The sequence below is a fragment of the Pseudomonas hormoni genome (genome assembly GCF_018502625.1).
In the GTDB taxonomy this organism is placed as follows: Bacteria; Pseudomonadota; Gammaproteobacteria; order Pseudomonadales; family Pseudomonadaceae; genus Aquipseudomonas; species Aquipseudomonas hormoni.
In genome coordinates this window covers 5001-120343 of record NZ_CP075566.1, presented here as the reverse complement: position 1 = coordinate 120343, position 115343 = coordinate 5001, and the positions used below count along the sequence as shown (strand labels likewise).

The following is a 115343-nucleotide window of genomic DNA, read 5'->3' as shown; positions in this document are numbered from 1 at the left end:
ATTCGCGATTTGTCCTCTGTCATGCCGTTGAACTACGTTTCAATCCCGACTGAGGTGGTCGCAAAAATCGGCAACCCCGCCTATCAGGGCGCGATGATTCCGGCCAATACCTATGATGGGCAACCTGAAGCGGTACCTACGGTTGCGATCACTAATATTCTGGTAACGCGAGCCGATGTATCCGATGAAGTGGCTTACGAAATGACTAAGCTGTTGTTCGAAAACCTGACTCGCTTGGGCAACTCTCATTCGGCGGCCAAGGACATCAAGCTGGAAAATGCAGCTAAAAACCTGCCGATAGCACTGCACTCGGGCGCGGAACGCTACTACAGGGAAAAGGGCGCTTTGTAATGACACAAGGCGTGGCGGCAGGACCGCTACGCCTTCTTTCGCTCTTTTCAATGTGGTCATGAGGCAGGCAGCTAATGAGTGAAGATCATCAGGGCATCTCTGCAAATCCGCGAGACTGGCCAAAAACCCTGTTTTACGTGGCGTTGCTGTTCTCGATCTTTCAGATTGTCACCGCAGCGTTTGCACCCATCTCAAGTCAGGTTTTACGCGCCGTACACGTCGGTTTTTTGCTTTGGGTAGTTTTTCTGAGCTACCCCGCTTTCGGTAAGGATCGTCCCTGGCAACCGCTGGCTTGGGTACTCAGTCTGGCTGGGATTGCCACGGCCTTGTATCAGTGGGTGTTCGAGGCTGACCTGATTCAGCGCTCCGGCGATCTGACGACAGCAGACACCGTGATTGGTCTTGTGCTGATCGCACTGGTGTTCGAAGCCGCCCGGCGGGTAATGGGAATTGCGCTTCCAATCATCTGCGGCCTGTTCTTGGCTTATGGCTTGTTAGGCGAATATCTGCCCGGCGACTTGGCACACCGGGGATATGGATTTGACCAGATCATCAACCAACTCTCATTTGGTACAGAAGGGTTGTACGGAACACCAACCTACGTGTCGGCCACCTACATTTTCCTGTTCATCCTCTTCGGTGCCTTTCTGGAACAGGCTGGCATGATCAAGTTGTTCACAGATTTCGCCATGGGGTTGTTCGGTCACAAGCTGGGCGGTCCGGCCAAAGTCGCAGTCGCCTCGTCGGCACTGATGGGGACCATAACCGGTTCCGGGATTGCCAACGTCGTGACGACAGGGCAATTCACTATCCCGTTGATGAAGCGTTTCGGTTACCGGGCGGCGTTTGCCGGCGGGGTCGAAGCGACCTCCAGCATGGGCAGCCAGTTGATGCCGCCCGTGATGGGGGCCGTCGCCTTTATCATGGCTGAAACTATCAACGTGCCGTTCGTGGAGATTGCCAAGGCAGCGTTGATTCCCGCGATTCTTTACTTCGGCTCCGTGTTCTGGATGGTACATCTGGAAGCCAAGCGCTCGAACCTCAAAGGCCTGCCCAAGGACCAATGCCCCAGTGCACTGGGCGCGGTAAAGAAGAGCTGGTACCTGCTGACTCCTCTCTTGGTTCTGGTTTACCTGCTGTTTTCCGGTCGCACGCCCCTGTTCTCCGGCATGGTGGGGCTGGCACTGACGGCCATCGTCATTCTCGGCTCGGCGATCATTCTCAGAGTACGTAATTTTGGCCTGCGCTGTGCGTTCTGGATCGCCCTCGGAGTTCTGTGCACAGGATTCTTCCAGCTGGGAATCGGAGTGATCTTTTTAGTCATCGCGGTGCTGGTATTGGTGTGCGGATTCATAAAAGGTGGCCGGGAAACGCTGACGATTTGCCTGCATGCGCTGGTCGAAGGTGCGCGACATGCGGTACCGGTGGGGATTGCTTGTGCGCTGGTTGGCATCATCATCGGCGTAGTGTCACTGACAGGCGTCGCCTCAACCTTTGCGGGTTACATTTTGGCCATTGGCCGGGACAACCTGCTGCTTTCACTGGTGCTGACGATGATCACCTGCCTGGTATTGGGCATGGGTATTCCGACCATTCCCAACTACATCATCACCAGTTCAATCGCAGCACCTGCACTGTTGGAACTGGGTGTGCCCCTGATCGTGTCACACATGTTCGTGTTCTATTTCGGCATCCTAGCCGACCTAACGCCACCGGTGGCCCTCGCCTGTTTTGCCGCAGCACCGATTGCGAAGGAGACCGGATTCAAGATCAGTTTATGGGCGGTCCGTATTGCGCTCGCTGGGTTCATCATTCCGTTCATGGCCGTCTACAACCCGGCGCTAATGTTGCAAGGTGGCAATTTATGGATGACTGCCTACATGTTGATCAAGACAACGTTGGCGGTCGGTCTCTGGGGAATGGCATCAACGGGATACCTGCAACAAAAAATGGCGCTATGGGAACGCTTGTTGAGTGTTGGCGCGGGAGCATTGTTAATCGTGGCGTTGCCGCTGACCGATGAAATTGGCTTTGCACTTGGGCTGCTGGTGATCCTTCAACACGTGTGGCGGTCAAAGCAGGTCGGGACGGCTAACGCATGATTGGATTGTGTCTGGGTCTCGCTGGCGTCGTCTGGGCGCAGTTGCCCATTTCGCAGTTCACGCTGGCGTGGGACCACACTATCGAGAAGATCCGTTGGGAGGAGGACTACCGCGTCACCAAGCAAGGCCTTGTGTTGAAGGAAGCCAGAATCCGGGGCAATGGTGCGGGAATGGAAGTTCCTGAGGACGCCCGACTGGAAAATGGCAGTTGGCACTACCAACGTCAGCTGCCACCGCTGCAACCTCTGCGCTTGGGGCGTACTCCGGAGGCTGGAGACTACCAATTGTGCATTAATGGGGCGTGCAACTTCATGAGCCGGTGGGTTGGAATACCGACCAACAGCCAGCCTTTCATACAGATGTGGAGTTGCGAGACGGGCTAATGCCTGGATATCCGAATTCGGATTTGGAAAGACAGGTAAACGACTTGGCAGACTGAAAAACGCCTATCGACATTTATGAGCGCATTTTGCCAGCGACCAAAGGTTAGGATGGATCACGAGAAAGGTCATCGCGCCCCATCAGATTTAAACTTTGGCATACGGTCTCTGCTTCTTCGCACACTAGGTACTTTTCACTGACGAAGATACCCGTAACCGTGTTGACGATCCGGTAATAAAAATCCGTGTTGAAATTGTTCGCCGCGTCTCGATAAACAGGCCCATCGTCCGTAAGCAATGGACGTTTTTGCACGACAAATATTTCGTCCATTCCCCTCCCAAGTTTTTGCTCACCGATAGACAAAGCCACCCTCTCCAATTCGCGCAAACGATTCGAGCGTCTGTGGCGTAGCAAGATACCTCAAGCGGGAGAAATAGGTCGACTAGGTGCGGGGCCCCGTTGCGACTCCTTTAGTGAATCAGGTGAATGGGACGTATATCGCACGAAGCGCAGACTCAGCGCGCCCACTCCCCCCTGGAACTGCGCACCTGTGGTAGACGCCATGATCTGGAAATCTATTGAAATGAAGGTCAGTCGACGGCCTGGAAGTCTCCGTAACCTCTAGGAAGCTCCATCCAAGTGTCAAGAGCTGCGAGCTGCCTGGCGACAGCAGCATCCCACTCGGAACCTACGGCCATGTTTTTACTCATCATGGCGTGGATGACAGCTGTCGCCTGTTGGTACTCATGATGTATTTCCAACGCTTTTGCTAAAAACTCTTTTTGCCGAGTCATAGGGGGCTCCAAAGGCTGAAACCGAGCATTGATCCGCATCCTTATACAATTGACATCAGCATGAATTCGTTGGTTGCAAGAGGCTGGTTGATAGCCCCAGATCTACATCAGGTACACCTGAATGCTTCATGCAGTGACCCAACTTGCGTAGGTACACATCAAACCAAAGGCTAACAAAAAGAACGCCAAATAAGGGGTCATGTTTTCCCTCCTCTCGGTGCGGAGCGCATCAGTTTTCGAATATATCGGTGCTTTGGCATGCATCAAGGTTAAGGTGGGTTAAGAAAATTTAATCTTCGGCCGCTGCGCTGGTCACTAAGGTGGACCTGCCAAGGCGGCATTGAGTCGCAAGCGCTAAGAGCAGGCTGAAGCGGAGGAAGGTATGAATTGCGCATTGGTCATAGAGGACGACAAGGTGACGGCGGAAGTCATCATCACTGAACTCCAACGCCATGGTTTCAGTGCGAAATGGGCCGCAACTGGACGCGACGGATTAGCACTGGCGATTGCGGGAGGTTATGACGCCATTACCCTGGATCGAATGCTTCCCGATTTTGATGGCCTAACCATTGTCAGTACGTTGCGTAGTCTTGGGATTCAAACACCTGTCCTGATGATCAGTGCACTTTCAGACGTCGATGAGCGCGTTCAGGGTCTGCGTGCGGGCGGCGATGATTATCTGACCAAACCCTTTTCTGCTATCGAGATGGTTGCGCGTCTTGACGCATTGCTTAGGCGCACCAGTGTAGACGCAGGCCATCCGCAACTTTGTTGCGGAAACCTGCGATTGGATCTGGTCGAACACAAACTGACTCGAAATGATGAACACATTCTGCTGCTACCGACCGAGTTCAAGCTGCTCAATTACCTGATGCGCAGTGCCGGACAGTTGGTCACTCGGACCATGCTGTTTGAAGAGGTCTGGGGTTATCACTTCGATCCTGGGACGAACATCATCGATGTTCACATTGGTCGGCTGCGCAAAAAGCTTGAAGGCGACGAAGGCACCCCCGTCATTCATACAATACGCGGTGCCGGCTATGTCCTTGCTACCAAAAACTGAGGAGTGGCGCTCATCCGGTAGTCGATTGATCGGGTTCTACGCCATGTTTTTTGTGGTTTGGGGGGCACTCTTCACCGGCGTGTTGTACTGGGAAATCTCCCACTACCTGGGCACCGTTGCAGAGCGGACATTATTGCAGCGTGCCCACTACTATCAAAAAATCGATGACAAAAAACTGGTGAAAGAACTGGCTGCCAGTGAAGCCTACTCAACGCCCGGGATCGATGCTTACGGATTGTTCACTTCCGACGGACAACACGTTGCAGGAGACCTGCTCAAACTGCGCTCCAGTTTGCCTGATGATGGCAAGGTTCATTATCTTGAGCGCGGACTGAGCATTGCGTTACCTGACAAAGAAACCAGAAGCAGTTATGCCCTGTTAGCACGCCGTCCCGACGGGCATATTCTTATTCTGGCGCGTGACGGCGGCTCGATTTTAGCCGTTGGCGGGATTATTGAGCAGGCATTGATGTGGGGATTTTCGTTAACACTCATCCCCGGATTGATTGGTTGGCACTTGTTGCGGCGTCTGCCCTTACGCCGTGTCAAACGCCTACAGCTTTGTACCGAGAGCATCGTTTCAGGCAACTTGTCGGAGCGTTTACCCTTATCCGCCCGTCGCGATGAATTGGATATGCTGGCAAATGCCGTGAACACGATGCTCGATCATATCGAGCAACTGATGCATGAGGTCAAAACCGTTTGTGATGGTGTCGCTCACGATTTGCGTACGCCACTAACACGGCTGCGTGCAAGGCTTTATCAGCTCCAGCAACTGCCTATGGACAACGATCACGAGCAAATTTTGAACCAAGCCCTTGAGGAAAGCGAATCGATCATGGTGCGTTTTCAAGGATTGCTTCGGGTTGCTGAACTCGACGACATTCGTCGCCGCTCGGCATTTGCACCTTTCAAAATTATGGCGCTGTTACAGCAAGCGCATGAATTTTATGAGCCTTTGGCACTCGACCGCTCTCAGACGCTCTCTCTGGAAATTACCAATATCCTGCCTCAACTGTATGGCGACTCTTCGTTGATGTTTGAAGCCTTGGTCAACCTGCTCGATAACGCCATCAAATTCACCCCGGAGGGAGGGCACATCAAATTGCGGGGAAGTATCAAGGATTCAACGGTCATCGTTGAAGTTGCTGACGATGGCACTGGCATACCCGAGACAGACCGTACACACGTCATTCGCAGGCTCTACCGAGGGGACGCTAGCAGAATGCAACCCGGCCATGGCCTCGGATTATCCCTGGTCGCGGCCATCGTGAAATTGCACGGCTATACGTTGGATATTCAGCCTGCCGCTATGCATAGCGGTACCCGTGTCTTGATTATCTGCCCGACGGTTTCCGGTTGATTTGCGGATCTATCGATACCTGCACATTAAATTTAACTTAATCCAGCTTAATTTTGAGGCTCGACGCCCTGAGGGCTAGCTTTACACCACTTTTTGGTGATCTAGGGCCTCTTCCTTGTGAAATACCTGTTGTCCCCGCTTTTGCTAACCGTGTTCTGTCTAACGATGCCTGTAGTCTTCGCTAACCATGCGCTGGCTGAAACTAACGCGCCAAGAGCGATGATCCCCGCCGCGCCAAAACTCGGGGCTAAAGCCTGGATTCTGATCGACGCGGCTACGGGAAGCGTCATTACCAGTCACAACAGCGATAAGCGACTACCTCCTGCAAGCCTGACAAAAATGATGACGGCGTTTGTCGCCACACGTGAGATCAAGGCCGGGCGCATGAAAGATGATGACAGCGTCTCTATTAGCGAAAACGCCTGGCGCACGGGTGGCTCACGAATGTTTCTCGACCCGGGCAGTTCGGTTTCTGTTCACGACTTGCTGAGCGGTGTGATCATTGACTCTGGTAACGACGCAAGCGTTGCACTCGCCGAACATGTGGCTGGAAGTGAGGGCGCCTTCGTCGGGATGATGAATTCGACTGCATCTGTATTCGGCATGAGTAACACGCACTTTGTGAATTCCACCGGGCTGCCTGACCCAGAGCATTATTCATCTGCCCGCGATATGGCTTTGTTGGCGCGGGCAATCATCAGCCAAGGGGCTGACTCTTACGCGCTTTACTCCAAAAAACACTTTTCTTGGAACGGCATTCGGCAAGCCAACCGCAATCTACTTTTATGGCGCGACTCAAGCTTTGACGGATTGAAGACTGGCCATACTGAGGCCGCTGGTTATTGCATGGTGGCTTCGTCGCACCGAGCTGGGCGACGCTTGATCAGTGTGATATTTGGCGCCAGCAGCGCGCATAAACGCACGGCAGAGACGGAAAAGCTCATGGGCTATGGTTTTCGCTTCTACGACACCCAAACCTACAAAAAAGCAGGGGAAATACTCACTTGGTCTGCACTCTGGAAGGGCAAAGAACGATTGATCGCCTTGGGATTGTTGGACGATATGACCCTCACATTACCCAAGAATGAAAATCGTGAAGTAGAGACACGTCTGGAGATTGACGGACCACTTGAAGCGCCTATCTCTGCTGGCACCGTCGTTGGAAGACTGGATCTGTACGATGCTGAGCAAAAACTGGGCAGCCTACCACTGGTAGCACTTGAAGACGGTGAACTGGGTGTTTGGTGGAAACGTTGGTGGGACACAATGCATCTGTTTTTTTACCAAACGATCCGCGGTTGGTTCGATGAGCCGGAGATTGCATGACCGTGGCAAAGGCGTCCTCACACTGGGAAGAAAATGCCCAGACGACTCACAGGGCCGGAGTAGCTGATGAACTCGGATGACTTGCGAAGAGAATTAGCGCTGTCGAAGTTCTTCAATGGCGACTCATCACTCAACGACGCCGTCCAAGGACTGAGTCCGGACGATAAAAAATTCTGCATCGAGTCGGCCTTTGAACAAGAGGCCATGCGGCTGGGGGTCGAGGTATGGGAGCTGACGCTTACATTGATTTCAGAGTCGCCCGAAGAACTGAAAAATTTGACCCTGGAGTTTCATCGAGAGGTGGCAGAAATGGTAGAAATGGAGTGGGAGGAGTATTGCAAACTGAATGGGATTAATGGGTAGTCTTCTTAAGTCATTGGAGTACGAATATGAGTTATGAAGATTTTTCAGCAGGTAACGAAATTCCCGATGATTTTTTTACGGTCATTGATATCCCTGCAAACCATTCTCCAGTTAATTACGAGGTGGATAAACTAAGTGGGCAGATTTTCGTCGAACGCTTCCTCAGTACAGCAACGCTGTATCCAGCGTACTACGGATTTATTCCAAATACGCTATGTGATGATGGCGATCCTCTGGACGTACTGGTGATTTGCCCTTACCCAGTATCGCTTGGCGTAGTTGTTCGCAGTCGACCAGTTGGTGTTATGTACACAACGGACGAAACCGGCCCGGGAGCCAATATAATAGCGGTACCGCACGAGAAGCTTAGCGCCTTTTACAGCAACGTGAAGGAATGGGAAGACCTTCCCGTACTACTGCTCGCCCAGATCCAGCATTATTTCGAAAACTCCAGAGTGTTGGAGCCGGGCAAGTGGGTGAAGATGGGCCGCTGGGGGAGCGCAGATGAGGCGAGGGAACAGATTCGCAAGTCGGTAGCCACCTATGTCAAAAGCTAGATTTTGGAACTCCTGAGTCAAAGTGACATATCCATACCTATGACGTGGAACATAAGCGGGCTTAGGCCGATGGCACATTTGCAGTCTCCGCCACCGTTTACTTCATTTTTATCATCCCTGATGGCGTAGACACATGTTTCCGTCAACTTGTGGTTCTATTTGCGCATTATCGCCAGCGACAGATTTTGCTGAGTTCCGCCCTTGCTGACCGATAGCTATGGGTCGTTCTCTGCCGGTCAATGCCCACGAATCGTGCTGCTCAAATCCGGTGCAAATGCGTGGGAAGGTCCGTGCAATTACCCAAATAACTTCACCGCCTAATCACGTTCCGAAAGGGGACGCCACTTTTTGTCCTAAAAGATTCATAGAGGAAATAATTTAATCAAAAAATGGGCAACCCGACGGTGCACCGCAGGAACCACCGCGCGCCTGAGCATTGAAATGCGCTATGTGAGAAGCACTAAGTTAAAACCATCCGCTGTCAGTAGGCGTTCAACCGGCTGGCAGCTGAGGCATTTTTTACCCAAAAAAATGCCGGGGACCTCTCTTGAAAAAAATCATATTTCTCAATGAGATAGGCCCGGCATATTTTTAACGACTTTCGAGTGACAAATGCGTTACGAGTGCGCTGCTCTACCGACTGAGCTACACGGGCGGTGGGCTAAACCTAGCATCGGGCTTGAGAGGCGGCAACTTCAAGCCCGGTTTTGCAGACAAAAAAATGCCCCGCAGCTTTCACTGCGGGGCATTTTTTATAACGTTGAAGCAGTCAGGCGCAGGGTGATTAAACGCCCGAAGCCTTGGCTGCTGCGACGTCTTTGATGGACAGCTTGATACGGCCGCGGTTGTCCACGTCCAGTACCAGCACTTCCACTTCCTGACCTTCTTTCAGGATGTCGGTCACTTTCTCAACGCGAGCGTCGCTCAGCATCGAGATGTGAACCAGACCGTCCTTGCCCGGCAGGATGTTGACGAATGCGCCGAAGTCGACGATGCGCTCAACCTTGCCGACGTAGATCTTGCCGATTTCAGCTTCAGCGGTGATGCCCAGAACGCGCTGACGTGCTGCTTCAGCCGCTTCCTTGGTTTCGCCGAAGATCTTGATCGAGCCGTCGTCTTCGATGTCGATCGAAGCCTTGGTCTCTTCACAGATCGCACGAATGGTCGCGCCGCCTTTACCGATGACATCACGGATTTTGTCGGTGTCGATTTTCATCGCGATCATGGTCGGAGCGTTTTCCGACAGTTCGGTACGCGACTGACCAATGATCTGGTTCATCTGACCGAGGATGTTCAGGCGCGCTTCCAGGGCTTGGCCCAGAGCGATCTCCATGATTTCTTCGGTGATGCCTTTGATCTTGATGTCCATCTGCAGCGCGGTAACACCTTTGGCGGTACCGGCTACTTTGAAGTCCATGTCGCCGAGGTGGTCTTCGTCACCCAGGATGTCGGTCAGGATGGCGAACTTCTCGCCTTCTTTAACCAGACCCATGGCGATACCGGCAACCGGTGCCTTCATCGGAACGCCGGCATCCATCAGGGCCAGGGAAGCGCCGCAGACCGAAGCCATGGAGCTCGAACCGTTGGACTCGGTGATTTCCGACACTACACGGATGGTGTACGGGAACACGTCGGCGGCAGGCAGCATGGCTGCAATCGAACGACGGGCCAGACGGCCGTGACCGATTTCGCGACGACCAGCGCCACCCATGCGACCACACTCACCTACCGAGAACGGAGGGAAGTTGTAGTGCAGCATGAACGGGTCTTTTTTCTCGCCTTCCAGGGTGTCCAGCAGTTGTGCGTCACGGGCGGTGCCCAGTGTTGCAACAACCAGAGCCTGGGTTTCGCCACGGGTGAACAGTGCCGAACCGTGGGTTTTAGGCAGAACACCGACTTCGATGTTCAAAGGACGTACGGTCTTGGTGTCGCGGCCGTCGATACGTGGCTTGCCGTTTACGATGTTTTCGCGAACAGTGCGGTATTCGATTTCGCCGAATGCTGCTTTGACTTCGCTGGAAGAAGGCTGGCCTTCTTCACCGGACAGCTTGGCAACAACCTGGTCTTTCAGCTCACCCAGGCGAGCGTAACGGTCGGCCTTGATGGTGATGGTGTAAGCCTGGGAAATCGCGTCGCCGAACTCGGCACGGATAGCGCCCAGCAGAGCAGTGGCTTCTGGCTGTGGAGCCCAGGTCCAGGTCGGCTTGGCAGCTTCGGCAGCCAGTTCTTTAACGGCGTTGATCACAACCTGGAACTCGTCGTGAGCAAACAGTACCGCGCCCAGCATCTGGTCTTCGGTCAGCTCTTTGGCTTCCGATTCAACCATCAGAACGGCTTCCGAAGTACCGGCAACGACCATGTCCAGGCTCGAAGCTTTCTGTTGTTCGTAAGTCGGGTTCAGCAGGTAGCCGGTGCTTTCGTGGAACGCAACGCGGGCAGCGCCGATCGGGCCATCGAAAGGAATGCCGGAGATGGCCAGCGCAGCCGAGGTACCGATCATCGCAGCGATGTCCGGATCGGTCTTCTTGCTGGTGGAAACGACGGTGCAGACAACCTGCACTTCGTTCATGAAGCCTTCCGGGAACAGCGGACGGATCGGACGGTCGATCAGTCGGGAAGTCAGGGTTTCTTTCTCGGAAGGACGGCCTTCGCGCTTGAAGAAACCGCCAGGAATCTTACCGGCAGCGTAAGTCTTTTCCTGGTAGTGAACGGACAGAGGGAAGAAGCCCTTGCCTGGATCGGCTTGCTTGGCACCGACTACGGTCACCAATACGCTGACGTCGTCGTCAACGGTGACCAATACTGCGCCGGAGGCCTGACGGGCGATGCGGCCAGTCTCGAGGGTAACGGTCGACTGACCGAACTGGAATTTTTTGATTACCGGGTTCACGGTGTCCTACCTTCTTTTGTGGCTCTTGGGGAACTTGTCTTCTTGCGAAATTCTTGGGCAATGTCGGGAATCGGCCCAACGCCTGTCCAGGGTAAAACGTGTATCCAGATAAAACTTGAGGCTGGGAGCCTGCCATACGCCAGCGGGAAACCCACTGACGTACGACAGACAACCAACCTCTAGCGCAATCGCTTATTAGCGACGCAGACCCAGGCGACCGATCAGAGCCTGATAACGACCCAGATCCTTGCCTTTCAGGTAGTCCAGCAGCTTACGACGCTGGTTTACCATGCGGATCAGACCACGACGGGAGTGGTGATCTTTACCGTTGGCCTTGAAGTGACCTTGCAGCTTGTTGATGTTGTGGGTCAGCAGTGCAACTTGCACTTCTGGCGAACCAGTGTCACCAACAGCTTGCTGGTAGTCAGCTACGATTTGAGCTTTTTCTTGAACGTCGAGAGCCATGAGGCAATCCTTTTATCAGGAAACTGTTTCAGAAAAACAGCTTCAACAGGCCAGGGACAAATCCCTGTATCTAAAAATGAGTAGTGACCGTGCCTGTTAACAGCCACCCTCGTCCGGTCATTCTGACCGAATCAGTCGACGCGGCGCGATGCGCCCGTCTTCGCTCACTTCACCGATACCGATGAAGCGACCGTTGTGATCCTGTACCCGTACCATGCCGAACTTCGGTGCATCCGGGGCTCGTACCGGCTGGCCGTTGAGCCAGTAGAACGAGCTGTGCTCCGAGAACTGCAGCAGTGGCCAATCCAGCAAGCCGCTGTCCGATGGCATCAGGAAGCGGTCGACCGCTTCGTTGCCGCCTTCGGCATGTACCGCTTCCAGCTCTTCAAGCGTGACCGTCTGCGCCAGGGTGAAAGGCCCGGCCTGGGTACGTCGCAATTCAGCAACGTAAGCGCCACAACCGAGTTGCTCACCAATATCCTCCACCAGGGTGCGGATATAGGTGCCTTTGCTGCAATCCACCGCCAGCCGCGCAGTATCACCTTCAAAGGCCAGCAATTCCAAGCGCGCAATAGTAACAGAACGCGGTTCGCGCTCCACTACTTCGCCTGCACGTGCCAGCTTGTACAGCGGCTGGCCATCACGCTTGAGCGCCGAGTACATCGGCGGTATCTGACTGATTTGCCCACGAAATTTCGGCAGTGCCGCTTCGACATCGGATCGACCAACGGTCACCGGGCGTTCCTGCAAAACTTCACCTTCGGCATCCGCCGTGGTGGTGGTTTTGCCCAGTTGCGCCAGGGTTTCGTAACCCTTGTCGGAATCGAGCAGGTATTGCGAGAACTTGGTGGCCTCACCGAAGCACAACGGCAATACGCCGGTGGCCAGCGGATCGAGACTGCCGGTGTGACCGGCCTTCTCGGCGTTGAGCAACCAGCGGACCTTCTGCAACGCCGCGTTGGAGGTGAACCCCAGCGGTTTGTCGAGCAGGATGATGCCGCTGACGTTACGACGGATACGTTTGACCTGAGCCACCGATTACTCCTTGGTGTCTTCGGCTTCTGCCGCAACCGGGTGCTGATTGTCTTCAGCCACCGCACGCTCGATCAGTGCCGACAGGTGCGCGCCACGCACGACGCTTTCGTCGTAGTGGAAGTGCAGCTGCGGAACGCTGCGCAACTTCATTTCGCGGGCTAGCTGCATGCGCAGGAAACCAGCGGCGGAGTTGAGCACCTTGATGCTTTGCGCGATGTCTTCGGCGCTGTCCTGGCCCATTACGGTGATGAAAATCTTGGCGTGACCGACGTCACGGCTGACTTCAACAGCGGTAATGGTGACCAGGCCAACGCGCGGGTCTTTGACTTCACGACGGATCAGCTGTGCCAGCTCACGCTGCATCTGATCGCCGATACGTTGGGTACGGCTGTATTCTTTTGCCATGTCTTGTTACCTGTTACTGCCCCACGGTGAAACCCGAAGGGTCTGAAAGCGGCAAACGCCCGGCCTGACAAAAGCCAGACCGGGCGTTGCGTTTAGAGTCCTGACGCGGTGCCGCGCATCTGCATGCGGCGGCTTGGCGTGGCCCTTGAAGTGCGCGAGTTAGAGGCTGCGAGCAACCTGAACCTTCTCGAAGACTTCGATCTTGTCACCGACTTTGACGTCGTTGTAGCTCTTCACGCCGATACCGCATTCCATGCCGGCACGTACTTCGGAAGCGTCATCCTTGAAGCGGCGCAGGGATTCCAGCTCGCCTTCGAAGATAACGATGTCTTCACGCAGTACACGGATTGGACGGTTACGGTGAACAACACCTTCGATAACCATGCAACCGGCGATCGCGCCAAACTTCGGCGAACGGAACACGTCACGGACTTCAGCGGTACCCAGGATGTTCTCGCGAACATCGCTGCCCAGCATACCGGTGAGGGCTTTCTTGACGTCTTCGATGATGTCGTAGATCACGTTGTAGTAACGCATATCCAGACCTTCCTGCTCGACGATCTTGCGAGCGCCGGCATCGGCACGCACGTTGAAGCCGAACAGTACAGCGTTGGAGGCCAGTGCCAGGTTGGCGTCGGACTCGGTGATACCACCGACACCGCCACCGACAACACGCACTTGCACTTCGTCGTTACCCAGGCCGTTCAAGGCACCGTTCAACGCTTCCAGCGAACCACGGACGTCGGATTTGAGGACGATGTTGAGCGTCTTCTTCTCTGCCTGGCCCATGTTTTCGAAGATGTTTTCCAGCTTGCCGGCGTGAGCGCGGGCCAGCTTGACTTCGCGGAACTTGCCTTGACGGAACAGAGCCACTTCACGGGCTTTCTTCTCGTCCGACAGAACGCTCATCTCATCGCCAGCGTCCGGGGTACCGTCCAGGCCGAGGATCTCGACAGGGATGGAAGGACCGGCTTCTTTGATCGGCTTGCCGTTCTCGTCGAGCATGGCACGGACACGGCCATAGTTCGAACCGACCAGGACCATGTCGCCTTGGCGCAGGGTACCGTCTTGAACCAGAACGGTAGCAACCGGGCCACGACCTTTGTCGAGACGCGATTCAACCACGACGCCACGGCCTGGAGCCGATGGAGTCGCTTTCAGTTCGAGAACTTCAGCTTGCAGCAGAACAGCTTCGAGCAACTCGTCCACGCCAGTACCGACTTTCGCCGAAACCGATACGAACGGGGTGTCGCCGCCCCACTCTTCCGAGGTCACGCCGTGAACCGACAGTTCGCTACGGATGCGGTCGAGATCGGCGCCCGGCTTGTCGATCTTGTTCACTGCAACAACCAGTGGAACACCGGCAGCCTTGGCGTGCTGAACGGCTTCAATGGTCTGCGGCATCACGCCGTCGTCCGCTGCAACCACCAGGATTACGATGTCGGTCGCCTTGGCACCACGGGCACGCATTGCGGTAAACGCGGCGTGACCAGGGGTGTCGAGGAAAGTGACCATGCCGCGATCAGTTTCAACGTGGTATGCACCGATGTGCTGGGTGATACCACCGGCTTCGCCAGCAGCTACCTTGGCACGACGGATGTAGTCGAGCAGCGAGGTTTTACCGTGGTCAACGTGGCCCATTACGGTCACAACCGGTGCACGGGAGAACGTCTCACCTTCAAACTTCAGGGACTCGGCCAGGGAATCTTCCAGGGCGGTGTCGCTGACCAGGGTCACTTTGTGGCCCAGTTCTTCGGCTACCAGCTGAGCAGTTTCCTGATCAAGCACCTGGTTGATGGTCGCTGGAGTACCCAGTTTGAACATAAACTTGATGATTTCAGCAGCCTTGACCGACATCTGATTGGCAAGATCGCCAACAGTGATGGTCTCGCCAATCTGCACATCACGCACGACAGGGCCGGTTGGGCTCTGGAAACCGTGGGCGTTGCGTTTCTTCAGCTTGGCCTTGCCGCGACCACCACGACGGAAGCCATCGCTTTCTTCGTCGGTAGTACGTGGCGCAACGCGTGGAGCAGGCGCTTTCTCTTTGACCGAGGCACGATGCGGAGCGTTTTTACGCTCGCCGTCGCCACCACCGCTGCGACGATTGTTATCGTCGGCACGTGGTTTGTCCGGACGGCGCTGTTCGTTCTGCTTGTTGCGAACGTCAGCAGACGGAGCTGGTGCAGCTGCAACAACCGGTGCGCTTTCACGCACTGGCTCAGCAACGGCAACCGGTGCTGCGACAGCGTCGTTGGAAGCGGTTTGCGCAGCAGCAGGCTGGCGACGCGCTTCTTCTTCGGAGCGACGCTTGGCTTCTTCTTCAGCCTTCTGACGAGCAGCATTTTCTACTGCGCGACGTTCTTCCAGTTCGCGTTTGCGCTCGGCTTCGATTTCTTCCGGGCTGCGCTGTACGAAAACTTTCTTTTTACGGACTTCAACACTGATGCTTTTGCTGCCAGCAACACGCAAGGTGCTGGTGGTTTTACGCTGCAGTGTAATCTTGCGTGGTTCTTCCACTTTCGCCTTGTGGCTGCTTTTCAAGTGAGTCAGCAAAGATTGCTTCTCACTGTCAGTCACATGTTCTTCGGCGGCGGTGTGCGGCAGACCTGCCTCACGCATCTGCTGCAACAGGCGCTCTACCGGTGTTTTGACCTCATCGGCCAGTTGTTTCACCGTGACTTGCGTCATGCACTTCTCTCCTCAGGCCGCGCCTAATTACTCGAACCAGTGGGCTCGGGCGGCCATGATCAACTTGCCGGCACGATCATCGTCAATGCCGTCGATGTCGAGCAGGTCGTCAATAGACTGCTCGGCCAGGTCTTCGCGGGTAATTACGCCGCGCACCGCCAGTTCCATCGCCAAATCCTTGTCCATACCCTCAAGCGAGAGCAGGTCTTCGGCCGGATGGGCGTCTGCCAGCTTTTCCTCAGTAGCGATGGCTTTGGTCAACAAACGATCCTTGGCACGAGCGCGAAGCTCGTTGACGGTTTCTTCGTCAAAGCCGTCGATGTTGAGCATTTCTTCCAACGGTACGTAGGCAATCTCTTCCAGGCTGGTGAAGCCTTCATCTACCAGCACCTGTGCCAGGTCTTCGTCGACTTCCAGCTCGTCGATGAAGTTGCGCAGGATGTCGCCGGTTTCTGCTTGCTGCTTAGCCTGGATGTCCGATTCGGTCATCACGTTCAGGGTCCAGCCAGTCAATTGGCTAGCCAGACGCACGTTCTGACCACCGCGACCGATGGCCTGAGCCAGATTGTCTGCGCCAACGGCGATGTCCATTGCATGGGCATCTTCGTCAACGATAATTGCCGCCACTTCAGCCGGCGACATTGCATTGATTACGAACTGAGCCGGGTTGTCGTCCCACAGGACGATGTCCACACGCTCACCGCCCAACTCACCCGACACTGCCTGGACGCGCGAACCGCGCATACCGATGCAAGCGCCTTGCGGGTCGATGCGTTTGTCCTTGGAGCGGACCGCGATCTTGGCGCGCGAACCCGGGTCACGGGAGGCAGCCATTACTTCGATCAGGCCTTCAGCGATTTCCGGCACTTCGATGCGGAACAACTCGATCAGCATTTCCGGCGCAGTACGCGACAGGATCAGCTGCGGGCCGCGGTTCTCGGTGCGGATTTCCTTGAGCAACGCACGCAGGCGCACGCCAACCCGGAAGGTTTCGCGAGAGATGATGTCTTCACGAGCCAGCAACGCTTCGGCGTTGTTGCCCAGGTCGACGATCACGTTGTCGCGGGTCACTTTCTTCACGGTGCCGGAGATGATTTCCCCCAGGCGCTCGCGATAGGCGTCAACGACTTGAGCACGTTCGGCTTCGCGAACTTTCTGCACAATGACTTGCTTGGCAGTCTGTGCAGCGATACGGCCGAACTCGATGGATTCGATTTTTTCTTCGACTACATCGCCAACCTTGGCGCCAGGATGCGTTTCGGCAACCTTGCTCGGCCAGGTTTCGATGGCCGGATCGTCCAGGTCTGCTTCTTCGACAACCGTCCAGCGACGGAATGTCTCGTATGCACCGGTGTGGCGATTGATTTCCACACGCAGATCGACTTCGTCCTCAAACCGCTTTTTGGTAGCGGTGGCCAGAGCCAGCTCCAGCGCTTCAAAAATTACGTTTGCCGGTACGCCCTTTTCATTGGATACCGACTCAACAACCAGCAGTACTTCTTTGCTCATCGTACGCCTCGCCTTTCGCAAGCCATTGGATCCGCGGGATCCGCGTCTCAGTCAAAACTGGGAATAATGTTGGCCTTGTCGATCATATCGATCGGCAACAGGAATTCATGGTCTTCTACCTGCACCACGACGTCCTGCTCTTCTACACCGCGCAGAAGGCCCTGAAAGTTGCGTCGTCCTTCAAAAGGCGAGCGCAGCTTGATCTTCACTTGTTCACCGGCAAATTTTGCAAACTGCTCAATAGTGAACAGTGGGCGTTCCATGCCAGGCGAGGAAACTTCAAGGGTGTATTCAACGGCGATTGGATCTTCAACATCCAGGACACCGCTGATCTGACGGCTGACGATGGCGCAATCGTCCACCAGCACGCCGCCTTCTTTATCAATATAAACGCGCAACATTGAGTGGCGACCTTGAGCCGAAAACTCAATACCCCAGCATTCATAGCCTAGGGCCACGACCACCGGGGCCAACAAGGCCTGCAACTCTTCTAGCTTGCTCGACACCTGAACCCCCTCGTGCATGTATGTGCATGCTTTGCAAAAATAAAAAAATGGGCGAAACGCCCATCCTTGAAACGCCGTCGAACAGCGGCGTAGAAAGTGTCCAGCTAACAAAAAGCCCCTTAAAAGGGGCTCCTTAAACTGGTTGCGGGGGCCGGATTTGAACCGACGACCTTCGGGTTATGAGCCCGACGAGCTACCAGACTGCTCCACCCCGCGACAAAGCTGGGGCGGAAGTATACGACCGATCCTTGACAGGGTCAATGTAACCTTCCACCTACAAGAAAGCCCGCAACAGCGGGCTCTCCTGATAATTGGTACCGAGAAGGGGACTCGAACCCCTACACCCTATGGGCACAACCACCTCAAGGTTGCGTGTCTACCAATTCCACCACCTCGGCAATACTACGTTTGAAACCCTTCTTACTTTTGCTCTTGAGCTGGAGGCACGTCAGTCGCTGGAGTAGCCGACTTTTGCTCTTGAAGCACCGGGACATCATCAGAAGCCGGTTGTTGCTTTGGAACTTCCAACACTGCCGGGTTTGGCAAACCTACTTGAGTCAGCTGGTGAGCCTTCTCTTTAGCAAAGTAACCTAACCCCAAGCTGGTTATGAAGAAACCGGCGGCAAGTATAGCAGTAAACTTACTAAGAAAGGTAGAGGAACCTTGGCTTCCGAACACAGTATTTGAAGCACCTGCTCCGAAAGACGCGCCAGCATCCGCACCTTTACCCTGCTGCAGCAATACCAGAGCAACTACGCCCAATGCACCCAGCAGATGAAAAACGACTACGACTGTTTCCAGCATTTTTTCAGTTTCCCGCGGCGCGAATAATCGCACCGAACTCATCTGCATTCAGGGAAGCCCCACCAATGAGCCCCCCATCGATATCCGGCATGCCGAACAGTTCGACCGCATTGGCCGCCTTCACGCTGCCGCCGTATAGAAGCCGCACACCTTGTGCGACCTCAGAATTCTCTGCCGCCAACTGAGCGCGAATGGCTGCGTGCACATCCTGCGCCTGTTGCGGCGAAGCAGTCAGCCCGGTGCCAATGGCCCAGACCGGCTCGTAAGCGATTACTGCCTTTGCAAAAACACCGACACCCAGTTTCTCGATGACGCTACCGAGCTGACGCCCGACAACCTCAAGAGTTTTACCGGCTTCGCGCTGCTCCAGGGTTTCCCCTATGCATAACACCGGAATCAAGCCACATTCCTGTGCCGCTGCGAACTTGCGAATCAGTGCCTCATCATTCTCGCCGATGATCTGGCGGCGTTCGGAATGCCCGACAAGCACCAGGGAACAACCTTCATCAGCCAACTGACTCGGTGCAACTTCACCGGTCAATGCACCTTGCTTGGATTCCACCGCAGCGTTCTGCGCGCCGACCTTGATCGACTTGCCTTCCAGACCATCAATCACTTGATTGACATGCAAGAAAGACGGGAATACCGCTACATCAACACCGCTCGGCAAGGCCAAATTACGCAAGCCTTTGATCAGCTCAGCGACGCTGGCGCGGGTACCGTGCATCTTCCAGTTACCAGCTACCATAGGGCGACGCATGCTGTACCTCGTCGGTCAAAGTGGGCGCAGATGTTACCCAACACAACCATGGCTGGCAAGCCGAATTCAGGCAGAAACTTCAGTAACCAGTTTTGCCAGCTCTTCGGCGTAGCCGCGAACCTGTGTTTCGTCTTCGCCTTCGACCATGACACGCACCAACGGCTCCGTGCCGGACTTGCGCAACAGCACACGTCCACGGCCCGCCATGGCTTTGGTCACGCGCTCGCTGGCTTCTTTGACCGACGGATGATCCAGCGGGCTCGCACCACCACCGAAACGCACGTTGATCAACACCTGAGGACACTTGCGCAACGACTGACGGGCTTGAGCCAGTCCCTCGGAGCGCGTCTGCAACGCCATCAGCACCTGCAACGCTGCAATGATCGCATCACCGGTGGTGGTGTGATTGAAGCAAACGATATGACCCGAGTTCTCACCACCCACCAGCCAGTTGCGCTCCAGCAGATCCGCAATCACATAACGGTCACCGACGTTCGCACGCACAAATGGAATCGACAGATCCGCGAGGGCCAGTTCCAGCCCCAGGTTACTCATCAATGTCCCGACCACGCCACCTTTCAACAGGTCACGCTCATGCAGGTCGCGGGCAATGATAAACAAAAGCTCATCACCATCCACAACGGCGCCTGTGTGATCGACCATCAGAACCCGATCGCCATCGCCATCGAAAGCAATGCCCAGATCGGCGTGCTCGGCCAGCACGGCAGCCTGCAGCGGGCCCATATGGGTCGAACCGCAGTTGTCATTGATATTCAGGCCGTTCGGTTGCGCGGAAAGCACGACGACGTCGGCGCCCAGTTCGCGGAACACGCTCGGCGCCACCTTGTAGGTCGCACCGTGAGCGCAATCGATCACGATCTTCAGGCCCGAAAAGCTGGTGCCGGTCGGCACACTGCTCTTGCAGAATTCGATATAACGGCCCGAAGCGTCGTTGATTCGCGACACTTTGCCGATCTTGCTCGACTCAACAACGGTCATCGGGGTGTCGAGCAACTCTTCGATCATGTGCTCGACTTCATCCGGCAGCTTGGTGCCCTTTCCGGAGAAAAACTTGATGCCATTGTCATCGTGAGGATTGTGCGAAGCACTGATCACGATCCCGGCTTCGGCATGGAACGTACGCGTCAGATAAGCGATGGCCGGGGTCGGCATCGGGCCCAGGAGCATCACGTCGGCACCTGCCGAAGTCAGCCCGGCCTCGAGCGCCGATTCGAACATGTACCCGGAGATCCGGGTGTCCTTGCCCACCAGCACTTTACAGGCGCCCATTTTACGGAACGCCATGCCCGCCGCCCAACCGAGCTTGAGCATGAATTCAGGAGTAATCGGGTACACGCCGACCCGACCACGAATGCCGTCGGTGCCAAAGTATTTCTTAGTCATAAGTGCTCCATCATTCTTATTCGGCTGATTCCACTGCGGCGATCATCCGCACCACATCGACGGTTTCGGCCACATCATGGACGCGCAATATACGCGCCCCCTTGAATGAAGCCAGCGCCGCGAGTGCCAAACCACCATGCAGTCGCTCTCCGACCGGGCGATTCAAGGCCTGACCTATCATGCTCTTGCGCGAAACCCCAACCAACAGGGGGCGCCCGAAGATATGCAGGGCTTCCATATGTTTGAACAAACTTAGATTGTGCTGCAAGTTTTTGGCGAAGCCGAAACCCGGATCCAGGATGATCCGCTCAGCCGGGATTCCAACCAAAGCACACTGCGCCATGCGCTCGGCGAGAAACTCGCCCACCTCTTTGGTCACGTCCTGATAATGCGGGTTGTCCTGCATGTCGCCCGGCTCGCCGAGCATATGCATCAGACAGACCGGCAAACCAGTGTCCGCCGCCGCGTCCAGGGCGCCTTCACGGCGCAACGCGCGGACGTCATTGATCAAACCTGCCCCCAGCCGCGCGGTTTCGCGCATGACGGCTGGCGTGGAGGTATCGACCGAAATAATCACATCCAGCTCGCGATTGATGCGCTCAACGATCGGCGCTACGCGCTCCAGCTCTTCGAGGGGGGAAACCGCCCTGGCACCGGGCCGGGTCGACTCACCGCCGACATCAATCAGCGTCGCGCCAGCCAACACCATGGCCTCAGCGTGGCGCAAGGCCGCGTCGAGCTGGCTGTATTGGCCGCCATCGGAAAAGGAATCGGGGGTGACATTGAGAATGCCCATGACATGCGTCTGGGCCAAATCAAGAACCCGGTTGCCGCAAGGCAACCGGGTCGAGGACTGAACAGAAGTCATTTCAAACCTTAAACGTCAGCAGCCGGACCGCCGATCGGTGTTTCCGGACGCGGATCCTGCACTGCCGGAGGTGTTCCGGAAGTACCGGTGCCACCCGACCAGTCGCGAGGCTCACGAGGCGCACGGCCTGCCATGATGTCGTCAATCTGCTCAGCATCGATCGTTTCGTATTTCATCAGGGCATCAGCCATGGCGTCGAGCTTGTCGCGGTTATCCGTGAGGATCTGCTTGGCCGTACCGTAGCACTGGTCAATGATGCTTCGAACTTCGGAGTCGATCAACTTGGCTGTCTCACCAGAGAAACTTGCACTCTGACCACCGCCGCCACGACCGAGGAATACCTCGCCCTCGTCTTCGGCGTACATCAACGGACCGAGTTTTTCTGACAGGCCCCACTTAGTCACCATGTTTCGCGCAATCTGGCTGGCACGCATGATGTCGTTGGAGGCGCCGGTGGTCACACCATCGAAGCCCAGGGTCATTTCTTCAGCGATACGGCCGCCGTACAGCGAGCAGATTTGGCTGATCAACGCACGCTTGGACAGGCTGTAGCGATCTTCTTCCGGCAGGAACATGGTCACACCCAGCGCACGACCACGCGGGATGATGGAGACCTTATAAACCGGGTCATGCTCAGGCACGACGCGACCGACAATGGCATGGCCAGCTTCGTGATAAGCGGTGTTCTGCTTCTCTTTTTCGGACATGACCATGGATTTGCGCTCGGCGCCCATCATGATCTTGTCCTTGGCCAGTTCGAATTCTTTCATTTCGACGACACGCTTGCCGGTACGGGCAGCGAACAACGACGCTTCGTTCACCAGGTTGGCCAGGTCGGCACCCGAGAAACCAGGTGTACCACGAGCAATCACGGCCGGAGCAACATCGTCGCCCATTGGCACTTTGCGCATGTGGACCTTGAGAATCTGCTCACGACCGCGGATATCCGGCAGACCGACCACGACCTGACGGTCGAAACGGCCCGGGCGCAGCAACGCCGGGTCCAGTACGTCCGGACGGTTGGTTGCGGCGATGACGATGATGCCGTCATTCATTTCGAAGCCGTCCATCTCTACCAGCAACTGGTTGAGCGTCTGCTCGCGCTCATCGTGACCACCGCCCATGCCGGCGCCACGGTGGCGACCGACGGCGTCGATTTCATCGATGAAGATGATGCATGGCGCGTGCTTCTTGGCCTGCTCGAACATGTCACGAACACGGCTCGCACCGACGCCGACGAACATTTCAACGAAATCGGAACCGGAAATGGTAAAGAACGGCACTTTGGCTTCGCCGGCAATCGCCTTGGCCAGCAAGGTTTTACCGGTACCCGGAGGACCGACCATCAGCACGCCGCGGGGAATGCGACCGCCCAGGCGCTGGAACTTGCCCGGATCACGAAGGAATTCGACCAGTTCACCGACTTCTTCCTTGGCTTCGTCGCAACCGGCAACATCAGCCAGAGTAGTTTTCACCTGATCTTCGGAGAGCAGGCGTGCCTTGCTCTTGCCGAAGCTCATCGGCCCGCCCTTGCCTCCGGCGCCGCCCTGCATCTGCCGCATGAAGAACATGAACACGGCAATGATCACCAGGATCGGGAAGCTCGCGACCAGGAGCTGAGTCCAGATGCTTTGCTGTTCTGGCTGCTTGCCTTCAACGACCACGTGGTTATCCACGAGATCACCGATCAGACCGTTATCCTGGATAGCGGGACGGATGGTCTTGAAGCTGTCGCCATCGTTGCGCTTACCGGTAATCACATAGCCATCAACGGCTACGCGCTCGACCTTGCCATCCTTGACCTGCTGGATGAAGTCGGAATAGTTGAGGGTCTGCGGCTCGTTAGGGCTGGAGAAGTTGTTCATCACTGTCACCAGGACAGCCGCGATGATCAACCACAGGATCAGATTCTTTGCCATATCGTTCAATTAACTACCCTCTGAAGCAAGCTCCGCTAATGGCGCGCGCTTCGCATGATATTCACCGGCCTAACTTACTACATTACCTACGGCTCTGGCAGGCGCCGTCTGTAACCCTTTGTGAAACACTTTCTACACAGTATTCGCTAATGCTCGCGGGGCGAAATACGAAAATCCTATCGGCCCGCAAAAAAACCTCGATTTACTCACTACGGCCGCGGTAGCCCCAAGCCAGCATGTATTGCTCGCGGGAACTGCCACGGGAAGAGTCCGGCTTGATCATCTGGACCTTGTCGAATTTCTGACGAGCGTCCTTCACGTAAGCATCAAACCCTTCGCCCTGAAACACCTTGATCACGAAATTACCACCCGGCTTGAGTATCCGAGCCGCCAGATCAAGAGCCAGCTCACATAGAAACATGGCTTTTGGCATGTCCACCTCAGGCGTACCACTCATATTGGGGGCCATATCGGAAATCACAAGGTCCACCTGCGAATTACCCACGGCTTCGAGGATCTGAGCGAGCACTTCGTCTTGGGTGAAGTCACCCTGGATGAAAGTCACGTCCGGAATGCTGTCCATTTCCAGGATGTCCGAGGCGATCAGACGCCCCTGACCACCGATCAGCCGACTAGTGACCTGCGACCAGCCGCCGGGCGCCGCACCCAGGTCGACAACGCTCATACCCGGACGGATCAGCTTGTATTTCTCCTGGACCTCCAGAAGCTTGTAACTCGCACGCGAGCGGTAACCATCCTTCTGCGCCTGCTTCACATAGGGATCATTGACATGTCTTTTCAGCCAACCAAGGCTTGTCTTGGAACGCGCCATTGGGCACCTCGATGATAAGGGTCGTGATTAATTGGGCGGATCCACGAACCCTCGGGTAAAATGGCCGCCATTTTACAGAATCCAGACTAAAGGGTCAGATTATGCCGCTCACTCAAGAGCAGAAGAAACAGTACAAATCCATTGGCCACCATCTGAAACCAGTTTTGATTGTGGCTGACAACGGTTTGACTGAAGGTGTGTTAGCCGAACTTGAACGCGCTTTGGCGGATCACGAGCTGATCAAAATCAAGCTCAACATCCTCGATCGCGAATCGCGCCTGGCGTCCATTGCAGAACTCTGCAAGGTCGGCAAAGCGGATCTGGTTCAGGTCATCGGCAAGATGGCACTGATTTACCGCAAGAACTTCAGCGTCAACAAGCAGCTGTCGAACGTCCATCGCTTCAAATGATGGCAAGGGTCAAGGGTGTGCTTCGCGCACCCTGCCACTCCATCCAGGCACTGGCTGCAGTACCAGCACCAGCCCGGAAAAACCCAGAACCAGATAACTGAACACCTGCCAACGCACCGCATCCGGCCAGCCGACACGCACCGCGACATACATCGCGCACGCATACAGCGCCATCATCAGCAGTTGCCCACGAATATCGCGCCATAGACTGGCAAGGCCCTCGGCCTGAACCAGCACCAAAGCCTGAAAAATCACGCACGCTGCGGCGAATCCCACCATCAGCGAGTTCAGCATGCCTGCAATTTCGTCGATCAGCAGCGGCGCCAGGCCAATTTGGCCCAGCACCGGCAGCAGACCGATATGTAACAGCCACAGGCCGCCGACCCACAACATCTGAGTTGCCAAAGCATCGCGCCCGCACGAAGCGGGCGTCTGCGTTTAGATGTGACGAACTTCGACAATCTCGTACTCGATAACGCCACCAGGCGTTTTCACGGCGACGACATCACCCTCTTCCTTGGCAATCAAGGCGCGGGCCAATGGCGAACCTACCGAAATCTTGCCGAGTTTGAAGTCAGCCTCATCCTCACCCACGATGTGGTAAGTGACGCGCTCATCCGTCTCGACGTTGGCGATTTCAACAGTGGTGCCGAAAATCACTTTGCCGGTGTGAGGAATGGTCGTGACGTCGATGATGACCTGATTCTGAATCCGGCCTTCGATGTCACGGATCCGCGCCTCGACCATACCTTGCTGCTCGCGAGCAGCGTGGTACTCGGCGTTTTCCTTCAAGTCACCCAACTCGCGGGCCGTGCCGATGTCCTGGCTGAGCTTCGGACGGACGACCTTGGTCAGGTGAGCGTGTTCTTCTTCCAGGGCTTTCGCGCCCTGGACGGTCATTGGGTACTTGATCATGCCTTCAATCCTGCGTGTAGATCCTGCAAGCGGCGCACGGTCTTCTCGGGACCGAACTTCAGCGCTTCGCAGATGGCTTCGCCAGCAGCAATGGTGGTGGTGCAGTAGATTTTGTGCTGCAAGGCATTACGACGAATGGAGTACGAGTCAGCGATCGACTGGCGACCTTCAGTGGTGTTGATGATCAGGGTGACTTCGTCATTCTTGATCATGTCGACCACGTGAGGACGGCCTTCGGTCACCTTGTTAACACGACGCACTTTCAGGCCTGCGGCTTCGATCAGCTTGGCAGTACCGGCAGTGGCAACCACTTCGAAGCCCAAGTTGATCAGATCACGGGCCACGCCTGCAACCAGTGGCTTGTCGTCGTCACGCACGCTGATGAACGCAGTACCGCCGGTCGGCAGCACTTCGCTGGCGCCCATTTGAGCTTTGGCGAATGCTTCGCCGAAGGTGTCGCCCACGCCCATCACTTCACCGGTGGACTTCATCTCTGGGCCCAGGATTGGGTCCACGCCAGGGAATTTGGCGAACGGGAAGACCGCCTCTTTCACGCTGTAGAAGTTCGGAATGATTTCTTTGGTGAAGCCGATTTCTTTCAGGGTTTTACCGGCCATGACGCGTGCCGCGATCATTGCCAGGGAAACACCGATGCACTTGGACACGAACGGTACGGTACGGGAAGCGCGCGGGTTGACTTCGATGACGTAGATGTCTTCGCCTTGCAGCGCCAACTGAACGTTCATCAGGCCGACTACGCCCAGTTCCAGAGCCATTTTCTTGACCTGTTCGCGCATCTCGTCCTGGATGTGGGCAGGCAGCGAGTACGGCGGCAGGGAGCACGCGGAGTCACCGGAGTGAACGCCGGCCTGCTCGATGTGCTGCATGATCGCGCCGATCACCACGTCGGTGCCGTCGCAGACCGCATCCACGTCCATTTCGATGGCGCAGTTGAGGAAGTGGTCGAGCAGCACCGGGCTGTCGTTGGACACTTTCACCGCGTCACGCAGGTAGCGCTTGAGTTCTTCTTCTTCGTAAACGATTTCCATCGCACGACCGCCCAGTACGTAGGACGGACGCACCACCAGCGGGTAACCGATCTTGGCAGCGGCACGAATCGCTTCGTCTTCGCTACGCACGGTGGCGTTTGGCGGCTGACGCAGGTTCAGGCGCTCAACCATCTGCTGGAAACGCTCACGGTCTTCGGCACGGTCGATGGCGTCAGGGCTGGTGCCGATGATCGGCACACCGGCTTCTTCCAGAGCGCGAGCCAGTTTCAATGGAGTCTGGCCGCCGTACTGGACGATCACACCTTTCGGCTTCTCGACGCGGACGATTTCCAGTACGTCTTCCAGGGTTACTGGCTCGAAGTACAGGCGATCGGAGGTGTCGTAGTCGGTGGAAACGGTTTCCGGGTTGCAGTTGACCATGATGGTCTCGTAACCGTCATCGCGCAGGGCCAGTGCCGCGTGTACGCAGCAGTAGTCGAACTCGATGCCCTGGCCGATACGGTTTGGACCGCCGCCGAGGATCATGATCTTGTCGCGACCCGACGGTGCGGCTTCGCACTCTTCCTCGTACGTCGAGTAGAGGTAAGCGGTGTCGGTGGCGAACTCGGCTGCGCAGGTGTCAACGCGCTTGTAGACCGGGTAAACCTCGAGCTTGTGACGGTGACGACGCAGGGCCTTCTCGGTCACGCCCAGCAGCTTGGCCAGACGCATGTCGGAGAAGCCTTTGCGCTTGAGGCGGAACATCACGTCGCGGTCGATGCTGGCCAGACCCAGGGTCTTGACCTTCTCTTCTTCCTTGATCAGATCTTCGATCTGCACCAGGAACCACGGATCAATCATGTTCATGCCGAAGATGTCTTCGACCGACAGGCCGGCGCGGAAGGCGTCAGCCACGTACCAGATACGCTCGGCGCCCGGAACGGTCAGTTCGCGCTTGAGCACGCTCATGCTTTCCGGGTTGCTCAGATCAACCTTCTCGTCCAGACCGCAAACGCCCACTTCCAGGCCGCGCAGGGCTTTCTGCAGGGATTCCTGGAAGGTCCGGCCGATGGCCATGACTTCACCGACCGACTTCATTTGAGTGGTCAGGCGTGCGTCGGCCTTCGGGAATTTCTCGAAGGCAAAACGTGGCAGCTTGGTCACGACGTAGTCGATGGACGGCTCGAAGGACGCAGGAGTAGCGCCGCCGGTGATTTCGTTCGACAGTTCGTCGAGGGTGTAGCCGATCGCCAGCTTGGCAGCGATACGCGCAATCGGGAAACCAGTGGCTTTCGAGGCCAGTGCCGAAGAGCGGGAAACACGCGGGTTCATCTCGATCACGACCATGCGGCCAGTGTCCGGGCAGATGCCAAACTGAACGTTGGAGCCGCCGGTTTCCACGCCGATCTCACGCAGTACCGCCAATGAGGCGTTACGCATGATCTGGTATTCCTTGTCCGTCAGGGTCTGTGCTGGCGCAACAGTGATCGAGTCACCGGTGTGCACGCCCATCGGGTCAAAGTTTTCGATGGAGCAAACGATGATGCAGTTGTCCTTCTTATCGCGGACAACCTCCATCTCGTATTCTTTCCAACCGATCAGGGATTCGTCGATCAGCAGCTCTTTGGTTGGCGACAGGTCCAGACCACGGGCGCAGATTTCTTCGAATTCTTCACGGTTGTAAGCGATACCGCCACCGGTGCCGCCCATGGTGAAGGACGGACGGATGATGCACGGGAAGCCCAGACGCTCAAGAACCGCGTTGGCCTCTTCCATGCTGTGGGCGATACCCGAACGCGGGCAGTCCAGGCCAATGGATTTCATCGCCTTGTCGAAGCGCGAACGGTCTTCAGCCTTGTCGATGGTGTCAGCGTTGGCGCCGATCATCTCTACGCCGAACTTCTCCAGAACGCCTTCGCGCTCCAGGTCCAGTGCGCAGTTCAGAGCGGTCTGGCCACCCATGGTCGGCAGCAGCGCGTCCGGACGCTCTTTTTCGATGATCTTGGCAACGGTCTGCCACTTGATCGGCTCGATGTACGTGGCGTCGGCCATGTCCGGGTCGGTCATGATGGTCGCCGGGTTGGAGTTCACCAGGATGACGCGGTAACCCTCCTCGCGCAGGGCTTTGCAGGCCTGGGCGCCGGAGTAGTCGAATTCGCAGGCCTGGCCGATAACGATCGGGCCAGCGCCGAGAATCAGGATGCTTTTAATGTCTGTACGTTTTGGCATGGGTTTGTCACTCAAATCCGCAGGTCAGTCGGCAAGCCGTCTTGTTCAATCTTTGAAGCCTTGAGGGGGCCGCCGGTGTCGGGACCGCCCTCAAGCCTTGCACCATCAAGGCGAGCGATCAGCGTCGCTTGGCCATTTCGTTGATGAAGCGATCGAACAGTGGCGCTACGTCGTTCGGGCCAGGGCTGGCTTCCGGGTGACCCTGGAAGCTGAAGGCGCTCTTGTCGGTGCGCTCGATGCCTTGCAGTGTGCCGTCGAACAGCGATTTGTGAATCGCGCGAACGTTGGCTGGCAGGGTCGCTTCGTCTACCGCAAAACCGTGGTTCTGGCTGGTGATCATCACCACACCGCTGTCCAGATCCTGGACCGGGTGGTTGGCACCGTGGTGGCCGTGACCCATTTTCAGGGTCTTGGCGCCGGAGGCCAGGGCCAGCAGTTGGTGACCGAGGCAGATACCGAAGACCGGAATCTCGGTTTCCAGCACATCCTTGATCGCCTGGATCGCGTAGTCGCAAGGCTCCGGGTCGCCAGGGCCGTTGGACAGAAACACGCCGTCCGGTTTCATCGCCAGCACGTCAGCGGCAGGCGTTTGAGCCGGCACCACGGTGACGCGGCAACCGCGCTCGACCAGCATGCGCAGGATGTTCAGCTTGACGCCGTAGTCGTAGGCAACCACGTGGTACGGCAGCTCGGAGGCGTCGATGGTCGCATGGCTGTCGGTTTTCAAGTCCCAGACAGTCGAGCGCCATTCGTAGGTTTCTTTGGTGCTGACGACTTTCGCCAGGTCCATGCCTTTGAGGCCAGGGAAGCCTTGAGCCGCGGCGATGGCCGCTTCTTCGGAAATGTTGTCACCGGCCATGATGCAGCCGTTCTGCGCGCCTTTTTCACGCAGGATGCGCGTCAGGCGGCGGGTGTCGATACCGGCGATGGCCACAACGTTATTGGCTTTCAGGTAATCGGACAGGGACATCGTGTTACGCCAGTTGCTCGCAACCAGTGGCAGGTCACGGATAACCAGGCCAGCGGACCAGACGCGGTCGGACTCGGCGTCTTCCGGCGTGGTGCCGGTGTTGCCGATGTGCGGGTAAGTCAGGGTAACGATCTGTTGGGCGTAGGAAGGATCGGTAAGGATTTCCTGATAGCCGGTCATTGCGGTGTTAAACACCACCTCACCAACGGTTTGACCGTCGGCTCCAATGGCTTCGCCGCGAAAAATGCTGCCATCAGCAAGGGCGAGTATGGCTGGCTTAGTCAAGAAGACCTCCCGTAAATAAAGCCTGAAAGGGCGATCGCAGGTGTAAAAAAGCGGAGTGACGTATGGACACGTCACCCCGCTCATTCACTGAATTATTCTGCGCGCTTTTAGTGAACACACTAAAGCTGTAGCTTACAGAAAAAGGCATTTTTGGTCTACCGCCAATGAGCCCTAAAGGCTGGAGAATGCGACAGGACGTCGCTTGGCGTAATAAAACCGGGCCCCATCGCTGGGTTGGAACCCGGTTTCGGCTGCATCTTAACGCAGGTCGAGCACGTCTTGCATGTCGTAGAGGCCAGGCTCGCGACCGTCCAGCCACAACGCCGCACGCACCGCGCCCTTGGCGAAAGTCATGCGACTCGACGCCTTGTGCGTGATTTCGAGGCGCTCGCCCTCACAGGCAAACAATACCGTGTGATCACCGACCACATCACCGCCGCGAACAGTGGCAAAACCGATCGTTTCACGTTCACGCGCACCGGTGTGGCCTTCACGTCCGTAGACCGCGACCTTCTGCAGGTCACGATCCAGCGCGCTGGCAATCACCTCACCCATGCGCAAGGCCGTGCCCGAAGGCGCGTCGATCTTGTGCCGATGGTGAGCCTCGATGATCTCGATGTCCGCCTCATCACCCAGCACGCGAGCAGCCATGTCGAGCAGCTTCAGCGACAGGTTCACGCCGACACTGAAATTGGCCGCGAACACGATAGGAATGTCCTTGCCCGCCTCGACCAGCAATTGCTTCTGTGCAGCGTCCAGCCCGGTCGTGCCGATGACCATGGCCTTGCCTGCCTTACGGCAGAACGCCAGGTTTTTCAGCATGACTTCCGGGAGCGTGAAGTCGATCAACACATCGAATTCTTCTGCCACCGCTTCCACATGACTGGACAGCGGCACGCCGATACGCCCCAACGAAGCCAGCTCACCGGCATCCACACCAATCAGCGTGCTGCCAGGGCGTACGATGGCGGCTGTCAGACCGGTCAGCGGTGCGCGTTGCTGCACAGCTTCGACCAGGATTTTGCCCATGCGGCCAGCAGCGCCCATCACAGCTATACGTCGCATGCTCACTCCTTACAGATCGCCGAAGAAGCGCTTCACGCCTTCGAACCAACCGGTGGTTTTCGGTGAATGGCTGTTGTCGTCCGCCAGCGAGCTGCGGAATTCCTCCAGCAATTCGCGCTGACGACGACCCAGGTTGACCGGGGTTTCGACCGCCACACGGCACATCAGGTCACCGGCACCGCCACCACGCACCGGCGCAACGCCTTTGCCGCGCACACGGAATTGTTTGCCGGTCTGAGTCCCTTCAGGGATTTTCAGTTTGACCCGACCATCAAGAGTCGGAATCTCGAGCTCGCCACCCAGCGCCGCATCGACGAAGCTGATCGGCACTTCGCAGAACAAGTGCTTGCCATCGCGCTGGAAGATCGCGTGCTCGCGCACATTGATCACCACGTACAGGTCGCCAGTCGGACCGCCCTGAGCACCCGCCTCGCCTTCGCCGGACAGACGAATGCGGTCACCAGTGTCGACACCGGCCGGCACTTTCACGGAAAGGGTCTTGTACTCTTCAACGCGACCGTCACCGTTGCAGGAGCTGCACGGATCGGAAATGATCTTGCCCTGACCATGGCAGCGCGGGCAGGTCTGTTGCACCGAGAAGAAACCTTGCTGCATGCGGACTTGACCGATACCGCCGCACGTCGGGCAGGTGACCGGCGAGGAGCCTTTCTTGGCACCCGAGCCATCGCATGGCTTGCAGTTGACCAGTGTCGGAACGCGGATGTTAACGGTGGTACCGCGCACCGCCTCTTCCAGATTCAGCTCCAGGGTATAACGCAAGTCGCTGCCGCGCTGGGCACCGCCACGAGCACCGCCGCGACCGCCACCGAAGAAGTCACTGAAGACATCGCCAAAGATGTCGGAGAAGTTCTGACCGCCAAACCCGGCACCGCCGCCACCCATGCTTGGGTCGACACCGGCATGACCATACTGGTCGTACGCCGCGCGCTTGCTGGAATCGGACAGCACTTCGTAGGCCTCGTTGGCCTCTTTGAACATCTCTTCCGACGCTTTGTCATCGGGATTACGGTCCGGGTGGTGCTTCATCGCCAGGCGACGGTAGGCCTTTTTCAGGTCCGCTTCGCTCGAGCCACGCTCAACACCCAATACTTCGTAATAGTCACGCTTTGCCATAAGTCTTTGCACTCTTAAGGACGTTCGGCAAACCTCTCCTGAGCCTCGCCAAACTCGCTGAGCCCCAATACAGGCCCGGACCCAACTCACGTCAATTCAACGATCCTGGTCTTTGATTCATTGCAGTACTTTCGGCTCGAAAAGCAGGAGCATCTTCGGCCATACCGCCAACATACGACCGCTGTCGCATGCTGTAAAAATTCGTGTACTCCAGACACGCCAACGCGGGAGCAAGCTCCCGCGCGGCGACATCCTACCAGTCACCGCCTTAAGGCAGTCAACCGGGCGACCACTAACTTACTTGTGGTCTTTGACTTCTTCGAACTCGGCATCGACAACGTCGTCAGCCTTCTCAGCCGATTCGCCTTGCGGTGCAGCGCCTTCAGCAGGCTGAGCCTGTTCGGCGTACATCTTCTGCGCCACTGGAGCGGAGACTTTCGACAGCTCCTCAACCTTGGCTTCGATGGCAGCCTTGTCGTCGCCTTTTACGGCGGCTTCCAGGGCAACCACGGCGGCTTCGATTGCAGTCTTCTCTTCAGCAGTCACTTTATCGCCTGCTTCCGCGACCATTTTGCGAGTCGAGTGAACCAGTGCATCGCCTTGGTTGCGGGCAGTAGCCAGCTCTTCGAACTTGCGGTCTTCCTCGGAGTTCGCTTCAGCATCGCGAATCATTTTCTCGATCTCTTCATCAGACAAACCGGAGTTTGCCTTGATCACGATCGACTGAGCCTTGCCGGTGGCCTTGTCTTTGGCGCCTACATGCAGAATGCCGTTGGCGTCGATGTCGAAGGTCACTTCGATTTGTGGCACGCCACGTGGTGCTGGTGGAATCTCGGCCAGGTCGAACTTGCCCAAAGACTTGTTCTGAGCGGCTTGCTTACGCTCGCCTTGCAGCACGTGAATGGTCACGGCGCCCTGATTGTCGTCGGCAGTCGAGAACACTTGCGATTTCTTGGTAGGAATCGTGGTGTTTTTCTCGATCAGCGCGGTCATCACGCCACCCATGGTTTCGATACCCAGGGTCAGCGGACTGACGTCGAGCAACAGAACGTCTTTCACGTCACCGGCCAATACGGCGCCCTGGATGGCAGCACCCATGGCAACGGCTTCGTCCGGGTTCACGTCTTTACGTGCTTCTTTACCGAAGAACTCGGTCACCAGTTTCTGAACCAGTGGCATACGGGTCTGACCGCCGACCAGGATCACGTCGTTGATGGCGCCAACGTCGATGCCGGAGTCTTTCAGAGCGATGCGGCAAGGTTCGATGGTGCGTTGAACCAGGTCTTCTACCAGCGCTTCGAGCTTGGCGCGGGAGATTTTCACGTTCAAGTGTTTAGGACCGGTGGCGTCTGCAGTGATGTACGGCAGGTTCACGTCGGTCGACATGCTCGAGGACAGTTCGATCTTGGCTTTTTCAGCGGCTTCTTTCAGGCGCTGCATGGCCAGCGGGTCACCTTTGAGGTTCATGCCGCTTTCTTTCTTGAATTCGTCGACGAGGTAGTCGATCAGACGAATGTCAAAGTCTTCACCGCCAAGGAACGTGTCACCGTTGGTGGCCAATACTTCGAACTGGTGCTCGCCATCGACTTCAGCGATTTCGATCACGGAAACGTCGAAAGTACCGCCGCCCAGGTCGTAAACGATCACGGTGTGATCGCCTTTCGCCTTGTCCATACCGTAAGCCAGAGCGGCTGCGGTCGGCTCGTTGATGATACGTTTAACGTCCAGGCCCGCGATGCGGCCGGCGTCTTTGGTCGCCTGACGCTGGCTGTCGTTGAAGTAGGCCGGAACGGTGATCACCGCTTCGGTCACTGGCTCGCCGAGGTAGTCTTCGGCGGTCTTCTTCATTTTCTTCAGAATTTCAGCCGAGATTTGTGGCGGCGACATTTTCTGGCCGTTCACTTCTACCCACGCGTCGCCGTTGTCAGCCTTGGCGATTTTGTAAGGGACCATCTTGATGTCTTTCTGTACGACTTCTTCGTCGAACTTACGACCGATCAGACGCTTCACCGCATACAGGGTGTTGTGCGGATTGGTCACAGCCTGACGCTTGGCCGACTGGCCAACCAGGATTTCGCCATCGTTGGCGTAAGCGATGATCGACGGCGTGGTACGCGCGCCTTCGGCGTTTTCGATTACTTTGGCTACGCCGTTTTCAAGTACGGAGACGCAGGAGTTGGTAGTCCCCAGGTCGATACCGATAATTTTGCCCATGTTCACTCTCCCGAAACTTTGGATTTGGTTGCCGCAGCAGTGGTGGCTAACTGCGGTAGCACTTAAACGCTTGACTTCTAAATGGGGGCCTTGCGGCTAATTTCAAGCCTGCTCGTCAATCGAAGGCGAAACCGGCGCAGGGGCCTTGCTGACCACGACCATGGCCGGGCGCAGCAGACGACCGTTGAGCTGATAGCCCTTCTGGAACACCTTGAGCACGCTGTTCGGCTCTACGTCGGCGCTTTCCTGCATGGCCATTGCCTGATGCTGAACGGCGTTGAACGGTTCGCCATGCGGATCGATCGCTTCCAGCTGATAACGCTTCAGGGTGTCCTGGAACATTTTCAGGGTCAGCTCGATGCCTTCGCGCATTGGACGGATGCTTTCGTCGTCCGGGTTGGACAACTCCAGACCACGCTCCAGGCTGTCGATGATCGGCAGCAAATCGCCTGCGAATTTTTCCAGGGCGAATTTGTGCGCTTTTTCTACATCCTGCTCGGCGCGACGGCGGACGTTCTGCAGATCGGCGGCAACACGCAAAGCCTGATCCTGCGCGCCTGCCAGTTGCTCTTCGAGCACTTGTACACGAGCCGCGAGGTCTTCACCCGAAGCCGCGGAGCCCTGGTTGGCATCTTGATTTTGCGTATCCACTGTCTGTTCGTCAGCCATAGATTTCTCCTTTCAATTTCGTCCGCGAGCTCAACTCGCGCTTCTGTCCGGGTATATGGGGCCGCAAAAATCAGCTTCAAGGGGCTTGTTATGATTAACCCTACAAAAAACAGCTGCATTTTCATTTCTCGTTGCGCTAACGATTTCGTCGGATCAAGCAAATCGAGCTAAGCGAGGGCATTGTCAGGCGCAAATAAAACACTGTATAAATAACCAGACCTAAAGCCTGGGAGCGGCCTTTATGCTGGTGCACCTGTCCGTACACAACTACGCCATCGTTGAACATCTCGATCTCGAACTCGATCGCGGGATGAGCGTGATCACAGGGGAAACCGGCGCCGGCAAGTCGATCATGCTCGACGCCCTCGGCCTGACCCTGGGCGATCGCGCCGACAGTGGCGTAGTCCGCCCCGGCGCCGACAAGGCCGACATCCTGGCCACCTTCGACCTGGTCGACATTCCGGAAGCCAGTGCCTGGCTGGCCGAGCGCGACCTCGAAAGCGATGGCCCGTGCATCCTTCGCCGGGTGATCACCGCCGAAGGACGCTCGCGCGGCTATATCAACGGCACGCCCTGCCCGCTCGGTGACCTCAAGTCTCTGGGCGAGTTACTGATTGATATCCACAGCCAGCATGAACACCAATCCCTGCTCAAGACCGATACTCACCGCCGCCTGCTCGACGAGTATGCCGGCGCCACCGACCTTGCCCGTCAGGTTCAGCTCGCCGCCCAGCGCTGGCGCCAAACCCGCCAGGAGCTGGAACGCCTGTCGAACTCCGGTGACGAGCAGCGCGCCCGCCACCAATTGCTCAGTTATCAACTCGAAGAACTGGAAAATCTCGGCCTCGGTGAAAACGAACTGGAGCAGTTGGAGCAGGAACACAAGAACCTGACCAACGCCGAAACCCTGCTGGGCATCTGCCGACAAGTGGTCGAACAATGCAGCGAGAGTGATTCCGGCAATGTCCTGAATGCCCTGACCGCCAGCCTCAATCGCCTGTCCAGCGTGAACAACTCGATTGGCGCGCTGGGCGAAGCCAGCAGCTTGCTGACCAGTGCGCAGATTCAGGTAGAAGAAGCCGTGGGCGAGCTGAATCGCTTCCTCGATAACTTCGATGCCGACCCGGCGCGCCTGCAGTACCTGGAAGAACGCCTCGATGCGATCTACACCATGGCGCGCAAACACCGCATCCAGCCCACCGAGGTGGCCGAGATGCAGCAGCGATTGCTGGATGAAATTGAAACCCTGAATGCCAATGATGAATCCATTGAGCGACTGAGTGATGAGCTGGCCTCTTATGCCCGCCATTATCAGGAGAAGGCTCGGGAGCTGAGCGATCTGCGCCATCAAGCGTCCACGAGTCTAGCCAGCGCCGTGGAGCAGGAAATTCAGCGTCTGGGTATGCCCGGCGGTCGTTTCACCATCGAATTGCGCCCCAACGGCAGCGATGAATTACTGCCCAACGGGCTGGAACAAGTCGAGTTACTGGTCAGTGCCAACCCCGGCCAGCCCTTGAAAGCGCTGGCCAAAGTAGCCTCGGGTGGTGAGCTGTCGCGGATCAGCCTCGCGATTCAGGTGATCACCGCGCAGACTTCACGCGTACCAACCCTGGTATTCGACGAAGTGGACGTGGGTATCGGCGGACCGACCGCGGAGATTGTCGGCCAGCTGCTGCGACGTCTTGGCGAGCGCGGGCAGGTGTTGACGGTCACTCACTTGCCACAAGTGGCGGCGCAGGGTCATCAGCATCTGTTTGTACACAAGGTCCGTGGCGAGGATGCGACCCACACGGCCGTCTCCAAGCTCAGCAAGAATGATCGTGTCGAAGAAGTCGCACGGATGCTGGGGGGTATCGACCTGACCAAGGAATCCCTGGCCCACGCGAAAAAGATGGTCGTTACCGCAAAAATTTAGGAACGGCAGAAAGCACGAAGGCGACCCTGGGGTCGCCTTCGCTCGTTTCGCGAATGTGAAATTCGCGCGACATGCTTACTTTTTCTTGCGTACGTACAGCACCAGATTGTGATCAACCATCTCGAAACCGTATTTGTCGACGATGGCTTTCTGCAGGCGCTCGATTTCTTCGTCGAAGAATTCGATCACTTCGCTGGTTTCGACGTTGACCATATGGTCGTGATGCTTGCCGTCATCCAGCTCGAAGACCGCATGGCCTCCGTCGAAGTTGTGCCGCACAACAAGGCCAGCTGCCTCGAACTGAGTCAGTACACGGTAAACCGTGGCCAGACCGACGTCCTCACCAGCCTCCATCAGCGCCTTGTAAACATCCTCGGCACTCATGTGGCGTTGCTCGGCGGAATCGAGCATTTGCAGAATCTTGACCCGTGGAAGGGTCACTTTGAGACCGGCTTTGCGTAGTTCGCTATTTTCAACCATGGTCAGCTTTCTCGCGATGCTGCTTCGCAGCTTCTCTTAATGCGGGTATGATCGGCGTTTACGTTGTCCCAGCCAAGATAGTGGAAGTCGCCCACCGATGCAAAACACCAAGCTCTTGCTAACCAGTTTCACCTTTGTGGGACTGCTCGCACTCGCCGGTTGTTCATTCCCCGGGGTTTACAAAATCGACATCCAGCAGGGCAATGTCGTCACGCAGGACATGATAAACCAGTTACGCCCGGGAATGACCCGTAAGCAAGTACGGTTTATTATGGGCAACCCCCTGTTGACCGACACGTTCCATGCCGATCGCTGGGATTATCTGTACAGCCTGCAGCCGGGTGGCGGTGAACGCCAACAGGAACGCATTAGCGTTATCTTCAACCCAAATGACCAACTTGTCAGCCTCTCTGGTGATTTCATGCCAGGCGTGAGCCGGGACGAAGCCATTCTCGGCAAGGACAGTGGCACTAACGTGACCGCTCCTGCTGAAAACGCCGAGAAGCCGAAACCGGAAAAACCGGTCAAGCCGGGTTCGTTGCTGGATCAGATCCAGAAGGACGTGGACGGCGTAGAAACCGTTCCGGTCCCGACACCAGAACCGCTGGAAACCTCGCCGCAATAATTTGCGACGCAATAAAAAACCCGGAATGTCCGGGTTTTTTATTGCCTGGCGTTTAAACGCCTCACTGATTCCGCGCTTTGGCCTCGGCAGCCTTGGCCGCGCGAAGCCGGCGAACCTCTTTCGGATCAGCCAGCAGCGGCCGATAAATCTCGATGCGATCCCCCGCCTGAAGCTGGCGAGTATCAGGATCGACGACCACCTTGCCGAATATCCCCACAGCACATTCAGCCAGATCCAGCTCAGGAAACTCGCGGTCTACCCCCGACGCCAGCAAAGCCGCCCGCACTGACGCCCCCGCTGCCACCGTCACACTTAGAAGCACTTGACGATCAACGGCGGCATACACCACCTCGACTTCGATCACGACCTCAACCATGCATCTGCTTGGCGCGCTGGCAGAACGCATCCACCAGCGTATTGGCCGCCTGATTGAACAACGGCCCCAGGGTCGCGCGAACGATCGGCCCGGCGTAGTCGAACGAAAGGTCCAGGCTGATCTTGCAGGCCTTGTCGGTCAACGCCTTGAACACCCAGATGCCGTGCAACTGAGTGAACGGGCCCTCCTCGAGATTCATTTCGATCGATTGCCCGGGCACCAGCGTGTTGCGCGTCACGAAATGCTGACTGAGGCCACCCTTGGCCACGCCAACGCTCGCGCGCATATGCTCGGGAGAGCTTTCCAGGACTTCGGCCGACGAGCACCACGGCAGAAACTCCGGGTAACGCGCCACGTCATTGACCAGGTCATACAGCGTTTGCGCCGGATACGGCAGCAAAGCCGAACGTTGAATGTGTGTCGTCATGTCAGCGTCACTTCCACAGCTGGGCGGCAAACACTACAAGAATGCCGATGGGCGCCACATAGCGCATCAAAAACAGGGACAGAGTGAACAGCATGGGGCTGCGGATCGACAGCTCGTCGCGCACCGCTTCACGCCCCATCACCCAGCCCGCAAACACCACGAAACACAAACCACCGAGTGGCAGCATGATCCGCGAGGTAAAGAAATCGATCACCCCAAAGAAATCCAGGCCGCCGGCCGCACCCCATTGATAGAGATGGAACATCCCGCCTTCGTTCACGAAAAACTTGGCTTCCTTCCAGATATTGAAGGAAAACACCGTGCCCAGACCGACAAACCAGCACGTAAACGCCAGCCAGAATGTCACCCAGGCGCGACTGACTTTAGTACGTTCAACCAGGTAAGCCACCATCGGCTCCAGCAACGAAATAGCCGAACTCCAGGCTGCAATCGCGACCAGCACGAAGAACACTACGCCCATCAACTGGCCGAACGCTACGTTACCAAAGGCAAATGGCAGGCTGACGAACATCAGACCAGGGCCTTCACTTGGATTCAGGCCGGCAGCAAACACTATTGGAAACAACGCCAGGCCGGCCACGAGAGAAACAAAGGTATCGAGCAGCGCTACTCCGACGACGGTGCCTGAAATCGACGAGTCCTTTGGCATGTAAGCGCCGTAGATCATGATCGAACCCACACCCACGCTGAGGGAGAAGAACGCATGCCCCATGGCGGGCAGCAAGCCGTCGAGGACTTTTTCCGGGTGGAAGTCGAACATGAAATGCACGCCTTCCATGAAATGGCCGGTGGTCATGCTGTAACCCAGCAGCACCAGAATCATCACAAAGAGCAACGGCATCATGATGCGCAGGCTGCGTTCAAGCCCGGCGACGACGCCTTTGGCGATCACAATGGCGGACAGCAGCATAAAAATCGTGTGCCAAAGTGTCAGGCGCCATGGATCGGCGATCACCTTGCCAAAGTAAGCGCCAACCTGATCGGGCGTTACACCCTGGAAATCGCCGCGCCCCATGTCGATGATGTAATCCAGCGACCAGCCGCCGACAACGCTATAGAAAGACAGGATCAGCAGCGCCGTGATCATCCCGGCGAAAGCGCCCCAGGACCACTTTCCCGAATGCCCCGCCTCCAGCGCCAGCACCTTCAAGGCGTTGGCCGGACTTTGCCGGGCGCGCCGGCCGATCAGGGTTTCCGCCAGCATGACCGGTACACCGATCAGTGCGATACAGGCCAGGAACATCAACACAAACGCACCGCCGCCGTAGACCCCGACCATGTACGGGAACTTCCAGATGCTACCCAGGCCCACGGCCGAACCGGTCGCGGCGAGTATGAAGACCCAGCGGCTAGCCCAACTGCCGTGGACAGAAACCTTGTCTGTCGACATCGTTACCACGTCCAAGCATTGAAAAAAGAGGGCGCATTGTCCGGGATTCAATCAACCTGCTCAAGCACGCTGCGTCACCGTAGCCGACTCGCTTGCAACTCCCTATAATGCCGCCCCTATGGCTAAACAGAAGAAACACCCAACAGGGACCATCGCGCAAAATAAAAAGGCGCGACACGATTACTTCATCGAACATCGGTTCGAGGCTGGTCTGGTCCTGGCCGGCTGGGAAGTAAAAAGTCTGCGGGCGAGCAAGCTACAGCTGGTTGACAGTTATGTACTGCTCAAGGATGGGGAAGCCTGGCTGCTCGGCAGCCACATTACGCCCCTGACGACCGCCAGCACCCACGTCATTGCTGATCCGACGCGCACCCGTAAATTGCTGCTCAACCGCCGCGAGCTGGAAAAGCTGGCCGCCGCCGTGCAGCAAAAGGGTTACGCCTGCGTGTGCCTGTCCTGGTACTGGAGCAAGCACATGGTCAAGTGCGAGATTGCGCTGGGCAAGGGCAAGAAGGAATACGACAAGCGTGATACCGAACGCGAACGCGACGCCGGTCGCGAGTTGCAGCGAGCGGTGCGCAACAAGGGCAAGGAAGAATAATTCCTTCGACCTGTGGCGAGGGAGCTTGCTCCCGCTCGGCTGCGCAGCAGTCGCAATCCGGCAAACATATTCTGTCTGTAGAATCTGTGTTGGCTGGTTAAAGGGGCCGCTTCGCGCCCCAGCGGGAGCAAGCTCCCTCGCCACAGTGTCCCCATCGACCAACCTACATTCCCTTGCGCCGCTCCGCCCGGGCCATGCGCTGCACTTCCTGACGCACCTCTTCCAGCACTTCCTGCACATACAAAATGTGTCGACTGGAGACTTCCCGCGCCTGCTCTGCCCTTCCTTCGATAATCGCCAGGTACAACTCCCGATGCTGCGTGATCAGCATGTCACGGGTTTCAGTGCGCTGTTTGTACATACCGCCGATGTTGGTCACCACGTTGCGCTTGAGCAGGTCGAACAGCCCGCGAATGGTGTGCAGCAACACCGCGTTGTGACTGGCCTCGGCGATGGCCAGGTGAAATTTCGCATCCGCCGCGCCCTCTTCCGCCCGACTCACTTCATCGTGACGCGTGTAGCAATCCTGCAGCTCATTAAAGGCCGCGGTCAGTCGCTCGCGATCGACATCCGTGGCGCGCAGCGCTGCGTAATAGGCGCAGGACGCTTCCAGGGTGTGGCGAAACTCCAGCAGATCACGCTGGGCCTCGGGATTGCTTTCCAGCAGATGAAGAAGCGGATCACTGAAGGTCGTGCCCAGTGATTCCACCACATAATTTCCGCCGCCCTGGCGACTGACCAGCAAACCCTTGGCCGCCAGTTTCTGAATCGCTTCGCGCAATGAAGGGCGTGACACGCCGAACTGCTCGGCCAGCGCGCGTTCTGCCGGCAAGCGTTCACCTGCCTTCAGCGTGCCCTCGAGAATCATCCCCTCGAGCTGCTCGACAATATCGTCAGACAAACGGCGCTGACGAATTTGATCAAACCCCATAACTCAATTCTCCACGTCCCCGACGGCTCGCCGGGCTCTCTATTCTGGCCTATCGGCGCTGTGCCAGCACCTACCCGACGGCATTTGTTCGAGCGCATCACTCGGGAGCCACAGCACTTGTTCGACAAAAGTTTTAGGGCGGCAAATTGACACACCGCCTACAAGGCTTTTACCCTAGCGAACAGCGATTGTAAATTGGTATTACCAATTAGCCAAGAACGCTGACAGTGCATGACCAACAACAATTAGGGGCCACCCCATATGCAAACCTGGCAACAGCTCTATACCCCGCTTGGCAGCCTCGGCTTTTCCGCGCTCGCCGCCGTCATTCCCATCGTGTTTTTCTTTCTGGCGCTGGCCGTGTTCCGGCTCAAAGGGCATGTGGCCGGCAGCATCACGCTGGCCTTGTCCATTGCGGTCGCCATCTTCGCTTTCCAGATGCCGGTCGACATGGCATTCGCCGCCGCCGGGTATGGCTTCGCTTACGGTCTTTGGCCGATTGCGTGGATCATCGTGGCCGCTGTATTCCTCTACAAACTGACGGTCAAGAGTGGTCAGTTCGAGGTGATTCGCAGCTCCGTCCTGTCGATCACCGACGACCAGCGCTTGCAGGTGCTGCTGATCGGTTTCTGCTTCGGTGCGTTCCTTGAAGGTGCAGCCGGTTTCGGCGCACCGGTAGCGATTACAGCCGCACTGCTTGTAGGACTGGGATTCAATCCGTTGTACGCCGCGGGCTTGTGCCTGATCGCCAACACCGCGCCGGTGGCGTTCGGTGCCTTGGGGATTCCAATTATCGTCGCCGGGCAAGTGACCGGTATCGATGCATTCAAGATCGGCGCCATGACCGGCCGCCAACTGCCGCTGCTGTCGCTGTTCGTACCGTTCTGGCTGGTGTTCATGATGGATGGCCTGCGCGGCGTGCGGGAAACCTGGCCGGCAGCGCTGGTCGCTGGCTTGAGCTTTGCCATCACCCAATATTTCACCTCGAACTTCATCGGTCCTGAGTTGCCGGACATCACCTCGGCCCTGGCCAGCCTGATCTCCCTGACGCTGTTCCTGAAAGTCTGGCAGCCAAAACGCGCTGCAGGCCAACACATCGCGGGGGCGGTCTCGGCCTCCGTTGTGACTGCCAGCGCCGGTGGTTTCGGCCAGCCGCGCACAACCGTGGCTTCGCCTTACAGCCTTGGTGAAATCTTCAAAGCGTGGTCGCCGTTCCTGATCCTCACCGTACTGGTCACCATCTGGACCCTGAAACCGTTCAAGGCAATGTTTGCCGCTGGCGGCTCGATGTACAGCTGGGTGTTCAACTTCGCGATCCCGCACCTGGATCAAATGGTGATCAAAGTCGCACCGATCGTGACCGCGCCAACCGCCATTCCGGCCGTGTTCAAACTCGATCCGATTTCCGCGACCGGCACGGCGATTTTCTTCTCCGCGCTGATCTCGATGCTGGTACTGAAGATCAACTTCAAAACTGGTCTGACCACTTTGAAAGAAACCTTCTACGAGCTGCGTTGGCCGATTCTGTCCATCGGCATGGTGCTGGCGTTTGCCTTCGTCACCAACTACTCGGGCATGTCCTCGACCATGGCCCTGGTACTGGCAGGTACCGGCGCAGCGTTCCCATTCTTCTCGCCGTTCCTCGGCTGGCTGGGTGTGTTCCTCACAGGTTCCGATACCTCTTCCAACGCGCTGTTCAGCTCGTTGCAGGCGACTACCGCACACCAGATCGGCGTCAGCGACACCTTGCTGGTCGCGGCGAACACCAGCGGCGGCGTAACCGGCAAGATGATCTCGCCACAATCGATCGCCGTGGCCTGCGCCGCGACCGGACTGGTGGGCAAGGAGTCGGATCTGTTCCGCTTCACCCTCAAGCACAGCCTGTTCTTTGCAACGATCGTCGGCTTGATCACCCTGGCTCAGGCCTACTGGTTCACCGGCATGCTGGTGCACTAAGTACTACAAGACAAACAGCAAAAACCGACGCCGGACCACGATTCCGGCGTCAGCTATCCACAACCCGGTCTGTAAGGCTGCTGAAAGAAACACTCTCTATATTTCAGCAGCCTCAGCGGACGGATAACCGGGCCCACCCGGAGACACGCCTGATGAGCGAGCTTTTTTACAACGCCGTGCCGAACGCGACCCGCGTCGCCCCGCCACTGCCCGAGCCTCGGCAATACCCCAGCGAAAAGCCGACTCGGGTCTACCTGTTCGGGACCTGCGTGGTGGATTTGTTCTACCCGGAAGCCGGGATGGATGCGATTCACCTGCTGGAACGCGAAGGCATTCGTGTCGAATACCCGCAGGGGCAAAGCTGTTGCGGGCAACCGGCCTACACCTCCGGTTACACCGACCAGGCCCGGACCGTTGCACGCTCGCAATTGGCGCTGTTCGCTGGCGACTATCCAGTGGTGGTGCCGTCGGGATCGTGTGCCGGCATGTTGCGCGAACACTACGCCGACTTGTTCAAGGATGAGCCGGAAACACTGAAACAGGTTCAGGCGCTGGCCGCCCGGACGTATGAGTTGGCCGAGTTCCTGTTGTTCGTCTGCAAGGTGCGCCTCAAGGACAGCGGCGAACCGGTAAAAGTGGCGTTGCACACCTCGTGCTCGGCACGTCGCGAGATGAACACCCACCTGCACGGCCGCGAGTTGTTGGCGCAGTTGGGCAATGTGGAGCGCGTCGACCATAGCCATGAAAGTGAATGCTGTGGCTTTGGTGGGACATTCAGCGTCCGTATGCCAGACATTTCCGGCGCAATGGTGGCTGACAAGACCCGGTCGTTGAAGGAATCCGGCGCGCACAAGGTACTCAGTGCCGACTGCGGTTGCCTGATGAACATCAACGGCTCGCTGGAGAAACAGAAGGAAGCGTTGCGCGGTCAGCATCTGGCCACTTTCCTCTGGCAGCGAACCGGAGGCGGCCAATGAACGCTTCCGCGATTATTCCTACGGTTGCCGTAGAAGAAGACTTTCGCACCCGGGCTCACACGGCGCTGGGTGACAAGCAATTGCGAAACAACTTTCGCACTGCGATGGATTCACTGATGACAAAACGGGCAACGTCCTTCAGCGATGCCCATGAAAGAGAACATTTGCGAGCGCTGGGCAATGCTGTCCGCGCCCGTGCGTTATCGAAGTTGCCCGACCTGCTCGAGCAGCTTGAACAGAACCTGACCCGCAACGGTGTGACAGTGCACTGGGCGGAAACGGTGGACGAGGCCAATGGCATCGTCCTTTCGATCATCCGCGCTCACGAGGGGCGGCAAGTGATCAAGGGCAAATCGATGGTCAGCGAAGAAATGGAGATGAACCATTTCCTCGCTGAACGTGGCATTGAATGTCTGGAATCGGACATGGGCGAGTACATCGTCCAGCTCGACCACGAGAAGCCTTCACACATTATTATGCCGGCGATCCACAAGAATGCCGGTCAGGTCGCGTCCTTGTTCCACGACAAACTTGGCGTGGAGTACACCAAGGACGTTGACCAACTCATTCAGATCGGTCGCAAAGTCTTGCGACAGAAATTCTTCGAAGCGGACATCGGCGTCTCCGGCGTCAACTTCGCCGTGGCCGAAACCGGCACCCTGCTGCTGGTGGAAAACGAAGGCAACGGCCGCATGACCACCACGGTGCCGCCGGTGCACATCGCTGTCACCGGCATCGAAAAAGTCGTGGAAAACCTGCGTGACGTGGTGCCGCTGTTGTCGCTGCTGACCCGCTCGGCCCTTGGCCAGCCGATCACCACCTACGTCAACATGATCTCCGGCCCGCGCAAGGCCCAGGAACTCGACGGCCCGCAGGAAGTGCATCTGGTGTTGCTGGACAACGGTCGCAGCCAGGCCTTCGCTGACAGTGAATTGCGCCAGACCCTGAACTGCATTCGCTGCGGCGCCTGTATGAATCATTGCCCGGTCTACACTCGAATCGGCGGTCACGCCTATGGGGAGGTTTACCCTGGGCCTATCGGAAAAATCATCACCCCGCACATGGTCGGTCTGGCGAACGTCCCGGACCATCCGAGCGCGTCGTCGCTGTGCGGTGCCTGCGGTGAAGTCTGCCCGGTAAAAATCCCTATCCCTGCGTTACTTCGCCGCCTGCGGGAAGAGAACGTCAAAGCCCCGGACAGTCCGCATCAAGTCATGCGCGGCCAGGGCAGCAAGTATTCGCGCAAGGAACGCTTTATCTGGAATGCCTGGGCGAAGCTCAACAGCTCGCCGACGCTGTATCGGCTGTTCGGCTTTTTCGCCACACGCCTGCGCGCCCTCGCCCCGAGTAACGTCGGCCCGTGGACGCAAAACCACAGCGCCCCGAAACCCGCTGCCCGCTCACTGCACGACATGGCCCGCGAGCATCTGGCCAAACAGGGAGAACGCTGATGAGCGCCAAACAAAATATCCTCGCCAAGTTACGGAATAGTCTGACCGGCACCACGCCCGTGCCTGACGAATTCGACGTCGAACTGGTGACAGCGCCCTACACCTACGCGCCCGAGCAACGCATTCCGCAATTGCGCAAACTGATGGAAGCGGTGCACACGGAAATCCACCTGACGTCCGCCGAAGCCTGGCCTTCGTTGCTGGCTCAGTTGCTGCGGGATCGTCAGTTGCCGAGCCTGTTGATCGCGCCGACGACGCCGCACGGTCAACGTGTCTCTCAGCACTGGGCAAAAAATCCTGGTCTGCCGACGCTTAAGTCCTACGACCGTCCGGTGGAAGAGTGGAAAGTCGAGCTGTTTAACGACACCCCGGCCAGCCTCACCACCACCCTCGGCGCAATCGCCGCCACAGGTAGTCTGATTCTCTGGCCGACGCGGGAAGAACCCCGCCTGATGAGCCTGGTGCCGCCGGTGCATTTCGCGCTGCTCAAGGCCAGTGAAATCCGCGACAACTTCTATCAGGTGCAACAGGAATTCAACTGGGCGCAAGGCATGCCGACCAACGCGCTGTTGGTCTCCGGCCCGTCGAAGACCGCCGACATCGAGCAGGTCCTGGCCTACGGCGCTCACGGCCCGAAAGACCTGGTGGTTTTGATCCTGGAGGACCAATGACTCTACCGGCCGCTTTCCTGCGAGATGCACAGAAACTGATCCCCCAAGAGCGGCGTTTCGACGATCCACTGTCGACATTGGCCTTCGGTACCGACGCCAGTTTCTACCGGCTGATTCCGAAACTGGTGATCCGCGTCGAATCCGAAGACGAAGTGGTGGCACTGCTCGGACTGGCGCAACGGGATCAAGTCCCGGTGACCTTCCGCGCCGCAGGCACCAGCCTGTCCGGCCAGGCCATCAGCGATTCGGTGCTGATCGTGCTTGGGGATAACTGGAACGGTCGCGAGATCCGCGGCCAGGGCACGCAAATCCGCCTGCAACCGGGCGTGATCGGCGCGCAGGCCAATGCGTGGCTGGCACCGTTCGGGCGCAAGATCGGTCCGGACCCCGCCTCGATCAACGCCTGCAAAATCGGTGGCATTGTCGCCAACAATGCCAGCGGCATGTGCTGCGGCACGGCGCAAAACACCTATCACACGCTGGCCGGTATTCGCCTGGTGCTCGCCGACGGCAGCCGCCTCGATACCGAAGATGCGGCGAGTGTCGCGGCGTTTCGCGAGAGTCACGCAACGGTGCTTGATCGTCTGGCGACACTGGGTCGCGAGACCCGCGCCAATTCCGAACTGGCCGCAAAAATCCGCCACAAGTATCGTCTGAAAAATACCACCGGCCTGTCACTCAACGCCCTGGTGGATTTCGATGAGCCTGTGGATATCTTGAGCCACTTGCTGGTGGGTTCCGAAGGCACGCTCGGGTTCATCAGTGCAGTGACTTACGACACCGTGATCGACCACCCGAACAAAGCGTCGGCGCTGATTGTGTTCCCGGATGTGGAAACCTGCTGCAACGCCGTCACCGTACTGAAAAGCCAACCGGTGTCGGCCGTGGAACTGTTGGACCGCCGCAGTCTGCGCTCGGTGCAGAACAAACCCGGCATGCCTGCTTTCGTACAGCATCTGTCGAACAATGCCTGCGCCCTGCTGATCGAATCTCGCGCAGCGTCATCCACTTTGCTGCATGAGCAACTGGCGCAAATCATGGCGTCGCTGGCCTCATTCCCGGTGGAGAAACAGGTCGACTTCACCGAAGACCCAGTCGAAAACGCCCGCCTCTGGGCGATTCGCAAGGACACCTTTCCCGCCGTTGGTGCGGTGCGCAAAACCGGCACCACGGTGATCATCGAAGACGTGACCTTCCCGGTGGAACAACTGGCCATCGGCGTAAACCGTCTGATCGAGCTGTTCGACAAACATCACTACGACGAAGCGATCCTTTTCGGGCACGCCCTGGAAGGCAATCTGCACTTTGTCTTCACCCAGGGCTTCAACAACCCGGAAGAAGTCGCACGCTATCAGGCGTTCATGGATGACGTCGCGCAATTGGTCGCCGTGGAATTCGGCGGTTCGCTGAAGGCCGAGCACGGTACCGGCCGCAACATGGCGCCCTTCGTCGAACTGGAATGGGGCAGCGATGCCTACCAGTTGATGTGGCAGCTCAAACGCCTGCTCGACCCTAACGGCATTCTCAATCCCGACGTGGTGCTCAGCGACGATCCGCAGATCCACTTGAAGCATCTGAAACCGCTGCCGGCCGCCGACGAGATTGTGGACAAGTGCATCGAGTGCGGTTTCTGCGAGCCAGTTTGCCCCTCGAAAGGCCTGACCCTGAGCCCGCGCCAGCGCATCGTGATCTGGCGAGACATTCAGGCGAAAAAACGCGCCGGCGTGGACACCACTGAACTCGAAGCCGCTTACGAATACCAAGGCATCGACACCTGCGCCGCCACCGGGTTGTGCGCCCAGCGTTGCCCTGTAGGAATCAACACCGGCGAGTTGGTGAAAAAGCTCCGAAGCCGTAAGGCGACGCATACGAAAACTGCCAACTGGCTTGAAGGCAATTTCGCCACCGCGTTGCAAGGCGCACGTTTCACCCTGCACGTGGCCAACGGTGCGCGGATGCTGCTGGGGGCGCCACGTTTGGCGAAGCTTTCGGCAACGCTGACCAAGCTGTCCAAAGGTCAGGTCCCGCAATGGACCAACGCCATGCCACAGCCAGAAAAGGCCATTCGCTTCAGCCCGACCGTGACGGATGCGCGTCCGCGAGTGGTGTACCTGGCAGCCTGCGTCTCGCGGGTGATGGGGCCTGCGGCCGGTGATAAAGAACAAATGTCGCTGTACGACAAAACCCGTGGCTTGCTGGAAAAAGCCGGTTATCAGGTCGTCTTTCCGGACAATCAGGACAGCCTTTGCTGCGGTCAGCCGTTCGCCTCCAAGGGCTACGCCGAGCAAGCCGAACACAAACGCCAGGAGCTGATCGGCGCGTTGCTGCACGCCAGCCGTGGCGGGCTCGATCCGATTTACTGCGACACCAGCCCCTGCACGCTGCGTCTGGTTCAGGACCTGGGTGATGTTCGACTGGATCTGTACGATCCGGTGCGTTTCATCCGTACGCATTTGATGGACAGGCTCGAATTCACGCCGCAGGAAGCGCCAATCGCGGTGCACGTTACGTGCAGCACACAGCACCTGGGGGAAAGTCAGGCGCTGATCGATCTGGCGCGCAAGTGCAGCAAAACCGTGGTCATTCCCGAAGGTATTCACTGCTGTGGATTTGCCGGCGACAAGGGCTTTACCACGCCGGAGCTGAACGCCCATTCGCTGCGCACGCTCAAGGATGCGGTGCAACAGTGCAGCGAGGGGATTTCGACCAGCCGCACCTGTGAGATCGGTCTGACGCAACACGGTGGAATTGACTACCACGGGCTGGTCTATCTTGTGGATCGGGTAACTCGGGCAAGGGCCCTCTGAAGAAAAATAGAACCCTGACGCGCCGCCGTAGTCCACTGATTAAGCCCGGAGATTGCCGGGCCTTTCCCACACTCGGCAGCCCGTTCTGATGGCCAGCAGATGCCTGGACCCTCAGTTCAAGGAGATACACATGAAACGTTCTGTACTGTTAGGTCTGTTCGTTACTGTCTCGCTGATGGCGTCCCCCTCGTTTGCCGCCGAAGACCTCTGTGCGGTCAATTTGAAAACCATCGAAAATGCCAAGGCACAGACTCCTCCGGAGATGAGTGATCAGGTTATGGACAGCGTCAAGAAAGCCCAAGCCGATCAGGCAAAAGGCACCAAGGAAGGGACTAATGATTGCATCGCCGAGACCGAGCAAACCATCCAGCAAATCAAGAACGCGAACAAAGGCGGGAAGTAACCCGGCACAATGCCAACCTTCGGGTTGGCGTTCTGCTCCGCCCGGTGCCACCCAATATGATGCAAACCAAAACCCGCCAAGTGCGGGTTTTGCTGCCTCTGGGGTTTGGTTCTATAAAAAAGTATTTCCATCACTTTTTTTGCAAAAACCGAATTCCTGCGCAGCGTCGGAGTCTTTTAAGCAGGCCTCATCAATCGTGGCTTATTTTCGGACCTCGGCCGAGCCGCACGCTCACACGGCAGCACCGAGACCATCAGTTCAAGGAGATATCCATGAAACGTACCGCACTCGCTGGTCTGTTCATTTCTGCTGCAATGTTGGCCTCTCCCGTATTTGCTGCGGACAACAATCTTTGTACGAGCAAGCTGCAAGAGCTCAAAAGCAAAATGAATTCACTGCCGGCGAGCTCCAGCAACACCGCGATGGAGATCAAAAGGCTGATGTCCAGCGCCGAAGCTTCCCAAGCGTCCGGGGACGACAAAAAATGCGTCACCGAGGCCACACAGGCATCGGCACTCGCTGACCAACTGCGCAATCAACCCACCCCATAATCTGCGGTGGCCAACCTTCGGGTTGGCCTTCTGAGCCGCGTTGGCGTACACTGCGCAGGCTTGTTGCTCACTTTGATTCACAGAGCAACAGGCTCGGGGCCGTTTAGGATTCGACGCCGGTTGCGAAACTTTAGGTGCATGCCGAGTTGGTAACAGAACTCGTAAATCCACTGTTGCAACTACTTATAGTTGCCAATGACGAAAACTACGGCCAGGAATTCTCTCTCGCTGCGTAAGCAGCTTTAGACCTGAGCTTCTGGTACCTTCGGGTCCAGCAATCACCAGGGGATGTCTGTAAACCCAAAGTGATTGTCATATAGAACAGAATCGCCGTGCAGTACGTTGTGGACGAAGCGGCTAAAACTTACACAACTCGCCCAAAGCACCCTGCCCTTCGGGTCGCTGAGGGTTAACTTAATAGAAACGGCTACGCATGTAGTACCGACAGCGGAGTACTGGCGGACGGGGGTTCAAATCCCCCCGGCTCCACCACTTCAACGAAAAAAGACGTCCAAGGACGTCTTTTTTTGTGCCTGAAATTCAGAAAAATCAAGGCATCAAACGTCCACTTGGGTCTACCCCTTGGCCACCAGCAGGCGTCGTCAGAACCGCCCGCACCCAACGCCTGCTCGCTCCATCGCCGCGGTCAGACTGCGCCGCACGCAGCACGAACCATCGCGAACGCCGGGAAGTCCGTGTAACCCGTTCCACCGCGTCGAGTGTAGTAAGTTGATCGGTCCGCTTCGGCTATCGGCCAGCCGTGCTTGAGACGCTCAGCCAGATCCGGGTTTGCAATATACGGCCTGCCGAAACCGATCAGGTCCACCAACCCTGTGTCCAGCGCATCCTGCGCGCTCTTGCGGTCAGTGAAACCGCCGCACCAGATGATTGCGCCAGAAAACGCCTTCCGTATTTTCCTGAGCAAAGCGTGGTCGAGATAATTGGCTTTGAACTGGGCGACCTCCATGTTCGCCTCAGGCATCAGTTCATAGACCAGGTGCAGATACGCGACACCTAAACGCCCTAGACGCTCGGCAACGTACAGCAAGGTTTCCTCAGTGCGAGGGTCCGCCGGAATACCGTTGAACTTGCCAAACGGGGACAGGCGGACACCCACGCGTCCCGGTCCCAACGCACGTACCGCCGCTTCAACGACTTCCAACAGGAACCGTGTACGGTTTTCAACGCTACTGCCTCCGAAGCAATCGGTGCGCGTATTGAGTACCGAGTTCATGAACTGCTCGAACAAATAGCCGTTGGCTCCGTGGATTTCGACGCCGTCAAATCCAGCCTCGCGAGACTGGACGCATCTTTGGGTAAAGGTGTTGATCAACGCAAACACCTCATCCGTCCTCAAGCGCCTGGGCTTGCCTGCGGGGATAGGGTCCAGCTTACCGTCCGGGCCGTGGGCAAACACCTGCGACTCAGCCCTTTCCTCGGTCACACCCCAAGGCGCCTCGCCGTTCGGCATGAGCGATGAATGGGCCATCCTGCCGACGTGCCATAACTGCAAAAATATCGTGCCGCCATTGCGGTGAACCTGATCGGTCACCAAACGCCAGCCCTGCCGCTGAGCATCCGTGTAAATGCCGGGGGTCATCGCGTAGCCGTTGCTGGACGGAGCAACGTCGGTTGCCTCGGCCACGATCAGGCCGGCACTGGCTCGCTGCCCATAGTAGGTGGCCATCAACTCGTTCGGGACGTCGCCATCGGACGTCCGCGTGCGAGTCATGGGCGCCATGACAATACGGTTCTTCAGCAGAACGGTGCCGCCAACCAATTGAGAATCAAACAGGTCTATCATGGCTCTTCCTTCGGGTCGGTTCTGATCGGAAGGAAAATGTACGGTTCGATAGTCGCCCCCATCTACACACCGTTTTGTCAGTGGAAGCACATGAAGACCCTCAATAGACTTCCAGGTTTGCCGATCGAGCGGACGCTGGCAATCCTCTCCGGGCGCTGGAAGGCGGTCATCCTTCATGTGCTGCTGGACGGTCCGCAACGCACCTGTGGCCTGGAGAAGCGCATTGTCGGCGTCTCACAGAAGGTATTGATCGAGCAACTCCGAGCGCTTGAGGAACATGGCATGGTGACCCGGCAACCCAGTGCCGAGGATCGTCAGGGGATCGAATACCTGCTCACCCCGCTTGGCGAAAGCCTGCGGAGCATTCTGGATTCTTTGATCGAGTGGGGTGTCCATCACGCCACGGAGCTCGACGAGCTCGATAGGCTGCTGCCATGTGATGCGGTTGTTCGCAGTTACTTATAGCGGGCTATCGCCATTCGAACCTCAGGCGGTCAAGTGGCAACGAACTACCGGCGGGAAGCTTGACTGGATGAGCGGTTCGCCATCAGGATTGCGCGCTCGCAGCCTGCTAGCCATCAAATCGCTATCAGCCCCCCCCCCTTCTTTGTGGATATGGACATTCAATGAAAAATCCAAAATTTCTGTTCTCCGTTTCATGCCTGCTGGCCGTATCACTCCTGAGCGGTTGCGCGGCGTCGGTGAAAGGTGGCGGCACGGGAACGCTGGCGATCCAGGAATCTGCCAAGCAAAACCTGGTGGTCAATTTCAAGGGGAACGACAAGGTCCGGCAGAATGAGGACTGGCCGCTTTTGCAACGTGACTGGAATGAAGCCCTGCAGGCTGAAGCTGCGCGCGCGGGTTATGGCCTGACAGAGACTCAGGCCTTGAGCCCGGGCAATAAGGATGGCGTCGGCATCACCATTAACGTGAGCAACTTCCGCTATCTGACGCCGGGTGCACGCTATGGCGCTGGCATTATGGTGGGCAACGCCTGGGTCAATTCAAGTGCAGACTTTTCTGACTTGAAATCGGGGAGCCTGATAGGAACCCGGACCTATGACACCTCGTCGTCGGCATGGGAGGGCGTTATGTCGGCCATGACCAAAAAACAGGTTCAGGCGATTGCGCAGCAGATCATCAGCGACATCAAGAACGCGAAGGCCAAGTGATCTGAAGCCATCGTCTTACCAGAAAGACCAAAAAAAGCCGTAAAGCTTCGAGAAATCGAGCTTCACGGCTTTTTTGTTGCCTGGATTTTTTATCCAGCGATCAAACGACTTTCAACTCAACCTTCACACCGTCGCGTGTCATCCGCGAATACGGGCAGAGCTGATGCGCAGTCTCAGCCAACTCCCGTTTCACGCTCTCCTCCAGGCCAGGAATATTGACGTTCAACCGGACCGCCAGCTGAAAATCCCCGCTACTGGTTTTGCCCAGATCCACCTCGGCGTCCACAGACGTGTCCTCGGGCAATTTGACTTTCAGCTTCCCGGCGGCGACCTGTATCGCACCGATGAAACAGGCTGAATAACCCAATGCAAACAGTTGCTCCGGATTGGTCCCCGGTTTGCCTGAACCCGGGGAACTGAATTTCACGTCCAGCTCGCCATCGCTGGATTTGCCGGTGCCCGTGCGGCCGCCGACGGTGTGGGTTTTTGCGGTGTAGAGAACGGTTTCCAATGCAGTGCTCATGACAGTAACTCCTGATAGACGAGATCGTTTTGATCAGTCGCCGAGGGTGCCGGTGTGATGCGCCAGGCGTTTTTCAACATCCGCATTCTTCTGCAAGCCAAGCTCCATCAATTGCTTGATCCGTTGCTGTGCCGCCGGACGTTTCACCGAGCCGATGAACCCGTCCCATTCGGCAGCGATGGCGTCGTTCGGTGGCAGGCTGGCGGCGTCGACGAGGCGTTTGATGTCGGTGATCGACTGCTTGTCAAACCTGGCGATGCGGCGGGCCATGGTGTCGACGAACGCGTCGAGCTCGGCATCGGGCAGCGCCCGATTGACGTAGCCATAGCGTTCCGCGAGGTCGCCATCGATATCGTTACCGGTGAGCAGCACTTCCAGTGCGCGCCCACGCCCCATCAGCCGCGGCAAACGAGCCATGGGGCCACCACCCGGCACCAGTGCGGCGCCGATTTCCCATTGCGAGAGAATGGCCTTTTCGCGACTGGCAAAGCGCATGTCGCTGGCCAGTGACAGCTCACTGCCGACACCGGTGGCACGACCGCGAATCGACACGATCGATACGACCGGCGCCTTGCTCAAGCGAACCAGCATGTCCGGCAGCGGAGGCAAGCCGGTGGGGCCATTGGGCAGGCTCGTCGTGTCCGTCAGCGGCGGCACAAAGTCATAGTGGGTGAGGAAGAAATCCGGAACGTCGCTATCGAACACCACCACTTTGACCTTCGGATCGGTCTCGAGCGCGGTGATGACCTCGTTCAATTGCGGCATGGTTTCCGGGCCGTAGATGTTGTACGGCGGATTGTGGAACGTGACGCGCCAATACTCGGGGGTGACGCGTGTGAGTTTGATCTCCTGTTTGACAGCTTGGGTGGTTGATTTCGATGTGGCGGCCGGGGCCGTCTCACCGGCGAAGGTCAGACTGGCCGACGCCATAGCGGCGATCATGAGCGCTGCACTCAGCAACTGTAGTTTCATGTGACATCTCCAGAGCGCTATCGAAAGACACGTGTCGGAGATATCGCCAGGAGTCGATGGGATGTGGGGGCGGGGGACGGCTTGATCGATCGAGTGGCACTCGCATCAAGAGGTGGCCCGGAACAGATCGTCTTTCGTCGGCAGCTCCGAATGATCAAGGTTAGCAGCGTACCTTGGTCTTTCAAGTGACGTCAGTCGGAAGCCATCAGGCGAAAAAAAAGGCACTTGGCGATGATCGCCAGTGCCTTTTTTATGCCCGGAAGAACGGTTAGCGCGATGACAACATGAAGGTGTCGTACTCCAGGTCTTCCAGCGCCGTGGACAGTCGGTGCAGCCCGAGCAGTACACAGACCAGCAACGACAGCGTGAACCCGTAGCCAAAGAAGCTTGGGCCAAGGTACATGCTCAGCAGCGTCAGCGCCCCGTTCAACACCGCGAACAGCACGCACAACTCCAGCACCACGGTGCGCTTGTCCAGGTAGAAGAACACGTTGAGCAACGCCATGAACACCACTTGGATACTGACGCCGATCAGGTCGATGTAGAACAGCGGCAGGTAGTAGCTGGAGATACCCAGCCAATCCAGCAGACGCGGCGCAAACAGGAACAACAGCACCACCGTCAGCCCCTGCACCTTGCAGATTTCCAGTAGGCCCTGACGGATCGACAAGGTCATCTCGGTTTTCAGCGAACCGATGTGCTGCAAGGTTTCGCCCTCGCGGATCGCCCGGAACAGACGGTCATACCATTCGGCAAAATCGGTTTCGATGCGCACCAGGAACACCGCCATCCCCGGGATGATTGCCAGGTAGGCGAGGAAGATCGGCAGGTCATACAGGATAGACGCGCGTAGCGGACCGATGACGATGTTCGAGGTGCCGGGGTTGAACCAGAACAGGAACTTGTCGATCCAGATGCCGAAGTTGTAGAAGAAACCGGTGGCGAGCAGGCTGAGAAAAACGTGACGACGGTCGAGGAAATCGAAGGCGATCAGTTTCTCTGCTCGGTACTCGCGCAGGATGTCGTAGAGGAACAGGAACAGCAGCGCGCTGTGCCCGATCAACAGCGCCAGCAGCAAGCCCGGTAGCTTCAGGAAGCTCAGCACATAGGCGCTGGCGACCATCAGCGTGTAGCCCACCAGCATGACCAGCAGAATGCGGTTATAGGCCTTCATCCCCGACAGGAAGATGATCACCAGCCACAAGTTGCACAGCACCACGAAATTCGACAGCACCAGCACCCGGTAGATCAGCGGCTGATCGAATAACACCGCCAGCACGATGATGCCCAGCACGCCGGCAGCGAGCGTGACCAGCAACAGGATGCCCAGCAAGTTGGGGAGGATCTGTTCGTACTTGTGCTCGAACAACCGGTCGGATACGAACCGGGTGAAGAACAGCTGCAAGCCACCCGTGAGAATCAACGAGGTGGCCATCAGGTAGGTCACCGTCACCAGAAACTGCCCCACCAACGTGTTGGGTATCACAAGGCCCAGACTGATGATGCCCACCAGCATCACACTGATGATCGACAACACCCAGGGCCCGGAGCTGATCAGACCGGCATATATGTAGGCGTGCAAGGTCGCGGTGTAGGAGTCGCGCGAAAGGATCTTGCGCAGTTCGAAGCCAATGCCGGCCATTTAACTGTTCTCCATGGCTGCTTGATACAAGTCGCGATAACGCTGCAGCATCAAGGCTTCGGTGTAGTAACGATTGACCCGCAGCAAGCCGCTGGCCTGAGCGGCCTGCCAGCGTTGCGGGCTGCGCAGCAGTTCGAGGATCGCGGCGCAGGTGGCCTGTGGATCGGCAATCGCCACCACTTTGCCGGCCAGGCCGAGGTCGCGGTCTTCGGCGCTGCCGCCTTCGATCAATTCGCGGCACGAGCCCACATCGCTGCTGACCACCGGCGTACCGGCGGCCCAGGCTTCGAGGATCACCAGCGGTTGCGCCTCGCTGATCGAGGTCAGCACCATCAGGCCGAGTTTCGGCAGGATGTCCTGGATGCGCTGGAAACCAAGGAAATGCACCTTGCCCTCCAGACCCAGGCTGGCCATCAGGCTGCGGCATTCGCTGACGTATTCCGGGTCTTCCTCTTCGGGACCGACAATCCAGCCTTCGGCCTCCGGCATGGCGCTGATCACACCGCGCATGGCTCGCAGGAAGGTTTTCACGTCCTTGATCGGCACCACACGTCCGATCAAGCCCACAACAGGTGTAATACCGGGCGCACGGGATTCCAGTGCCGCGGTCCACTGCGGCAGGTCGATGCCGTTCGGAATGACCTGCGTGCGGGCCGGGTCGGCGCCGTCCTTGATCTGCCGCTGACGGTTGCCGTCATACAACGCGATGATGTTGTCGGCGCTGTTGTAGGTCAGCTGACCAATGCGTTCGAAGAAGCGAACCCACAAGGTGCGGATGTAACCCGAGCCGGCATCGAGACTGCGGTTGAGCGCCTGGCCGGAGCTTTCGGCGATCCAGCTGGCCTGGGCCAGGTCGATCTTGCGTTCCTTGGTGTAAATCCCGTGCTCGCTGAGCAGGTAGGTGCAGTTCCAGCGCTGCTTGAGAATGCACCCCAGCAGTCCGGCGTAACCAGTGGAAATCGAATGCAGCATCCGCGCTCGCGGCATTTTTCGTGACGCTTCGGCGAGCATCAGCAACGGCGACTGCATCGAACGCAGGGTCCAGAAATAATTGACGAAGGACGGGTCGGCGCAATGCAGCCGATACCCTTCGCTCAACGCCTCCCAACTGGCGCGGCTGCGCAGTACGTCATCGAGGGTCATGCGGCCCTGCGCGATGCAATCGAGCAGACGCTCGCCCAGCTCGGGCTCCGGCGCGTCCGGGTGATGGAGGAAACGATACAGATCCAGCAGCTGCTGCGGGTCGGCCTCTCGCGGCGTTCCACGGGTGTTGGTCGGATGGGTCGCATCCTCGAGAAACACTTCTTCGATGTGCAGCACATTCGACGGGACTTCATAGCGCCGCGACGGGTAGGCCGAACGTTGGCCGCCGATGAACATCACTGAGAAGGTCAGCTCCGGCAGGCCGAGAATCATCTGATGAATCCAGCTCGACACGCCGCCGCGCACGTAAGGCCAGGTGCCTTCGAGCAGCAGACAGATGTCGGCAGTCGGCGCCGCTTCCTTGTGATTCATGTCCAGCTCCTCACCAGCTCAGCGAACGGTGGCCGCTGACGGGTTTTCTCGGGAAGTTTCTCGAGCAACCCGGGAATTTCGTGATAACGACCGGCCTCGAACGCCAGTTCGGCGTGGAACGGCAATACCTGTGCGGCACCCATGCCGTTGTCCTGGGCCTGATGCAAGAGCACTTCGGCACGCTCGATATCACCTCGCTCCAGCGCAATGCGTCCGGCCAGCAAGAACAGCTCACCACCCTCGCCCGCTTCAAGCCCTAGCTCGGCGTGTTCGCTGGCCTGGTTGAGCACGTGTTCGAGCACACTGCCTTGCGCCAGGCCGAGGTACGCCAGCTCCCAATACCAGCGCGCCAGCGTGCCATGCAGCGCACCTACGGTTTTGGCATTGGCGCCGCCCAGTTGCCCCAGGGCGATCTGGATGCGCAGGTTGATGTCGCTTTCCTGCTTGTCGAGCATCGAGTACGCCAGTAGCCGCACGTCGTCGCTGGGATCACCCAGTGCCAGTTTGAGAATCGGCACCGCTTCCTTGCCCGGCATGCGTCGCGTGGCCAGCAACGCGGCCAGACGCTGATCCGGATCGGGCGCATGGCGCAGCACATCCTGCAAACCGCCGTCGGCAAAGATCGGTGAATGCAATTGCAGCTGCGCGCGATACGGCAGGCTCGGAATACCGACGGCTTGCCAGGCTTGCTTGTCGCGTTTGCGCGGCAGGTACAGCGCCGGAAAGATCGACGCGACCACACCGAGCGTACCGATCACCGGCACAAAGAACGCCAGGCTGAAAATGAACAGCGGGCTCCAGGGCAACGGCGCACGGTAGCGTGCTGGCAACAGCAGCCACACCGCGGCGCACAACAGCACGCACGCCAGACCATGGCTGAGGGTGAACACCAGCAATTGTTGCAACTCGGGCGCCGCGAGCCACAAACTGGCCCAGCTGCCCGCCTCTAACAACAAGGCTCCGCTAAACAGCCACTTGCTGATCATTCAGGCCACACTCGTTGAACAGGAAATTACGCAGCCCGTCGCGTTCACAGCCAGGCTCCAGATTGAAAGGCATCACCCGCACACCCAGGCTCGCCATGTCACTTTCAATGCCAAAGTGCTCATGCAACAACAGGCTGATACGCGCCAGATAACCTTCGGTGCCCTGCGGGCTGGTCAACGGCAAGAGCACCAGCAACAGTCGATGATCGCGATTGTTGCGCACCGGCAAGTGCAAATCGAGACCGCGCTGGCTGCGTTCCAGCAGACGCGTCAGCTCGTCGTTGGGGCGAGTCATTTCAAAGGCAAACAGCCCGGCCGGCAATTTGTGTTTCTCGACATCCACCAGCGAACGCTTGAGCTGCAGGGTGAATTGCTGTGCATCGGCGTCGGGCAGTTGAAGCACTTGCGGGTCCCGGCGCAACAGGTCGGCGATGTGCCCGGCGAGCAGCGCCAACAGGCTCAGGGTGCGATCCTGGAAGGCGAAGAACGGCATCTGCCGAACCGCCAGAATCGCCAGCAGACGCCCCTCGGCATCGATCAACGGGATGCACGCCTGCAACGATGAGAACTGCGCCGAGGTGCCGGAATCAATCAGCTCCTGACGCACGCTCACCAGTTCGCCGCGCTCCAGGCACAGCTTGACCAGACCGTCCTCGGTGCCCAACGGCCCCATGACGCCGATCGTTGCCAACGCGTCAGGCAAGACATTTTCTTCACGCTCGTCAACGCGGTACAGACCGGCCACGCGCAACGCGCCGTACTGCCCAAGCATCGCCGTGATCGGGTCTGCCAGCGCGGTCAACGCATCGCCTGCGTCCGGCATCACCCGCAATTTTTCGCGCAAGCCCAGCAAGGAGCTGCGCAGGCTCTGGTCGCTGCCGGCCACGCGCTGCTCGAGCAGGTCGTGGGAGACCCGCAGAATCTGGTGCGCCCGGGTGAACTCGTCGAGACGGTACTGACGATATTCGTTGGCCATCTGCAGCCGCTCCAGGCGCCGCATCCACTGATCGCGAACCTCACCCACCAGCATCCCGCAAACCAGCACGCCAACAATGAATGACGGATCGATTTGGGCGTAGCCTTCGAGACCGGTACGGCGCAGGGCAAACATCGCCAGCACCAGCAGGCTGGCGCTGAACAGGCCGCGCACAAAACCGTAGCGCACGCCCAGCAGCAGCGGCGCCAGAATCGGCCAGGGGAACCCGCCGTGTATCTGCAACGGGTCTTCAGGGGTCAGCCACAAGCCCAGGCCGACGGCCGCGCCGGTCACCAGAAACGTTTCCAGCCAAGACACCGGGCCGCTGGCTTGAGGCGCCAGGCTGTAATCCATGTGGGGAGAATTCATTGCAATCACTCGAACCGAAGGGCGCCAACAAGTTTGTCGAGCACCGTTTGAGCGGTGCCCGCGAGGCTTTCACGGGACCAGCCGGCACGTGCGCCACTCTTGCTCCAGAGTACGCGACCGCTGCTGCCTTCCAGTACACGCAGGCTGATGCCGACCGCTGGCTCGCCGTCCAGGCCGTTCTTGTACTGCCACTCTTCAACGCTGCCGGCAATCACGTAATCGAGTTTCTGCTCGCGCGCCCATTCCAGGGCTCCGGCCAGACGCTCGTTGTCATCCATCAGCGCTTGTTCGCCCTGGGTGCTGACCGGGTAAACCCGCGGTTGCAGGCCGTGGCTGCTGAGCACACTGAGCAGGATCTGCTCGCTGCGTTCACCGGCCTGTGGCGTCTGCGAATAGTTGATCATCGGCACGATGCCCCACTGCGCGTTGCGCGGCAGGTTCGGGCTGGCTTCATCGGTGAAGCTGGCGCAACCGGCGACGAACAGGACGGCGAGCGCCAGGCCCAGATTACGAATTGCTTGCATAGTTTTTCTCCGTAGACATTCCATGATCAGCGTCCAAACCGCACGCCGTAGCTCACACCCAGTGTTCCGCCGGACTGACCATCCCCGCCTTGTGGCGCGGATTGGTAGCCGAAGGTCAGGGCCAGTTCGTCATCACCCAGCACTTCAAAACCGATCCCGGTATTGATGCCGTAGTTAAAAGTTTGATCAAGCCATTGCCAGCCTGCCGTCACATCCACCAGCCAGGTGTATTGCGGCTTGGTGCGAACCAGTGCGCCGGGGATGCCGCGACGCCAGGACGTGCCGACATAGAGCTGGCCATAGCGACTTTGCAGCAAGTCGCTGCCCATGACGGTTTCGGTATCGGTGGGGTCGAGTTCGTTGGTTTCAGGATCTCGCGCCTGATCGGGCACGATCACCGGGCCGCCATTGCGACTCGACAGGTCATCCAGCCTGCGGTCATTCACATTGTTGTGCTGGTAGTCGACACCACTGCGCACGGTCCAGTTGGGACCGGCGAATTCCAGCGTGTGATTGAGTTCCAGCTTCAGCGCCTCGCCATTACCCAGCGAGTCGCCTGCACGTGTGGAGAACGACCTGCGGGCGACTTCCCAGCTCAACTGATCCCGTGCGGTCAGGCCATGACGACCACCGACCCATACACGGTCCTGCTGACCGAAAGCGCGCATCAAGCCACTGTCTTCACTTTTGCGATGCCAGTCCAGACCGGTTTCGAGCTCATCACTGACGCCCAACTGCCAGGTCCGGGAAAGGCCCAGTCCATTGCGGTCGTCGTCCTTGCGCTGACTGGTGTCGGCGAACAGCTTATAACTGCCGTTTTCCACCGGGCGAATCAGGGTCAGGGCCGCGTTACGCTCCTCACCGATTTTCGATGAACGTACGTCGTCGCCATCGTAAGTGCCCTGTTCCAACTCAAGATCGGCGTACCACTTGTCCCCCAGATTGTGGGCAATTTGCAGGCGCGGAGCGTTGAACGCGACGCCGCCAAAATCCTGATCCTGCCACGACAGCAGCGCGCCTTGCGGCGTGCTTTCGTGAATCTCCACGGCCTGACGTCGCAGTTGGTCGCGCACCGCCTCGGGTTGCTCGTCACCGAGCGCTGACAGGTTGGTATCCAGCGCTTCGTTGACGCGCCCAAGGCGACTGAGGGCCTGGGCCCGCTGTGCCGGGTTCAGATCGCTACTCGCCAACAGTGTTTCGACCTGTGCCTTGTTGCGGCTTCGCAGCGCTTGCTGAATCTGCTCATAGCGGTCGACTTTCAAGCCCTGGCCACGCGCCCACTCCAGCCATTGGTCTTTCTGCGATTCCTGATTGGTCGCGTCCAGGCGCGCCAGCAAACGCTCGAACCACAATTGCAGCATCGCCGGCGAGCCGTCCTGCCACTTCTGCACTTCTTGCTGAGCCTTTCGTGGCGAATAACTGCTGGCCATCAGGCGCAACCAGATCACGTAACGCTGGGACGATGGTTGAAGGTTTTCACTCTCGGGGCTGCGCAGCAATTTCAGGCGCAAACGCTGAGCCGAATCCTGATAACCGGCACCGTCCAGCGCATCGGCATAAGCCGCCTGTACCAGCCAATCCTGAGGACTGCTCTTGAGGTACATCCGATACCAGGCCAGCGCTTCGCTACTGCGTCCGAGCATCTGGCTGGCACTGGCGAACGGCAACCACAACACCCGGTCTGTACGCGCCCGGGCTTTCCATTCCGTCAGCAACGGCTTGAGTCTGGCGGTGTTGCCCTGATCGACGTAGAGCCACATCAGGCGCTCGCGAAACAGGTTGTCATCGGGGTAGCGCGACAAGCCCAGCAGGTACAAGCGCTCGGCCTCCTCGTCCTGACCCTGCTGAGTCGCAAGGGCACCGCGTACCGCCAGCACCTGATCCTGCTCGTAAATACCCGGGTATTGTTCGGCATCCTTGAGCAGTGCGATCACCAGCGGCCAGTCCTGCAGCTCCTGGGCCAGCTGCAATGCCTGTTCCAGGCGCTGCCCATCGTGGGTGCGCTTCCAGCTGTCGACCATCAACTCCAACGCACGCCGTGGATTGCTGGTGCGGTAAAGGGTGATCAACTGACTCTCTTCGCCGATACCCAGCGAGCCCTTGAGCGCGAGCATTTTCTCCAGAGCCACCTGCAGTTCATCGTCCAGTTCCAGGTTCCAGGCGACTGCAGCCCGGGAACGCCAGTATTTGGGATCGTCGATCTTGCTGTTATCGACCTGCAACACCTGCCATGCGGCTTGGTTGTCAAACAGCTTCAGGTCGGTGTCGACCCAATCGACCCGCTCGGTGGTGGTGAGGGCAAAACGTTTTGAATAGCTCTTGTAGACCTCGGCCTTGGCCGCGAACTGCCCGGTGTTTTCCAGGTTTTGCAGCAGACGCGTCCAGGCCAGACGATGGGTCGGGTACTTGCGCAAGTAGGCACGCAGCCAGGCTTCGGCCTGTTCCGGTGTGCCCCGCGACTCATGGCCGTAAATCAGCGCGTCGAGTTCGATGTCGGTCAGCGCACGTTGGTCCATGATGTCGGCGAGTAATGGAATCGCCCGGTCAAAGTCAAACTGCTGGATGGCCAGCCGCCAGGCATGTTCACGGGTCTCCGGTGTTTCATGCAGTTCCAGCAAACGAATCCAGTAGCCAAGCGCGGCTTCGCTTTCACCGCGCCACTCTCCGAGCCGAGCCATTTGCTCCAGCAGATCCAGGTCTTCGGGATGTTCGACCAACAGTTGCTGACCGCTGTCCCAGGCGCCGGGCAAATCGCCAAGCGCCAGACGCATGCTGAATTCCTTGCGCAGGATTTCTGTATTGTCCGGTTCCAGAAGACGCCACTGATCCAGGAAGCGTTGCGCCAGGTCGGGACGGTTGCTCGCGATCGCGACATCAACGCCCTGCTGCACCCAGGCCACATCGGTTTGCGGATTGATCAGCTGATCGATCTCATCGGCGAGCACCTGCGTAGCCTGCGCTCCCTTTCCGGAGGCCAACAAGCTGTTGAACGCGAGTTGTGCGTACTCCCGGCGTTCGGCGGCCTGATCGCTGTCCTTTTTCAGTTCCAGGTAGATTGCTGCGGCGCGCTCCGGCTGTTCGCCCGCCAGATACCATTGCGCGGCGGACTTGAGGGCAGCGCTACGCTGTTGTGGATCACGCGCGGCGATTTCCTCATAGACGCTGGCGGCGAAGGCCGGCGCCTGCAATGTTAGCGCGAGCTTGGCCAGGCTCTGTAATTGCGGCAACGGCAACAAGCGGTGGTCAAAGCTTTTCAGACGCTCGACCAGGGCCTGTTGCGTGATCAGATCGCTGTCTTTTGCAGCTTCCAGCGCATCCAGCTCCAGCCGGTAATACGCCTGCAATTGCGGGTTCGGCTTTGGCCAGTTTTCCACGTGCTGGCGTGCTTTGGTGTAGTCGCCGAGACGGATCAACAGATCGATCAATTGCAGCCGCAGATGCTCGTCTTCCGGGTGTGCGGTCAGCAGCAACTCGGCATAGTTGGCCGAGACCGCATCCGGCTCACGACCATCGGGCTGGAACACTTCTTCACGCTGGAAAGTCGCCCACAGCAGACCTCCCACGGCAACCGCCACCACCGCCAGGGCCCATGGATTGAGCAGGCGACTGCTTTTAGTGGCTGAAGAGTTAGTCGCAGATGAGTTGAGCATTACTCACCTGTTTCATAGGTAATTGAAAAGTCCACAGACCAGCCGAGGCCTTGCCTGCAAAACGCTGCCCATCCACCTCGACCCGGCAAGCGCTTGCCGAGCGCACCGAGAAGGTCAGGTCTATTTGACCTGCAAACGAAAAGCTCACGCGCCGGTCATCCAGATAACGCCACTGCTGCAACGGTAAATTGGCTTCCTCCAGTGCTGGCCTTGGATCGCGGTCAGGACGCAGGACGAGCAATGCCTGGTCGCTGCTCAAGTGCACATAGCGCCCCTGCGGCAAATCGCGAACCCCGGCGACGCCTTGGGAGCGCAGCAGATCCGGCCAACCCATTTGCGGGTCGAGTCGCAGCGTGCGCAACGCATCCATGCCGCGGACCTGCCAGGCACCGTCGGCGGTACGAGCCAGGCTGGACTGATACAGACCGTGCAGACGATCAAGGTAGTCGCTCATCCACAGCGACATCGGCTGCTGGTCGCGCATGTAGCCGTAGATCTCGTTCATGGCCTTGATCGAGGCCTGCTTGGTGCTCGAATAGAAATGGTAATAGAGGTGCAGGCCGCGCAGCCGCCGTGGGCTGTCGGTCAATTCAAAGGTATCGATCACATCGCGGAAACCGTAGTACGGCCCCTTCCATAGATTGGTGTAAAGGTTCTCGTTGATGATCGGCGCGTAATACTGCAGACCACCTTCGGTGGGCCTTAACAGCGGGTTCAACCCCGTCAGCGAGGGATTGGCCTTGGTCAGCATGGTCGAGGCGCCGTTGACGTTTTTCAGACCGGCGTCGTAGGCCATTTTGATGGTGGCGGCCGACGGCAAGGCATCGCCCGGCCAGAAGATCATCTTCACTGGCTTTTCCGGGGTGGTCAGATGCTGATTGATGTAGTCACGCGAGCCAAAAACCTCGCGATGGAAATCGAGTTTGTCGTAGCCCGGAATGGCCATTTTCAAGCCGTATTCCGCGTCGAAGTTTTCGCGTTTCTGCGCCACTTCCGGCTGCATGAAGAACGGATGGCTGAAGGTGTGAGTGGCCACTTCGACTTTCGGGCTGGCAAACAAATCACGCGCGATAGGCTCCAGTTCTCGCGCCAGGTGCGGGAACATCCCGCGCGGCGAAATCTCGCCTTCGATGATCGACACCGAGGTCAGAAACGGGTTTGGCCGAATGAAATCATCGAGCACTTGCTTGCCGGCATAAGGCGAGCCACGCACCTCGGCGCGCGACGGGAAACCATCGCCATCAATGTGCACTGTCGCGATGCGGCGACCGTTTTCCGTGGTGGTATCCGGACGCGGTTGCATCGGCAGGTGCAAGCTGGCCTGCAAGAACGCAAACGGATCGAGAATCCAGCGACTGCGTTCGTTGTTCACTTCGAGAATGTACGGCGAGAGCGCCAGGCCGCCCCACTCGGCAACGGCCACCGGAACGTATGTCTGGCCACTTTTGCCGGTCAGCGACAAGGCTGCCTTGGGTCCATTGGGCAATACCGAAACTGGCGTCAAGTCACGGGATCGGGGCTGCACCGGTGCTTCGAACGCCCCGATCAGCGATTTGTCCTGATAGGTAATGGTCACGGCCTGGGTGCCTGGCGCGAGCGAGCGGCTCAGGCCCAGTCGCTTGAGCAGACCACTGTCCTCAACCGGCAGACCCGCGAAAAACACCAGCGGCACCTGTTCGTCCAGGCGCTTGCCGAGCCAGCGATTGAAGGCCGAACTGTCCTGCGGCGGGCCGGTGGTCATCCAGGTAACGATGCCCGCGTACAAACCGCGAAAACGATGCTCCGGCAATGAACTGTCGGCGGCCAGGTAATCGACCCGGTAGCCGAGGTATTCGAGCAAGCCGCCGAGCAGGGTATGCCCGGAGTTATTGATCAAGTCATCTTCGCGCGGATCGAAAACCAGCGCGATTCGACGCGGCTGGACTTCGATGTTGCTGATGCCCATCGAGTCCAGTTCAGGCGTACTGATGAAGGGGATGAAGCCTTCTTCGCGCAGACGCTTGGCCAGCTTGCGCGCTTCGTCACGGCGCTCCGGCGGCAGATAGTCGATCGCCACCAGCGGGATGCCTTTGGCACGCAAAGGTTGCAACTCGCCCAGCAACCACTGGCGATCGGATTCCGGCACCGGACGATAACGCTTGGCGGCAGCATCCCAGCCGGCATACATGGATTCAAAAGCTACCGCTGCCGCGACACCATCAAGCTCGGGCAGCACTTCAAATCCGCGATTGAAAAACAGTTTCAGCGTGGGCTGACGCTTGTGCAGTTCGCGCAGCAGACTGGCGAGGGCAACCCGTTGCGCTTCCCGCGAGGCTGGTGGCAACAGCTGAAAGCTGTCGAGGGTGTCGAGAAACAGACCGTCATAACCTTCTGCCTGCAACGCCTTGGCACGGCCGAGCAAATGCTCGCGCCAGGCCGACACGGTGAGGTCCATGACCTGACTGTTCCAGGAATCGTTTCGCACCGGGCTGACCGCATCACGCAGCCCCGCCTTGTCGATGGCAGCCTTGTTGCCATCGAATTCGCCCACCGACACATAGGCAAACGGATGGCTGCCCAGCTTGCGCAAGGTTTTGACATCGCTCGCCGTCATATGCCCCGGCTCGACCACAGCCCAATCGAACTGAGCCAGCTCGGACAATGGGGGCTGGTCGGCGTACCAAAAAACCACGCTGGAAGGTGACGGCAATGCTGAAGCCTGGACGGCTGGCCCGCTCACGAAAAGTGCCAGGGCCGCGAAGAGCCGCTTGGCAACCGCGCGGACACGCGTCCTGCGAAAAACGATTTCCATAATTCACTCTTGAAATGACTGAACCGATACTACTCGAACGTCCAACATGAGGAGCGGGCGGGTTACAAGCTGCGCAGAAGCTGCGCTAAACCGTTGCCGATCGAGGTCGGTGCCGGGAGCGTAAAACGCTCCAGCAGGCGAGCGTTGTTGGCGCGCGAATGGCGTATGTCGCCTTGACGCGGAGCCTGATAATTCACCGTCAAGGGATTGCCGGTGGCGCTCCCTAATTCGGTGATCAGGTCGTTGAGGCTGGTGGAACGACCCAGCCCGACATTCACCGCACCGGGGCTCGGTTCGCTCGCTTCTACGGCCTGGACGAGAATGCTCACCAGGTCTTGGACGTAAACGAAATCACGGGTCTGTTCGCCGTCGCCGAAAATCGCCACAGGCTGCCGGGCCATGGCCCGTTCGGTGAAAATGCTGATCACGCCGGAGTACGGCGACGAAGGGTCCTGGCGCGGGCCGAAGATATTGAAGAACCTCAGGATCACCGGCTCCAGGCCATGTTCACGGCGATAGAAGTCCAGGTAATACTCGCTGGCCAGTTTGTCGCTGGCATAAGGCGTGAGCGGGGACTTGGGGGTGTCCTCATCAATCGCCGAGCCTTCGCCATTGTTGCCGTAGATGGCCGCGCTGGAAGCGAATACCACGCGCTTGATCCCGGCCTTCAACATGTGCTCACACACATTGAGCGTGCCGACGAAGTTGCTTTGATGGGTGCCGACCGGATCATCTACCGACGCTTGTACCGAGGCCACCGCCGCCAGATGCACGACTGCGGTGCAATCACGCATGGCCTGTTCTACAGCGGCACCGTCCGCTACATCGCCGACAACGAGGTTCAGATTGGCATTACCGACCGGCAGATTACCGACCTTACCGGTCGACAAATTATCCAGTACGCGAACCTTGTAGCCTTTGCCAAGCAAAGCTTCCACAAGGTGTGACCCAATAAATCCTGCACCGCCGGTAACCAGTATTCGCCCATCAAACATGAAGTTTCTTCCTGAAGATTCACACGGACACTTCGTATGTAAAGTCCGCCCAACGGTGACTCTGTATATCATTGATCCAGGCTGATGGCACTTAGCCCATCACGCCTGAGACTGCGACATCGTCTCAATCTCGAAGGTTCAAATTCATGGCTCGGTTTTGTGCGGGCCAATGTCGACTTTATGGCGCTAGGCCATTAACGCGGCGCCGATGATGTGAGATCGCGAGGATACTGTCAATAGTTTGTCTTGGTCGCCGCCGCACGGTTGTCCATCCTGAAAAAACGCCACTATATTGACGACATTTAATAAATACACGTCGACATACAATGGCTCATGCGACACCGCCCCCTGTGGAGCCCACAGCATGCATCACGCCCTCCTTATCGTTGACGTTCAGCCCGGTTTCGCCCCACCGCAATGGCTGATCGACGGCATCCGGAGACTTGTCGGCTGCCTACCCAGGCGCGAGATAAGAAGAGCGTATCCCACCGAATGAAATCTTCCCGCTCTTCTACACTCCATCCGCATAAGCCCCCAACGCCGAGCCCCCATGGCCACCCTCAAAGACCGCTTGAAGCAAGGCAAGAACGCTCGCAAGAACTGCCCGCGCAATGCTCACGCGTCGATGAGCAAAACACCCCGCGATCCACTGCCGCTGATCAAGGCGTCAAGCGAAGGCCGGATCAAGTCGTTGGGCGAGCTGCGTTACGGTCGCATGCTCGTCTCGCCGTTCACCTTTTATCGCGGCAATGCACTGTTGCATGCCCACGACCTGGCCGGCACACCGAACATGGGCCTGGTGTCGCCGATCTGCGGCGATTGTCACTTGATGAACTTCGGCGGTTTCGCCACGCCCGAACGCAATCTGCTGTTCAGCGTCAACGATTTCGACGAAGCCCATCCCGGCCCCTGGGAGTGGGATCTGAAACGTCTGGTGGCGAGCTTTCTGGTTGCCGCGCGCGATCTGCGACATGGTGAAACCGTCGAAGAAACGGTCTGCCATGACGTGGTCGGCGCTTATCAACAGACCCTGCTCGAATGTGCTGAACAAAGCTCGCTGGAAACCTGGTACGAGTCCATCCGTTGCGACGACCTGCGCCAGCAAACGAGCAAGGCCACGTTGGAGCATGTGGAACGGGCCATCGAAAAAGCCGAGCGGCGCACCCATGCCGAACTGCTGCCGAAAATCAGTGAGCGTGACGCGCAGGATCGCCTGATCATTCGCGATGACCTGCCGGAAATCTTCCACCTGCACAACCACACCACGCTGCTGGATGCCGACGATGACTGGCTGCGTCTCTCGGATTGGCGACCGCTTTACGACGCATTCATGCGCGATTATCCGGGCACCCTTCAAGCCGACCGCCGAGCACTTTTATCCCGTTTTCATGCCCAGGACATGGCGTTCAAAGTCGTCGGCGTGGGCAGTGTGGGCACCCGCTGTCTGGTGGCCCTGCTGACCGACGATCAAGGATTCCCGTTGTTTCTGCAATTCAAGGAAGCACGGCGTTCGGTGCTCGCCGATTACGTGAAGACCCAATCGCGGGTGCGGCATAACGGTCAGCGCGTGGTCGATGGCCAGCGACTGATGCAGTCCGCCAGCGACCTGTTTCTGGGCTGGACCACCGGCCCCAGCGGGCGCCACTTCTACGTGCGCCAGTTGCGCGACATGAAGGTCTCGGCCGAACTCGAGACCTTTGACGCTGATGCGTTCGCCGCCTATGGGCGGATCTGCGGCCGCGCCCTGGCCCGCGCCCATGCCAAGTCTTCGGGGCAAGCCGCGCTGATCAGTGGCTATATTGGCAAAAGCGAAGCACTGGCCGATGCGCTGTTCAAGTATGCACAACGCTACGCCGAACAGAACGAGCAGGACTTTGAGCGCTTTCAGCAGGCCTGCCGCAAAGGCCGGTTACGCGCACGTTCGGAAGCCGATTTTGCCGCGGATCATTTGCCGTAGTCGTACTGAAGACGGCCTTTGAGCCACATGAATTTTTCTTCACCCCACTGCGCCTCGCCAACCGGTACATTGCCCTCGCTCATTCAAGAAACTACGGTTTGCCCGCCCTCCCGCGGGCTTTTTTTTGCCTTCAGGAAAGGCTGGTCGACTGTATCAAAACGACCGGTTCTTTCTGTTTTTGCAGAACCGGCAGATCCAGGCGCGCTCGCCCGTAAAACGCCAGCGCGGTCAGCAAACACGCCAGCCACACGAAGATCCCGGCCCAGAAGGTGTGGGACATGTAGTGCCAGCCTTGCAGAACCCGTGTCGTACCGTAGACGAAACCGAGGAGCAGCGAGCCGTACATCAGCGCTTTCGAGTAGCGCCAGCGGTAACGGCGCGCAACAAAGTACAGCGCAAGCATGGTGAACCCGCCCGAAGCATGCCCGCCCGGCCAGCAGCGGCCATCGCCGGCTTCCTTGAACAGCTGGAAGTTGCTGTACCACTCCATATGGGCAACTTTCCCGCCGTAGAGGGTCGTTTCAATCGGGCAATACACGCTGGTGTGCGACTTGAGGAAATGAATCACGCCGGTGCAAATGGCAAACGCAAACACCACAAACAGAAAGTCCCGACGATGGTCGCGGGTAAATCGCAGCACCGAGGCAGCCTTGCTCTGCTCCAGAAAACGGCCCAGACGCGGATACTTCTGTGGGTTGATCAGCGGCCAGACAAAAGACAGCATCGCGCCGATCAAAGCGAGTTCAGCGGTCCAGTTTGGAATGATGCGCGCCCACTTGTGGGTGAGCTTTTCAAAGAAGTGAACCTGATCGAGCGGAAAGGTCTGGGTCACCGGATCAAAAAACAGATTGCTGAACGCGATGTCGATTTTTGTCATGTCGAACAACAGGAAAACCACGGCTGCGCAGGCCAGCGGAATACCGAAATTGACGCAGTAAAAGCGCATGGACTTACTCATTGGGTGGTCACCGTGCGCCAGTCGGAAGCTTCGATGAAACCGAGCATTTGTGGTGCCTGTGATGTGGTGGTGGAGATAAATAAAGAGGCGCCGTAACCGAGGGTGGCAGCAGGTAACTTGAGGTCTTTCTCAATCTGCGCCATGCATTCGCTGTGCGTCACCAGAATCAGATTGCGACCCGCCACTTTGTGCGCCAGGGCATCGCGCAGCATCGTGCCCTTGCAGCTGATCAACCAGTCTTCATTGGCGGCAACCTTGTTGAACATATAGCTGGCGGTCTGTGCGGTACGAATCATCGGGCTGTTGTAGATGTCTGCCTTTTCCAACCCCAACTGTTCAAACTGCGCACCGACACTCACCGCGACGCTGCGAGAGCGATCGGTAATGCCGTCATTGCCACTCAAGCACGCGGCTTTGGAGTGATCACAGCGCTCGACATGACGCACCAACACAATCAGGTCGCCCTTGGCCCAGCCGGTCAGTAACGCCCGGGCGCCGGCCACATTGCCGTGGGCCAGGTCTGGCACAGCGGCAGGCCGCAACAGCCAGACCGTCAACGGAATCACCAGCAGCACCGAGGCCAGCACCACCGCGGTATTTCGATAGCGGGCAAAACGGCTCAGATCAATCGAGCGCGTTATCCCGAACAGACTCAGTCTCAGTTCCACATCAGGCCGCCTCACCGGCATGCATCACTTGATTCGATGCCGCGAGGGTAGAGAGCCTGGCGTCGGCGAGCGGTGAAACCGATGTGAAAAAAAGCTTAATCCGCCCGCAAAAACCTTGTTACACATCGCTCCGACAAAATCCTTTCAGCTCTCGTGATTGCTGCCGATACAGACCTGTTACACATCCTTGGCTACCAAAAACAACAATCTTCCAGCCAACCGACGACATAAAGCGCAACGTTCCTGGAGGAATTTGATGAATAGCTGGTTCGGTAACATCAGCGTGAACATGAAACTGGGCCTGGGGTTTGGCCTGGTCCTGGCATTGACCTGCGTCCTCGCCCTGACCGGCTGGACAAGCCTGGGCGGCTTGATTGACCGCAGTAACTGGATGAGCGATATCACCCAGCTCAATGCCGGCCTGACCAAACTGCGCGTGGTTCGCCTGCAATACATGCTGACCAACGGCGACGAAACCGCCGCACAGAACGTACAGACCACCCTTGACGCGTTCTCTGCCCAGCAGCAAGCGCTGCTGGTGAAATTCAAGAGTCCGGAAAACCTCAAGCTGCTCAAAGAGCAAGGCGCTGTCATCGAGGCCTACAAGACGTCCCTGAACAAAATGCGCAGCGCCTACCGCACTGGTAACAGCGCCCGCGATGCCATGGGTGCCAACGCGGAAACCGCGAATACGCTGATCAATGCCATCAGTACCTACGTGCAGCAAATGCCATTGAGCGACCAGCGCTTCGAACAATTCCAGGCCATCACGGCCGCCAGGGAAGCGTTCCTGCTGGCCCGCTACGAAGTGCGCGGCTACACCGCGACCACTAACGCCGAGACCGAGCAGAAAGCCGTCGGCCAACTGGACGCGGCCATCGCCAGCCTGAAACAACTGAATGTGCATTTCGCCGACACTCAGCTGGACGCCCTGCGTCAGCTGGAAACGGCGTTGAGCAATTACCGCAGCGCTTTGCAGGCCTATAAGACCGCGAGCATCGATGCGGTGCAGGCACGCAAGGAGATGACGGATCAGGGTGCTGCGATCGTGACCCTCAGCGAGCAGCTGTATCAGATCCAGCTCGACCGCCGTGACGCCGAAAGCGCACAAGCCCGCACCCTACAACTGATGAGCACGTTGCTGGCGTTGCTGGTGGGCGTCATTGCCGCCGTGATCATCACCCGTCAGATCACCGGCCCGCTGCGCGACACGTTGGCGGTGGTTGAACGCATCGCCAGCGGCGACCTGTCCCAAGACGTCAAGGTGACACGCCGCGACGAACTCGGTGTGTTGCAGCAGGGCATCGCGCGCATGGGCGTGACCCTGCGCGACTTGATCAGCGGCATCCGCGACGGCGTTACCCAGATCGCCAGCGCTGCCGAAGAACTGTCGGCCGTGACCGGGCAAACCAGCGCCGGTGTGAACAGCCAGAAGATCGAGACCGATCAGGTGGCCACCGCCATGCACGAAATGACGGCCACCGTGCAGGAAGTCGCGCGCAACGCCGAAGAAGCTTCGCAAGCCGCGGCCGCCGCTGACGGTGAAGCTCGCGAAGGCGACAAGGTGGTCAACGAAGCCATTGCCCAGATCGAACGTCTGGCCAGCGAAGTGGCGCGTTCCACCGAAGCCATGAGCGTGCTGCAACAGGAAAGTGACAAAATCGGCAGCGTCATGGACGTGATCAAGGCCGTGGCCGAACAGACCAACCTGCTGGCGCTCAACGCGGCCATCGAAGCGGCCCGTGCCGGTGAAGCCGGTCGTGGTTTTGCCGTGGTGGCCGACGAGGTCCGTGGCCTGGCACAGCGCACGCAGAAATCCACCGAGGAAATCGAAGGCCTGGTGGCCGGTCTGCAAAACGGCACGCAACAAGTGTCGACGGTGATGAACAACAGCCGCGCCCTCACCGACAGCAGTGTCGCCCTGACCCGCAAGGCCGGTGTGTCGCTGGAAAACATCACCCGCACGGTGTCCAACATCCAGTCGATGAACCAGCAGATCGCTGCCGCCGCCGAGCAGCAAAGCGCCGTGGCTGAAGAGATCAGCCGCAGCATCATCAACGTGCGCGACGTGTCCGAACAGACCGCCGCCGCCAGCGACGAGACCGCTAAATCCAGTATTGAACTGGCGCGGTTGGGTAATCAGTTGCAGATGATGGTCAGCCATTTCCGCGTCTGACATTCACTTCGCGGTGAATGAAAGATCCATTCGCGGGCAAGCCTCGCTCCTACAGGTTTAGTGTCGTTCGAAGAGGATGTGAACGACACTAAACCTGTAGGAGCGAGGCTTGCCCGCGAATGCAATCGAACATACAACGGATACTTGGAACCAACCCCCTAGCCTTGCATTCACCGCACGCCCTTAGCGAAGGGGTAGATCTAACTCGGTACCGCCATTTTCTCTGAATCGATTATTGATTCGAGTCCCCAAACTACAAGCACGACCATCCTGATCAAGAGCTTTCTTCAAAATAAAGAGAGCCTCTTCTACTACCGAACGACAATTACTGTCTGCCGCGATTTGCAATTGCTCGTAGATCAGTTGATCAAGATTGCCAATGGTAATGCTGGCCATAAGCGCCTCCTGTGCTCGTCGAAATTGAACGGACGACACTATCACCAGGCGCGATTTTTCCTGCCGCGTTACACACTAATCGCATTGGTAAACACCAACCGATTCCCGAACGGGTCGGCAATCGTCATGTCCTGGCTGCCCCACGGCATTGCCTGAATCTGCGGGTGCGAAAACGTGTATTCCTTGGCCAGCAACTGCTGCTGAAACGACTCCAGCTCATCCGTCTCGATGCGCAATGCCGAACCCGGTGTGCTGTCGCCGTGATGCTCTGACAAATGCAGCACGCATTCACCCCGGGAGACTTGCAGGTACAGCGGAAAATTCGGCTCGAAACGATGCTGCCAGTCGATCTTGAAACCGAGGAAGTCGACGTAGAACTCCACGGCCTTGTTTTCATCGAAGATCCGCAGGATCGGGGTGGTTTTGCCGAAGCTCATGAAGTTGCTCCCAGACTGGAAAGGCCCAGAGTGTAGCCGGGCTAGTGTCAGCGCTTCGGCTTGGCGATGGCTTTCTTTAATTGCAATGTGCCACCACTGCGACGCAGCACTCGGAATCGTTACTGAAACCCGTCACGCAAATTCCCTTCCCGGGCCAAAAACCGCCCTTCCCTTCTACCGCTCGCCTGGCCTTCGCTGTAACTCAACACACCGTTGACCCATACGCCGTCGATGCCTTCCGCCGCCCGTTGCGGATCATTGAAATCCGCAACATCACGAATGGTTTGAGGATCGAACAACACCAGATCCGCCCAATGCCCTTCACGGATTTCACCCCGCTCCTTCAAACCGAATCGCGCCGCGGACAACCCGGTCATTTTGTGTACCGCCGTGTGCAGCGGAAACAGCCCGACGTCGCGACTGAAATGCCCGAGTACGCGTGGGAATGCGCCCCACAGGCGAGGATGCGGAAACGGGTCTTCCGGCAGTCCGTCAGAGCCGACCATCGACAGTGGATGCGCGAGGATTCTTCGCACATCGTTCTCGTCCATTCCGTAATACACCGCGCCAGCCGGTTGCAGTCGGCGGGCGGCATCGAGCAGCGATACGCCCCATTCGGCGGCGATGTCCATCAGATCGCGTCCACCCAGTTCCGGATGAGGTGTGGACCAGGTGATGGTGATGCGATGGGCGTCGGTGACTTGCTTGAGGTCCAGGGTCGAAGAGCTCGCGGCGTAGGGGTAGCAATCGCAGCCCACCGGATGAGTTTTCGCCGCCTCCTCAAGCGAAGCCAACAATTGCGGACTGCGTCCCCAGTTACCGGCGCCGGCACATTTGAGGTGGGAAATGATCACGGGGGATTTCGCGTGGCGGCCGATCTGGAACGCCTCGTCCATGGCTTCCAGCACCGGCTCGAATTCGCTGCGCAAATGGGTGGTGTACACCGCGCCGAATGCCGCCAGTTCTTCGGTCAGCTGCATCACTTCATCGGTGGAAGCCGAGAAGGCGCTGGCGTAGGCCAAGCCTGTGGATAAACCCAACGCGCCCGCTTCAAGGCTTTCGCGCAGTTGCTCGCGCATCGCGCTGATTTCATCCGGCGTAGCGGTGCGGAACAGATCGTCGAGATGATTGCTGCGCAGCGCGGTGTGGCCCACCAGTGCGGCGACGTTCAACGTGGTATTCGCCGCTTCGACCGCTGCACGATAGTCGCTGAATGTCGGATAAACAAAGGCCGCCGAAGTGCCGAGCAGGTTCATCGGGTCTGGCGGGTCACCTTTCAAACTCACTGGCGAAGCGCTGATCCCGCAGTTGCCCACAATGACGGTGGTCACGCCCTGGCTGAGCTTGGGCAGCATCTGCGGCTGGCGGATCACCACCGTGTCGTCGTGGGTGTGCACATCGATGAAACCCGGCGCCAGTACGCGGCCAGCGGCGTCGATTTCTTCGGTGGCAGTGGCATCGTGCAAGTCGCCGATGCGCTCGATGCGACCGTTCAGAATCGCCACGTCGGCGGGGTAACCGGGGGCGTTGCTGCCATCGATGATCAGGGCGTTGCGAATCAGCGTGTCGTACATCATGTCAGTCTCCCAGCGGCAAGTGATCGTCGCCGCCGCGGTAATCGTCGAGGGCGAGCTTGATTCGCCGCAGACGCTCTTGATTGTCTTCAGGATTGGCCAGCGCCAGCTCGGTGGCAAGCACGTCGATGGCCAGCAGCATGCCGTAGCGCGCCGCCGTCGGTTTGTAGATGAACGAGGTTTCGACGCCTTGCAGCGGCAGCAGCACATCGGCCAATTGCGCCAGCGGCGAGTCGGCCCGAGTGATGGCGACAATCCGAGCGCCGTAGTTGCGCGCCAGCGCGACGGCTTCGAGCAATTCTGGAGTGATGCCGGTCAGCGAACACACGATAACCGCGTGTTCCGCGCCCAGGCTGGCGGCAGTGACGCGCATCATCACCGGGTCGTGGCACGCCGAGATCGGGTAGCCGAATCGCACCAGCCGCACTTGCAGTTCATCGCTGCACAAGGTCGAGCAACCGCCCATGCCAAACGCGTGAATCATCCGCGCCTTGCCCAGCAACTTCACCGCGTCGGCGAAGCGCGACTCGTCGAACGCCGACAGATGCTGGCGCAAAGTGGACTCGATATCGCTGACGATCTGCCCGTAGAACGCCGACTGGTCGGGCGTGCCCGCCGGGTCGAGAAAACGGCTGCCGACGCCGCTGGCCTGAGCCAGCTGCAGACGCAAGTCCCGCAAATCCCGGCAACCCACGGTGCGGGCGAAGCGCGACAGCGTGGCGGTGCTGACTTCCGCTCTCAGCGCCAGCTCCTCGAGGCTGGCGGCAGAGGCAAATCCTACGTCGTCAAGCATCAGCCGAGCGATGCGTCCTTCGCCGGCGCTGAAGGAATCCTGACGGGCGCGGATCTGGTAGAGGATGTCCATGGCAGGCGGCTCCGGTTAAATCAGGTAAGAAAGACCCACGGTCAGCGCGAAGGCGACCACCGAAATGATGGTTTCCAGCACGGTCCAGGTCTTGAAGGTCTGGGCGACGCTCATGTTGAAGTATTCCTTGATCAACCAGAAGCCGCCGTCGTTGACGTGGGAAAAGATAACCGACCCGGCGCCCGTCGCCAGCACCAGCAACTCCGGATGCGGATAGCCCAGACCAATGGCCACCGGCGCGACAATGCCCGACGCCGTGGTCATGGCCACGGTGGCGGAGCCGGTGGCGATGCGCATCAACGCGGCGAACAGCCAGCCCATGAGCAGCGGCGACAGGTGAAATTCATGGGCCAGGCTGACGATCTGATCGGTGACCCCGGCGTCCACCAGAATCCGGTTCAACCCGCCACCGGCACCGACCAGCAAGGTGATGCTGGCGGTCGGCGCCAGGCATTCGTTGGTGAACTTGAGGATCGATTCGCGGTTGAAGCCCTGGGCAATACCGAGGGTCCAGAAGCTCAGCAAGGTCGCCAGCAGCAGCGCGATCACCGAGTTGCCGATGAACAGCAGAAACTGGTTGAAGCCGCTGCCCGGCGTGGAAATCAGGTTGGCCCAGCCGCCGATCAGCATCAGCACCACCGGCAACAGAATGGTCGCCATGGTGATGCCGAAACCCGGCAGGCTGTCGCGCGGTTCACGCTCAAGGAACTGCCGCTCCAGCGGGTTTTCCGCCGGCAGTTGAATGCGCGGCACGATGAATTTGGCGTACAGCGGGCCGGCAATGATCGCCGTTGGAATGCCGATCAGAATCGCGTACATCAACGTCTGCCCCACCGACGCCTGATAGACCTGCACCGCCAGCATCGCCGCCGGGTGCGGCGGCACCAAGGCATGCACCACCGAGAGCCCGGCGACCATCGGCAGACCGACCATCAGGATCGACACGCCGACGCGCCGCGCCACGGTAAAGGCGATCGGCACCAGCAACACAAAACCGACCTCAAAGAACAACGGCAGCCCGACCAGGAAGGCGATGCAGACCATCGCCCAGTGCGCGTTCTTCTCGCCGAAACGGTCGATCAGGGTCCGCGCCACCTGCTCGGCGCCACCGGACTCGGCCATCATCTTGCCGAGCATCGTGCCCAGCGCCACCACCAGCGCGATATGCCCCAGGGTTTTGCCCACGCCGGCCTCGTACGCACCGACCACGCCGGACGGCGGCATGCCGGCCAGCAGCGCCAGGCCGATGGACACCAGGGTGATGACAATGAACGGATTGAGTCGGTAACGGGCGATCAGAACGATCAGGGCAATGATGGCGATGGCGGCATACACCAGCAGCCAATAGCCGAAGGACAGGGTCATGCGGTACTCCTCGAAAGGGTCACGTCGAAAGTTTTGTGAAACTCTTAAAACATTTCGAGGCGCGATATTCAAACGAGGTGAAAGTAATTTTCGTACAGGGGTAAGGGTTGTCGCTGAGAGGTATGCGAGGTCGGTCAATATGAAAATCAGGAAGGCGGATTTTCATCCGCTTCCCTGTGGGAGCGAGACCTCAGTCGTGGCTCACCCGTGCACGCTTGAGCAGTTTCTTGCAGCGCTCAGACAGATGCAGCACACGCAGGTGCTTGCCGGCCTTGGCGTAGCGCTCGCGCAAAGTCTTGAGCGCGGCGATGGCCGAGTAGTCGACAAAACTCAAGTGACGACAATCAATCGTCACCACGGCCGGGTCATTGGCCGGGTCGAACTGGTTGAGAAACGGTGTCGTCGAGGCGAAGAACAGCGTGCCATGCAGCAGGTAAAGCTTGCTGCCGTCGGCCTCGAGGTGACTGTCGGCATACAGCTCGCGAGCCTGCTGCCAGGCGAAGTTGAGCGCGGCAATGATGATCCCGCACAACACGGCGGTGGCCAGATCGGTGAACACGGTAATGACCGTCACCGCGACGATCACCAGCACGTCATTCAGCGGCACCTTGTTCACCACCCGCAGCGAAGCCCAGGCGAAGGTTTGCTGCGACACCACGAACATCACCCCGACCAGCGCAGCCAACGGAATGCGCTCGATCAAGGGTGATAAAAACAGGATGAACAGCAGAATCAGCACACCGGCCACCACGCCGGACAACCGGCCACGCCCTCCGGAGCTGAGGTTGATCACGGTCTGGCCAATCATCGCGCAACCACCCATGCCGCCAAACACACCGGAAACCATATTGGCCGCGCCCAGCGCCACGCATTCGCGGTCCGGAAACCCGCGGCTTTCGGTGATTTCGTCAGTCAGGTTCAGGGTCAGCAGGGTTTCCAGCAGGCCGACCAGTGCCATCAGGATCGCGTAAGGCGCGATGATGCGCAGTGTGTCCAGCGTCCAGGGAATGTCCGGCCACGCAAACGTCGGCAAGCCGCCAGCGATGTGCGCCATGTCTCCCAGCGTGCGGGTCGGCAAGCCGAGCAGATAAACCGCCAGCCCCACCCCCAGAATCGCCACTAATGCCGGTGGCACGGCACGCGTCAGGCGCGGCAGCAGATAGACAATTGCCATCGTCAGCGCCACCAGCCCCGTCATCACATACAACGGCGTGCCGCTGAGCCAGGTGTCACCGCTTTTGAAGTGTTCGAGTTGCGCCAGCGCGATGATAATCGCCAGGCCGTTGACGAAGCCGAGCATCACCGGGTGCGGCACCATGCGTACCAGTTTGCCCAGTTTCAGCAACCCGAACGCCAGCATGATCAGGCCACCCAGCAACACCGTCGCGAGTAAGTACTGCACACCGTGCTGCACCACCAACGCGACGATCACCACCGCCATCGAACCGGCCGCACCGGAGACCATCCCCGGCCGCCCGCCGAAGAACGCGGTCAGGGTGCAAATGATGAACGCGCCATAAAGCCCCATCAACGGATTGAGGTGGGCCACCAGCGCGAAGGCGATGCATTCGGGAAGCAGGGCGAATGAGGTGGTGAGTCCGGCCAGGACATCGGCGCGCAGACGTTTTGGTTTCATGGGGGACTGGACACAGCAGGGAGAGAGGGGAGCGGATGTTACGGAAATGAGCACGGCCCGGCCAGTTGTTGGGACTTCAGAATCGCATTCGCGGGCAAGCCATGCTCCTACAGGTTTTGCGTCGTTCACAAATTTGGTGAACGACGCAAAACCTGTAGGAGCATGGCTTGCCCGCGAAGAACGATGACGCGGCCTAGAGCGAACTCAAACCATCTCGTCCCGAATCCACTCAACCACCGACGTCCGCTTCGGCACCCAGCCCAGCAGTTCCCGCGCATGCTCGCCGCGCACCCGGCTGTTGGAACCCAAGCCATAGTTGGCCATCTCATAACCCCACTCGGCCTCGGCATCTTTCAGCGGCCAGTCTTGCGGCTCACCCAGATTCAACGCCTCAGCAATCGCCGTGGTCATGTCGATGAACGACGCTTCACCGCTTTCAACGAAGTAGAACGTACCCGGTACGTTTTTGGTCAGCGCCAGCAAGTACAGCGACACCACGTCTTCGATATGCACGTTGGACCAGATGTTCTGGCCGGTGCCAACATGACGCACCACGCCACTTTTGCGCGCCTGTTTCAACAAGCGCGGCAATTGCACGCTGTCACGCTTGACGCCCAGGCTGTGGCCGTAGATCAGGGTGTTGCAAATCACGGCCGAGTTCACCCCGTCTTTCGCCGCAGCGAGAATCAGGTTGTCGATGGCCACGCGTGCAGCCTTGTCGACCGTCGGTTCCGGCAGGCTGTCTTCGTAATAGATGACGTCGCTGGATTTACCGCCCGACGCATCGCCGACGATGCTCGAACCGCTGGTGTGCAGGAACACTTTATTGGAGCCGCGCAAGGCATTGAGCAAGGCTTCCACCGCACCGCGATGGTCGCTGCTGGCGGCGTTGATCACGGCGTCGGCAGCGCGGGCCTGGTCGGCCAGTAGTGCGCTGTCGTCAAGAGTGCCGACGACCGGGGTGATGCCCAAAACGCCCAACTCATTGGCCTGTTCGGTGCTGCGCACCAGGCCGGTGACCGTGTGGCCTGCGCGGACCAGGCCTGTGGCGATGGAGCCGCCGATAAAACCGGCAGCGCCGGTAACGAATACGTTCATGGAGAAACTCCCTGCGTGAATAAGTGATGCAACGAGTATCAAGCAGTCATCACTGACGAAAAATCCCCGTTGGCCCAATTCACTCTTGCGCAGGGATCACGAATCAGCCCTTGAAATCCGAGTTCGCGTACACCGCCAACTTGCCCTGGATGAAGTCCAGGAAGCACTGAATCCGCAGGGCCAGTTGCGAGTTGCGGTAGTACACCGCGTTGATCGGCTGGCGATAGCCGCTGTTGAAATCCGCCAGCAGCACCTTCAGGCGCCCGGCGCGGATGTCGTCGATGGTCATGAAATGCGACAGGCTGGCAATGCCCTGGCCTTCCAGCGCCAGGTGCCTGATCGTCTCGCCGCTGGACGCGCTGATCGACGCCTGAATCGGCCAGCGATCACCGTGCACATAGCGCAACGGCCATTGGTTGAGGCCTTCGTTATTCGTAAAGCCCAGCAGCGCATGCCCGGTCAGCTCCTCGACCACCATCGGTGTGCCGTGTTGCTCAAGGTAGGCCGGGCTGGCGACGATGTGCAGCGGACTGCAACCCAGCGAACGGGCATGCAGGGTCGAGTCGGCCAGGGTGCCGATGCGGATGGCGATGTCGGTACTCTGTTCGAGCAGGTCGATGATCAGGTCGTTGCTGTTGAGTTCCAGCTGAATGTCCGGATAGAGCCGGCGAAATTCGTCGATGTACGGCACGATGGCGTGCAGCATGAATGGCGAGGCGGCGTTGATCCGCAAGCGCCCGGACGGGGTTTGCTGGCGTGAATTGAGGCGCTCTTCGAGTTCGTCCATCTGATCGAGAATCAGCTTGGCGTGCTCGAAGAAATACTTGCCTTCCTCGGTCAGGTCCATGCGTCGCGTGGTGCGGTTGATCAGTGTGGTGTCGAGCTTGGCCTCCAGCCGCGACAGTGTGCGACTGACCGCCGAAGGCGTTTGTCCGACCTGCTCGGCCGCCGCTGAAATGGACCCGCACTCAATCACGCAGACGAAAATCTGCAACTCATCGGATCTGGCTTTCACGTGTGTCCCTTATCGATAGTCCTGCGCCATTTCACTGTGCAAAGGAAACCTGATGTGGCGAGGGAGCTTGCTCCCGCTCGGCGGCGAAGCCGTCGTAAAATCAGCCTGCATGGTCCACCTGATCCACCGCATTCGCTGGTTTGGGGTCCGCTTCGCGCACCAGCGGGAGCAAGCTCCCTCGCCACAAATCAGCGTCCGCTCAAGACATCGATAGTAGCCGAGCCTCAAGCCTTGAGGCCAAACACCTCTTTCAAATGCTGTTCATAACGCGCCACATCGGCTTCGATGTTCGGGCGCTTCATCACGTCAACGGCCAGGAACGTCGGCAAACCGGTCATGCCGATGAACTCGTTGGCCTTGTGGAACGGGAAGTACACCGCGTCCACGCCCTTGCCTTCGAAGAAGTCGGTCGGGTCGTCGAAGGCTTGCTGCGGCGCGTTCCAGGTCAGCGACAACATGTATTGCTTGCCCTGCACCAGACCACCGCTGCCGTACTTTTGCGAGGCATCGGAACGGGTGCGACCGTCGCTAGCGTAGAGGCTGCCGTGGCCTTCGGTGAAGACTTCGTCGATGTACTTCTTCACCGTCCACGGTGCGCCCATCCACCAGCCGGGCATCTGATAAATGATCACGTCGGCCCAGAGGAATTTGGCGACTTCTTCGGCGACGTCGTAACCCTCGTCGATGAAGGTGGTTTTCACGTCAACGCCGCCGCGATCCAGCACGCTCAACGCGGCTTCATGCAGGGTTGCGTTGTAGCGGCCGTCGGAGTGAGCAAACTTTTTGCCGCCATTGAGCAACAGGACTTTTTTCATGAGAAATCTCGGAAGGGTCAGAAATTGGATGGCGGCAGGTTAATGGCCCGCCTCGCGTGGAATAAGCCCTGAATTCACAAAATTCATTTGACTCATACGCACGAATCAACAGGCGATTGTTGCCATACACTTGCGCCGATTCTGAACTTGAGAAGATTTTCTGATGAGTGAAATGCAAGGCTTCATCCTGCACGCCAAGACCCGCCCGGAAAAATCCGACGCCTTCGAAGCGTTCTTCCGTGGCTATGTGGAAGCGAGCCGCGCCGAGCCCGGCTGTATCGAGTACCACATGCTGCGCGACAAACAGGACCCGACACTGTTTATCTTCTTCGAGATCTGGCAATCCCAGGCCCACCTCGACGTGCACTCGAACCTGCCGCACATGAAGCAGTTCCTTGAGCAGCGCGAAGAATATCTGGAGCAGGATTTCGAGATCCGCGCCATCGACATGCTCAGCCCGTCGTCCGCTACCCGCTGATCAGCAAGTGGCCGCCGAGCACACCGAGGCCGATGAAGAACACGCGTTTGAACAGCACCGCGCTGATCCGCTGGCGCAGCCACTGCCCGAGCAGCATGCCCAGCACTGCCGGGATCAGCGCCAGCAATGACGCGCTCAACTCGCCACCGCCCAGCGCACCGCGCCACAACAGGCCGGCGGCGAGTGCCAGGGTCGACACGGTGAACGACAGGCCCAGCGCCTGCACCAGTTCATCCTTGCTCAAACCCAGTGCTTGCAGGTACGGCACCGCCGGAATCACGAAGACGCCGGTGGCCGAGGTGATAACGCCAGTCAGCACGCCACACAGCGGCCCGAGCCAGCGTTCGGTCTGGTTGCCGACGCGCAAGGTCGGCAGGAACAACCCGCTCAGCGCGTAGAGCAGCAACGCCGCGCCCAACCCTCGCACCACCCAATGACCGCCGGCCATGCCGATCCACAACGTGCCGGCGCCGGTGCCGATGAAGATTGCCAGCAGCATCGGCCACAGCCGTTTGACCAGCCCGTGCAAATGCCCGCCGAATGCCAGTTGCCAGACGTTGGTCAGAGTCGCGGGAATGATCAACAGGGCCGCAGCCTGCGACGGCGCCATAGCCAGACCGAGCAGGCCCATGGCGATGGTGGGCAGGCCGAGGCCGATGACGCCCTTGATCATCCCGGCCAGCAGGAACGTGGCGATGACCAGCAGTGAAAGGGCCAGACCAAGGTTTTGATAGAACGCGGCGAGTGTATTCATGGGCCTATCCTGAGCCCGGAATGGCCGTGTGAAAATCTGCCATATACTGAGGTTGCCTCTTGTTTTGGCAGAGGCTTAAGAATGTATCGATGCAACTGACGCCTTCGCGGGCAAGCCTCGCTCCTACAGGAACGCGATAGCGCAGACACCGCATGACCTGTAGGAGCAAGGCTTGCCCGCGAAGGCGTCCGTCCAGACAACACACCTCCCGAGGCTGTACCGATGCACTTCGACCTGACCGACCTGCGCCTCTACCTGAACATCCTCGACACCGGCAACATCACCGCCGGCGCCGCTCGCAGCCATTTATCCCTGGCGGCCGCGAGCGCGCGAATCCGCGCCATGGAATCATCGCTGGGAATCGATTTTCTCGAACGCGGTCGTCGCGGCGTCACCCCCACGCCCGCCGGGAAAGCCCTGGCGCAACACGCCAGGCTCCTGCTGCAACAGGCCGAACGCATGCAGCAGGACCTGGCCGAATATGCCAAAGGCGTCAAAGGTCAGGTGCGTTTGTTGTGCAACACCACAGCGATCACCGAGCACCTGCCGGAAGTGCTGGCGGACTTCCTGTGCCGTCATCCCAACCTCGACATTGACCTGCAAGAGTTGCCCAGCGCCCGTATCACTCACGCCCTGCGCCAGGGCGCTGCAGACCTTGGCATCGTCTCCGACGCCGTGGACACCCACGCCCTCGAAACCCTGCCCTTTCGCGATGATCCGCTGGTGCTGATCATGCCGCCCGACCATCCTCTGGCGAACGGCGCGACCCCGAACTTCAGCGACACCCTGCATCACGATTACGTTGGCCTGAGCGCCAACAGTGCATTGTCGGTGTACCTCGAAGAACAGGCGCTGCACGCAGGGATGCGCCTGCAAATCCGCATCCGTGCGGAAGGCTTCGACGGCGTGATGCGCATGGTCGCTCGCGGCGCCGGGCTGGCGATTGTGCCGCTGGCGGCGATCCAGCGCCGGGCCGTCGATCAACCGTTCAAGAGCTTCGCCCTGAAAGAAGAATGGGCACAGCGCAAACTGTTGTTGTGCGCCCGCTCATTCACTGGCCTGCCCGGTTATGCCAGAGCCTTGCTCGACGCGTTGCGCACCGAGTGAAGCCGGTTTTGAATTCCTGAAAAACAGGCCGTAGACAACCGAGAGGATCACCAGGAAAGGCACGCCGAACACCAGCGTCATCTTGAACGCCTCGGTGAAGTACGTCGTGATCATCACCGCGCCCATCAGCACCAGTCCCAACAACGTGCTGTAGGGAAACAGGCGCATGCGGAACGACAGTTTTCGCTCACCGTTGCGCTCGTGATAGCGACGGAAACAGTAGTGAGTCAGGAAGATCATGAACCAGGTGAAAATGGCGCCAAACATGGAGATCGCCATCATCAGGGTGAACGAGCTTTCCGGGTACAGCACGTTGAGCAGGGTCGCCAGGGCAATGCCCGAACTCGACAGCAGCAAAGCGTTCAACGGAATCCCGGTCTTGCTCAATACGCCCATGGACTTTGGCGCGTAGCCGCCACGGGACAGGCTGAACATCATGCGCGTGGTGATGTAGAGCTGGCTGTTCATCGCCGACAATGCCGCAATCAGGATCACGAAATTCATCACCCCGGTAGCGCCCGGAATACCGATGGTCTGCATGACCGTGACAAACGGGCTCTGCGCGTGACCGGCCTGCACCCACGGCACGATGGCCAACATCAGCGCCAGGGTCAGCAGGTAAAACACCACCAGCCGCACGATGGTCGCGCGAAAGGCTTTCTTCACCGCGCGCTCCGGGTCCTGCGCTTCCCCCGCGGCCACCGCGATCATTTCCACGCTCAGGTAGCTGAAGATCGACACGATCACTGCGATCCACATCCCTTGCAGGCCATTGGGAAAAAAGCCGCCGTGGGAGGTGTAATTGTGCACGCCGTATTCCGGGTTTCCGGAGCCGAACACCACATACACCGCGAGGATGATGAAGCCGACAATCGCGCCGATCTTGATGGTCGAGAACCAGTATTCAAAGGTGCCGAACGTCTTCACGCTGATGGCGTTGAGCACGATCAGAATGCTGGAAAACGAGACGATCCATATCCACTCGGGCACGTTGGCAAACCAGTACTTCATGTACATCGCCACCGCCGTCACTTCCGTGCCGACCGCCAGCACGATGGCCGCCCAATAGGCGTAGCGCACCAGAAATCCGGCCAGCGGGCTGATGTAAAACTCGGCATAGGCGCCGAATGAACCCGAGGTCGAATGGGCCACGGTCATTTCCGCCAGGCAGCCCATCAACAGCAGGGTGATGATCGCGCCGATGGCGTAGCTGAGCAGCACGCTCGGCCCGGCGTAGCCGATGGCGTAGGCGCTGCCCATGAACAGCCCCGTGCCGATCGCGCCGCCGATGGCGATCATGCTCATCTGACCCGAGGTAAGCTGGCGCCTGAGGCCGTGTTCACGGTTGGATATCGTTTCAAAACCGCTTTTGTCGGTCATTTTTCAAGCCTCTGAATATTGTCTTTCTTGAAGAGAGCAAGTCGTCGGGATTACGGTGAGGATCAGAAAATACTCAGCGGATACTCAATGATCACCCGCACTTCGTTGTTGTCGGTGGTGTCTGCACGAGCCACCTGAGCGGTCGAACGCAAACTGGCCTGACGCACGCGCACCGACAGGTCCTTCGCCTTGCCGGATTGCACGACGTAACGCGCTTCAATGTCGCGCTCCCAGCGTTTGCCGTCACTGCCGTAGCGTCCATAAGCGCCATTCGCTCCGCCGTCGTAGTGGCTGTCATCGATATGGTCACCGCTGACGTAACGTGACATGAAGCTCAGGCCCGGTACGCCGAACGGCGCCATGTCGAGGTCATAACGCAATTGCCAGGAGCGTTCGTTGGGAGCGTTGAAGTCGACGATCTGGATCGAGTTGGCAAGGAAAATCGAAGTGCCGGGCTGTTGATCGAAACCCAGATAATCGAACGGCTCATCGCCATCGACGCGCTGGTACGCCAGGGTCAACCGGTGTGCACCGACCTTGTAGGCAGCGGCCAGCGACCAGGTGGTGTTATCGATTTTTCCAGCCAGGCTCTGGCCCGTGTCGTCGGTGCGGTACAGGTTGAGATCGAGGTTCAGGGACTGGTTTTCACTGAGCGCAAAACTGTAGTTGGTGTTGACGTAGTATTGCCGCCAGATGTCATCGAACTGCGAACCGTAGAGGCTGACGCTCAACTGATCGCTTAGCGCATAACTGCCGCCCAGGTAATCGACGCTGCGGGTTTCCACGCCGGCATACAGCGCTTTCAGGGCGCCGTCGCCATTGGTCGACGCACTGTCATTGCCGGAGGTGAAGTGCCCGGCGTCGAGCAGCAGCCCTTTCAATTCGCTGCTGGTCAGTTGAAAACCGGTGGCCTGTTCGGTGAACAGCCGCGCGTTGCCGGTGCCGAACACCGGGTTGAGCGGTGTCAGGTTGCCGTACTTGAGTTCGGTCTGCGAGATCCGCATTTTCAGCGCGCCCCCCGCTTCGGAATATTCATCCTCGGGACGCCCGTCGGAATCGACCGGCAACAAACCGGTGCCGGTTCGTCCCCTGCCGCTGTCGAGCTTGATCCCCAACTGCGCGTAGGCATCAACCCCGAAACCCACGGTGCCTCGGGTATAACCGGAGCGGTAGTCGAGCATGATTCCGTGTGCCCATTCGTCCCTGTAATTCTGAGCGCCCGAATTGTTGAGGTTGTTGCGATAGAAATAGAAGTTACGGTTGGTGAGGGTCAGGCTGCTGTCTTCGACGAATCCATTGTCGTTGGCGGCGTAGGCCAGTTGACCGAGGCAACTGCTGATGGCGAGCGGCAAGGCAGGCCAGAGGGACAGTTTCATTCTGCGTGCTCCTTATTATTGTGTTTTCACAGAACTTTTATTGGAGGCGACCGAAGCCGTGCTGCCGAGAAGATCTCAGCAGCAAGACACGGGCGTCGGGTGGTTCAGGTGACGCTATGACGGACCTGGAATTGCGCTTGCGACCAGGTTTTCCGGTCCAGAATCTCGCCGAGGATCTGCACCGCATCCCAGACTTCGGTGAAGGTGGTGTACAGCGGGGTAAAACCGAAGCGCATGATCCGCGGCTCACGGTAATCGCCGATCACACCACGGGCGATCAGGGCCTGGATCACCGCGTAACCTTCGGGATGTTCGAAGCTGACATGGCTGCCGCGTCTGGCGTGTTCGCGCGGAGTGATCAGAGTCAGTTCGTGTGCGGAGCAACGCTGCTCGACCAACTGGATAAACAGGTCAGTCAGGGCCAGGGATTTGCGGCGCAGGCTGGCCATGTCGGTCTGGGCGAAGATGTCCAGGCCACACTCGACCATCGCCAATGACGTGATCGGCTGGGTGCCACACAAGTAGCGAGCGATGCCGCTGCTCGGCTCGTAGCGAGACTCCATCGCAAACTGCCGCGAATGTCCGAACCAGCCGGACAGCGGCTGCGCCACCAGATCGCACAGCTGCGGATTGACCCAGACAAACGCTTGCGAACCGGGGCCGCCATTGAGGTATTTGTAGGTGCAACCGATGGCGTAATCGGCCTGCGCCTGATGCAGGTCCACCGGCACCGCACCGGCGGAATGCGCCAAGTCCCAGATCGCCAGCGCACCGCATTCGTGGGTCAGCGCGGTCAGGGCCTGCATGTCGTGCATGTAGCCAGTCTTGTAGTTGACGTGGGTGAGCATCACCACCGCAGTGTCCTGGTCAATCGCTTGCGGCAGCTCTTGCGGGCTGTCGACCAGGCGCAGGGTGTAGCCCTGCTGCAGCATGTCGGCCAGACCTTCGGCGATGTACAGGTCGGTGGGAAAATTGCTGGACTCGGTGACGATCACTCGCCGCGTCGGCGACCGTGTGGCCTGTACTCGCAGGGCGGCGCTGAGTACCTTGAACAGGTTGATCGAGGTGGTGTCGGTCACCACCACTTCACCGTCACGCGCGCCGATCAGCCCGGCCAATCGATTGCCCAGATGCTCAGACAGGTCACGCCAGCCCGCGCTGTTCCAACTGCGGATCAGACCATTGCCCCACTCTTCGGCAATCACTTCTTGAGCACGCGCCAATGCGGCGACCGGCCGTGCCCCGAGGGAGTTGCCGTCCAGATAGATCACGCCTTCGGGCAGTGCAAATTGCTGGCGCAATGGCGCGAGAGTGTCCTGGGCATCAAGCTGCAGGCAATCGTTTCTTGTTGTCATCGGGTGTCCTGTTCTTTGAAGGTCGTGGCGTGTTTCAGGCGTTTTCGGCCCCTTTTCCGTGGACAGATAATGAACGAAGCTTTAGAGAATTTTCGTGCAAAGTGGGCGCTCGTATAGTAGTTATCTCGCAGAAAATTCGACTACAACGCCAATAAACGCGGATTTATACCAACCATGAATCTCGACTCGACAGACCTGCGGATCCTGCATCAGCTGCAACAGGATGGCCGTATCAGCAACCAGGAACTGGCGGAGAAAGTCGCCCTGTCGCCGTCGGCCTGTCTGCGCCGTTTGCGCCTGCTGGAAAGTGAGGGAATCATTACTGGCTATCGCGCGGTGCTGAATGCTGAACGGCTGGGTATCGAGCTGGAAGCCATCGTCCATGTGTCGTTGCGACAGGACGTCGAGGACTGGCACGAGACCTTTATCAAGAAAGTCCAGTCGTGGCCGGAAGTGGTCACCGCGTATGTGATTACCGGTGCGAGCAACTATGTGTTGCGGGTTCAGGCGCGCAACCTCAAACACTTCTCCGATTTCATCGTCAACCAGCTCAATCGAACCGCGGGCGTCACCGACATACGTTCGGAAATCGTTCTGCAGAAAATCAAGGAGCGGGAGGAGTTGCTGGATCTTGTGGTGCGTAAGTAAGGATGGCCGCGGACGTCGCGCATGCGGCGTAATGCTGCTCACTTCGGGGTGTATATCCAATATTTGGGTGATGGCTGATATTGGTTCCGCCCTTACGGCGGGTTACTTGGAAAAGCGCCAAGTGACCCGCTGTAAGAGCGGAACCAATAGTCGCCGTTACCGCAGCAACGGATATGTACTCAAAAACCTTCTGTAAGCAAACACCATCACCGCATACGCCGCGCTTCATTCCGCTGCAACGTCATGCTCGGCGCTTCATCGAACAACTTGCGATACTCCGCAGAAAAACGCCCCATATGCGTGAACCCCCAGCCCATGGCGATCTCGGAAATATTGCGCGCAGAACCGTGCTCAAGAATGTCCTGACGCACCGCGTTCAAGCGGTGCTTTTTCAGGTACACCATCGGCGACAGGGCAAAGTACTTTTTGAACGCCTCGAACAACTTGAAGCGCGAAACCCCGGCCGCCGCTTCGATGTCCTCAAGGTGCAGCGCTTCCCGGGCATTGTCGTGAATGTACTGCCTCGCCCTGATCAGGTAATGCGGCAACTTCACGCCCAACACATCGCGCAGTTCTTCTGAATAATTGTTCGGCTGAGCGAGGATCAGACCTTTGATCAACGAACTCTCGACATCCCGAGTGAAAGCCACCTGGTCATACAGTTCGCTGCTGCGCTCCAGTTCGGCAATGAAATAACGCGCCATGCGCCACCACGACGCCGACGCCCCGTCGACCGCGTCCATGACCGACTCGAACCGCAGCGGCGCATCCAGCGGCCGCTGCAACAGGCCTTCAAGCGATTCACTCATGGCGGCGCGGGTTATCACCACCTGGACTTTGCGACAGTCGCCGGAGATCGCCAGCACCTGGTTTTCATTGGGTGAAATGATCACGCCCTGATCGCGGTTGGACTTCAACACGCTGCCGTTCTTGCTCAGTTCCTGCTCGCCCACCAACGGCAAGCTCAGGCTGTAACTGCTGAAGTGTTCCGGGTCTTCGATGTCGACGGTGACGTCGGTGCCGTACTCGATCGTGCCCAGGGTCGTGGCCATCGACTTGAACACATTGGCGCTGTGATGAAAGCGGATCCGCTCGGGCGTGGTGGTCACCAGTCGATGGGGTCCGCAGATACCGGACATCCAGTTCCGTGCGCCCTCAACGTCAAAGCTATCAATACAAATGTCGCGAAACTGCGGATCAGTTTTGCTACTCATCACGGTGCACCCACGGCTATTTTTCTGCGCGCTCTGACGGCGCGTATCCGGCTGGAAAAGAGCAAGTTCCAGGCCACAAACCGGCGGTGCTCACCCAGCGGATAACAATCACCCACTAAGCGGATAACGCAGCCGATCTGAAGTCGGCAAGCGCCATCGAACAGCACTCGACGTCTGGCGAAACAGTACCTGATTGCTGCAAACAGGTGCAGCCGTTTATCGCCCGGTGCAGCGACTGGGTATTCGCTGCCCAGCTCACCACACCCGGTGTTACCCCACCAATTTTATGGACTGCCTTCGTCGACAAAGCGGATAGACCCCTGCCCGCCCCACTCTCTCTAATGAGCACAACCGATTGGCCCGAATAAAAAAGGTACAGACCCATGAGTGGCGAAAAAAACGTCGAGCAGTGGAAAGCGTTTATCGAAAGCTGCCTGGACTTCCGTCCGGCAGACGGCGTGTTCCGGATCGCCCGGGACATTTTCACCGAACCGCAGTTGTTCGATCTGGAGATGGAACTGATCTTCGAGAAGAACTGGATCTACGCCTGCCACGAAAGCGAACTGGCCAACAATCACGACTTCGTCACGATGCGCGCCGGCCGCCAGCCGATGATCATCACCCGCGACGGTGACGGTCAGCTCAACGCGCTGATCAACGCCTGCCAGCATCGCGGCACCACACTGACCCGCGTCGGCAAGGGCAACCAGTCGACCTTCACCTGCCCTTTCCACGCCTGGTGCTACAAAAGCGACGGCCGCCTGGTCAAGGTCAAGGCGCCCGGCGAATACCCGGAAGGTTTCGACAAGGCCACTCGAGGCCTGAAAAAAGCACGCATCGAGAGCTACAGGGGTTTTGTGTTTATCAGCCTCGATGTGCACGCCGACAACAGCCTCGAAGACTTCCTCGGCGATGCCAAGGTGTTCTTCGACATGATGGTTGCCCAGTCGCCCACCGGCGAGCTGGAAGTGCTGCCCGGCAAGTCGGCCTACACCTACGACGGCAACTGGAAACTGCAGAACGAAAACGGCCTCGATGGCTATCACGTCAGCACCGTCCACTATAACTACGTGGCCACGGTGCAGCACCGCCAGCAGGTCAACAGCGAGAACGGCACCAGCAGCGGCACAACACTCGACTACAGCAAGCTCGGCGCCGGCGATGCCAATACCGATGACGGTTGGTTCGCCTTCGATAACGGCCACAGCCTGTTGTTCAGTGACATGCCGAACCCGACAGTGCGCTCCGGTTATGCCACGATCATGCCACGCCTGATCGAAGAGCACGGCCAGGAAAAAGCCGAATGGATGATGCATCGCCTGCGCAACCTGAACATTTATCCGAGCCTGTTTTTCCTCGATCAGATCAGTTCGCAACTGCGCATCATCCGCCCGGTGGCCTGGAACAAAACCGAGATCATCAGCCAGTGCCTGGGGGTCAAAAACGAATCGGACGCCGACCGCGAAAACCGCATTCGCCAGTTCGAAGATTTCTTCAACGTGTCGGGCCTCGGCACACCGGACGACCTCGTGGAATTTCGCGAAGCGCAGCGTGGTTTCCAGGCACGCCTGGAACGCTGGAGCGATATTTCCCGCGGCAGCCATCAATGGGCAACCGGCGCCACCCCCAACAGCGAATCGATCGGCATTGCCCCGGCCATGACCGGCACCGAATTCACCCACGAAGGCCTATACGTCAACCAGCACAGCAACTGGCAGAAGTTCCTGCTCGACGGCCTGGACGCGAAATCCCTGAAGCTACGTGAGGTGTGAACATGAATGCGCAACTGCAGTACCAGATCGAACAGTTTTTCTATCGCAAATCCGAACTGTGCGATGCCCAGGAGTGGGACGCCTACATCAGGCTGTTCGACGAACAGAGCGAGTTTCACCTGCCGCAATGGGACTCGGAACACGTCTACACCCTCGACCCCAAACGAGAGATGTCGCTGATCTACTACCCCAATCGCTCAGGCCTGGAAGACCGCGTATTTCGTCTGCGTACTGGCAAGTCCGCGTCATCGACGCCGATGCCACGCACCCTGCATTTGATCAACAACGTGCGGATCAGCGAACTTGACGGCGGTGAGTTGGAGGTGCGCCTGAACTGGCACACCCTGTTCTATCGCCTGGCCACGTCCGAGCAGTTCTACGGCCGCGCGACCTATCGCCTCAAGCCCCTCGCCGACAGCTGGCTGATCACCCGCAAGCATGTCCTGCTGCTCAACGACACCATCAACTCGGTGCTCGATTTCTACCACCTCTGACACCATGGAGACCGGGGCATGAACCACAAGGTCGCGTTCAGCTTTGCCGACGGCAAAACGCTGTTCTTTCCCGTACAGCCCAACGAGATACTGCTCGACGCCGCCCTGCGCAACGGCATCAACATTCCTCTGGATTGCCGCGAAGGCGTCTGCGGAACCTGCCAGGGCCGCTGCGAATCGGGCGATTACAGCCAGGACTATGTGGATGAGGAGGCCCTCTCCAGCCAGGACCTGCAGCAACGAAAAATGCTCACCTGCCAGACGCGGGTAAAATCCGACGCGGCGTTTTATTTCGACTTCGCTTCCAGCCTGTGCAACGCCGCGGGTCCGGAACAACTGAGCGGAACGGTCACCGGCGTCAGGCAGATTTCAGCCAGCACCGCGATTCTGCACCTGGATCTCGGTACGACACCCCCCCTGGATTTCTTGCCGGGTCAATACGCCCGGTTGTTGATTCCGGGGACTGAAAGCAAGCGTTCCTACTCGTTCGCCAATCGGCCGAGTGAGCACAATCAACTGCAATTCCTGATTCGCCTGTTGCCCGACGGGGTGATGAGCAACTACATCCGTGAACGCTGCCAGGTGGGCGACGAAATCGTTCTGGAGGCACCGCTGGGTGCCTTCTATCTGCGACATGTGGCCAAACCACTGATTCTGGTGGCGGGCGGGACCGGGCTTTCCGCACTGCTGGGCATGCTCGACGACCTCGCCGAACGCGGCTGCGCGCAGCCGGTGCATTTGTACTACGGCGTGCGCGACGCTGCCGATCTGTGCGAACGCGCACGGATCGATGCCTATGCCGAACGCCTTCCGGGGTTTCGCTACACCGAAGTGGTCAGCGATCCATCGCCACAGTGGACGGGCAAGCGCGGCTACATTGCCGAGCATTTCGACACCAGTGAACTGCGCGACGCGCCGGTCGACATGTACGTCTGCGGCCCACCACCGATGGTCGAGTCGATCAAGAACTGGTTGCAGACTCAGGCACTGGACAGCGTTCACCTGTATTACGAAAAGTTCACCGAGAGTAATATCTGATCTTTCAAATCAGGCCTGACAACAATAACCAGAAGGGAACGAGATGGCGGATGAAATCTTGCAACAGGGCACGCTCAAGCGGGGGTTGAAAAATCGACATATTCAACTGATCGCCTTGGGCGGGGCGATTGGCACCGGACTGTTCCTCGGTTCTGCGGGCGTGCTCAAGTCGGCCGGTCCGTCGATGATCCTCGGCTATGCGATTGCCGGGTTCATTGCCTTCCTGATCATGCGCCAGTTGGGCGAGATGATTGTCGAGGAGCCGGTGGCCGGTTCGTTCAGTCACTTCGCCCACAAGTACTGGAGCGGTTATGCCGGCTTCCTGTCCGGCTGGAATTACTGGGTGCTGTACGTGCTGGTGGGCATGGCCGAGCTGACGGCCGTCGGCAAGTACGTGCAGTTCTGGTGGCCGGAGATCCCGACCTGGGTCAGCGCCGCGGTGTTCTTCGTCCTGGTCAACCTGATCAACACGATGAACGTCAAAGTCTTCGGCGAGATGGAGTTCTGGTTCGCGATCATCAAGGTCGTGGCGATCATCGGCATGATCGTCCTGGGCTGCTACATGCTGTTCAGCGGCTCCGGCGGCCCGCAGGCGTCGGTCAGTAACCTGTGGAGCCACGGCGGTTTCTTCCCCAACGGCACCACCGGTTTGCTGATGTCGATGGCGTTCATCATGTTCTCCTTCGGCGGCCTGGAGCTGGTCGGCATCACTGCCGCTGAAGCCAGCGAACCGAGGAAGGTGATTCCCAAGGCGATCAACCAGGTGGTTTATCGCGTGTTGATCTTCTACGTCGGCGCGCTCACCGTGCTGCTGTCGCTGTACCCCTGGGATCAATTGCTGCAGACCCTCGGCGCGTCCGGCGATGCCTACAGCGGCAGCCCGTTCGTGCAGATCTTCTCGCTGATCGGCAGCGACACCGCCGCGCAAATCCTCAACTTCGTGGTGCTCACCGCGGCGCTCTCGGTCTACAACAGCGGCGTCTACTGCAACAGCCGCATGCTCTACGGCCTGGCCGAACAGGGCGATGCACCGAAGTCGCTGATGAAACTGAACAAACAAGGCGTGCCACTGCGGGCGCTGGGCATCTCGGCGCTGATCACCATGCTGTCCGTGCTGGTCAACTACCTGGCTCCCCATGAAGCGTTGGAGTTGCTGTTTGCCCTGGTGGTCGCCTCGCTGATGATCAACTGGACGCTGATCAGCCTGACCCACCTGAAGTTCCGCAAAATCATGGGCCAGCAAGGCATCGTGCCGAGCTTCAAGTCGTTCTGGTTCCCCTTCAGCAACTACCTGTGCCTGGCGTTCATGGCCATGATCATCTGCGTGATGTGGATGATTCCCGGCATACGCGCCTCGGTCATCGCCATCCCGGTCTGGGTGTTGATCATCTACGTGTTCTACCGGATGCGTGTGGCGCGTGATCGCGGCTTGCCAGTCGCTCAATAATCCTGCGCGCAACAAAAAGCCCCGGCATTCAATGAATGCCGGGGCTTTTCTATTTTTACTGGATCACAGTGTCGAGCGCACTCGCCACAACTCCGGGAACAGCACGGTATCGAGCATCTTGCGCAGATAACCAACCCCTTCTGTGCCGCCGGTGCCTGGTTGAAAACCGATGATCCGCTCGACCGTGGTGACATGGCGGAAGCGCCACTGACGGAACGAGTCTTCGAGATCGATGAGTTTCTCGGCCAGTTGATAGAGATCCCAATAACGCGACGGATCTTTGTAGACCACACGCCAGGCCGCTTCGACCGAGGCGTCATGCTGCGTCGGGCCGGTCGGGTCACGCTCGAAACGCTGCGGGTCAATCGTCAGTCCGGCGCTGACCATCAAGCGAATCGCTTCGTCATACAGCGAAGGCGTGGCGATGGCTTTTTCGAGCTCCTGCAACAGCTCCGGCCGATGGGCATGCGGGCGCAACAGCGTCGCGCTTTTGTTGCCCAGGATGAACTCGATCTCACGGTACTGGAACGACTGAAAGCCCGACGATTGCCCCAGAAAATGCCTGATCGAGTGGTACTCGGTGGGCGTCATGGTGGCCAGCACCGTCCACGCATGCACCAGCTGATCAAAGATCCGCGAGACCCGCGCCAGCATCTTGAAGGCCGGTGGCAATTCTCCCAGCCGCAGGTGTTCGCGGGCGGCCTTGAGCTCGTGCAGCATCAGCTTCATCCACAGCTCGGAGGTCTGGTGCTGGATGATGAACAGCATCTCGTTATGGTCCGGCGACAACGGGTGCTGAGCACTGAGAATACGCCCCAGATCCAGGTAGTCGCCGTAGCTCATGGAGTCGGAAAAATTCAGCTCGGCGTTATGCCATTCCTCTGTCTGATTGGCAGGCGAATACGGACATTGGCTCATTGAGCAGGCTCCTCATGTGGCGGTGTGTTCAGTGGACGCAAAATGGCCCTGACCGGACTGGCATCGAGATTGGCAAAGCGCAGCGGCAGCGCGATCAACTCATAATCCCCTTCCGGGACGTCATCGAGCACGATGCCCTCGAGAATGGCCATGCCGTGACGGGCCACGGCGTTGTGCGAATCCATGGTCTTGGATTGCTGCGGGTCGAGCGACGGCGTGTCGATACCGATCAGGCGTACGCCGAGACTGGCGAGCAGGTCGACCGTATCTTTGGCGACCGCGGTGAATTCAGGGTCCCAGGTGGTCAGCGGCGCGTGTCGATAGGTACGCAGCAGGACACGTTCGGGCAGGTTGTCCAAACGCCCTTGCAGTTGCTCAGGCTGCACCAGTCGGTCGCTGTCCAGGCAATGCAGCACCCGGCAACGTCCGATGTAGACGTCGAGCGACACATCGCCGATGGCGGCGCCGTCCTTGCTGTAGTGCAGCGGCGCATCGACATGGGCACCGGTGTGCGGCGACAGCGTGATGCGCCCGACATTCACCGGGCATTCCGGCCCTAACGTCCAGACGCGTTCTTCCTGAAACGGCGTGTCACCCGGCCAGGTCGGTGTTGCGGTACTCAAGGGCGGGCTGATGTCCCACCACGACATTGTTTTTTTCATTGCACAGCTCTCGGCCTTTTCCGAAGTGAATGATACGAGTGATACCTGTGCATGTTCTTGCAAAAACGTTCGAAAAAGCCTGGGGCTTTCGCACAAACTGCCAGGAATCGGCGGTTTATCGAGTGGAAATTTCAATGGGCCCACAGGTGGTTTCAGCCCTCGAGCAGGTGATGGCCGCTGCGTTTCTGGATACCCCGATGTCGAGCACAGACAACTGATGCCGCACCAAGCCCTATAGGGTGCGACTTCAGTTCTCCCTCACGCTCGGAGTCATCATGTCCGCACCGATTACCGTTCTTCGCGACACTCACCCCCTGCCGGTCCTTGACGCCTGCAAATGGGAAAAACTCGAAGGCGACCCGCACACCGTCAACCTCAACGCCTACACCAGCGAAGACGGCAGCAAGATCATGGGCACCTGGATCTGCACGCCGGGCAAGTGGTATGTGGAATACGTGAAGTGGGAATACTGCGATTTCCGCGAGGGCTACTGCATCATCACCCCGGAAGGAAAGGAGCCGATCCATCTGCGTGCCGGTGATATTTTCGTCATTGAGCCGGGGATGAAAGGCACGTGGGAAGTGGTAGAAACCGTGCGCAAGTATTTCGTGTTTGCCTGATGCAAAAAAACCGGGAGATCACCCGACGTGATTTCCCGGTAAATGTCGATGCGCACATGCAGTACCTGTGGCGAGGGAGCTTGCTCCCGCTCGGCTGCGAAGCAGTCGCAAAATCAGCAAATGCAGTTTTTCTGAAGCACCGCATCCGCTGAACCTGGGTCCGCTTCGCGAACCAGCGGGAGCAAGCCCCCTCACCACAAAAGCCCCTCACCAAAGCCCTTATTGGGGTTTGCGATAGCTGTTGATGATCGCCGAGAAATCCTTGCCACCTTCCCCACGCTGGCTCATCGCCTGATACAACTGCTGGGCCACCGCGCCGAGCACCACCGGTTGGTGCGCCTGACGTGCCGCTTCCGTGGCCAGCCCCAGATCCTTGAGCATCAGTTCGGCACCGAAACCGCCGGTATAGCCGCGCGAGGCCGGCGCCGTTTCGACGATGCCAGGCCACGGGTTGTACATCTCCGAACTCCAGCAACGCCCGGTGGAACTGTTGATGATCCCGGCCAGCACGGTGGTGTCGATCCCCAGCGCATCACCGAGCGCCATGGCTTCACTGACGCCGACCATGGAAATCGCCAGCAGCAGGTTGTTGCAGATCTTGGCAATTTGTCCGGTGCCGACTTCGCCGCAATGGACGATGTTGCGGCCCATCTGCGCCAGTACCGGTTGCAGGGTGGCGAACAGTTCCGGCGTGGCGCCAACCATGAAGGTCAGGGTCCCGGCCGCTGCGCCGCCAGTGCCACCAGACACCGGTGCATCGGCCATGACCACGCCTTGTTTGGCTGCCGCAGCGGCCACATCGCGCGCCGTTTGCGGATCGATGGTGCTGCAATCCACGGCCGGCACACCTTTGGCGATCCCCGCCAGCACGCCGTCTTCACCCAGCCACACACTGCGCACGTGCACAGCGGCGGGCAGCATGGTGATTACCAGTTCTGCGCCTTGAGCGGCTTCACGGGCTGTCGCGCTGATGCTGCCGCCCAGTTGTTCCAGCTCGGCCAGAACGGTTTTGTTCAGGTCGACCAGCCGCAGCGAATGGCCGGCCTTGATCAGGTTGCGCGCCATCGGCGCGCCCATGTTGCCGAGACCGATAAAAGCAATTTTCATGTCCGGCTCCTTAACGCAAGTTGATGGTGGTGTTCACACCGTCGTTGACGCTGTCGTCATCGAACCAGCGACTGGTGACAGTCTTGGTCTGAGTGTAGAACTGCACCACTTGCTTGCCATACGGGCCGAGGTCGCCGAGTTTGGAACCGCGCGAACCGGTGAAGCTGAAGAACGGGACCGGCACCGGAATCGGGATGTTGATACCGACCTGACCGACATCGATTTCGTTCTGGAATTTGCGCGCCGCCGCACCGCTCTGGGTGAACAGGCCGGTGCCGTTGCCGAACGGGTTGGCGTTGACCAGGGCGATGGCCTCGTCGAGCGTGTTCACTTCCAGCACCACCAGCACCGGGCCGAAGATTTCCTGGGTGTAGATCTGCATCTCGGTGGTCACGCCGGAGAACAGGGTCGGGCCGACAAAGTTGCCCTTCTCGTAGCCAGGAACCGTGATATCGCGACCATCCAGCTCAAGCTTGGCGCCTTCCTTGATGCCGCTTTCGATCAGATCGAGAATCCGCGCCTTGGCGCGCTTGGAAATCACTGGACCGACGTCAGTGCCCGGCTCGCTGCCGGCATTGACCTTGAGTTTCTGCGCCAGCGCTTTCAGGTCTGGCAGCCATTGCTTGGCCGCGCCCACCAGCACCACCACGGAAGTCGCCATGCAACGCTGACCGGCCGCACCGAAACCGGCACCGACCAGCGCATTCAGCGCTTGTTCGCGGTTGGCATCCGGCAGCACCACGGCGTGGTTCTTCGCGCCCATCATCGATTGCACGCGCTTGCCGTGTTTGCCGGCCAGGTCATAGACGTGCGTACCGACGGCGGTCGAACCGACGAAGGAAACGGCCTTGATATCTTTATGAGTGCAGAGCGCGTCCACCACGTCCTTGCCGCCATGAACGACGTTAAGCACGCCTGCCGGAACACCGGCCTCGATCGCCAGTTCCACCAGCAGCATGGTCGACATCGGGTCCTGTTCGGACGGCTTGAGCACGAAGGTGTTGCCGCAGGCGATGGCCATCGGGAACATCCACAGCGGAATCATCGCCGGGAAGTTGAACGGGGTGATGCCGGCGCAGACGCCGATTGGCTGACGCAGGGTGTAGGTATCGACGCCGCCCGCGACGTTTTCGGCGAATTCGCCCATTTGCAGGCTGCCGATGGAGCAGGCGTGTTCGACCACTTCCAGGCCACGGAAAATGTCGCCTTCAGCGTCGGCAATGGTTTTGCCCTGCTCGTTGCTGAGCACCACGGCGATGCGTTTGGAATGCTCGCGGATCAACGCCTGGAGCTTGAGCATGATGCGCATGCGCGCGCCGATCGGGGTCAGCTTCCAGGTCTGGAAGGCACGATGGGCGGCACTGATCGCGGCGTCGACTTCCTGCGCCGTGGCAAACGGAACCTTGGCCAGCACTTGCTGGGTCGCCGGGTTGACGATGTCGTGCCATTCGGTGGTCTGGGACTCGACCCACTCGCCGTCGATCAACAGCTTGACCTTTTGCACAGTGGTTTCGTTTGGCGTGAGCGATGCGTTCATGTTGGTCTCCGGGACATTGTTCTTATTTAGAGAGCTATCTAGGGAGCCAAGGCGAGAAAGTCGCCTTGAGATGAGGCGTGTGTCGCGAATTGGTTGTCGGACTGTTTTTGGAGTATAGATGTGCAAACTTCTAATAAGAACGCACATAAAAGCCGGTCCATCATGCAAAAAAACATCACGTCCTTAGGTTCACTGAACTGGGATGACCTCAAGTTTTTTCTCGAAGTCGCCCGCACCCGCAAGGCCAGCACCGCGGCCAAGCGCCTGGCGGTGGACTACACCACCGTGTCGCGGCGCATCAGTTCGCTGGAAGCGGCGTTGGGCACGCTGCTTTTTGAAAAGTCCCGGACCAGCGGTTTCGTCCTGACCGCCGAAGGCCAGCGATTGCTCGGTTATGCCGAGTCGATCGAAAGTACGCTGCACATGGCCTGCGAGCAGGTTTCGGGGTCCGGCGTGGCGCTGTCCGGGCACGTGCGGATGGGCTGCACGGAAGGGTTCGGCAGCTTTTTCATCACCCCGCAACTGAGTCATTTCGTCGATGCCTACCCGGCAATCTCGGTGGACATCCTGCCCCTGCCGCACTTCATCAGCCTGTCCAAGCGCGAGGCGGACATCGTCATTGCGCTTGAGCGTCCGGAGCATGGCCCGTACGTCTGCTGCAAACTCTGCGACTACAAATTGCAGTTGTATGCGACCCAGGACTATCTGGACAAACACCCGCCCATCCGCCGCCCGGCAGACTTGGGCAAGCATTCATTCATCAGTTATGTCGACGACCTGGCGTTCAGCTCGGAGCTGTTGTACCTGGCCAACGTGCTGCCCGGCGCCAGTGCCAATCTGCGCAGCACCAGCGTGATCGCACAATTCGTGGCGGCGCAGCAAGGGCGGTCGCTGGCGATTCTGCCGTGCTTCCTCGCCGCGCAGGATCCGCGTTTACTGCCGGTGTTGCCGGAAGAGATCAACATCACGCGGCAGTTCTGGATGTACTGCCGGGAGGATTTGCGCAAGCTCAAGCGGATCACCCTGTTGTGGGATTACATCCGGGAGGTCACCGAGCAGAATCAGGGGCTGTTGATGGGTGAGCGGCGGGACATGCTGTTCGCCGATTAATCGGCGCTGACTACGATCGACACCCGGCGGTTCTCGGTTCGGCCGGCGGCGGTGTCGTTGGAGGCAACGGGCTGACTGCTGCCGAGGCCGCGTAGCTGGATGTTTTGTTCCTTCATGCCCGCCGCGGTCAGAACTTTTTCGACGCTTCGCGCGCGGCGCAGGGACAGCTGTTCGTTATACGGCTCTTTGCCCGACGCGTCGGTGTGGCCATCGACCCGTACCCGCTCGATCCCGACACCCAGCAGCGCCTTGCCAATGCGCTCGACGATCTCGGTGCTCTGCGGATTGAGCTTTTCGACGTCACTGCCAAACAACACTTTGCCGGACAGCCCAAACGCCCAGCCCTCGTCGGTCAACTCGAAACCTTGCTGTTTGAGCACCGCCACCTGCGCCGGGGTCAGGCCTTTTTGCGGCGCCGTCTGACAACCGGTCAATGCCAGCACGGCCATGAACAGGGTGATCGTGAAAAACCGCAGGGGGAGTGAGAACACGGGCATTAGCTCCTGGTTTGAACATCGGCGACAGGGTGCTCCGACCCTGACGTGTGCTGAGCCCCTCTGGCGAGGCGCTTGGCTTGATACATGGCCGCATCGGCAGCGTGGAGCAGAGCCCCCGGTGTCGTCCCATGATCGGGGTACACGGCGATGCCGATACTGAGAGAGGTCAACACTTGGCTGGTCCCTGGCAACGGGATCGGCATTTCCATGCTTTCAAGGATTTTGTCGGCGATCCGCTCGGCGTCTTCGGTCTTGTGCAGCGGAGTCAGCAGGACGGCAAATTCGTCGCCCCCCAGACGCGCCACCAGATCGTCTTCGCGCAGCTGCGCACGAACCCGATTGGCCACGGCCACCAGCACCGCATCGCCGGCGGCGTGACCGAAGTTATCGTTGATTTCCTTGAACCGGTCACTGTCGAGAAACAGCACCGCCACGCGCTCGTCGAGCTTGTGGGCATTGCGCAGCGAACGAATCAACCGTCCTTCGAAAAACGCCCGGTTCGGTAGCCCTGTGAGGCTGTCATGGCTGGCCTGGTGGGCCAGCGTTTCGTTTTCGCTTTGCAGGTGGGTCTGCCAGGATTCGAGTTCATCGAGCAAGGCATTGAAGTCGTTGCCCAGGTTGTCGAGTTCGGCAATGGCGGCCGGCGGCACACGCCGGTCGAAGGCACGGTCACTGCGTGCGGCGTGAGCCACGGAAGCCAAGCTACGCAGGGGGCCGGTGATCCCGCGAAGTTGTCGGCGTGCGAGATACAGCGCCACCCAGGCGCTGACAGCGGTGCACAGAACGATACCCACCAGTCCGCTGAGCAAAAAGCGCATCAGGCTGCCACCGTGACCGGTGAGCTGGATGCTGCCGATTTCCTGGCCCTGATGGACAATCGGCATGCTGATCGGTTTTTCCAGAAACGCCTTGGCCATCTGCATTTCCAGGTCCGAGAAAAATCCGGTTTCCGGTCGCTGCCAACGGGCCAACAACTTGCCCTGCTCGTCCAGCACCTGGGCATCGGCCACTTCTTCGGTGGACGCGATCAACGCCAGCGCTTCCGTGGCGGCCGCCTTGTCGTTGAACACCACCGCTGCTTCCACGGTGTAGTTGATGGAGCGAGCAATCAGGTGCAGGTTGTGGTCGGCGTAAACCCGCAAGGCCAGCACGCCCAGCAACGTCAGCGAGACACTGGCCATGGCCACGCCCACCAGCGCGACGATCAAATGACCGCGACCGATGACCGAGCGCAAGGTCGGGCGGCTATCCGGTTTGAATAGCGTCATGGTGCCGCCGGTTTGCGGCGGGACAGTTGCAGCACACTGGGGTGGATTCTCACGCCGCTGCGGGCGACGGAATCGAGGTTGACCTCAAAGGACACTTGCTCATCGCCGACTCGCAGGCAGAACAGGCTGCCGACGGTGCATTGGTCATCGCTTTCGCTGATGCTCAGCACCGGACGCCCAGCCAGCGAAGCGAAGAGCTGGCTGCGTTCCTCGCTGGTCAGTTTACCGATGTACACCGCGTCGCACTCACCGACAATGGACGGGTTGTCCGCCAGCAACCGGCGCACGGTGACAGGACGGCCGGTGGCCTGGGTCGTGCCTTTGACCAGATCGTCGGTGTATTCGGTGGGCCCCACTATGCACAAGCGCAGTTGTGCTGGCTCAACAGGCCAACGGGCATAACTGAGTATGCCGAGTACAACCTGTGTGACGGCTTGGGCGCGTTGATCGGCCATACCCGGTGGCGTTTGCGCTTGCGCGATAACGAGGCCACTGAGCAAGCAGAGAATGCCTGCCAGCATGACTTGCTTGCACACAACAATGTGCTCTGTCGTCCAGACAGCCACCTTCATGCAGGGATTCTCTTCGATCGTATCAGGATGATGCCGCAACGATAGCATAGCGTCGAAACGCTCGCGAGGCCGCGTAAGACGGCACTTCGGACAGTTTCCGTCGTCTGGCGCGGCCTTCTTCAATCCCCCGGCGACACGGCCTCTTCCAATTCCAGCATCAGCCCGCTCAGCCGCTTGACCTTGCGTCGCACCGCCTCTTCAAACACGCCGGTTCGAGGTTCGATCAAGGTAAACCAGTGCTTGGCGCGGGTGATGCCGGTATAGATGAGCTCTTTGGTCAGAACCGGGTTCAGGGCGTCCGGCAAAATCAGCGCCGTATGGGCGAACTCGGAGCCCTGGGACTTGTGCACGGTCATGGCGTACACCGTTTCGACATCATTCAGCCGGCTCGGCAGGACAAAGCGCACGCCGCCCTGGCCGTCGTTACGCGGGAAGGCCACGCGCAGCACGTGGCGTCCCGCGTCGGAACCCTCGCGCTCCGGCAGCTTGAGAGCAATGCCGATGTCGCCGTTCATCAAGCCCAGGCCATAGTCGTTGCGAGTCATCAGCACTGGCCGACCTTCGTACCACTGCTGGTTGCTGTCGATCAGTCGGGCCTTGAGCAGCGCGTCAGTCACTCGCTGATTCAGACCTTCCACGCCCCATGGCCCCTTGCGCACGGCGCACAGCAACTGGAAGGCATCAAAGGCCTGCAGCACGTCGCGAGCCCAATCGGTCCAACGCGGATCATCGAGGGTGCTGTCGAGCGACGGTCGCCGATTGCGCAGCAGGCTCAGGTAATGCCGATACCCTTGCGGCCCATCACCATGGCCTTCGAGCAACAAGCGCTCCAGTGCCCTGTCGTGCTCATCTTTGAGAGGCAGGGAAAACACATCATCGTGGCTTTCAGCCGCCAACAATTTGCGAGCTTCTTCCGGTTGTTGCTGATTGACCCAGCGAGCCAGTTGACCAATGCCGCTGCCCTCGCCGAACCGGCGCGAGTGGCGCAGCATCACGACCTGCTGGGCCAGCGGATGAGTCCCGTGGGTGTCTTCCTGCAAACCACTGGTCTCGAGGTTTTCACCACTGACCGCCTCCAGCCACTGGCACGTCTGCGGGCTGTACCAACCTGCCTCGGCGTCGCGACACAAATCGCCCAGCACGGCGCCGGCTTCCACCGATGCCAGTTGATCCTTGTCACCGAGCAGCACCAGTCGGGCATGGGCCGGCATCGCGTCGAGCAGATTGGCCATCATCTCCAGGTCGATCATCGAGGCTTCGTCGACCACCAGAACATCCAGCGGCAAACGATTACCGGCGTGGTGCCGAAAGTGTCGGGTTCCGGGACGGCTGCCGAGCAGGCGGTGCACGGTGGTGACGTCTGACGGAATTTTTTCTCGCACGGCCTCGGCCACTTCCAGCGTCCGGACTTGCTGGCTGATGGACTCCGTCAGCCGTGCCGCCGCTTTACCGGTGGGGGCGGCGAGACGGATGCGCAGTGGTTTGCCAGCCTCCACCGCCGGTGCCTGCAACAGCGCCAGCAAACGCACGACCGTGGTGGTCTTGCCGGTCCCGGGACCGCCGGTGACGATGCTGAATGCACTGCGGGTCGCCAAGGCACACGCGAGTTTCTGCCAGTCGATCACCTCACCGGACCGAGCCGGACCGAACAGACCGGTGAGGCGCTGGGGCAAGTCATTCGGTGTGGATTCGTGTTCCGCCAAGCGTAGGCGCAGCGCGTTATCGATACGTCGCTCGTACGCCCAATAACGGCGCAGGTACAGGCGCTTTCCCGATAACACCAACGGCCTTTGCTGCGCCGTTTCGCTGCTATCGGCCGCCAATGCAACCAGACGGCTGGAGGCCAGGACCTTGCACCAATGGGCGCCGTCCAGCGTCTCAAGCAATTGCGAAGGCAGCAGCATCGCGCCACTTTGCAGGTCGCCTTCCGGTGGCAACGACAGGGCGAAATCCGGCGCCTTGAGCGTCTCGAACAGATCCAGGCAGACGTGACCGTGACCCAGTTGATGACTGGTCAACGCCGCCGCCAGCAGCACCAGCGGATCACCGTCGGGAGCAAGCTCGTGCAAAAAGGCAACGAAGGCTTTGTCCAGCGCTCGCAACCAGCCGCGCTCGACCCAGCGCGTGAGCAACAACAGCAAATCATCGGCGCGACTCAACGGCGCCAGACTCGCCAGGCTTCCGGCTGCCAACGGTGTGGGCAACAAATCGGCGAAGGTGCGGGTCATAGCAATACTCCCTGTTCCCAGGCCGGTTCGGCCTTGGATTCCGGCTTACCCTGGAACAGCCGGTCCAGACGCTCGATCAGCTCTCTTGGCGGACGGGCAAAATACACGCCCTGACTGGACGCGTGCGTTCCGCGCAGGAACAGATACAACGCCCCTCCGACATGCCGGTCGTAATCGTAATCGGCAAGCCGCGCCTTGAGCTGACGATGCAGGGCCAACAGGTACAGCACGTATTGCAGGTCATAGCGATTGTCCAGAATCGACTGTTCCATGGCCTGCTCGGTGTAGGCCATGTCATCGACGCCCAGCCAGTTGGATTTGTAATCGGCGACGTAATAACGACCATCGTGCTCGAAGGTCAGGTCGATGAAGCCTTTGAACATGCCATTGAGCAGCACCGGTTCGGCCGCGACACGAGCAACGCCGTTGTGGGTATGTTGGCGGACCAGTTCATCGAGCTTGAGTACATCGACCTTATGGCTGGCGAACCAGAACTCCATCTCGACACGGTATTGCTTCAGTTGCCCAAAGATCACGGGCGCCTGTCCCGCGCCGATGTGCAGCGGGGTCTTGAGCAAGTGCTGCAGCCAATCGCTCAGCGTGGTGATCCAGCCTTCCCAGCCACGACGGTTGCAGCGACGGGCAATCGCGTCTTCCACGGCTTGCGGGGTGGCGGCAAAACCTTCGTCGCCGGCCCACTCAAGCAAACCATGGAGAAAGGTGCCGGGATTCGGACCGCGAGGGAAACGATGGATATCGGCACCGCCGGCGATCACTTCGCGCGGCGCCTCGGGATCGAGGCGCTCGTCGTCGAACAGCTTTTGCGCCTGCGGGTTTTCCGGTGCTTCGTCACTGCCCATGCTCAGGGTTTCGCCAATGCGCAGGGCGCTGTAGGAAGCAATCCACCAGTTTTCGCTGGCCTTGCGCTTGGGGATCAGGGGAGCGAGCAACGTCGCATCGTTCTGCGGCGGATGGTAATGCTCATCCGTCTTTTCAGGCATCTCACTGTAATTCAGCGCGGGACAATCCTGCTGCAGGTCTTCCAGCCAACGCTTCAACCCTTGCGACTCCGCTAATGGAGCACCGCCGCCCAACAGATACCCCAACGCAGAAAGGTGCAACACCGAGCTGTTGTTATTACCGCGCTTGAGGTCAGTGACGCCGAGCCAGCAGGCGTGTTGAGCCCGGGTCAGCGCCACATAAAGCAAACGCAGATCCTCGGCCAGCCGTTCATCATCCGCCAGCGTGATCAACTCGGGCGTGGGCTTCAGGGTCACTCGAGCGTTACCGGTTTCATCGTGGTAATGCAGGGGCAAACGGCTACCGTCCACCGGTTTCGCCGAACACACGAACGGCAGAAACACCAAGGGGTACTCAAGCCCCTTGGACTTGTGAATGGTCACGACCTTGACCAGTTGCTCGTCACTCTCAAGACGCAGGATCTGCTCCTCACCCGCCTGACCGGACAGCGCCAGATGTTCGGACAAATGCCGGATCAATGCTTGCTCACCATCCAGTTCAGCGGCCGCCTGTTGCAGCAACTCCGACAGATGCAGCAGGTTGGTCAGCACCCGCTCGCCGTCACTGCGTGCAATCAATGCCTGAGGTAGCTGGAAGTCATGCAGCAAGCGACGCAGCATCGGCAGCACACCTTGCTTGCGCCAGAGCTCGCGATAACCACGGAACTGCATGACCCGCGCTTCCCAGGCCAGCTCGTCCTGATTCAATCGCTCAAGCTCTGCGAGCGACAGGTTCAACGTGATGCTCGCCAGCGCTGCCCGCAACGGACGCTCGACATCCGGCTCGGCACAGGCCTTGAGCCAGGTCAGCAGATCGTGGGCTTCCTGGGCGGCGAACACCGAGTCCTTGTCCGACAGATAAACGCTGCGCACACCACGGGCGGACAGCTCGGCGCGTACGGCCTGAGCCTCTTTACCGTCACGCACCAGGATCGCGATATCCGCCGGCAACAGGCCTCTAAAGTCCTTGCCGTCCTGGATGAAACCCGCTTTGCCTTGCTGTCCGCCGTTAAGCAACGCGGTGATTTCACTGGCGCAAGCGGCAGCCAATTGCTGCCGGTAAACCGCGCCGGACAGGGGTTGATCCGCGGACAGGTGCCAGATGTTCAGCGCGGGTACAACCTGCCCCTCGATGCTCAGAACTTCTTTGCGTCCCTGGGAGGCGACCGGTAGAAACGGCACGGGGTTTTCGCCATTCTTTTCGCGAAACAGGAACGCGCCCCGTCCGGCCTCGCGCAACTCGGCACGCTCAAATACATGGTTTACCGCACCGACCATGCCATGGCTGGAACGGAAGTTAGTGCCCAGTGTATGCAGTCGGCCAGCAGTGGCCTGGCGGGCGCGCAGGTAGGTATAGATATCGGCACCCCGGAAGGCATAGATCGCCTGCTTGGGGTCGCCGATCAGGAACAGGCCGCATTCGGGGTTGTTGTCTTCGATACGATAGATGCTTTCGAAGATCCGGTACTGCACCGGGTCGGTGTCCTGGAACTCGTCGATCAACGCCACCGGAAACTGTTCGCGAATCAAGGTCGCCAGGCGTTCGCCACCCTCGGATTGCAGCGCGGCATCGAGGCGCAGCAACATGTCATCGAAACCCATTTCCGCGCGACGACGTTTTTCTGCCTCGAACCGTGCACCCACCCACTGGGCGGCGTGTTGCAGAACCGCGGCATCGGGAGTCGGCAATCCATCGAGACTGACCTTGAGGCCAGGCATGGCGTCCAGTCCCGGATGATTGGGGACTTCGCCTTTTTTCCACGCTTCAGCCATGCCCTCGGGAGTCAGGCGGGTGAAGCCGGTGCCAATATCCAACTGTTCAAGCAATTCGTCTTCGGCCCAGGCCTTTAACTTTTCGAACCAGGGTTCGAAATAGCGCGCCTGCATCTTGCGCCCATCGACGCTTTTGCTCGCGACACCTTCATGACAGATCGCAAGCAACTCGTCTGCCCACTGACGCCAGGGCATTTTGAGTTCGATCAAGGCTGCCCGTCGCTCCTGCAGACATTCGATGATCAGCTCGGCAGGCTCTTTGCCTTCGACGCTGTCGCGTTCACTGGCGAACAACCCACGGACTCGTGGCAACAGAGCCGCCGGACCGCCCCAATTACCGCGCACCCAGTTCAGCGCATCGCCTTGCATCGGGTAGCAGAACAATCGCCAGTAATCGCGCAGGACTTCGCCCAGCAAATCGCTGTGATCGGTTTCCAGGGTCTGGGTAAACAGGCTGCCACTGTCGAACGCATGCTCGCGCAACATCCGCTGACACCAGCTGTGAATGGTCGAGACAGCCGCTTCATCCATCCACTGGGCCGCGATGTCCAGACGGTTCGCGCATCCGGGCCACTGCTCTGGAAGGTACTGATCACGCAGCTCCGCGATCAGCGCATCCGGCGGCGGTGTTTCATCGCGGAAAAAACGCGCGGCTTCTGCCAGGCGCGTTCGAATGCGTTCGCGCAGCTCCTTGGTCGCGGCGTCAGTGAAGGTCACGACGAGGATTTGCGGCGGCAACAATTCACGCCCGAAACCGCTCGATTCGCCACCATGGCCGAGGACCAGGCGCAGGTACAGCGCGGAAATAGTGAAGGTTTTACCGGTCCCGGCACTGGCTTCGATCAGTTGACTGCCGCGCAGCGGGAACGCCAGGGCCAGCGGTGTTTTCGCGGTCATGAGCGCGCCTCCTCGCTGCTCAATGAGCGCCACGGCGCTTCAAGCATCGGTTTGTACAAAGCGTTGCACCAATCAGGGAAGGTCTCGTCGGCGATCAGTGCGTCGTAGTCAGCGAACTGCCGGGCGAGCGCGGGACTTTCCCGGCGCTCGCCATCCGTGGTCATGCCATCGCCTTCGTAGGCTTTGCGCGCAGCGGCATCGGCTTTGGCCGGATCTGTCTGAGCGAGCCAGGCAAACGCTGTTTTCACTGCGATGGGCAGGGGCTGGCGCATGCCCGTTTGCCAGGCCATCAACAGGTCGCCCAGGATTAGGGATGCGGTATTTTTTTCAATCGGACCCAGTAACAGACTGTCGTCACTGGCCACGAGTGCAGTGGTCATCTCCATGCCACTGGCGCAGGCAACCAGATGATTGATCCATGGTCGTGTCAGACGATGCCACTTGCGAGATTTGATCGAACCGATGCTGTTTGGAATCGTGGTGATCGACAGCAAACCACCGTCTGCGCGTTGATGCAGACCGCTGAGCCATCCTTCGAGACGCAAACCTTGAAGTTCGAGATTGATCGGCAGAGCGCTGGTGAGTGGTGTGGGCCATAACGTCAGAAGCTGTTGATAGCGTTGCAGCAGATCCGGCAACGGTTCGATCAACTCTCGTTGCAGGCATTCTCCGAAACCGGCCATGGGCAGCAGTCCGCTGTTTTGCAGGCGTTTGGCATGCGCGTCCAACACCTCATCCGCACGTTCAAGCTGTGCCAGCGCGGCGCCAAGCAAACTGTCGCTGAGGCTATAGCGTTGCAGCGCATCAAGTACAAAGGGCTCTTCATCGGCCAGCGGCACTTCAGCGGCTTCGAAGAACACCTTCAATCGCTGGCTGAAGAAATGTCGCACAGGGTTGCGCAGGAAATCCTGCAACTGACCGAGGCTCAGCGGCTCTTCCTGAACGTAAGGGGCCAGGATGTTGTTATCGATTTCTGGCTCAACTGATTGATGAAGCACCTGCCATTCGTTGGCGAAGCTGAACAGGTCATCGCCTTCATGGAAGTAGCGGGCGCTGAACGGTTGCAACGGATGTTCCTGAGTCATGGCCTCAAGCAGATCTTCATCTGCATTGTGCAATCGCCAGCCACTGGCCAGATGGTCGCGCAACTGGCCGATCAATACGGATGCGGGACGCTCGCTGTTATCGCGAATGCTACGGCCGACCCAACTGATATAGAGCTGGTCACATGCCGACAGCAGCGCTTCCAACAGCAGATAGCGGTCATCTTCGCGGCGCGAACGGTCACCCGGTCGGTAATCACTGCCCATGAGGTCGAAGTCCAAAGGCGGTTGCGCACGCGGGTAATCGCCGTCATTCATGCCGAGCAGACAGACCAGTTTGAATGGGATCGCGCGCATCGGCATCAACGTACAGAAATTGACTGCGCCGGCGAGAAAGCGCTGGGACAAGCGACCTTGATCAAGACCGGCGAGCCAGGCTTCACGAACGACAGTCAACGGTAATTCGTCGTGCAACCCGACGGACTCACAGGTCTCAAGCCAGGTTTCACGCAACTCTTCGAGCTGGGCCAGCAGGTAGTCGTCATGTTCATTGCTGGCCTGGAAAAACAATTGCATCAGCGCCTGCAACCGCATGCCCCATTGCTTGGGCGACGCCGGTTGAGAGAGTTCCTGGTGGGCAATCTCCAGCGCGTCCAACAAAGCAACCAGAGGACCGATGAGTGCGGCATCCAGACCACCGATCTCGTCGTAGGGCTCGATGCCTTCGCAGGCACTGCCGCTTCCCACGGCGTAGCCGAGCAGCATCCGCCGCAGTCCGAAACGCCAACTGTTTTGCTCCAGTTCCTGAGGAAGGCCCAACCCCGCTCGTTGCCCGGCGTTCATGCCCCAACGGATGCCTGCGCCTTCGATCCAGCGATGCAGGGTGGGCAGGTCTCGCTCCTCCACACCAAAGCGAGCGCGCAGGGCCGGAACATCCAGCAGGTCGAGGATCTCGCTGACGGGGAATCGACTGTCCGGCAGTTTGAGCAGATGTTCGACAGCAATCAGCAGCGGATCACGACCACGTTGCCCCTGGTCTGCGAGCGTGAAGGGAATGAAGCGCGGGTCATTGCGTTCAAGCTGCCCGAATACTGCACGAATATGCGGGGCGTAGCTGTCGATATCCGGGACCATCACGATGACGTCGCGAGGCCTTAACCCAGGATCTGCACTGAAGCGTGCGAGCAACTGATCGTGAAGGATCTCCACCTCGCGCTGGGCGCTGTGGGCAATGTGAAAACGGATTGATTGATCCGCTTTTGGATCGACTGCCGGCCAGCGTTCACGCGTTTCATTCAGAGGACGTAATTCAAGAATGTCGTCCTGCAATTGATTGAGCATGTTCAGTGGCTGGCTATCACTGAACAGGTCGATTCGCCCGTCACGAAATGCCGAGCGATAGCTGTTGGGATCGTCGTAGCTATCGAGCAGATTGATGTAGTCCCGCCCCTGCTTGCCCCACGCAGCCAACAGCGGATGGGCATGCTGATGCAGGGTTTGCGGATCCAGGACAACCGGCATGCCGCTCTTGCGAGCCTGACGTTTGTATTGATGCCGTAACAGGTCTTTATCGGCGACGATGTCCGCCCAATGGTGACGACACGGGTTATGAACGCACAGCAAAACCTGGCTGAAACGAGCCAGCCCGGCAAGCGCTTCCAGCGCCTGGGCGGGAAGTGAAGAAATACCGAAAACGATCACTCGTGAAGGAAGCCCATCAGGCGCAACGTCCAGGCTATTGATACGCTCGATAAATCGTTGATGGACGCCGGCACGGCTTTGCGCCATGCCTTGTTCACCGACATCCAGCAACAGTGCCCGCCACAATTCTGCCTGCCAGCAGTTGGCCGGGGTCAGTGCTTTCGCTTCACCCCGACCGTTGCGTAATTGATGACGACCTTCTGCCCAGTCTTCGAGCCAGTCGGCTCGGTACACCTGGTATTGGTCAAACAGGTCAGCCAGTCGCTCGGCCAATTGATAGCGTTTGCGCAAATCGGTGTCATGGGTAAGGAAGCGTTGCAGAGGCTCGAAGTGTGGCTGATCGATCAACTGTGGAAGCAGACGCATGAGCCGCCAGGTCAGCGGGGCTTTATCGAGCAGGGATTTGACCGGGATTTCATCTCGTCCAAGGACCATGCGATAGAGCTGCCACATGAAGCTGCCCGGCAACTGCACATCGATCGCTGCGGCGATACCGCAGCCGCCCATGTCGTCCTCTTTCGGATCCTCAGCCAGTGCCAGTTTCAACCACTGGGCAATGCCATTGCTTTGTACCAAAGCGATTTCATTTTCCAAGGGTGCCAACGGGTAGCGCCGCATCCAGCTGACCACCAGGCTGCGCAACTCGTCCAGGCGGTTGCCGTGAACCACCATAAAACCAGCACTGAGGGACGTCGCGTCCGGCATAAAGGCTTCCTTGGGAAAATACAAAAGCTAGGGCCGAACCTTAGCATTGTCGGGAGACTGTGACAGCCGGAAGCCGTCCGGTACTGCTGTACGAACTTTCCTGCGGGCAAAACAAAACCCCTACCTGCATACGCAGATAGGGGTTTCGGAATTTAATCTTGACGATGACCTACTCTCACATGGGGAAACCCCACACTACCATCGGCGATGCATCGTTTCACTGCTGAGTTCGGGATGGGATCAGGTGGTTCCAATGCTCTATGGTCGTCAAGAAATTCGGTAGCCAGCTCGTGTACCTTGCGGTTCACGCTCCAGCGAATGGGTATGCGATAGTTTGTGTGTTTGTTTCTCGAACTTTCGGTTCGTTTCGTCTTCACACACCGCAATCTGATGCTCTTTCGAGTAGTCAAATTGCTTGGGTGTTATATGGTCAAGCCTCACGGGCAATTAGTATTGGTTAGCTCAACGCCTCACAGCGCTTACACACCCAACCTATCAACGTCGTAGTCTTCGACGGCCCTTCAGGGGACTCAAGGTCCCAGTGAGATCTCATCTTGAGGCTAGTTTCCCGCTTAGATGCTTTCAGCGGTTATCTATTCCGAACATAGCTACCCGGCAATGCCACTGGCGTGACAACCGGAACACCAGAGGTTCGTCCACTCCGGTCCTCTCGTACTAGGAGCAGCCCCTCTCAAATCTCAAACGTCCACGGCAGATAGGGACCGAACTGTCTCACGACGTTCTAAACCCAGCTCGCGTACCACTTTAAATGGCGAACAGCCATACCCTTGGGACCGGCTTCAGCCCCAGGATGTGATGAGCCGACATCGAGGTGCCAAACACCGCCGTCGATATGAACTCTTGGGCGGTATCAGCCTGTTATCCCCGGAGTAC

The 115343-nt window shown here is 58.7% G+C and carries 96 protein-coding genes, 2 tRNA genes, 2 rRNA genes, 1 other RNA gene and 2 pseudogenes (2 of these 103 cut by a window edge); 35 read left to right on the top strand and 68 right to left on the bottom strand.

Features of this window, described 5'->3' with window-relative positions:
* From KJF94_RS00520 to KJF94_RS00510, 3 genes are all read left to right on the top strand, one after another.
* Positions 1-351, top strand: partial view of a TAXI family TRAP transporter solute-binding subunit gene (locus tag KJF94_RS00520; protein WP_214380601.1) — the 3' end only. Its footprint begins 600 nt before the window's first position; only the last 351 of its 951 coding nucleotides appear in the window; the start codon falls outside the window, past its left edge; it ends in the stop codon at positions 349-351.
* Positions 352-425: 74 nt separating this feature from the next.
* Positions 426-2453: a TRAP transporter permease gene (locus tag KJF94_RS00515; protein WP_214380600.1), complete on the top strand. Its 2028-nt coding sequence runs from the start codon at positions 426-428 to the stop codon at positions 2451-2453.
* Positions 2450-2836, top strand: coding sequence for a DUF1850 domain-containing protein (locus KJF94_RS00510; RefSeq protein ID WP_214380599.1), 387 nt, complete (start codon positions 2450-2452; stop codon positions 2834-2836). The genes KJF94_RS00515 and KJF94_RS00510 overlap by 4 nt, the downstream gene beginning before the upstream one ends.
* 588 nt (positions 2837-3424) lie before the next feature.
* Here the strand turns inward: KJF94_RS00510 and KJF94_RS00505 are convergent.
* Positions 3425-3628 carry a hypothetical protein gene (locus KJF94_RS00505; protein WP_214380598.1) on the bottom strand — a complete coding sequence of 68 codons (204 nt, stop codon included), beginning with the start codon at positions 3626-3628 and terminating at the stop codon, positions 3425-3427.
* Positions 3629-4010: 382 nt separating this feature from the next.
* Between KJF94_RS00505 and KJF94_RS00500 the strand changes: the two genes are divergently transcribed.
* The 5 genes from KJF94_RS00500 (at position 4011) to ppa (ending at position 8300) form a co-directional block, all read left to right on the top strand.
* The gene (locus KJF94_RS00500; protein WP_214380597.1) at positions 4011-4691 is read left to right on the top strand and encodes a response regulator transcription factor; all 681 of its coding nucleotides are present in this window, start codon (positions 4011-4013) and stop codon (positions 4689-4691) included.
* Positions 4669-6054: a sensor histidine kinase gene (locus KJF94_RS00495; RefSeq protein WP_214380596.1), complete on the top strand. Its 1386-nt coding sequence runs from the start codon at positions 4669-4671 to the stop codon at positions 6052-6054. The genes KJF94_RS00500 and KJF94_RS00495 overlap by 23 nt, the downstream gene beginning before the upstream one ends.
* A 117-nt stretch (positions 6055-6171) precedes the next feature.
* On the top strand, positions 6172-7380 hold the full coding sequence (locus KJF94_RS00490; protein ID WP_250548206.1) for a D-alanyl-D-alanine carboxypeptidase family protein: 1209 nt from the start codon (positions 6172-6174) through the stop codon (positions 7378-7380).
* 66 nt (positions 7381-7446) lie between these two features.
* A complete protein-coding gene (locus KJF94_RS00485) occupies positions 7447-7743 on the top strand; it encodes a DUF6388 family protein (protein WP_214380595.1) in 297 nt (98 codons plus the stop codon).
* Between the two features lie 26 nt (positions 7744-7769).
* A complete protein-coding gene (gene ppa / locus KJF94_RS00480; RefSeq protein ID WP_214380594.1) occupies positions 7770-8300 on the top strand; it encodes an inorganic diphosphatase in 531 nt (176 codons plus the stop codon).
* Between the two features lie 784 nt (positions 8301-9084).
* On the opposite strand, the gene pnp is transcribed toward ppa, so the two are convergent.
* From pnp to rlmE, 15 genes are all read right to left on the bottom strand, one after another.
* Positions 9085-11190 carry a polyribonucleotide nucleotidyltransferase gene (gene pnp, locus KJF94_RS00475; RefSeq protein WP_007942868.1) on the bottom strand — a complete coding sequence of 702 codons (2106 nt, stop codon included), beginning with the start codon at positions 11188-11190 and terminating at the stop codon, positions 9085-9087.
* 195 nt (positions 11191-11385) lie between these two features.
* Entirely contained in the window at positions 11386-11655 is a 270-nt protein-coding gene (rpsO, locus tag KJF94_RS00470) for a 30S ribosomal protein S15 (RefSeq protein WP_003176135.1), read from the bottom strand.
* A gap of 117 nt (positions 11656-11772) precedes the next feature.
* Entirely contained in the window at positions 11773-12690 is a 918-nt protein-coding gene (truB, locus tag KJF94_RS00465; protein ID WP_214380593.1) for a tRNA pseudouridine(55) synthase TruB, read from the bottom strand.
* A gap of 3 nt (positions 12691-12693) precedes the next feature.
* Positions 12694-13095 (bottom strand): 30S ribosome-binding factor RbfA, encoded by a 402-nt coding sequence (gene rbfA, locus KJF94_RS00460; protein ID WP_034148332.1) that lies wholly within the window; start codon positions 13093-13095, stop codon positions 12694-12696.
* Positions 13096-13254: 159 nt separating this feature from the next.
* Positions 13255-15786, bottom strand: coding sequence for a translation initiation factor IF-2 (gene infB / locus KJF94_RS00455; RefSeq protein ID WP_214380592.1), 2532 nt, complete (start codon positions 15784-15786; stop codon positions 13255-13257).
* A 27-nt stretch (positions 15787-15813) separates the two neighbouring features.
* Positions 15814-17295 carry a transcription termination factor NusA gene (nusA, locus tag KJF94_RS00450; RefSeq protein ID WP_007900474.1) on the bottom strand — a complete coding sequence of 494 codons (1482 nt, stop codon included), beginning with the start codon at positions 17293-17295 and terminating at the stop codon, positions 15814-15816.
* Between the two features lie 47 nt (positions 17296-17342).
* Positions 17343-17801, bottom strand: coding sequence for a ribosome maturation factor RimP (gene rimP / locus KJF94_RS00445; RefSeq protein WP_010463487.1), 459 nt, complete (start codon positions 17799-17801; stop codon positions 17343-17345).
* Positions 17802-17940: 139 nt separating this feature from the next.
* Positions 17941-18017, bottom strand: a tRNA-Met gene (locus KJF94_RS00440).
* Between the two features lie 96 nt (positions 18018-18113).
* Positions 18114-18199 (bottom strand) — tRNA-Leu (locus KJF94_RS00435).
* Between the two features lie 22 nt (positions 18200-18221).
* The gene (gene secG, locus KJF94_RS00430; RefSeq protein ID WP_017336473.1) at positions 18222-18605 is read right to left on the bottom strand and encodes a preprotein translocase subunit SecG; all 384 of its coding nucleotides are present in this window, start codon (positions 18603-18605) and stop codon (positions 18222-18224) included.
* A gap of 4 nt (positions 18606-18609) precedes the next feature.
* Positions 18610-19365 carry a triose-phosphate isomerase gene (tpiA, locus tag KJF94_RS00425; RefSeq protein ID WP_214380591.1) on the bottom strand — a complete coding sequence of 252 codons (756 nt, stop codon included), beginning with the start codon at positions 19363-19365 and terminating at the stop codon, positions 18610-18612.
* Between the two features lie 66 nt (positions 19366-19431).
* Positions 19432-20769 carry a phosphoglucosamine mutase gene (gene glmM, locus KJF94_RS00420; RefSeq protein WP_214380590.1) on the bottom strand — a complete coding sequence of 446 codons (1338 nt, stop codon included), beginning with the start codon at positions 20767-20769 and terminating at the stop codon, positions 19432-19434.
* A gap of 16 nt (positions 20770-20785) precedes the next feature.
* Positions 20786-21637, bottom strand: a complete 852-nt coding sequence (gene folP, locus KJF94_RS00415) for a dihydropteroate synthase (RefSeq protein ID WP_214380589.1) — start codon at positions 21635-21637, stop codon at positions 20786-20788.
* An 8-nt stretch (positions 21638-21645) separates the two neighbouring features.
* Positions 21646-23556 (bottom strand): ATP-dependent zinc metalloprotease FtsH, encoded by a 1911-nt coding sequence (ftsH, locus tag KJF94_RS00410; RefSeq protein ID WP_214380588.1) that lies wholly within the window; start codon positions 23554-23556, stop codon positions 21646-21648.
* Between the two features lie 202 nt (positions 23557-23758).
* Positions 23759-24388 (bottom strand): 23S rRNA (uridine(2552)-2'-O)-methyltransferase RlmE, encoded by a 630-nt coding sequence (gene rlmE, locus KJF94_RS00405; protein ID WP_007900501.1) that lies wholly within the window; start codon positions 24386-24388, stop codon positions 23759-23761.
* 101 nt (positions 24389-24489) lie between these two features.
* Here rlmE and KJF94_RS00400 point away from each other — a divergent pair, with 101 nt between their 5' ends.
* Positions 24490-24798 carry a YhbY family RNA-binding protein gene (locus KJF94_RS00400; protein ID WP_007942889.1) on the top strand — a complete coding sequence of 103 codons (309 nt, stop codon included), beginning with the start codon at positions 24490-24492 and terminating at the stop codon, positions 24796-24798.
* Positions 24799-24807: 9 nt separating this feature from the next.
* Here KJF94_RS00400 and KJF94_RS00395 read toward each other — a convergent pair whose 3' ends face one another.
* The 8 genes from KJF94_RS00395 to grpE form a co-directional block, all read right to left on the bottom strand.
* Positions 24808-25191 carry an MFS transporter gene (locus KJF94_RS00395; protein WP_214384671.1) on the bottom strand — a complete coding sequence of 128 codons (384 nt, stop codon included), beginning with the start codon at positions 25189-25191 and terminating at the stop codon, positions 24808-24810.
* A gap of 45 nt (positions 25192-25236) precedes the next feature.
* Positions 25237-25713 (bottom strand): transcription elongation factor GreA, encoded by a 477-nt coding sequence (greA, locus tag KJF94_RS00390; RefSeq protein ID WP_150633542.1) that lies wholly within the window; start codon positions 25711-25713, stop codon positions 25237-25239.
* Positions 25710-28931 carry a carbamoyl-phosphate synthase large subunit gene (carB, locus tag KJF94_RS00385; protein ID WP_214380587.1) on the bottom strand — a complete coding sequence of 1074 codons (3222 nt, stop codon included), beginning with the start codon at positions 28929-28931 and terminating at the stop codon, positions 25710-25712. The genes greA and carB overlap by 4 nt, the downstream gene beginning before the upstream one ends.
* 118 nt (positions 28932-29049) lie before the next feature.
* Positions 29050-30186, bottom strand: a complete 1137-nt coding sequence (gene carA / locus KJF94_RS00380; protein ID WP_214380586.1) for a glutamine-hydrolyzing carbamoyl-phosphate synthase small subunit — start codon at positions 30184-30186, stop codon at positions 29050-29052.
* 258 nt (positions 30187-30444) lie between these two features.
* A complete protein-coding gene (dapB, locus tag KJF94_RS00375) occupies positions 30445-31251 on the bottom strand; it encodes a 4-hydroxy-tetrahydrodipicolinate reductase (protein WP_214380585.1) in 807 nt (268 codons plus the stop codon).
* A gap of 9 nt (positions 31252-31260) precedes the next feature.
* Positions 31261-32385: a molecular chaperone DnaJ gene (gene dnaJ / locus KJF94_RS00370; protein ID WP_214380584.1), complete on the bottom strand. Its 1125-nt coding sequence runs from the start codon at positions 32383-32385 to the stop codon at positions 31261-31263.
* A gap of 297 nt (positions 32386-32682) precedes the next feature.
* Positions 32683-34599, bottom strand: a complete 1917-nt coding sequence (gene dnaK / locus KJF94_RS00365) for a molecular chaperone DnaK (RefSeq protein ID WP_214380583.1) — start codon at positions 34597-34599, stop codon at positions 32683-32685.
* A gap of 102 nt (positions 34600-34701) precedes the next feature.
* Positions 34702-35268 carry a nucleotide exchange factor GrpE gene (gene grpE / locus KJF94_RS00360; protein WP_007942899.1) on the bottom strand — a complete coding sequence of 189 codons (567 nt, stop codon included), beginning with the start codon at positions 35266-35268 and terminating at the stop codon, positions 34702-34704.
* Between the two features lie 241 nt (positions 35269-35509).
* On the opposite strand from grpE, the gene recN reads away from it, so the two are divergent.
* Positions 35510-37183: a DNA repair protein RecN gene (gene recN, locus KJF94_RS00355; protein WP_214380582.1), complete on the top strand. Its 1674-nt coding sequence runs from the start codon at positions 35510-35512 to the stop codon at positions 37181-37183.
* 75 nt (positions 37184-37258) lie between these two features.
* Here recN and fur read toward each other — a convergent pair whose 3' ends face one another.
* The gene (fur, locus tag KJF94_RS00350) at positions 37259-37663 is read right to left on the bottom strand and encodes a ferric iron uptake transcriptional regulator (protein WP_003197684.1); all 405 of its coding nucleotides are present in this window, start codon (positions 37661-37663) and stop codon (positions 37259-37261) included.
* Positions 37664-37760: 97 nt separating this feature from the next.
* Between fur and KJF94_RS00345 the strand changes: the two genes are divergently transcribed.
* Positions 37761-38288 carry an outer membrane protein assembly factor BamE gene (locus KJF94_RS00345; protein WP_214380581.1) on the top strand — a complete coding sequence of 176 codons (528 nt, stop codon included), beginning with the start codon at positions 37761-37763 and terminating at the stop codon, positions 38286-38288.
* A 61-nt stretch (positions 38289-38349) separates the two neighbouring features.
* Here the strand turns inward: KJF94_RS00345 and KJF94_RS00340 are convergent, their stop codons facing one another.
* The 3 genes from KJF94_RS00340 to KJF94_RS00330 are packed head-to-tail and all read right to left on the bottom strand — an operon-like array spanning position 38350 to position 40502.
* Positions 38350-38664: an RnfH family protein gene (locus tag KJF94_RS00340; RefSeq protein WP_214380580.1), complete on the bottom strand. Its 315-nt coding sequence runs from the start codon at positions 38662-38664 to the stop codon at positions 38350-38352.
* Positions 38657-39091 (bottom strand): type II toxin-antitoxin system RatA family toxin, encoded by a 435-nt coding sequence (locus tag KJF94_RS00335; protein ID WP_214380579.1) that lies wholly within the window; start codon positions 39089-39091, stop codon positions 38657-38659. Before KJF94_RS00335 ends, KJF94_RS00340 begins: the two co-directional genes overlap by 8 nt.
* Before the next feature lie 7 nt (positions 39092-39098).
* Positions 39099-40502, bottom strand: a complete 1404-nt coding sequence (locus KJF94_RS00330) for a sodium-dependent transporter (RefSeq protein ID WP_214380578.1) — start codon at positions 40500-40502, stop codon at positions 39099-39101.
* A 118-nt stretch (positions 40503-40620) separates the two neighbouring features.
* Here KJF94_RS00330 and smpB point away from each other — a divergent pair, with 118 nt between their 5' ends.
* Positions 40621-41103, top strand: a complete 483-nt coding sequence (gene smpB, locus KJF94_RS00325; protein WP_008029800.1) for an SsrA-binding protein SmpB — start codon at positions 40621-40623, stop codon at positions 41101-41103.
* A 163-nt stretch (positions 41104-41266) separates the two neighbouring features.
* Here the strand turns inward: smpB and KJF94_RS00320 are convergent, their stop codons facing one another.
* Entirely contained in the window at positions 41267-42034 is a 768-nt protein-coding gene (locus KJF94_RS00320) for a GntR family transcriptional regulator (RefSeq protein WP_214380577.1), read from the bottom strand.
* 261 nt (positions 42035-42295) lie between these two features.
* Here KJF94_RS00320 and KJF94_RS00315 point away from each other — a divergent pair, with 261 nt between their 5' ends.
* From KJF94_RS00315 to ssrA, 8 genes are all read left to right on the top strand, one after another.
* A complete protein-coding gene (locus tag KJF94_RS00315) occupies positions 42296-43990 on the top strand; it encodes a lactate permease LctP family transporter (protein ID WP_214380576.1) in 1695 nt (564 codons plus the stop codon).
* 152 nt (positions 43991-44142) lie between these two features.
* The gene (locus KJF94_RS00310; RefSeq protein WP_214380575.1) at positions 44143-44967 is read left to right on the top strand and encodes a (Fe-S)-binding protein; all 825 of its coding nucleotides are present in this window, start codon (positions 44143-44145) and stop codon (positions 44965-44967) included.
* Complete coding sequence (locus KJF94_RS00305) at positions 44964-46418, top strand: LutB/LldF family L-lactate oxidation iron-sulfur protein (protein ID WP_214380574.1); 1455 nt, start codon at positions 44964-44966, stop codon at positions 46416-46418. The genes KJF94_RS00310 and KJF94_RS00305 overlap by 4 nt, the downstream gene beginning before the upstream one ends.
* On the top strand, positions 46418-47089 hold the full coding sequence (locus tag KJF94_RS00300) for a LutC/YkgG family protein (RefSeq protein WP_214380573.1): 672 nt from the start codon (positions 46418-46420) through the stop codon (positions 47087-47089). Before KJF94_RS00305 ends, KJF94_RS00300 begins: the two co-directional genes overlap by 1 nt.
* Positions 47086-49896, top strand: a complete 2811-nt coding sequence (locus KJF94_RS00295) for an FAD-binding and (Fe-S)-binding domain-containing protein (protein ID WP_214380572.1) — start codon at positions 47086-47088, stop codon at positions 49894-49896. Before KJF94_RS00300 ends, KJF94_RS00295 begins: the two co-directional genes overlap by 4 nt.
* Before the next feature lie 130 nt (positions 49897-50026).
* The gene (locus KJF94_RS00290; protein ID WP_214380571.1) at positions 50027-50299 is read left to right on the top strand and encodes a hypothetical protein; all 273 of its coding nucleotides are present in this window, start codon (positions 50027-50029) and stop codon (positions 50297-50299) included.
* Positions 50300-50571: 272 nt separating this feature from the next.
* Entirely contained in the window at positions 50572-50850 is a 279-nt protein-coding gene (locus KJF94_RS00285; RefSeq protein ID WP_214380570.1) for a hypothetical protein, read from the top strand.
* Between the two features lie 95 nt (positions 50851-50945).
* Positions 50946-51342, top strand: a transfer-messenger RNA (tmRNA) gene (gene ssrA / locus KJF94_RS00280).
* A 154-nt stretch (positions 51343-51496) separates the two neighbouring features.
* Here the strand turns inward: ssrA and KJF94_RS00275 are convergent.
* On the bottom strand, positions 51497-52654 hold the full coding sequence (locus KJF94_RS00275; RefSeq protein WP_214380569.1) for an alkene reductase: 1158 nt from the start codon (positions 52652-52654) through the stop codon (positions 51497-51499).
* Positions 52655-52744: 90 nt separating this feature from the next.
* Between KJF94_RS00275 and KJF94_RS00270 the strand changes: the two genes are divergently transcribed.
* A complete protein-coding gene (locus KJF94_RS00270; RefSeq protein ID WP_214380568.1) occupies positions 52745-53119 on the top strand; it encodes a winged helix-turn-helix transcriptional regulator in 375 nt (124 codons plus the stop codon).
* A gap of 161 nt (positions 53120-53280) precedes the next feature.
* Positions 53281-53826, top strand: a complete 546-nt coding sequence (locus KJF94_RS00265; protein WP_214380567.1) for a DUF4410 domain-containing protein — start codon at positions 53281-53283, stop codon at positions 53824-53826.
* A 100-nt stretch (positions 53827-53926) separates the two neighbouring features.
* Here KJF94_RS00265 and KJF94_RS00260 read toward each other — a convergent pair whose 3' ends face one another.
* The 10 genes from KJF94_RS00260 to KJF94_RS00215 form a co-directional block, all read right to left on the bottom strand.
* Entirely contained in the window at positions 53927-54349 is a 423-nt protein-coding gene (locus tag KJF94_RS00260; RefSeq protein WP_214380566.1) for an organic hydroperoxide resistance protein, read from the bottom strand.
* Between the two features lie 33 nt (positions 54350-54382).
* Positions 54383-55321: an enoyl-CoA hydratase/isomerase family protein gene (locus KJF94_RS00255; RefSeq protein WP_214380565.1), complete on the bottom strand. Its 939-nt coding sequence runs from the start codon at positions 55319-55321 to the stop codon at positions 54383-54385.
* Between the two features lie 268 nt (positions 55322-55589).
* Complete coding sequence (gene pelG, locus KJF94_RS00250; protein WP_214380564.1) at positions 55590-56963, bottom strand: exopolysaccharide Pel transporter PelG; 1374 nt, start codon at positions 56961-56963, stop codon at positions 55590-55592.
* A complete protein-coding gene (gene pelF / locus KJF94_RS00245) occupies positions 56964-58478 on the bottom strand; it encodes a GT4 family glycosyltransferase PelF (protein ID WP_214380563.1) in 1515 nt (504 codons plus the stop codon).
* Positions 58475-59464, bottom strand: coding sequence for a HEAT repeat domain-containing protein (locus KJF94_RS00240; protein WP_214380562.1), 990 nt, complete (start codon positions 59462-59464; stop codon positions 58475-58477). Before KJF94_RS00240 ends, pelF begins: the two co-directional genes overlap by 4 nt.
* Positions 59442-60809: a PelD GGDEF domain-containing protein gene (locus KJF94_RS00235; protein WP_250548205.1), complete on the bottom strand. Its 1368-nt coding sequence runs from the start codon at positions 60807-60809 to the stop codon at positions 59442-59444. Before KJF94_RS00235 ends, KJF94_RS00240 begins: the two co-directional genes overlap by 23 nt.
* A 5-nt stretch (positions 60810-60814) precedes the next feature.
* Positions 60815-61333 (bottom strand): penicillin-binding protein activator LpoB, encoded by a 519-nt coding sequence (locus KJF94_RS00230; RefSeq protein ID WP_214380561.1) that lies wholly within the window; start codon positions 61331-61333, stop codon positions 60815-60817.
* Positions 61334-61359: 26 nt separating this feature from the next.
* On the bottom strand, positions 61360-64983 hold the full coding sequence (locus tag KJF94_RS00225; RefSeq protein ID WP_214380560.1) for a tetratricopeptide repeat protein: 3624 nt from the start codon (positions 64981-64983) through the stop codon (positions 61360-61362).
* Complete coding sequence (locus KJF94_RS00220) at positions 64961-67774, bottom strand: bifunctional glycoside hydrolase/polysaccharide deacetylase family protein (protein ID WP_214380559.1); 2814 nt, start codon at positions 67772-67774, stop codon at positions 64961-64963. The genes KJF94_RS00225 and KJF94_RS00220 overlap by 23 nt, the downstream gene beginning before the upstream one ends.
* Before the next feature lie 62 nt (positions 67775-67836).
* Positions 67837-68769, bottom strand: coding sequence for an NAD-dependent epimerase/dehydratase family protein (locus KJF94_RS00215; RefSeq protein WP_214380558.1), 933 nt, complete (start codon positions 68767-68769; stop codon positions 67837-67839).
* A gap of 364 nt (positions 68770-69133) precedes the next feature.
* Between KJF94_RS00215 and KJF94_RS30010 the strand changes: the two are divergent.
* Together KJF94_RS30010 and KJF94_RS00210 are read left to right on the top strand one after the other, a co-directional pair.
* Positions 69134-69229, top strand: a pseudogene (locus tag KJF94_RS30010) (hydrolase); the annotation flags it as partial.
* A gap of 90 nt (positions 69230-69319) precedes the next feature.
* On the top strand, positions 69320-70726 hold the full coding sequence (locus KJF94_RS00210; protein WP_214380557.1) for a DUF2252 domain-containing protein: 1407 nt from the start codon (positions 69320-69322) through the stop codon (positions 70724-70726).
* Between the two features lie 130 nt (positions 70727-70856).
* Here the strand turns inward: KJF94_RS00210 and KJF94_RS00205 are convergent, their stop codons facing one another.
* On the bottom strand, positions 70857-71672 hold the full coding sequence (locus KJF94_RS00205; RefSeq protein ID WP_214384667.1) for a phosphatase PAP2 family protein: 816 nt from the start codon (positions 71670-71672) through the stop codon (positions 70857-70859).
* Positions 71673-71680: 8 nt separating this feature from the next.
* On the bottom strand, positions 71681-72352 hold the full coding sequence (pmrG, locus tag KJF94_RS00200; RefSeq protein WP_214380556.1) for a lipopolysaccharide core heptose(II)-phosphate phosphatase PmrG: 672 nt from the start codon (positions 72350-72352) through the stop codon (positions 71681-71683).
* A 256-nt stretch (positions 72353-72608) separates the two neighbouring features.
* On the opposite strand from pmrG, the pseudogene KJF94_RS30455 reads away from it, so the two are divergent.
* Together KJF94_RS30455 and KJF94_RS30450 are read left to right on the top strand one after the other, a co-directional pair.
* A pseudogene (locus KJF94_RS30455) lies at positions 72609-73670 on the top strand (methyl-accepting chemotaxis protein); the annotation flags it as partial.
* On the top strand, positions 73665-74528 hold the full coding sequence (locus KJF94_RS30450; protein ID WP_431768152.1) for a methyl-accepting chemotaxis protein: 864 nt from the start codon (positions 73665-73667) through the stop codon (positions 74526-74528). The pseudogene KJF94_RS30455 and the gene KJF94_RS30450, both read left to right, overlap by 6 nt.
* 183 nt (positions 74529-74711) lie before the next feature.
* Here KJF94_RS30450 and KJF94_RS00190 read toward each other — a convergent pair whose 3' ends face one another.
* The 9 genes from KJF94_RS00190 to mdaB form a co-directional block, all read right to left on the bottom strand.
* Entirely contained in the window at positions 74712-74924 is a 213-nt protein-coding gene (locus tag KJF94_RS00190; protein ID WP_214380554.1) for a plasmid stabilization protein, read from the bottom strand.
* A gap of 68 nt (positions 74925-74992) precedes the next feature.
* Positions 74993-75361: a glyoxalase superfamily protein gene (locus KJF94_RS00185; protein WP_214380553.1), complete on the bottom strand. Its 369-nt coding sequence runs from the start codon at positions 75359-75361 to the stop codon at positions 74993-74995.
* A gap of 119 nt (positions 75362-75480) precedes the next feature.
* Positions 75481-76938 carry an N-acyl-D-amino-acid deacylase family protein gene (locus KJF94_RS00180; RefSeq protein ID WP_214380552.1) on the bottom strand — a complete coding sequence of 486 codons (1458 nt, stop codon included), beginning with the start codon at positions 76936-76938 and terminating at the stop codon, positions 75481-75483.
* Position 76939: 1 nt separating this feature from the next.
* Positions 76940-77800 (bottom strand): MurR/RpiR family transcriptional regulator, encoded by an 861-nt coding sequence (locus KJF94_RS00175; protein ID WP_214380551.1) that lies wholly within the window; start codon positions 77798-77800, stop codon positions 76940-76942.
* A 15-nt stretch (positions 77801-77815) separates the two neighbouring features.
* Complete coding sequence (locus tag KJF94_RS00170) at positions 77816-79165, bottom strand: GntT/GntP/DsdX family permease (protein WP_090473933.1); 1350 nt, start codon at positions 79163-79165, stop codon at positions 77816-77818.
* Between the two features lie 190 nt (positions 79166-79355).
* Positions 79356-80801, bottom strand: a complete 1446-nt coding sequence (locus KJF94_RS00165; protein WP_214380550.1) for a SulP family inorganic anion transporter — start codon at positions 80799-80801, stop codon at positions 79356-79358.
* Positions 80802-81005: 204 nt separating this feature from the next.
* On the bottom strand, positions 81006-81899 hold the full coding sequence (locus KJF94_RS00160) for an NAD-dependent epimerase/dehydratase family protein (RefSeq protein WP_214380549.1): 894 nt from the start codon (positions 81897-81899) through the stop codon (positions 81006-81008).
* 103 nt (positions 81900-82002) lie between these two features.
* Positions 82003-82914: a LysR family transcriptional regulator gene (locus KJF94_RS00155; protein ID WP_214380548.1), complete on the bottom strand. Its 912-nt coding sequence runs from the start codon at positions 82912-82914 to the stop codon at positions 82003-82005.
* Positions 82915-83138: 224 nt separating this feature from the next.
* Positions 83139-83729: an NADPH:quinone oxidoreductase MdaB gene (mdaB, locus tag KJF94_RS00150; protein WP_214380547.1), complete on the bottom strand. Its 591-nt coding sequence runs from the start codon at positions 83727-83729 to the stop codon at positions 83139-83141.
* 163 nt (positions 83730-83892) lie between these two features.
* On the opposite strand from mdaB, the gene KJF94_RS00145 reads away from it, so the two are divergent.
* Complete coding sequence (locus KJF94_RS00145) at positions 83893-84207, top strand: putative quinol monooxygenase (RefSeq protein ID WP_214380546.1); 315 nt, start codon at positions 83893-83895, stop codon at positions 84205-84207.
* Here KJF94_RS00145 and KJF94_RS00140 read toward each other — a convergent pair.
* Positions 84197-84961, bottom strand: a complete 765-nt coding sequence (locus KJF94_RS00140; RefSeq protein WP_214380545.1) for a sulfite exporter TauE/SafE family protein — start codon at positions 84959-84961, stop codon at positions 84197-84199. The genes KJF94_RS00145 and KJF94_RS00140 overlap by 11 nt on opposite strands.
* A 222-nt stretch (positions 84962-85183) precedes the next feature.
* Between KJF94_RS00140 and KJF94_RS00135 the strand changes: the two genes are divergently transcribed.
* Positions 85184-86068 (top strand): LysR substrate-binding domain-containing protein, encoded by an 885-nt coding sequence (locus KJF94_RS00135; protein ID WP_214380544.1) that lies wholly within the window; start codon positions 85184-85186, stop codon positions 86066-86068.
* On the opposite strand, the gene KJF94_RS00130 is transcribed toward KJF94_RS00135, so the two are convergent.
* From KJF94_RS00130 to kynU, 3 genes are all read right to left on the bottom strand, one after another.
* A complete protein-coding gene (locus tag KJF94_RS00130) occupies positions 86009-87448 on the bottom strand; it encodes an amino acid permease (RefSeq protein ID WP_214380543.1) in 1440 nt (479 codons plus the stop codon). The genes KJF94_RS00135 and KJF94_RS00130 overlap by 60 nt on opposite strands.
* A gap of 62 nt (positions 87449-87510) precedes the next feature.
* Positions 87511-88824, bottom strand: coding sequence for an OprD family porin (locus KJF94_RS00125; RefSeq protein WP_214380542.1), 1314 nt, complete (start codon positions 88822-88824; stop codon positions 87511-87513).
* Positions 88825-88928: 104 nt separating this feature from the next.
* Complete coding sequence (kynU, locus tag KJF94_RS00120; protein ID WP_214380541.1) at positions 88929-90179, bottom strand: kynureninase; 1251 nt, start codon at positions 90177-90179, stop codon at positions 88929-88931.
* Between the two features lie 174 nt (positions 90180-90353).
* Between kynU and KJF94_RS00115 the strand changes: the two genes are divergently transcribed.
* Positions 90354-90827: an Lrp/AsnC family transcriptional regulator gene (locus tag KJF94_RS00115; protein ID WP_214380540.1), complete on the top strand. Its 474-nt coding sequence runs from the start codon at positions 90354-90356 to the stop codon at positions 90825-90827.
* Positions 90828-91033: 206 nt separating this feature from the next.
* Here the strand turns inward: KJF94_RS00115 and KJF94_RS00110 are convergent, their stop codons facing one another.
* Positions 91034-92041 carry an AraC family transcriptional regulator gene (locus KJF94_RS00110; RefSeq protein WP_214380539.1) on the bottom strand — a complete coding sequence of 336 codons (1008 nt, stop codon included), beginning with the start codon at positions 92039-92041 and terminating at the stop codon, positions 91034-91036.
* A gap of 383 nt (positions 92042-92424) precedes the next feature.
* Here KJF94_RS00110 and antA point away from each other — a divergent pair, with 383 nt between their 5' ends.
* From antA to KJF94_RS00090, 4 genes are read left to right on the top strand one after another with little or no spacing between them, the layout of a single operon-like run.
* Entirely contained in the window at positions 92425-93813 is a 1389-nt protein-coding gene (antA, locus tag KJF94_RS00105) for an anthranilate 1,2-dioxygenase large subunit (RefSeq protein WP_214380538.1), read from the top strand.
* Between the two features lie 2 nt (positions 93814-93815).
* The gene (gene antB, locus KJF94_RS00100; RefSeq protein WP_214380537.1) at positions 93816-94307 is read left to right on the top strand and encodes an anthranilate 1,2-dioxygenase small subunit; all 492 of its coding nucleotides are present in this window, start codon (positions 93816-93818) and stop codon (positions 94305-94307) included.
* 18 nt (positions 94308-94325) lie between these two features.
* On the top strand, positions 94326-95345 hold the full coding sequence (antC, locus tag KJF94_RS00095) for an anthranilate 1,2-dioxygenase electron transfer component AntC (RefSeq protein ID WP_214380536.1): 1020 nt from the start codon (positions 94326-94328) through the stop codon (positions 95343-95345).
* Positions 95346-95388: 43 nt separating this feature from the next.
* Entirely contained in the window at positions 95389-96792 is a 1404-nt protein-coding gene (locus KJF94_RS00090) for an amino acid permease (protein ID WP_214380535.1), read from the top strand.
* A 63-nt stretch (positions 96793-96855) separates the two neighbouring features.
* On the opposite strand, the gene kynA is transcribed toward KJF94_RS00090, so the two are convergent.
* Positions 96856-97710, bottom strand: a complete 855-nt coding sequence (gene kynA / locus KJF94_RS00085; RefSeq protein ID WP_214380534.1) for a tryptophan 2,3-dioxygenase — start codon at positions 97708-97710, stop codon at positions 96856-96858.
* Positions 97707-98372, bottom strand: coding sequence for an arylformamidase (kynB, locus tag KJF94_RS00080; protein ID WP_214380533.1), 666 nt, complete (start codon positions 98370-98372; stop codon positions 97707-97709). The genes kynA and kynB overlap by 4 nt, the downstream gene beginning before the upstream one ends.
* A gap of 275 nt (positions 98373-98647) precedes the next feature.
* Between kynB and KJF94_RS00075 the strand changes: the two genes are divergently transcribed.
* Positions 98648-98992, top strand: a complete 345-nt coding sequence (locus tag KJF94_RS00075; RefSeq protein ID WP_008024653.1) for a cupin domain-containing protein — start codon at positions 98648-98650, stop codon at positions 98990-98992.
* Positions 98993-99211: 219 nt separating this feature from the next.
* On the opposite strand, the gene mmsB is transcribed toward KJF94_RS00075, so the two are convergent.
* Entirely contained in the window at positions 99212-100099 is an 888-nt protein-coding gene (mmsB, locus tag KJF94_RS00070) for a 3-hydroxyisobutyrate dehydrogenase (protein WP_214380532.1), read from the bottom strand.
* A 10-nt stretch (positions 100100-100109) separates the two neighbouring features.
* Entirely contained in the window at positions 100110-101636 is a 1527-nt protein-coding gene (locus tag KJF94_RS00065) for a CoA-acylating methylmalonate-semialdehyde dehydrogenase (RefSeq protein WP_214380531.1), read from the bottom strand.
* A 162-nt stretch (positions 101637-101798) separates the two neighbouring features.
* Between KJF94_RS00065 and KJF94_RS00060 the strand changes: the two genes are divergently transcribed.
* On the top strand, positions 101799-102746 hold the full coding sequence (locus KJF94_RS00060) for a LysR family transcriptional regulator (RefSeq protein WP_214380530.1): 948 nt from the start codon (positions 101799-101801) through the stop codon (positions 102744-102746).
* Here the strand turns inward: KJF94_RS00060 and yfiB are convergent.
* From yfiB to KJF94_RS00020, 8 genes are all read right to left on the bottom strand, one after another.
* A complete protein-coding gene (gene yfiB, locus KJF94_RS00055; protein WP_214380529.1) occupies positions 102743-103243 on the bottom strand; it encodes an outer membrane lipoprotein YfiB in 501 nt (166 codons plus the stop codon). The two genes, KJF94_RS00060 and yfiB, sit on opposite strands and share 4 nt — an antisense overlap.
* Positions 103243-104511 (bottom strand): diguanylate cyclase DgcN/YfiN, encoded by a 1269-nt coding sequence (dgcN, locus tag KJF94_RS00050; protein WP_214380528.1) that lies wholly within the window; start codon positions 104509-104511, stop codon positions 103243-103245. The genes yfiB and dgcN overlap by 1 nt, the downstream gene beginning before the upstream one ends.
* Complete coding sequence (gene yfiR / locus KJF94_RS00045; protein WP_214380527.1) at positions 104508-105083, bottom strand: regulatory sequestration protein YfiR; 576 nt, start codon at positions 105081-105083, stop codon at positions 104508-104510. The genes dgcN and yfiR overlap by 4 nt, the downstream gene beginning before the upstream one ends.
* 119 nt (positions 105084-105202) lie before the next feature.
* Entirely contained in the window at positions 105203-107311 is a 2109-nt protein-coding gene (recD, locus tag KJF94_RS00040) for an exodeoxyribonuclease V subunit alpha (RefSeq protein WP_214380526.1), read from the bottom strand.
* Entirely contained in the window at positions 107308-111000 is a 3693-nt protein-coding gene (gene recB / locus KJF94_RS00035) for an exodeoxyribonuclease V subunit beta (RefSeq protein ID WP_214380525.1), read from the bottom strand. The genes recD and recB overlap by 4 nt, the downstream gene beginning before the upstream one ends.
* Positions 110997-114449, bottom strand: a complete 3453-nt coding sequence (gene recC, locus KJF94_RS00030) for an exodeoxyribonuclease V subunit gamma (RefSeq protein WP_214380524.1) — start codon at positions 114447-114449, stop codon at positions 110997-110999. Before recC ends, recB begins: the two co-directional genes overlap by 4 nt.
* Positions 114450-114605: 156 nt before the next feature.
* Positions 114606-114721 (bottom strand): 5S ribosomal RNA (rrf, locus tag KJF94_RS00025).
* A gap of 154 nt (positions 114722-114875) precedes the next feature.
* Positions 114876-115343, bottom strand: a 23S ribosomal RNA gene (locus KJF94_RS00020) (it continues 2423 nt past the right edge of the window).

Coding starts and splice junctions, on each gene's coding strand:
- kynA (WP_214380534.1), bottom strand. CDS start 97,710: ATGAGCCAATGTCCGTATTCGCCTGCCAATCAGACAGAGGAATGGCAT.
- glmM (WP_214380590.1), bottom strand. CDS start 20,769: ATGACTAAGAAATACTTTGGCACCGACGGCATTCGTGGTCGGGTCGGC.
- KJF94_RS00400 (WP_007942889.1), top strand. CDS start 24,490: ATGCCGCTCACTCAAGAGCAGAAGAAACAGTACAAATCCATTGGCCAC.
- recN (WP_214380582.1), top strand. CDS start 35,510: ATGCTGGTGCACCTGTCCGTACACAACTACGCCATCGTTGAACATCTC.
- KJF94_RS00135 (WP_214380544.1), top strand. CDS start 85,184: ATGCACTTCGACCTGACCGACCTGCGCCTCTACCTGAACATCCTCGAC.
- KJF94_RS00290 (WP_214380571.1), top strand. CDS start 50,027: ATGAAACGTTCTGTACTGTTAGGTCTGTTCGTTACTGTCTCGCTGATG.
- dnaJ (WP_214380584.1), bottom strand. CDS start 32,385: ATGGCAAAGCGTGACTATTACGAAGTATTGGGTGTTGAGCGTGGCTCG.
- tpiA (WP_214380591.1), bottom strand. CDS start 19,365: ATGCGTCGCCCTATGGTAGCTGGTAACTGGAAGATGCACGGTACCCGC.
- KJF94_RS00510 (WP_214380599.1), top strand. CDS start 2,450: ATGATTGGATTGTGTCTGGGTCTCGCTGGCGTCGTCTGGGCGCAGTTG.
- fur (WP_003197684.1), bottom strand. CDS start 37,663: ATGGTTGAAAATAGCGAACTACGCAAAGCCGGTCTCAAAGTGACCCTT.
- KJF94_RS00495 (WP_214380596.1), top strand. CDS start 4,669: ATGTCCTTGCTACCAAAAACTGAGGAGTGGCGCTCATCCGGTAGTCGA.
- recB (WP_214380525.1), bottom strand. CDS start 111,000: ATGACCGCGAAAACACCGCTGGCCCTGGCGTTCCCGCTGCGCGGCAGT.
- KJF94_RS30450 (WP_431768152.1), top strand. CDS start 73,665: ATGGGCGTGACCCTGCGCGACTTGATCAGCGGCATCCGCGACGGCGTT.
- KJF94_RS00180 (WP_214380552.1), bottom strand. CDS start 76,938: ATGATGTACGACACGCTGATTCGCAACGCCCTGATCATCGATGGCAGC.
- KJF94_RS00260 (WP_214380566.1), bottom strand. CDS start 54,349: ATGAGCACTGCATTGGAAACCGTTCTCTACACCGCAAAAACCCACACC.
- KJF94_RS00340 (WP_214380580.1), bottom strand. CDS start 38,664: ATGGTTGAGGTCGTGATCGAAGTCGAGGTGGTGTATGCCGCCGTTGAT.
- KJF94_RS00125 (WP_214380542.1), bottom strand. CDS start 88,824: ATGAAACTGTCCCTCTGGCCTGCCTTGCCGCTCGCCATCAGCAGTTGC.
- KJF94_RS00240 (WP_214380562.1), bottom strand. CDS start 59,464: ATGATCAGCAAGTGGCTGTTTAGCGGAGCCTTGTTGTTAGAGGCGGGC.
- KJF94_RS00515 (WP_214380600.1), top strand. CDS start 426: ATGAGTGAAGATCATCAGGGCATCTCTGCAAATCCGCGAGACTGGCCA.
- rbfA (WP_034148332.1), bottom strand. CDS start 13,095: ATGGCAAAAGAATACAGCCGTACCCAACGTATCGGCGATCAGATGCAG.
- KJF94_RS00330 (WP_214380578.1), bottom strand. CDS start 40,502: ATGTCGACAGACAAGGTTTCTGTCCACGGCAGTTGGGCTAGCCGCTGG.
- KJF94_RS00115 (WP_214380540.1), top strand. CDS start 90,354: ATGAATCTCGACTCGACAGACCTGCGGATCCTGCATCAGCTGCAACAG.
- KJF94_RS00295 (WP_214380572.1), top strand. CDS start 47,086: ATGACTCTACCGGCCGCTTTCCTGCGAGATGCACAGAAACTGATCCCC.
- secG (WP_017336473.1), bottom strand. CDS start 18,605: ATGCTGGAAACAGTCGTAGTCGTTTTTCATCTGCTGGGTGCATTGGGC.
- KJF94_RS00230 (WP_214380561.1), bottom strand. CDS start 61,333: ATGCAAGCAATTCGTAATCTGGGCCTGGCGCTCGCCGTCCTGTTCGTC.
- recC (WP_214380524.1), bottom strand. CDS start 114,449: ATGCCGGACGCGACGTCCCTCAGTGCTGGTTTTATGGTGGTTCACGGC.
- KJF94_RS00170 (WP_090473933.1), bottom strand. CDS start 79,165: ATGACCCTGTCCTTCGGCTATTGGCTGCTGGTGTATGCCGCCATCGCC.
- KJF94_RS00190 (WP_214380554.1), bottom strand. CDS start 74,924: ATGGCCAGCATTACCATTGGCAATCTTGATCAACTGATCTACGAGCAA.
- ppa (WP_214380594.1), top strand. CDS start 7,770: ATGAGTTATGAAGATTTTTCAGCAGGTAACGAAATTCCCGATGATTTT.
- dapB (WP_214380585.1), bottom strand. CDS start 31,251: ATGCGACGTATAGCTGTGATGGGCGCTGCTGGCCGCATGGGCAAAATC.
- kynU (WP_214380541.1), bottom strand. CDS start 90,179: ATGACAACAAGAAACGATTGCCTGCAGCTTGATGCCCAGGACACTCTC.
- KJF94_RS00210 (WP_214380557.1), top strand. CDS start 69,320: ATGGCCACCCTCAAAGACCGCTTGAAGCAAGGCAAGAACGCTCGCAAG.
- dgcN (WP_214380528.1), bottom strand. CDS start 104,511: ATGACGCTATTCAAACCGGATAGCCGCCCGACCTTGCGCTCGGTCATC.
- KJF94_RS00225 (WP_214380560.1), bottom strand. CDS start 64,983: ATGCTCAACTCATCTGCGACTAACTCTTCAGCCACTAAAAGCAGTCGC.
- nusA (WP_007900474.1), bottom strand. CDS start 17,295: ATGAGCAAAGAAGTACTGCTGGTTGTTGAGTCGGTATCCAATGAAAAG.
- KJF94_RS00110 (WP_214380539.1), bottom strand. CDS start 92,041: ATGAGTAGCAAAACTGATCCGCAGTTTCGCGACATTTGTATTGATAGC.
- ftsH (WP_214380588.1), bottom strand. CDS start 23,556: ATGGCAAAGAATCTGATCCTGTGGTTGATCATCGCGGCTGTCCTGGTG.
- KJF94_RS00335 (WP_214380579.1), bottom strand. CDS start 39,091: ATGACGACACACATTCAACGTTCGGCTTTGCTGCCGTATCCGGCGCAA.
- KJF94_RS00345 (WP_214380581.1), top strand. CDS start 37,761: ATGCAAAACACCAAGCTCTTGCTAACCAGTTTCACCTTTGTGGGACTG.
- pelF (WP_214380563.1), bottom strand. CDS start 58,478: ATGAATCACAAGGAAGCGGCGCCGACTGCCGACATCTGTCTGCTGCTC.
- KJF94_RS00275 (WP_214380569.1), bottom strand. CDS start 52,654: ATGATAGACCTGTTTGATTCTCAATTGGTTGGCGGCACCGTTCTGCTG.
- pelG (WP_214380564.1), bottom strand. CDS start 56,963: ATGGCCGGCATTGGCTTCGAACTGCGCAAGATCCTTTCGCGCGACTCC.
- folP (WP_214380589.1), bottom strand. CDS start 21,637: ATGACTTCTGTTCAGTCCTCGACCCGGTTGCCTTGCGGCAACCGGGTT.
- KJF94_RS00395 (WP_214384671.1), bottom strand. CDS start 25,191: ATGTTGTGGGTCGGCGGCCTGTGGCTGTTACATATCGGTCTGCTGCCG.
- mdaB (WP_214380547.1), bottom strand. CDS start 83,729: ATGAAAAAAGTCCTGTTGCTCAATGGCGGCAAAAAGTTTGCTCACTCC.
- KJF94_RS00235 (WP_250548205.1), bottom strand. CDS start 60,809: ATGAATTCTCCCCACATGGATTACAGCCTGGCGCCTCAAGCCAGCGGC.
- infB (WP_214380592.1), bottom strand. CDS start 15,786: ATGACGCAAGTCACGGTGAAACAACTGGCCGATGAGGTCAAAACACCG.
- dnaK (WP_214380583.1), bottom strand. CDS start 34,599: ATGGGCAAAATTATCGGTATCGACCTGGGGACTACCAACTCCTGCGTC.
- grpE (WP_007942899.1), bottom strand. CDS start 35,268: ATGGCTGACGAACAGACAGTGGATACGCAAAATCAAGATGCCAACCAG.
- KJF94_RS00270 (WP_214380568.1), top strand. CDS start 52,745: ATGAAGACCCTCAATAGACTTCCAGGTTTGCCGATCGAGCGGACGCTG.
- KJF94_RS00145 (WP_214380546.1), top strand. CDS start 83,893: ATGAGTGAAATGCAAGGCTTCATCCTGCACGCCAAGACCCGCCCGGAA.
- KJF94_RS00060 (WP_214380530.1), top strand. CDS start 101,799: ATGCAAAAAAACATCACGTCCTTAGGTTCACTGAACTGGGATGACCTC.
- KJF94_RS00175 (WP_214380551.1), bottom strand. CDS start 77,800: ATGGACATCCTCTACCAGATCCGCGCCCGTCAGGATTCCTTCAGCGCC.
- KJF94_RS00215 (WP_214380558.1), bottom strand. CDS start 68,769: ATGTTTGATGGGCGAATACTGGTTACCGGCGGTGCAGGATTTATTGGG.
- KJF94_RS00075 (WP_008024653.1), top strand. CDS start 98,648: ATGTCCGCACCGATTACCGTTCTTCGCGACACTCACCCCCTGCCGGTC.
- KJF94_RS00255 (WP_214380565.1), bottom strand. CDS start 55,321: ATGAAACTACAGTTGCTGAGTGCAGCGCTCATGATCGCCGCTATGGCG.
- KJF94_RS00320 (WP_214380577.1), bottom strand. CDS start 42,034: ATGGGGTTTGATCAAATTCGTCAGCGCCGTTTGTCTGACGATATTGTC.
- KJF94_RS00220 (WP_214380559.1), bottom strand. CDS start 67,774: ATGGAAATCGTTTTTCGCAGGACGCGTGTCCGCGCGGTTGCCAAGCGG.
- kynB (WP_214380533.1), bottom strand. CDS start 98,372: ATGAAAAAAACAATGTCGTGGTGGGACATCAGCCCGCCCTTGAGTACC.
- KJF94_RS00315 (WP_214380576.1), top strand. CDS start 42,296: ATGCAAACCTGGCAACAGCTCTATACCCCGCTTGGCAGCCTCGGCTTT.
- KJF94_RS00485 (WP_214380595.1), top strand. CDS start 7,447: ATGAACTCGGATGACTTGCGAAGAGAATTAGCGCTGTCGAAGTTCTTC.
- antB (WP_214380537.1), top strand. CDS start 93,816: ATGAATGCGCAACTGCAGTACCAGATCGAACAGTTTTTCTATCGCAAA.
- KJF94_RS00185 (WP_214380553.1), bottom strand. CDS start 75,361: ATGAGCTTCGGCAAAACCACCCCGATCCTGCGGATCTTCGATGAAAAC.
- antC (WP_214380536.1), top strand. CDS start 94,326: ATGAACCACAAGGTCGCGTTCAGCTTTGCCGACGGCAAAACGCTGTTC.
- KJF94_RS00500 (WP_214380597.1), top strand. CDS start 4,011: ATGAATTGCGCATTGGTCATAGAGGACGACAAGGTGACGGCGGAAGTC.
- yfiB (WP_214380529.1), bottom strand. CDS start 103,243: ATGCCCGTGTTCTCACTCCCCCTGCGGTTTTTCACGATCACCCTGTTC.
- KJF94_RS00090 (WP_214380535.1), top strand. CDS start 95,389: ATGGCGGATGAAATCTTGCAACAGGGCACGCTCAAGCGGGGGTTGAAA.
- rpsO (WP_003176135.1), bottom strand. CDS start 11,655: ATGGCTCTCGACGTTCAAGAAAAAGCTCAAATCGTAGCTGACTACCAG.
- KJF94_RS00205 (WP_214384667.1), bottom strand. CDS start 71,672: ATGCGCTTTTACTGCGTCAATTTCGGTATTCCGCTGGCCTGCGCAGCC.
- KJF94_RS00300 (WP_214380573.1), top strand. CDS start 46,418: ATGAGCGCCAAACAAAATATCCTCGCCAAGTTACGGAATAGTCTGACC.
- antA (WP_214380538.1), top strand. CDS start 92,425: ATGAGTGGCGAAAAAAACGTCGAGCAGTGGAAAGCGTTTATCGAAAGC.
- KJF94_RS00140 (WP_214380545.1), bottom strand. CDS start 84,961: ATGAATACACTCGCCGCGTTCTATCAAAACCTTGGTCTGGCCCTTTCA.
- mmsB (WP_214380532.1), bottom strand. CDS start 100,099: ATGAAAATTGCTTTTATCGGTCTCGGCAACATGGGCGCGCCGATGGCG.
- KJF94_RS00130 (WP_214380543.1), bottom strand. CDS start 87,448: ATGACCGACAAAAGCGGTTTTGAAACGATATCCAACCGTGAACACGGC.
- greA (WP_150633542.1), bottom strand. CDS start 25,713: ATGATCAAGTACCCAATGACCGTCCAGGGCGCGAAAGCCCTGGAAGAA.
- KJF94_RS00165 (WP_214380550.1), bottom strand. CDS start 80,801: ATGAAACCAAAACGTCTGCGCGCCGATGTCCTGGCCGGACTCACCACC.
- KJF94_RS00505 (WP_214380598.1), bottom strand. CDS start 3,628: ATGACTCGGCAAAAAGAGTTTTTAGCAAAAGCGTTGGAAATACATCAT.
- rlmE (WP_007900501.1), bottom strand. CDS start 24,388: ATGGCGCGTTCCAAGACAAGCCTTGGTTGGCTGAAAAGACATGTCAAT.
- smpB (WP_008029800.1), top strand. CDS start 40,621: ATGGCTAAACAGAAGAAACACCCAACAGGGACCATCGCGCAAAATAAA.
- KJF94_RS00160 (WP_214380549.1), bottom strand. CDS start 81,899: ATGAACGTATTCGTTACCGGCGCTGCCGGTTTTATCGGCGGCTCCATC.
- KJF94_RS00065 (WP_214380531.1), bottom strand. CDS start 101,636: ATGAACGCATCGCTCACGCCAAACGAAACCACTGTGCAAAAGGTCAAG.
- KJF94_RS00265 (WP_214380567.1), top strand. CDS start 53,281: ATGAAAAATCCAAAATTTCTGTTCTCCGTTTCATGCCTGCTGGCCGTA.
- KJF94_RS00310 (WP_214380575.1), top strand. CDS start 44,143: ATGAGCGAGCTTTTTTACAACGCCGTGCCGAACGCGACCCGCGTCGCC.
- recD (WP_214380526.1), bottom strand. CDS start 107,311: ATGACCCGCACCTTCGCCGATTTGTTGCCCACACCGTTGGCAGCCGGA.
- carB (WP_214380587.1), bottom strand. CDS start 28,931: ATGCCAAAACGTACAGACATTAAAAGCATCCTGATTCTCGGCGCTGGC.
- KJF94_RS00285 (WP_214380570.1), top strand. CDS start 50,572: ATGAAACGTACCGCACTCGCTGGTCTGTTCATTTCTGCTGCAATGTTG.
- KJF94_RS00305 (WP_214380574.1), top strand. CDS start 44,964: ATGAACGCTTCCGCGATTATTCCTACGGTTGCCGTAGAAGAAGACTTT.
- yfiR (WP_214380527.1), bottom strand. CDS start 105,083: ATGAAGGTGGCTGTCTGGACGACAGAGCACATTGTTGTGTGCAAGCAA.